The following is a 115,343-nucleotide window of genomic DNA, read 5'->3' on the forward strand; positions in this document are numbered from 1 at the left end:
GTGGTTCTTTCACGGAGTGGCTGAATGACCGTTGTTGAGCAGCGTAGGTAAATTCTCATCGCCATACAGATGCAGCGCGCCGACGGCTACCACGTAGTTTCCGGGCGGCAGCGCCTGAAGCTGCTGTTGCCAACGACGATTACGCTGCCCCATCAGCAGGTCGGTCATTTCATTGCTGAACGTTGCGGGGATATCCGGTTTATAGCTGCCGGGCCTGTTGTCTAGCCACCAGCCCACCATCGTTTGCAGCAAACGCGCGTTGGTGTGCCAGTGCTTAATGGTGTCTTCCAGCAACAGCAAACCGCCCTGTGGTAACTGCTGTAACAGGTCAACCTGCGTCTGCTGTCCTTCCAGTTCGATAATCTGAATACCGTGAGATTTCGCGGCATTAATCAACTGATAATCAATGCCGTAGTCGGGGCGTAAGCCTAGCAACTGTGCCTGTCTCGCTTGCAGCATCAGCGCGGCCTGCCAGCCCGGAAGCGTATTGATAGTGCTCTCATCGAAAGAGAGTGATTCGCAGATTTTTTGCAACTGACGGTAGTTCTCCGGGCTGAGGCGCTGCACGAGCGGTGGCTCGGCATCACTGTGTCCGAAGGGGGAATGAGAGTCAGAGATATCGGCCTCTACAATGAGTGCAGTCGCCTGCCGGAGTTGTTGCAGCAATGTATCGGGCAGCGGTGCCATATCCTGGCTACCCATATGAATACTACCAACCAGATGCAGCTGTCGTTCATTGGCAAGCTGAACATCTATCGCCGGGTAGGCATAAGCCAGCGGTGAAATAAAACCAAGAAAAGTCGCGATTCTACGCAGCAGTTGCCCCATTGATTCCGTCTCCTGATGTGGTAATAGCTATGCTAAACGCTAGATGCAGCACAATACAAGGTATACCGTGGGTAGCGCGAACGTGGTGGTGTGGTAAGGCGATTGTGCGGAAGAAAGCGTGCGCCATCATTCACGATGAAGGTGGCGCACTAACATTACTGGTTTTTAGGTTTAAAACGTAGCAAGCGGTTGGCGTTACTGACTACCGTAATGGAGGAAAGCGCCATGGCAGCACCGGCGACGACGGGGCTGAGTAGCGTTCCGGTCAAGGGATAGAGTACGCCCGCAGCAATCGGAATACCCAGCGAGTTATAGATAAACGCGCCCAGCAGATTCTGCTTCATGTTGCGCAGCGTGGCATTGGACAGTGCCAGCGCATCGGCGACGCCGTGCAGGCTATGGCGCATCAGCGTGATAGCAGCGGTTTCAATCGCAATATCGCTGCCGCCGCCCATCGCAATGCCGACATCGGCCTGCGCCAGTGCGGGGGCATCGTTGATGCCATCACCAATCATCGCCACGCGTTTGCCTTGAGCCTGTAGCTTTTTGATGGCCTCTGCCTTGCCGTCTGGCAGCACCCCGGCGATCACCTGATCGATACCCGCTTCTTTAGCGATGCTCTTTGCCGTTAGCGGGTTATCACCCGTGAGCATAACGAGCTGATAGCCCTGCTGATGCAGGCGCTGCAAGGCGCTGACGCTATCTGCCCGTAGTGGATCGTGGATAGAGAACACTGCGATGATATGACCATTCGCCGCAAGTAATACTGGCGTGATACCACGCTGAGCCTGTTCGTTGATCAGGGTTTCACCTTCAGTGATATCGACCTGATGCTGCTGGAGCAGAGGTGGATTTCCTAGCAGCAGATTGGCGTCTCCGATCTTACCGCTGACGCCGAGGCCGCGCAGCGTGCGGAATTGATCGACTTGCGTTAGCGTAAGGTTTTCGGCTCGTTCAAGAATTGCCTTCGCCAGAGGGTGATTAGACCCCTGTTCCAGCGACGCTGCCCAGGTCAGAGCCTGCTCCTCTGTCACGCCGCCGAAAGTGTGAACTGCCACAACGCGCGGTTGTCCCTCGGTTAGCGTGCCTGTTTTATCGAACACCAGCACATCGAGCTTGCTGGCCTGCTGCAACGCATCAGCGTCCCGCACCAGTACGCCAAATTCTGCTGCGCGCCCGACACCGGAAATAATCGACATCGGCGTTGCCAGCCCAAGCGCACAAGGGCAAGCAATGATCAGAACCGTTGTGACGATAATGAGCGTATAGACTATCTGCGGCTGTGGCCCCACGAAGAACCAGATCGCGCCGCTGAGAAGCGCGATGGCAACGACGACGGGAACAAATACGGCAGAAATACGATCCGCTAGCTGGCCGATAGCGGGTTTGCTGCTCTGAGCCTGTCTGACCAGCCGGATGATACGCGACAGGGTGGTTTGGTTGCCGATCGCATCCGCACGGAAGAGAACGCTGCCATCGGAAACCAATGTGCCTGCGTGAACCGTATCGCCGGATGTTTTGGATTGCGGGATCGGTTCACCGGTCAGCATGGCTTCATCCACCCACACTTCGCCTTGCAAAATCTCGCCATCGACAGGAATACGATCGCCGGTTGTCAGGCGCAACGTCATGCCGGACTGGACTTCGGACAGTGGAATAGATTTCTCACCTTCCGGCGTCACGACGCGAGCGGTTGGGGGCGTTAAATCCAGTAGCCGTTCTAAAGCGCGTGAAGAGCGTTGGCGAGCGCGTTGTTCCAGCGCATGACCCAGATTGATTAAACCGATGATCATCGCGCTGGCTTCATAGTACAGATGACGCGCCGCCATCGGGAAAAGGTCCGGCCATAGGTTAACGGTAATAGAGTAAAGCCATGCTGCACCCGTTCCCAGTGCGACTAAGGTATCCATGGTCGCCGCCCCGTTTTTCAGGCTGCGCCAGGCGTTACGGTAAAAATGACTGCCGGCCAATACCATCACCGCCAGCGTCAGGATGCCGATGACGAGCCACGGAGTTTGGTTCACTGGCGTCAGGCTCATGCTGCCGCCCAATACTCCCCACAGCATCAACGGTACACCCAGCAGCAAACCTAGTGCGGCCTGCCATTGAAAACGGCGAATAGCCTGCTGAGCCGTTTGCTGCTGACGTGCGCGCCGTGCTTCTTCGTCCTGAATAATTTCCGCACCATAGCCTGCTTGCTCAACGGCGGCAATCAGCGCTTCTGGCTCGGCGTGACCGCTTACTAACGCACTGCGTTCAGCCAGATTCACCCGCGCCTGCGTGACGCCGCTGACGTTTTGCAGCGCCGTCTGTACGCGGTTCACGCAGCTGGCGCAGCTCATCCCCTGAAGCAGGAGCTGAACGCTGTCGTCAGCGTTGGCTGCGTGTATTGTGGTTGCCGGAAGAATACTCTCGGCCGCTGGCAGCGCTTCCGGCGTCGTTGCTACCTGTGCCAGCGGCTCAGTTTTTGGGTGAGCGTTCTCCTGCACGCTGGCGTGATAGCCCGCTTCTTCAATAGCATTAATCAGTATGGTGGCCTCAACGTTGCCATACACGGCGGCCTGTTCTTTAGTGACATCCGTTGCCACGACGCCGGGAATAGCTTCCAGTACTTTACGCGTAGCGGCGACACAGTGGTTGCAGCTCAGGCCAGAAAGCTGAAGGGATACATCCGGTGTGGTAGCAAGCTGTGCGTCGTAGCCTGCCTGCTCGATAGTGTCGATCAATGTCTGAGAGTCAACATCACCGCTGACTCTGGCGTATTGTTGAGTGACGTCGGTTTGTTCGACAGCAGGTAACGCGTCCAGTGCTTTTTTAACGCGTTGGACACAGTGCCCGCAGGTCAGTCCCTGCAACGACAACACGATAGTTTGAGACATAATAATTTTCTCCCGTGATCACAGCCGGAGGCGAAAGACGTTGACCGGCCATCTAATTTCTACTAGTTATTGAGTAAGGTAAACCTTCTAGCAAGGGGAGGGTCAAGGGGAAATCATGAATATCAGTGATGTTGCGAAAAAAACCGGTCTCAGTAGTAAAACCATTCGCTTCTATGAAGAGAAAGAACTTCTGACTACGCCGCTGCGTTCTGAAAATGGTTACCGCAGCTACGATGACCATCATGTCGAAGAGCTAACGCTGCTGCGTCAGGCGCGTCAGGTTGGTTTTAATCTGGATGAATGCCGGGAACTGGTTACGCTATTTAACGATCCATTGCGGCGAAGTGCGGATGTAAAAGCGCGAACCTTGCAGAAAGTGCAGGAAATCGAGATGCATATCGAAGAGCTGAAAACGATGCGTGAACAGTTGCTGGCGCTGGCCGAACAGTGTCCGGGAGACGGCGGCGCGGAGTGTCCGATAATCAATAATCTGGCGGGCTGCTGTCAAAACGATAAACTGTCAAAAAGATAAATTGGCAAAGAGATAAATCGGTAAAAGAGTAGACGTTCATAAAGGGGAGGCAGGCTCCCCAAACCGTGCGTGCTGCTAGCGCTCAGTCGGGCGCACATGCAGCGTGATGCCATCAATGGCAATCACTTCAACATGCGTACCAACAGGTAAATCCTGTTCTGATTTTACACGCCAACTGCTGTCACCGATATTTACCCGACCAAAACCGTTAGTAATCGGCTCTGACAGGGTCGCTCGCAGGCCAACCAGCTGTTGTCCACGCTGGTTAAGCGTCGACTGCGGGCGTGACAGTGTGCGTTTACGCAGCCAGTACCACCAAAGCAGCGCCGTGACGATCGTCAGGATGGCAAAAATTGTTCCCTGCCATGGCCAGCCCAGCGGCATCACCCACGTTAACAGCCCAACCAATAGCGCTGATAAGCCGCTCCATAGCAAATAGCCACTGGCCCCCAGCATTTCGGCAGCCAAAAGCAGACCGCCGAGCGACAGCCAGAACCAGTGCGCATTTTCCATCACCAGTTCAATGCCCATTATTGACCTCGGCTATTTTTACTGTCTTTAATCAGTTCCGTGATCCCACCAATTGCGCCCATCAGGTTGCTGGCTTCCAGTGGCATCATGATCACTTTACTGTTATTAGAAGAACCGATTTGCTGTAACGCATCGGTATATTTCTGTGCGACAAAGTAGTTAATCGCCTGAATATTACCTGCTGCGATGGCTTCGGATACCATTTTGGTGGCCTGTGCTTCTGCTTCGGCCGCACGTTCACGCGCTTCCGCTTCCAGGAACGCGGACTGACGCAAGCCTTCCGCTTTCAGAATCTGTGACTGCTTTTCCCCTTCGGCTTTCAGAATAGCGGCCTGACGCACCCCTTCAGCTTCCAGAATATCGGCACGTTTGTTACGTTCCGCTTTCATCTGCGCGTTCATCGCAGCAATCAGTTCTGCGGGTGGGCGTACGTCACGGATCTCAATACGCGTGATCTTAATACCCCACGGGTTGGTGGCTTCATCAACGATGTGCAGCAGGCGTGTATTGATACTATCGCGTTGAGACAGCATTTCGTCCAGTTCCATCGAACCCAGTACGGTACGGAAATTGGTCATGGTGAGGTTCACGATAGCCTGTTCCAGATTGCTAACTTCATAGGCGGCCCGCGCGGGATCGATCACCTGAATAAAGCAGACGGCATCAATGGCTACATTGGCATTATCGCGAGAGATAATTTCCTGAGAGGGAATATCCAGCACCTGTTCCATCATATTAATCTTGCGGCCGATACGATCCATAAACGGCACCACCAGATTAAGCCCCGGCATTAGCGTTTTGGTATAGCGACCAAAACGCTCTACCGTCCATTGGTATCCCTGCGGTACGATTTTGATGCCTGACCAGACGACGATAAGTGCAACAAAGATCAAGATAGGAATGACGGTGAGCATGTTTAAAACCTCTGGGTTGTTTTATATCGGTCGAAAGACGATGTCAGCGGATAGTGTAACTCACTTACGCATGAACGCGGGCAGGAAATGCACCTGCCCGCGTGAGCAATAGGGTGGTTGGTCAGTAGGGAAGATCGGGGCTAGATATCGAGTTCGATGTCGCCTTGCGGCATACAGCAACAGGGTAGGATTTCATCCTGCTGGATGCAGGCCAGCGGTGTTTGACGATAGGCCACGCGACCTTTTACCAGGCGCAGCCGACAGGAGCCGCAATAGCCAGAGCGGCACTGATATTCAATGCTGACTCGGTTGGATTCCAGCACATCCAGCAGGGAAGGGCCATCGTCTGAACAGGAAAACTGCGCACCGGATGTGCGCAGTGTGATCGTTGGGTTGTTCATCGATTACAGTTGGAAATCGCTCAGGTCGTCGTCGCTGATTTCTGAATCGATCTGACCGACCAGATAAGAGCTAACTTCGACTTCCTGTGGCGCGACCTGTACGTTATCGGATACCAGCCAGGCATTGATCCACGGAATAGGGTTAGTGCGTGTCTGGAACGGCAGCGGCAGCCCCACTGCCTGCATGCGGATGTTGGTGATGTATTCCACGTATTGGCAGAGAATATCTTTGTTCAGGCCAATCATCGAACCGTCGCGAAACAGGTATTCAGCCCACTCTTTTTCTTGCTGAGCGGCGAGTACGAACAGGTCATAGCATTCTTGCTGACACTCTTCGGCAATCTGCGCCATTTCCGGGTCGTCATGGCCAGAACGCATGAGGTTCAGCATGTGTTGCGTGCCGGTCAGGTGCAGTGCCTCATCGCGGGCGATCAGCTTGATGATTTTAGCATTGCCTTCCATCAGTTCGCGTTCAGCAAAAGCAAATGAGCAGGCGAAGCTGACGTAGAAGCGAATCGCTTCCAACGCGTTTACGCTCATTAGACAGATATACAGTTGTTTTTTCAGCGTATGCAGGTTCAGTGTCACCGTCTTGCCGTTAACCTGATGCGTTCCTTCACCCAACAAATGATAGTAGCTGGTCATCTCAATCAGCGAATCGTAGTAACCGGAAATATCCTTGGCGCGCTTCAGGATCTCGTCGTTCGTCACGATATCGTCAAACACCAGCGACGGATCGTTCACGATATTACGAATGATGTGCGTGTAGGAACGTGAGTGAATAGTTTCCGAGAACGCCCAGGTTTCCACCCAGGTTTCCAGTTCAGGGATTGAAATCAGCGGCAACAGCGCTACGTTCGGACTACGTCCCTGAATCGAGTCCAGCAGCGTTTGGTATTTCAGGTTGCTGATAAAGATGTGCTTTTCATGATCGGGCAGCGCCTGATAGTCGATGCGATCGCGGGACACGTCGACTTCTTCTGGGCGCCAGAAGAAGGACAGCTGCTTTTCGATCAGCTTTTCGAAAATTTCATATTTTTGCTGGTCGAAACGCGCAACGTTGACCGACTGGCCGAAGAACATCGGTTCAAGCAGTTGGTCATTTTTATTCTGTGAAAAAGTGGTATAGGCCATGAATCTCTCCAAAAAAATGCTGGAAGCATTTTTTAACGCCAGTTGCGGCACTCGCAATAAAAGAATGAAACGAGGTTGATGACAAAGTGCTCTAGGCGATGATAATGGGTAGATCGTAAAGACGCAGCAAGTACGTCCTTGTAAGCTCGAGCCGCGCGGATATGAATCTCATCCCTGAGATTCCCCCTTTCAGGGTCGTCGCAAGCGACGTTCAAAAGCGTTCCTGACGCTTTTGTCCTTGGCGCGGACGCTTTACTCTTCTATCCCATTATCATCGTTCCAAATTTCGTAAAAGATTTGTCAAAAGCCTTTCATTATTGGCTTAAATCTTACACGCGCCGCCTTCGCAGCCATCGTCCTGCGGTTCTGCCAGCAGGTCGTCTTGTACGTCTTCAGCGCCATCACGGGTGTTTTGGTAATACAGCGTTTTAACGCCGAATTTGTAGGCCGTAACCAGATCTTTCAGCAACTGCTTCATCGGCACCCGACCTGATGGGAAGCGCGACGGATCGTAGTTGGTGTTGGATGAGATCGCCTGATCGACAAATTTCTGCATCAGCCCCACCAGTTGCAGGTATCCATCGTTATTTGGCATTTCCCACAGCAGTTCGTAAGCGTCTTTCAACGTTTCGTATTCCGGCACCACTTGGCGCAGAATACCGTCTTTGGACGCTTTGACGCTGATGTGGCCGCGCGGTGGCTCAATGCCGTTAGTGGCGTTGGAGATCTGAGACGACGTTTCAGACGGCATCAGCGCAGACAGCGTGGAGTTACGCAGGCCGTATTCTTTGATGTCATTGCGCAGCGCTTCCCAGTCAAGATGCAGCGGCTCATTACAGATCGCATCCAGATCGCGCTTATAAGTATCGATAGGCAGAATACCCTGCGAGTAGGTGGTTTCATTGAACCACGGGCAGGCACCTTGCTCACGCGCCAGCACATTCGACGCCTTCAGCAGATAATATTGAATCGCTTCAAACGTTTTGTGCGTCAGGCCGTTGGCGCTGCCGTCGGAGTAACGTACGCCGTTTTTCGCCAGATAGTAGGCAAAGTTGATCACACCAATACCCAGCGTGCGGCGACCCATCGCACCACGCTCTGCCGCTGCAATGGGGTAATCCTGATAATCCAGCAGAGCATCCAGCGCACGTACGGCCAGCGTCGCCAGCTCTTCCAGATCGTCTAAGCTATTGATTGCGCCGAGGTTGAAAGCAGACAGCGTACACAGCGCGATTTCACCGTTCTCATCATTTACGTCATTCAACGGCTTGGTCGGCAGCGCAATTTCCAGACACAGGTTGGACTGGCGAACCGGAGCAATCTGCGGATCGAACGGGCTGTGCGTGTTGCAGTGGTCAACGTTCTGAATATAGATACGGCCCGTGGAAGCACGTTCCTGCATCATCAGAGAGAACAGCTCGACCGCTTTGATGCGCTGTTTACGGATGCTGGCATCCTGCTCATATTGCACATACAGGCGCTCAAATTCATCCTGATTGGCGAAGAAGGCGTCATACAGTCCCGGTACGTCTGACGGGCTGAACAGCGTAATATCTTCACCTTTAACCAGACGTTGATACATCAGTTTGTTCAACTGCACACCGTAATCAAGGTGACGAACGCGATTGCCTTCTACGCCACGGTTGTTTTTCAGAACCAGCAGGCTTTCTACTTCCAGATGCCACAGCGGGTAGAACAGCGTGGCAGCACCGCCGCGAACGCCGCCCTGAGAGCAGGATTTCACTGCCGTCTGAAAATGTTTATAGAAAGGAATACAGCCGGTATGGAAAGCTTCACCGCCGCGAATTGGGCTGCCGAGCGCCCGGATCCGACCCGCGTTAATGCCGATACCCGCGCGTTGGGAAACATATTTCACGATAGCGCTGGAGGTCGCGTTGATGGAGTCCAGGCTGTCGCCGCATTCGATCAGTACGCAGGAGCTGAACTGACGCGTCGGGGTGCGTACACCCGACATGATTGGCGTCGGCAGAGAAATTTTGAACGTGGAAATCGCGTCATAGAAACGTTTAACGTAATCCAGACGGGTTTCACGCGGGTAGCCTGAGAACAGACAAGCGGCGACCAAAATGTACAGGAACTGGGCGCTTTCGTAGATATCACCGGTGACGCGGTTTTGTACCAGGTATTTCCCTTCCAGCTGTTTAACCGCAGCATAGGAGAAATTCATGTCACGCCAGTGATCGATGAAAGCGTCCATCTGGGCGAATTCTTCCGGGCTATAATCTTCCAGCAGGTGCTTATCGTATTTGCCCAGTTCCACCATGTTGGTGACGTGGGTTAGCAGGGCTGGTGGCTTAAACTGGCCATAGGCTTTTTTGCGAAGATGGTAGATAGCCAAGCGCGCGGCCAGATACTGGTAATCCGGGCTTTCGCGGGAGATCAGATCGGCTGCGGCCTTGATGATGGTTTCATGGATATCAGAGGTTTTGATGCTGTCATAAAACTGAATGTGAGAACGCAGTTCCACCTGAGAAACGGAGACATTGTGTAAACCTTCTGCGGCCCAGGTAATGACGCGGTGGATTTTATCCAAATTGATTTTTTCTTTACTGCCATCGCGTTTGGTAACGAGCAAGCTCTGGTTCATGTTGGAATTTACCTGTTGATGAAAATAAAAAATATCCCCCGTTTACTCACAGAAACAACCCTGTGACTAACTCTGTGGATAAATACTAGATATAGATATTTTTTGATAAATGGCTACTACATGGTGAGTATTGTAGTGTGGAATCTTTTAAGAACAAGAGTTGATTTTTCGTTAGTTTTGGTGAGGGTCAGAACGCGTTTTGTTAAAAACCTCGCCCGATAAGGCCTGTAGCGATGTCAATATTATTCTGGGTTTTGATAAGAAAAAGAAAACCGGAAGACTTTGCTGATTTTGACACCAGAAAGGTAAAGGCGCGCGGCAAAAAACCGCGCAGTATTTAAGAGTATTCTGAATCAGATTTGCTTATCGTGGCGGGTATGCAACATGTAGTTCACGTCTACATTTGGACCCAGTTTAAAACGGTCCGTCAGCAGGTTGTAGTGCAGCCCGGTAATATGTTTTTCGCGCAGCGCGGTGTCATCAACCCAGCGCATCAGCTCTGCTGGACGAATGAATTTCTTAATATCGTGTGTGCCGCGCGGCACCATCTTTAAAACATACTCAGCGCCGATAACGACCATCATCCACGCTTTTGCATTGCGGTTGATCGTGGAGAAAAATACGTGCCCGCCGGGCTTGACCAACTTAGCGCACGCCTGCACCACGGATTGCGGATCGGGAACGTGCTCCAGCATCTCCATGCAGGTGACCACATCGTAAAGGCCTGGGTGAGCGTTGGCATGTGTTTCTACCGTTTCCTGCACATAATCAACAGTGACGCCGCTTTCCAGCGCATGCAAGCGCGCAACCTGCAACGGCTCTGCGCCCATATCCAGCCCGGTGACGTCAGCGCCTTCACGCGCCATGCTCTCGGCCAAAATGCCGCCGCCGCAGCCGACATCCAACACTTTCTTGCCAAACAAACCTTCGGCGCGCTGCGAAATATAGCCCAGACGCAGCGGGTTAATGCGGTGTAATGGCTTGAACTCGCCTTCTAAATCCCACCAGCGTGACGCGATCGCCTCGAATTTGGCAATTTCCTGATGGTCAACGTTCGGAGTTTGATTTTCTACATTCATGTGTCATCACTGCCTTTCGTCATCTTCTACTGCCGCGAGTATACTCCCTTCGTGTCGCAACGTGCAGCGGTGTCGTTTTTCTCAACTGGATAAAAGCCTACTGGGAAAACAGTCTGCTCGTAGCGGAAGGGAGTTTCCCCCGAAACGGCGGTTTGTGATATAATTTTTCACCTTTTGAACAGTTCACCTAATCTGAACGGTTCACTTTTCTGAACACGGGTAGATGCCTAAATAGAGGGATAGCGGCTCCATGAGCGACCTTGCCAGAGAAATCACACCGGTCAACATTGAAGAAGAGCTGAAAAGCTCGTATCTGGATTATGCGATGTCCGTTATTGTCGGGCGTGCATTACCAGATGTTCGTGATGGACTGAAACCGGTACACCGCCGCGTACTGTATGCGATGAACGTACTGGGTAACGACTGGAACAAACCGTATAAAAAATCCGCCCGTGTCGTCGGGGATGTCATCGGTAAATATCACCCGCACGGCGATTCTGCCGTTTATGAAACCATCGTGCGTATGGCGCAGCCTTTCTCACTGCGCTACATGCTGGTTGATGGTCAGGGTAACTTCGGTTCGATTGACGGCGACTCCGCTGCGGCTATGCGTTATACCGAAATTCGCATGTCGAAAATTGCTCATGAACTGCTGGCCGATCTGGAAAAAGAGACGGTCGATTTTGTGCCGAACTATGACGGCACCGAGCAGATTCCTGACGTCATGCCTACGCGTATTCCCAACCTGCTGGTTAACGGTTCTTCCGGTATCGCAGTCGGGATGGCAACGAACATCCCACCGCATAACCTGACTGAAGTGGTGAACGGCTGTCTGGCGTATATCGACGATGAAAACATTAGCCTTGAAGGGTTAATGGAGCACATCACCGGCCCGGATTTCCCGACGGCAGCAATCATCAATGGCCGACGCGGCATTGAAGAAGCCTATCGCACCGGGCGCGGCAAGATTTACATCCGTGCGCGTGCCGAAGTTGAAGCGGACGCGAAAACCGGACGTGAAACCATTATCGTGCATGAGATTCCGTATCAGGTGAACAAAGCTCGCCTGATCGAGAAAATTGCCGAACTGGTCAAAGATAAACGTATTGAAGGCATTAGCGCACTGCGTGATGAGTCCGATAAAGACGGTATGCGTATCGTTATCGAGATTAAGCGTGACGCCGTGGGTGAAGTGGTACTGAATAATCTGTACTCGCAGACGCAACTTCAGACGTCATTCGGCATCAACATGGTGGCACTGCATCAGGGCCAGCCGAAGATCATGCCGCTGAAGGATATTCTGGTTGCGTTTGTGCGCCACCGTCGTGAAGTGGTGACGCGTCGTACCATTTTTGAACTGCGTAAAGCCCGTGACCGCGCTCATATCCTGGAAGGTCTGGCCATTGCGCTGGCGAACATCGATCCGATTATCGAACTGATTCGTCGCGCTGCGTCACCTGCTGAAGCAAAAGCCTCACTGATCGCACAAGCGTGGGAATTGGGCACCGTTGCCACCATGCTGGAACGTGCGGGCGATGATGCTGCGCGTCCAGAGTGGCTGGAGCCAGAGTTCGGCATCCGTGACGGTCATTACTACCTGACGGAACAGCAGGCACAGGCGATTCTGGATCTGCGTTTGCAGAAACTGACTGGCATGGAGCACGAAAAGCTGCTGGATGAATATAAAGACCTGCTGGCGGAGATCGCCGAGCTGCTTTATATCCTCAATAGCCCTGAGCGCCTGATGGAAGTGATCCGCGAAGAGCTGGAAGCGATCAAAACGCAGTACAGCGACGGGCGCCGCACAGAAATCACGGCGAACACTGCCGACATCAACATCGAAGACCTGATTAATCAGGAAGATGTGGTGGTCACGCTGTCTCACCAGGGTTATGTGAAGTATCAGCCGCTAAGCGACTACGAAGCACAGCGTCGCGGTGGCCGCGGCAAGTCCGCTGCACGTATCAAAGAAGAAGATTTTATCGATCGTCTGCTGGTGGCAAACACCCACGACACGATTCTGTGCTTCTCCAGCCGTGGCCGTTTGTATTGGATGAAGGTATATCAATTGCCGGAAGCCAGTCGTGGTGCGCGTGGCCGTCCGATCGTCAACCTGCTGCCGCTTGAACCGAATGAGCGTATCACCGCGATTCTGCCGGTACGTGAATACGAAGAAGGTCGCCACATCTTCATGGCAACCGCGAGCGGTACAGTGAAGAAAACGGCGCTGACGGAATTCAGCCGTCCGCGTAGCGCGGGGATCATTGCGGTTAACCTGAACGACGGTGACGAGCTGATTGGCGTCGACCTGACCGATGGCAGTGATGAAGCGATGCTGTTCTCTGCGGAAGGTAAAGTGGTGCGCTTCTCCGAACAAGCGGTGCGCTCCATGGGCCGTACGGCTACGGGCGTCCGTGGTATCAACCTGCAAGGTGAAGATCGCGTGGTATCGCTGATCATTCCTCGCGGCGAGGGCGATATCCTGACCGTCACGCAAAATGGCTTTGGTAAGCGTACTGCCGTGAATGAGTACCCGACCAAGTCGCGTGCGACGAAAGGGGTTATCTCTATCAAGGTCAGCGAGCGTAACGGTAAAGTGGTTGGTGCGGTTCAGGTTGATACCGCAGACCAGATCATGATGATCACCGATGCGGGCACGCTGGTGCGTACACGCGTATCTGAAGTCAGCATTGTGGGTCGTAACACACAGGGTGTGACGTTGATTCGTACCGCGGAAGACGAAAATGTTGTCGGCCTGCAACGTGTTGCCGAACCGGTAGAAGATGAAGAGCTGGATGGTGTGGTAAACGTTGAAGGCGAAATCGCCGAAGACGATGATGCTATCGACGACATTGATGGCGATGATGATATCGCTGAAGATGACGAATAAGCCTTTTCCTTAAACCATAATGAGTAGAGTAAGCCAGCGCGATGCGCTGGCTTTTTTTATCGACTCTCGGTAGTGTATCCGCAAACTGGTTTTCCCATTATTCAACGGTATCCACTTGAAATATCTCGCCTCATTCCATACCACATTAAAAGTCTCCCGCTATTTGTTTCGGGTTCTGGCGGTCATGCTGTGGGTGTTGGGAGCGCTGATATCCGTTTTCTATGTTACTAAAGTATTGAATGAAAAAGAGTCGGAGCTGCGGCAGGAATATAATCTCAGCTTTGATCAGTCACAGGGTTACATCCGACACGCGTCGGATATTGTGCGTGAACTCCAGTATTTGGCGGCAAATCGTCTGGTGCTGGCGAGAGAAAAAGCTGAGTCGCCAACGGAAGGAGGGCCCGGTGTTTCCGTTTATGCACTTGCTCCCGGCGCAACCTGTTCCACGCAATATGGTGGTAATACGGCGCTGCTCTCATTGAGCCATTTTTTCAACGGCTGGCAGGATAATTTCTCTGCCGTCTACGATCTTAATAGGGTGTTTTTTGTCGGTGGCGATCGGCGCTGTATGGTAGATTTTGGCATCCGTAATCAGTCCCTTGACCGTGATAACTTGCTCAAAAACGTGCAGGATCGGTTTCAGGATCAGAAGAAGAATCGTGCCCAAACTGGCCGCGATGAAACCCTCTACTGGATTACCCCCGCGTCAGTCCCTGATGTTGGCTATTTATATGCGCTGACGCCGATTTATGTGGATAACAAGCTGGAAGTCATTATGGGAATCGAACAGACGATTCGCCTGGATGATTTCGTCACCGTGGGTAAATTTCCGATCGGTGCCAGGCTGCTGGATCAATATAATCAGGTTGTTTTACAGTTTTCCGATACGAAAGATCGCTATGCCTCTTCAGTAGACAGTTATCCCTCCGATCATAACTATTTTGGCTATGTAAATGGTTATGATGAACTCATTCTTAAGAAGTCGCTGCCGCCGACTTCATTTAGCATCGTGTATTCGCTGCCGTTGAAAGTGCTGCTTTCTCACATCAGCGCATTAATGATCAACATGTTTGTGCTAAATATCCTATGGGCTATTTTACTGTTTGTGTTGGCGCTGGTGTTTGAGCGAAAAATGCTGTTGCCTGCGGAAGTGAATGCGTTCCAACTGGAAGAAAATGAGCAATTCAACCGCAAGATTGTGGCGTCGGCGCCAGTAGGAATTTGTATCCTGCGTATTAATGACGGTACGAATATCCTCAGTAATGAACTGGCGCACAACTATCTCAACCTGCTCACACACGAAGACAGATTGCGAATTACCCGCATCATTTGCGAGCAGCAGTCCAAGTTTGTTGATGTCATGACCAGCCGTAACCATCACCTGCAAATCAGCTTTGTCCATTCACGCTATCGTAATGAAAATGTGGCGATTTGTGTGCTGCTGGACGTCAGCGCGCGTGTCAAAATGGAAGAGTCACTACAGGAAATGGCAAATGCCGCCGAGCAGGCAAGCCAGTCGAAATCGATGTTTCTTGCCACCGTCAGCCATGAATTGCGTACCCCGCTTTACGGTATTATCGGTAACCTCGACCTGCTGCAAACCAAGTCGCTGCCGAAGGATGCTAACCGTCTGGTCGTAGCGATGAACAACTCCTCCTCGCTGCTGCTGAAAATCATCAGCGATATCCTCGATTTTTCCAAGATTGAGTCGGAACAGTTGAAGATTGAGCCCTGTGAGTTTGCGCCGCATGAGGTCATCAGCCACATCACCAGCAACTACCTTCCTCTGGTGGTGAAAAAGCGCCTGACGCTCTACTGCTTTATCGACCCCAAAGTGCCGGTCAGCCTGTTTGGCGATCCTGTACGTTTGCAGCAGGTGTTGTCTAACCTGTTGAGTAATGCCATCAAGTTTACGGATACGGGCTGCATCATTTTTGACGTGGGGTGCCGCGATGGTTATCTGGAATTTGTGGTGCGCGATACCGGCGTGGGCATTCAACCCCGTGAGGCGGTGAAGCTGTTTGATCCGTTCTTCCAGGCAGGGAGCGGGGTTCAGCGTCATTTCCAGGGCACAGGCTTAGGGCTGGCTATTTGTGAAAAACTGGTCAATTTGATGGATGGCGATATTACTATTGAATCGGAACCTGGACTCGGTAGCCTGTTTGGCGTCAGGATTCCGTTGTATAAAGCGCACTATGCTCCCGTCGCGATCAATACCAGTCTGCAAGGGAAAATATGTTGGCTGAGGGTACGCAATGCCCGACTGGAGGCGTATTTACTGACGTTGTTGCAGGATCAAGGCATACAGGCTATGCGTTACCAGAATCAAACGGTATCGCCTGATGATGTGATGATTAGTGATTACACATCGACAGACGATATTACTGTTCGGGCGCATATCGTGATGAGTGGCGCGCATAACGGATCTGCGCAGAACGTGAGTGAGGGGCTCTGGGTGCAAGGGACATCGACACCTCAACACCTGCCTGACTTGCTGGAGAAAATTTATCGCTCAGAAAGTGAGGACAGTACTCACTCCGAGATTTCACCGCCGCTGACCAACTATGTGCGTGCTGAGAATGGCGACATTATGATTCTGGTGGTTGACGATCATCCGATCAACCGCCGACTGCTAGCCGATCAGCTCGGTTCTCTGGGCTATCAGGCAATGACGGCGAATGATGGCCTTGATGGGTTGAGCGTATTGAGTAAAAACCACATTGATATCGTACTGACGGACGTCAATATGCCAAATATGGACGGTTATTTGTTCACTCAGCGTATGCGTGAGCAGGGGTTACGCTTCCCGGTTATCGGTGTGACGGCAAATGCGTTGGCAGAAGAACGAGATCGTTGCCTTGGGGCGGGGATGGACAACTGTTTGTCAAAACCGGTTACGCTGGATACGTTGCAACAGGCGCTGGCGTATTACAGTAACGTAGTGCGGCAGGCGAGAACATCCGTGGAATAACCTGCACCAGCGGTTGCCGGTGCAGGAGAGGAAAGACTTAGTCTACCTGCGTCGCGCCGCCATTAACGGAAGACAGGTAATTCAGCAGGGCGATATCGTTCTCGACGCCCAACTTGGTCATGGCTGATTTTTTCTGGCTGCTGATCGTTTTGATACTACGATTCAGTTTTTTGGCGATCTCGGTAACCAAAAAGCCTTCAGCAAACAAACGTAGCACTTCACTTTCTTTCGGGGACAGGCGTTTATCGCCGTAGCCGCTGGCGCTGATTTTCTCTAGCACTTTGGATACGCTATCTGGCGTGAATTTCTTCCCTTTTTGCAGGGCGGCCAGCGCTTTGGGAAGGTCGGTCGGCGCGCCCTGTTTCAGCACGATGCCTTCGATATCCAAATCCAGCACTGCGCTCAGAATCGCCGGATTATTGTTCATGGTGAGAACAATAATAGAGAGATGGGGAAAATGGCGCTTAATGTATTTAATGAGGGTGATGCCATCGCCGTATTTATCGCCTGGCATGGATAAATCGGTGATTAAAACGTTAGCGTCCAGCTTAGGCAGGTTGTTGATCAGCGCTGTTGAGTCTTCAAATTCGCCAACCACATTGACCCATTCAATCTGCTCAAGCGATTTTTTGATGCCAAAAAGGACAATAGGGTGGTCGTCGGCAATAATTACGTTTAGGTTACTCATCGTTTTGGTTACTCATCTTGTTGGCTACCTTGCTGCACTTTAGATTCTATTGGGGATAGTAATGCACTGACAAACCGCTCAATTTCATGAAGGTTAGCCTCAATTTGTACACTATCGTGCGTGGTAACATGCTGTTCAAGCTGTTCACACAACTGTTTGCCAGGATGCAGATTCAGCATGGCAAACACGCCTTTCAGCCGGTGTGCCGTCAGCGAAAGTGACGGAAAGTCGCCTGCTTCCGCCTCAGTATACAGCCTCTTTAAATCATCCGGTACTGTCTCCATGAACAGCGAATAATAGTCGCTTGACGCCAATTGAGCGGCGTAAAATTCGACACCGTTCGGTTCCCCCCCTTGCATTGCATCGGGTGGTGTTTCCAGTTGCAGTTCAATCAGCTTAAGCAATGCCTCCAGCAGGAGGTGGCTGATATTATAGTTCACCCGCAAACGGCGCGGGCCCAAAGGCATTACTGTGTCATCGGCATGACTCAACAGTAGCGTATAATCTGCTTTTTTCTCCGGGTCATCAGTAATACAGATATCTGCTTCCTGATTAATTTGGCGTTCATCGCTGATCAGATAATTAGCGCCCCATCCCGTCAGCATATTGCCAACAATATGCTGTACTTCATCGGATGTCACATCCAACAGAACGGTAATACCATCCAGCAGTTTTTCTTCCTCGACGGGAAGCGGTTCTGGTTCCAGTTTTAACGTCAGAATATAGTGCGTACCTAACCCGGATTTACTGTTGATGGTTAAAGCGCCGCCCAGTTTATTACAGAGTTGATTACACAAAAATAAGGTCAATCCTGAATTTTGTCCGAAATGATCGGACGCGGCAGGATGTAGGAAAGGATGTTGAATATTTTCCTGCTCTTTGCCTGAAACCTTCGTCCCTGTATCGCTGATCTGAATAATTAATGTGTCTGACTCATTATTTTTCCTATCAATCGACACCGTAATTTTGCCGTAATCCGTATTGGTCACCGAATAATTTAGCAACAGCGCCAGCGTCTTTTTCAACAGCCCTGCATCACCGATGTAAGTTTGATTACTCTCTAAATTGTAATGGTGGAACAGGGTCAATCCTTTTTGGTTCAGTCTCGGCAGCAGCTCAAGAAGGACATTGTCGATAAGCGCCAACGGCGAAAAGCTGTCGTTGACCACGGTCCATTCCTGCGCTTCCAGCTTTTCATGCAACGCGATATTTTCCAGCAGTTCGATAGCGCAGCGAGTATCCGCCGCGAGCTGATCCAGCGTTGATGTTTGTACCGTTGCCGCATCGCTGTGGCGTATCGCATGAATATGCTGTTGTAATGAAATCAGCGGCTGTTTAAATTCGCTGAGCAGGTTTTGGAATAGGCGTTTTCTGGCATGAATATTCTTTTCGTATTCACGCTGAGCTAGCAGTAATTTCCGCTGTACCAGAATCTCTTTATCCTGTTCGCGTAGCAGGAAGAGGCAATAATCTGGCGAATATTGGCTACGGATTTGGCGGATTTCATACATCTCATTATTAATGGTGACCTGAATGATGCCCTGATGTTCGTCCGCCATATTGGTGATTTTTTGCAGGCTCAAGTGTGGAAGCAGATGCTCCGCACGCTCATTTTGTATGACCACTTTGTTGCTGCTGAAATCATAAACCAGCACGCCCATCGGGATTCTGCCCGTTGTTTCGCGGTAAATATCCAGTTTCTTTTCCAACTGAGAAGATAACTCTTCTCCAGGATGCGCATACTTGCGACGGAAAAGATAAAAACCAGCAATGGATACACTCAGTAGCACCAGATTCAACAGCAGAAGCCAGACGTTATTACGTAATGAATCAATAATTAGCGCTTTTACGGGCACCTGAAAAACGATTTTTACCGGTGCATTGACGAGCGTGGCGGAGATTTCAAGGTTGGAACCATGAAGCTGCACGTCAGCTGTGCCTTCGCTCGTATTACTGCTATCCATGTTGCTGGCTGCTGGCGTATCCGGCTTGAGCATAAGGTATTCACGCGGGATCGTGTCTGGAATTAAATCGTTAATCGGCAGATCGAATGCAAGAATTGTCGCCAAATGACCTGGCTGATTGAATGTGGTTCGCAGCGTAAAATAGTAATCGTTATAGAAGCGTAATTTACGCAGTGGGGAAAAACTTTCGCGTTCGTCTAACACATTCGCCTGTTGCAGCATTTCCGTCCGGCGCGCCTCGGCGATGACCGTAATATAATTGCCGCGGAACTGCGAGGAGATATCTTTCAGCGTCTGCGTAGAAATCATCGTCAGGCTGTTGTCGATGCCATTCAGATAATACATGGAATAGACGTTATTCTCTGCTCCCCAGAGAATATCAAGGTAACGCGATATGCGGCGAACCGATGTCAGCGTACCTTGATCGTGTTGCCCAAAAATCAGAGCATCCGTTTTCTGACCGTTTTTTTCTACGTAGAAAACATTCGGCATCAAATTAATCGAGGTGATAGTAGCGTCACTAGCGGATGGTTCGCTGTTCAGGCTGCCGTAAATTTGGTACGTAAAGAAACGGTAGGTATCGATGCGTTTCTGTATGCCTTGGGCAATGGTTGTCAGCGAATGTTTTTTATCCGCCAGCAAATCGTTGATGTAGCTATAGCTGAACGTTCCGGTAATGAGGAGCGATAACACCGTAAGGAGAGAAAAATAACGCAGGATCATGGCTGGCATCAATTAACGCTCCTGATTAGCGAATAACGGCACGCGCACTGGCGCTGACGGCCAGCAATAGCAGTGCGACAAACCCGAATGCGGTGGCTAAATTGCTGAACTGTGCAATAAAACCGAGGATGGTTGGGCCGATCAGAATACCTGCATAGCCTACTGTTGTAATAGACGCGATGGCCAGATTTGGCGGCATGATCTTTTGATTTCCTGCTGCGCTGAAAAGGATCGGGACGACATTGGATGCGCCGATACCGACCATCACGAAGCCAAGAATGGCGGTCACTGCATTATCAATACTGATCGTTAATACCAGACCGAGTGCGGCGCAGAGGCTGCCACCGGTAAGAATCGCGTAGCGTCCGAGCGCATTAACGATGCGATCGCCATTCAGTCTGCCGAGTGTCATTGCGACGGAAAACGCGGCATAGCCCATGCCTGCTTGCGCGCCGCTCAGGTTACGTTCAACCGTTAAAAAGAGGGCGCTCCAGTCCAGTATGGAACCTTCGGCTAAGAACATGATGAAGCACAGTGAGCCAATGAACATCACCCAGCCGCGTGGAATAACAAACAGCGGGCCGCTGTCATCTTGATTGGTGGTGCGCAGCAGGTGCTTGTGCGCCGCTGCCATGAATAGCAGCATGAGTACGACAATAGCCAGAATAGCCATCAGTGGGGACAGGCCAAGCCACAGCAGGGCACTGACGCCACCGGCACCGACAATCCCCCCTACGCTGAAGAAACCATGAAAACCAGACATCATGGCTCGACCACTGGCGCGTTCGACGATGACGGCCTGAATATTCATCGCGACATCGACCATGCCGATGGACGCGCCAAAAAAGAGTAGCACGATCGCCATCATAGGCAGTGTTTCTGCCTGTGTTAGTGCGGGCAACACCAAACAAAGCAGTGCACTTGCCAGCAAAATAACGCTGCGACATCCTAGCTTGCTGGTAAGAAAGCCGGTGAGTGGCATGGCCAACAGTGAGCCAATACCGAGAGAAAGCAGCAACATCCCCAGGGAAGCGTCACTGATAGCCAGCCGCGTTTTGACAAATGGCACTAACGGTGCCCAAGAGGCCATGGCAAAGCCCGCAACAAAGAAAACGATGCGTGTCGCTGCCTGTGCTTTTTTGCCGGGCAGATTCTGATTAATGCATAACGGGTCGGAATTCAGTGTTGTACTCATCCTGAACGAGGCTATCCGGTCGACGTAACAAGGGCCTATTTTTACCATAATTAGTGACTGGAATGGAAAGAATCCTGGTGTGCGGTTTTGTGGCGGGAGAATAAGTGGGGAATACTGTGGGACCGGCAAAAAAATGCCGATTAGATAATCGGCAAAAGATATCAGTCAAATTGAAGCAATAATGATGATGGAATAGAATTTTAGTGCGATGTGCGCACTTCGTTTTGCCGTTTGATGCGATTTCAGTCCATGCTCATCGTTTTGGTCTTGCGTAACCTCTCACCCACGACGTGTTTTTTTCCCGTATAATCCCCTACTTTGTGTTAGGTCTCCGGGGTGACGGTGAAACAACTTTCCGACTTGCTGCGACATTTACAGCAGGATTTGCGCGAGCCACAGCCTGAACGCGCAGGTTTCAGACAAATAACGCGTTCATTAACTCTTTGCGATACGTCCGAAACTCTCAGCGATGCGTCTGAGCTACTACCGTGGCTGGCGACCCAGCCAGTGTACCCCCAATTCTATTGGCAGCACCGTCAGGATCGTGAAGAAGCCGCCGTTTGCGGCAAGGTATGTGGGTTTCATCATCTTCAGGATGCTGAGGCATTCCTCGTTCAGCAGCAGTGCGATCCCGATGTGCGTATCTGGGGATTGAACGCGTTTAATCAGATAACAGAAGGTGGTACCTCATCGCCTGGCTATCTGTTTTTGCCTCGGGCAGAGCTGCGGCGTCAGGATGATATGCTCAGCCTGAGTATTAACCTGTTTAGCGAAACGTCATTGCAACAGGATGCTGATGAAGCCTCGGCATTTATTAACCTGCTGCTGCCACCGGAGCCACTGCCTATTTTGCATGCGGAAGTACAAGCCGTCGGGCATCAGCCGGAGCGTCAGGGTTGGATTGATTTGCTCCAGCGGGCGCTGCATGACATCAACTCAGGGCTGATGGAAAAGGTTGTTCTTGCTCGAACGACCACGCTAACGCTCACACAACCGCTTCAGGCAACCACCTTTATGGCCGCCAGCCGTGCGGCGAATCATCACTGCTTCCATTTCATGCTAGCGCACGATGCGCGTCATGCATTTCTCGGTTCTAGCCCAGAGCGGCTCTATCGCCGATGGGGGAGAGAACTGGAAACGGAAGCGTTGGCAGGAACGGTGGCAAGCGATCGTGATGCGCTTAAAGCCGCAGAGCTGGCTAGCTGGCTGATGAAGGACACTAAAAATCAGCATGAGAATATGTTGGTGGTGGATGATATTTGCCAGCGGTTACAGCAGTCGGCACTGTCGCTGGATGTGATGCCGCCGGAAATTGTGCGTCTGCGCAAGGTGCAGCATCTGCGCCGTACCATTCATGCCACGTTACGCACCGCTTCTGATAGTGCTTGCCTCGATGCATTGCAGCCTACAGCGGCGGTAGCGGGGTTGCCGCGGCAAGAAGCGCGCCGTTTTATTGCCGCGCATGAACCGTTCGAGCGCGGTTGGTATGCGGGTTCGGCGGGTTATCTTTCGCGTCAGCAGTCTGAATTCAGCGTGGCGCTACGCTCGGCCGAGGTGCGTGATCATGTTTTAACGCTCTATGCCGGCGCTGGAATTGTGGCGGGTTCTGATCCAGAACAAGAATGGCAGGAGTTGGAAAACAAAGCTTCCGGGCTGAGATCCCTGCTAGATGGTGATATGTCATAGTTTTGTTTTATGATTGTTGTGTCAGGTACTGGTTTATATCAAAGTCAGCGTAGTAAAAAAAAATATAATAAGGCTGATCGCGATGTTCGTTGAAGGGCAACCAGGCCACCAACAGTTTGATCATTATTATTTGCTATACCCTAAATAATTAGAGTTGCAGGCAGGCGGCGAGCGCACGACGCCCTTATTAGCTTACATGAGTAAGTGACTAGGATGAGTCAGAGAAGCCAACGTACATGCAGCTTGAAGTATGACGGGAATAACCTGCAACCTGAGTTGTTGAGTCCATCATGTCAACAAGTGTATTTAATCGCCGCTGGGCTACATTACTGCTGGAATCGCTGACCCGTCACGGCGTCCGGCATATCTGCATCGCGCCTGGTTCTCGCTCCACCCCGCTGACGCTGTCCGCGGCGGATAATCATGCGCTGATTTGCCACACGCATTTCGACGAGCGAGGGCTTGGGCATCTGGCGCTGGGGCTGGCAAAAGCCTCGCGTGAACCCGTTGCGATTATTGTGACGTCTGGCACAGCCGCCGCGAATCTCTATCCCGCAATCATTGAAGCCGGGCTAACGGGTGAACGGCTGGTCGTTCTGACGGCTGACCGCCCGCCGGAGCTGATTGACTGCGGTGCGAATCAGGCGATTCGTCAGCATGCACTGTATGCTTCACACCCCACACTGGCGCTGGATTTACCGCGCCCTACGCCCGATATTCCGGCCACCTGGCTGGTTTCCTCTGTGGATAGTGCCATGGCGCGGCTTACGCACGGCGCGTTGCACATTAATTGCCCCTTTGCTGAACCGCTTTATGGTGCTGATGACGGCACGGCTTATCAGGGCTGGCTAATGACGCTGGGCGACTGGTGGAATAGCCGCGAGCCTTGGCTGCGTGAAATGCGCCAGAGTACGCTGGTGGTACAACCGGACTGGCCGCAGTGGCGGCAGAAACGTGGCGTCGTCCTTGCCGGACGTGTTAGTGCTGAACAAGGGGCGCGTCTTGCTGCGTGGGCGAACGAGCTGGGCTGGCCGCTGATTGGTGATGTGCTGTCGCAAAGTGGGCAGCCTTTGCCCTGTGCGGATATTTGGTTGGCGCACCCTGAAGCCGTGAATCTTTTACGGCAGGCAGACATCGTCCTACAGTTCGGCGGAAGCCTGACGGGAAAACGTCTGCTGCAATGGCAGGAACAGTGCCAGCCGCAAGAGTTTTGGTTAATTGATGATTTACCGGGACGGCTGGACCCGGCTCACCATCGTGGACGTCGTCTGGTTGCGGACGTTGGCGAATGGCTGTCAGCGCATCCAGCAGACAAACAGACGCCGTGGGCGGACTTGCTGGTGGATATTGCCGATAGAGCGCAGCGACAGGCCGACGCGCATCTGGCTTCCCGCTTTGGTGAAGCGCAGCTGGCGCAGCGAATACCGGCGCTTTTGCCGCCGGATGGGCAACTGTTTGTCGGCAACAGTCTCGTGGTACGTCTGATCGACGCGCTGGCACAGCTTCCGCAAGGGTATCCGGTGTATGGTAATCGAGGAGCCAGCGGTATTGATGGTCTGATTTCCACGCTGGCAGGTGTACAGCGTGCCACGGCGAAAGCGACGCTCGGCATCGTCGGCGATCTCTCTGCATTATACGATTTGAATGCGCTGGCGCTGTTGCGTCAGTCCCCCGCACCGCTGGTGTTGATCGTGGTGAACAATAACGGTGGCCAGATATTTTCCCTGTTGCCGACGCCGGTTGCACAGCGTGAAGCGTTTTACTGCATGCCGCAAAATGTGGAATTCGGGCATGCTGCTGCGATGTTTGGCCTGAATTACGTGCGTGCCGAAAGCTGGGAACAACTGGCAGATACGGTGTCGGATTGCTGGACTCAGGGCGGCGTCACGCTGCTTGAAGTGGTCGTTGAACCGAAAGACGGTGCGGAAACGCTCAATGAACTGGTCGCGCAGGTGGCGGCGTGGACTCACTAGATTTTCAGGGACTAGTCTGCCGGAAAGTGACGCATGGCGCGGTTGCTCCGATGCAGCCTTGGCTGGTGTGTCTGCATGGTTTATTAGGCAGTGGTGAGGACTGGCTGCCTGTCCTGCCATTTTTTCGTGACTGGCCTGTGCTGCTGGTGGATTTACCCGGACACGGCGCGTCCCGAGCCATTGCTACCGCCGATTTTGCCGAGGTAAGTCGTCAGCTAACCGCCACACTGCTGGCACAGGGTATCGAGCGTTATTGGCTGTTGGGCTATTCGCTCGGCGGGCGTGTTGCGATGTACCACGCTTGCGACGGGCATCATGACGGTATGCTGGGATTACTGGTTGAAGGCGGACACCCCGGTTTGGCAACGTCCGAGCAGCGTACGGAGCGTATCCAGCATGATGCACGCTGGGCGCAGCGTTTTCGTCAGGAGCCGCTGCCGGATGTTTTGCAGGACTGGTATCAGCAGGCGGTTTTTGCCGATGTTGACCCCGTACAGCGTGAACAGCTGATCGCGCGCCGCAGCGCTAATCACGGCGCATCTGTTGCGGCAATGCTGGAAGCCACCTCGCTGGGACGACAGCCTTTCCTGGCGGATCATCTCCAGCATCTGTCGCTACCTTTTGTTTATTTATGCGGTGCCAGTGACGTGAAATTTCAGACGCTGGCGGCGCAATACGGCCTGCCGTTACTGAGCGTTGCTCTGGCGGGGCATAATGCTCATCAGGCGAATCCAGCGGCCTATGCTGAGCGGATTCGCACTTTTCTTTCGCATCCCGTTAAGGATTGATAACTATGCTTTATCCGAGTGAAGAACTGCTTTACGCACCGATTGAATGGCACGATTGCAGCGGCGATTTTGCCGATATCCTCTACCATAAATCCATTGATGGTATTGCCAAAATCACCATTAACCGTCCTCAGGTGCGCAATGCGTTCCGTCCGCAGACGGTAAAAGAGATGATTCAGGCGCTCGATAATGCCCGTCACGATGACGGTATCGGGACGATCATCCTGACTGGTGCTGGCGATAAAGCATTCTGCTCCGGCGGCGATCAGAAAGTACGCGGTGACTACGGCGGTTATCAGGATGACAGCGGTGTGCATCACCTGAACGTGCTGGATTTCCAGCGCCAGATTCGCACCTGTCCGAAACCCGTCATCGCGATGGTGGCTGGGTATTCCATCGGTGGTGGACACGTTCTGCACATGATGTGTGACCTGACCATTGCGGCAGAGAATGCCATCTTCGGTCAGACTGGTCCGCGTGTTGGTTCCTTTGACGGCGGTTGGGGGGCGTCTTACATGGCTCGTATCGTCGGTCAGAAGAAAGCGCGTGAAATTTGGTTCCTGTGCCGTCAGTACGACGCTGCGCAAGCGTTGGATATGGGACTGGTGAATACCGTCGTACCGTTGGCCGAACTGGAAAAAGAAACCGTGCGCTGGTGCCGTGAAATGTTGCAAAACAGCCCGATGGCGCTGCGCTGCCTGAAAGCGGCGCTAAACGCGGACTGCGATGGTCAGGCTGGTTTGCAGGAGTTGGCGGGCAACGCCACCATGTTGTTCTATATGACGGATGAAGGGCAGGAAGGTCGTAACGCGTTCAATGAGAAACGCCAGCCGGACTTCAGCAAATTCAAACGGAATCCGTAATGCGCCAGGTTACTCTCTATCGTTACAGCGTGCCGATGGAAGCTGGAGTGGTGCTGCGCAATCAGCGCCTGAAAACCCGCGATGGTCTTATTGTTCGCTTGCAAGAAGGTGAACGGTTGGGCTGGGGGGAGATTGCGCCACTGCCGGAGTTCAGTGTGGAAACGCTGGCAGAGGCGCAATCAGCCGCGCTTGGGCAACTGGCTGCGTGGGCGGCAGGACGTGCATTTTCTGACGATCTTCCGCCGTCCATTGCCTTTGGTTTGAGCTGCGCGCAGGCCGAATTGGATCAGCACCTGCCGCAGGCGGCGGACTATCGCAAAGCGCCCTTGTGCAATGGCGATCCTGATGAGCTGTTCGAAATGCTACAGGCGATGCCAGGCGAGAAAGTGGCAAAGGTGAAAGTCGGCCTGTACGAGTCGGTGCGTGACGGCATGATCGTTAACGTACTGCTGGAAGCCTTGCCGGATCTGAAGCTCCGTCTGGATGCCAACCGTAGTTGGACGCGTGCCAAAGCGGACGGCTTTGCCCGCTATGTTGCCCCGTCGCTACGCTCGCGCATTGCCTTTCTCGAAGAGCCTTGCAAAACCCGTGAAGAATCTCGTGAGTTTGCGCGTGAAACCGGCATCAACATCGCCTGGGACGAAAGCGTGCGTGAGGCGGATTTTCGGGTGGAGGCTGAATCAGGCGTGAATGCGATTGTGATCAAGCCGACGCTGGTCGGCAGCCTTGCTCGCTGTCAGCAACTGGTGCAGGAAACACATCAGGCTGGGTTAACGGCGGTGATCAGCTCCAGCATTGAATCCAGTCTGGGGTTAACGCAGCTGGCGCGTTTGGCACACTGGCTGACGCCGGACACGATTCCAGGGCTGGACACGTTAGATCTGATGCAGGCGCAGGTGATTCAACGCTGGCCGGATAGCGCGTTGCCGCTTTTGGCTGCTGAGCAACTGGATGTGGTATGGCAATCCTGACTGACTGGCCGTGGCGACACTGGGCTAGCCAGACGCCCCAGCCGGTCTCGTTGAATGAGCCTGTTGCGTTGATTGAAGAGGAAATCCGTTGGAGCTGGCAGGCGCTCGCCCGGCGGGTAGATCGTCTGGCTGAGCATTTCGTACAGCAGGGCGTGACTGCCGAAAGTACGGTAGCGCTACGTGGGAAAAATAGCGTACAGATGCTGTGTAGTTATCTGGCGCTGTTACAGTGCGGTGTGCGTGTGTTACCGCTAAATCCACAGTTGCCCGATGCGTTAACCGAGGCACTGCTGCCTGCGCTGAATGTGGCGTATGGCCTGTGTTTGAATGATAAATCTTGGCCTGATTCTGTACGTCCCCTTTCTTTACCATCAGCTTGCTTGCTATCGGGTGATACCGAAGAAACCATCGGCACCAATAGATTACGCTGGCAGGCCGAGCGACTGGCGACACTGACGCTGACATCCGGTTCTAGCGGAATGCCAAAGGCGGTAGCGCATTCGTTCGCTGCCCATCTCTCCAGCGCGGAAGGTGTGGTTCAAATGATGGCGTTTTCTGCCAGCGACCGTTGGCTGCTGTCACTTCCGCTCTTTCACGTTTCTGGGCAGGGCATCGTTTGGCGCTGGCTTGCTACTGGGGCAACGCTCGTTGTTCGCGCGCATCAGCCTTTGGAGATTGCTCTGCGCGATTGCACTCATGCTTCTCTGGTGCCGACTCAGCTATGGCGACTGCTGGCGGAGACGGCCTTTCCTGAAGCATTGAAAGCGGTATTGCTCGGCGGCGCGACGATCCCGCAGACGCTGACGCAACAGGCAGAAGCTCGAGGCGTCAGCTGCTGGTGTGGCTATGGTCTGACGGAACTGGCGTCTACGGTTTGCGCTAAACGCGCCGATGGGCGTTCGGGCGTCGGAATGCCGCTGCAAGGGCGAGAGGTCCGACTGATGGACGATGAGATTCTGCTGCGCGGCAGCTCGTTGGCCGCTGGCTATTGGCGCGATGGAAAACTGATTCCACTGGTCGATGATGATGGCTGGTTCCACACGCGCGATCGCGGACTATTTGCCGAAGATGAGTGGCATATTCTGGGACGTTTGGATAATCAATTTTTCAGCGGTGGTGAAGGGGTTCAGCCGGAGAATATCGAGGCCGTGTTGTTGACGCATCCTGATGTTCAACAGGCGTGCATTGTGCCCGTTGAAGATGTGGAGTTCGGACACCGCCCCGTTGCTGTGTTGGAGGTGGCACAAACCACAACGCTTGATGCAGTTCGTGATTGGTTACAGCCGCAGCTTGCCGGATTTCAGCGGCCAGTCGCGTATTATGTGCTGCCAGTTGAACTGAAAAATGGTGGGATAAAGCTTTCTCGTAAACAGGTAAAAAACTGGGTCAGTGCAATGTATCCTCAGCCTAAAAGGTAGGGGTGCTTGGCTAATGCCGATCGTTTAAGGATCGAGATACCGGGGCTACCACGGAGTCAGGCATCCCTGCGGGAACCTCATCACCGTGTTTCCCCTAAATCCATGCTTAAGTGACTGATTAGGGGCGCTTGGCGTCATATTATTTATCTGGAACATGAAAGCTTGAACCTATCTTGATCCTCTGATGATTGGCGTTGGTTTCGCGATCAAACTGCGCCAGTTTTTCCAAAAACCATATGTCCTGAAACTGTACCGGGCTGCGCCTCTCAGCATTCACCGTGTGATGATCGACTCTCTCTGTGGCACTTTTGCCTACGGCTAATTTTCCTTCTCTCACGCTCGCTTCCTTCTGCCTGTATACCCATCATCCATGGTGAGTACTATCGTCCACTTTGTGTTTTAGGCGCAAATAGGTGGTGCTTATTGCTGCTATTGTCAGCAATTTTCAATAAGCATTTTTATGATTACTAACAGAATAAATCCCTGCTCACGGCAATTTCGTGCTGGAGTGGGGGGATGTTTCGGGTAGAATCGGCAACGATAACATCTTTACACACGCGTTTAGCGACGGTTTTAAGGATATTGAAAATGAAAAAGTTTGTGATTGCCTGTGCGGGAAGCCTGTTGCTTGCAAGTGCTTCTGTACATGCCATTAGCCTTTCTGGGGAAGCAGGTCGTGATTACGTCGGTGCCAGTGCGGGCTTCGGTCTGGGCATTCCGGGGCTTGCGGGTAATGTGAGCTATGCTCACGGCGACAACAGCAATGATGTATACGGTTTTGGCCTGGGATACACCATTCCTGTCGGCCCACTGAAGGTCACTGTGGGCGGCAAAGCGCTGTACCTGAATCAGGATCACGGCAATGATGGCTATGGCGTTGCACTGGGCGGTGGCGTGCAGTGGCCGCTGAGCCGTCAGTTCTCGCTGTACGGCGAAGGTTATTATGCACCGGATGCTTTCTCTAGCCATGTCGATCACTATGTCGAAGGGAAAGCGGGCGTACGCTGGCAGGTGTTTGCGCCGCTGAGCGTTGATGTCGGCTACCGTTACATCAATATGGCGCGTGAGAACGGCCCAGATAACAAGTTGGCTGATTCTGCCTATGTCGGCGTTGGTCTGAGCTTCTAATATACCCGTCATACTTCAAGCCGCAGGTGTGTTGGCTTTCCTCGCTCACCCCAGTCACTTACTTGTGTAAGCTCCTGGGGATTCACTGCGTCGCCGCCTGCCTGCAACTCGAATTATTTAGGGTATCGTGGTTTGAAAGAAAAAGAGTCGAAAAAGATTAACTGATTGACGACAGCCAGCCTGCCACCATCGCCAGTTGGATCAGGATGATGCTTATGCCGCTGGCGAACACCAGCGCTAATACCGGTGCACCACCGCGAGTCGCGCGTATTTCAGGATGCTGTTTACGTACCTGCCAGCTAAGCAGAACGGGAATGAGTAACGCCAGTACGGCCAGTGCAATCGCCGCATAGCCCAGCGCCATCACAAACCCTTGCGGATAAAAGAGTGCAAACACCAGCGGTGGAGTAAAGGTTAGTAAACCCGTCTGTGCGCGCCCAGTGACGCTATTCTTACGTTTAAACAGATCGGCTAAATAATCGAATAACCCGAGCGCCACGCCGAGGAAAGAGGTCGCTAGTGCCAGATCGGCAAACAGGTGGACGGCCAATTCAACGTGCGGTGAGGCAACCAGAGTACGAATCGCCTGCATCAATCCATTCAATCCTGCCTGATCGGTCAAAATAGCATTGAATGTCGAAGAACTCAGACTGCCCAACATCGCGAGCTGCCAGAAAATATAGGCAATAAGCGGTATCACGCTACCGATAAGGAATATCCGGCGTAGCTTGCGGCTGTCACCGCCCATGTAGTGCACGATACTGGGAATACTGCCGTGAAAGCCAAATGAGGTCAGAATAACCGGTAATGCCGAGAGCGTCAGACCCTGTTGCAGCGGCAGCGTTAAGAGATTGACGCGCTGAATGTGTGGAACCATAACGGCCAGCATGATGACGAGCATCAGTACTTTGCCGCTAAACAGAATGCGGTTGAACAAGTCGACTGAAGATGTCCCGATGCAGACGACGCCGCCAGCGACCAGCGTGAAGAGCAGAATCCCTACGGACAGCGGAAGTGAGTAGCCACTCCACTGGTTGATGCTGCTGGCGATCAGTTCGCCTGCGCCGCTGATATAGGCCGCCGTTAGCGCATACATCAGAAATAGCATACTAAAACCGGTAATCCACTGTCCCCAACGGCCGAGGTAGATTTTTGCCAACGTGCCCAACCCGGTGTGTGACGGCTGATGCTGATACACTTCAACCAGCAACAAGGCGCTGTAACACATCAGTGCCCACAGGCCGATCAATATCATCAATGTAGTACCAAATCCGACGCCAGCCGTTGCCAACGGCATCGCCAACATTCCTGCTCCAATTGTGGTACCAGCGACGATAAAAATACTGCCAAGAGTACGATTTTTCACCTATTCCTCTATATATAGCGTGGTTATCCAGATATTTTTGGCAGCAGGGTAGAGTATTCAGCGAATCCTGTCAAAACGCCGTTACGAGGAGTGTAATTTTATATTTACACTGGAGTTAGATGCATCGGCGTGGCGAATTATCGGGCTGGCTGAAAGAAAGATTGTGTTTGTTCATCTGACTTTCTAAAGTGGTTTCAGAATCATCATCAGGAGTGAAAAATGCTTAGGGTTGAGATGTTATGTACCGGCGATGAAGTGCTGCATGGTCAGATTATTGACACCAATGCAGCCTGGCTGGCGGATTATCTGTTTGCGCAGGGACTACCGATGACCAGCCGGATGACGGTGGGTGACGATCTCGATGCGCTGGTGACGGCGATAACGCAGCGTAGTCAGATAGCCGATATCCTGATTGTGAACGGCGGATTAGGGCCGACCAGCGACGATCTTAGCGCATTAGCCGCGGCCACCGCAGCAGGTGAAGGGCTGGTTGAGCATGCCGAGTGGCTGGCACGTATGGAGGCTTTTTTTGCCGAGCGCGGCAGAGTGATGGCGCCTAGCAATCGCAAACAGGCGCAAATCCCCGCGAGTGCTGAAATGGTGGATAATCCGGTGGGTACCGCCTGTGGTTTTGCGCTGCAATTGAACAAATGCCTGATGTTTTTTACGCCGGGTGTGCCGTCCGAATTCAAGGTCATGGTCGATCAGCAAATTATGCCGCGTCTGCGCGAGCGTTTTGCTGTTGCAGATGCCCCGCTGTGCCTGCGCTTGACCACTTTTGGTCGCTCTGAGAGCGATCTGGCAAGCCAGTTGGATGGAATGGCATTACCGTCGGGCGTGGTGCTGGGCTACCGTTCTTCTATGCCGATTATTGAGCTGAAGTTGACTGGCCCAGCGGCACAGAAGGAAAAAATGGAGCAGTTGTGGGAAACCGTGCGCACCGTCGCAGGGGAAAATGCCATCTTTGAAGGAACGGAAGGGCTCCCCGCACAGTTGGCTCGACGTCTTGCCGAACGTGATATGACGTTAGCGGTGAGTGAACACTTCACGGCGGGATTGCTCAACTGGCAGCTTCAGTCTGCAAGCGTTCCGCTGGCGGGCGGAGAATTGTTGGCAAACGCTCAAGACACCAGCCTATCTGGGCTAGTTGACTACGCACGCCATCTGGCAGAGCGCCAAGGCGCATCGTTAGCGCTGGTGGTCGGTAGTCGGGACGATGCTGAACTTTCCTTAGCGCTGCACACGCCCGAAGGATCTTTCGCCCAAACAATACAGTTCAACGTACAGCGTTACAGCCTGAAAACCCATCAGGAAGTCGTGGCGATGCTGGCGATGAATATGTTGCGCCGCTGGCTAAATGGCTGGCCAGTGTATGGTGGGCACGGCTGGATCTCGGTGTTGAAGACGCTGTAGTCAGCGGATTTTTATATTTGGTCGATACAAAAGTTTCGTGCGTGTTGATTACGGTGTTCTCTGTGCTTTCATCACACGCCCGACACGGGGCGGCTCAAGCGCCGCTCGCCCCGTGACCCCAGGCTTTTTGGCGTGAATTACGCCGCTGTGCGGTGCCTTCGTCGGTATCAGGCTCAACGGACCGCTTGCGACACGTTCCCGACGTGGCGCAAGCTTTCGCCGCGTCCTGCGGCTCATCCTAAGCCTGCTATCTCCTCAGCATAATTTTTTACGCCGGGTAAATCTGCCCGAAATCATCGTATCAATTCAATATAGACGATGACTAATGTTTGAAAATAAGAAGGCCAGAATCAACGTTCTGGCCTTCTTCACAAGAGAATCAATACAGTAACGAGTAGAGCTGGCGGCGGTAGCGGGCGGCGAGGGCGTCGCTGGTGCCGAGGGCGGCCATGATGTCCATCAGCGTTTTACGTGCGCTACCGTTAGCAGCGGTCAGATCTTTCTTCAGGAATCCCATCAGCAGTTCAAGCGCCTCTTCATTACGACCAACTTGATGCAGTTGCAAAGACAGTTGAACGGCCAGATCGGCATTTTGCGGGTCGGCATCCAACTGCTGCTGCAAATGCTGAATTTCTGGTGTGTCTGCTGCCTGTTTCAGCAACTCAATCTGAGCCACGAGGCTGTGATAGCGCGTGTCTTGATCTTGTAAAGGAATAGTAGCCAGCACGGCTTCGGCGTCTTCGCTGCGTTTAATTTGAATCTGTACTTCCGCCAGCATCAGGCCGATGTCGCTGCGCTGCTGGCTGAGTTGCCAGGCGTCTTTCAGCAGTTGCATTGCTTCTGGCAGTTTATCTTCCTGGATCAGTTGCTGTGCCTGAGCGACTTTCAGCTCTTCTTCTTTCGGCAATGCACGTTTCAGCAATTCACGAACCGCTTCTTCCGGCTGTGGGCCTTGAAAACCATCTAGCGGCTGCCCGTCTTTAAACAGATAAACGGTTGGGATTGAGCGCAGGCCAAACTGCGCGGCTACGCGCTGCTCGGCATCACAGTCCACCTTCGCCAGAACAAACTGTCCTGCGTATTCCTGCGCCAGCTTGTCCAGCACAGGCTCCAGTTCCAGACAGTGCTGGCTACGCGCCGACCAGAAGTAAAACAGGACGGGCAGTGTCGCGGAGTGTTCCAAAACCTGATTTAGGTTGGATTCGTTAACGTCAACGATAGTCGCTTGTTGTTCTAACATGAGTATTCTCTCTTACTTCTTGAATTCGTTTGATCTTTAGATGGGGCCTGTTGGTGTGACTTACAAGCCTCGTGCAGAGGGCGGCGCGCAATACGTCACCTTCTGCTGCCTTATCCTCGTAATACTTTATCCAACAGACACCCCGGTAGCAGACGACGCAGCCAGGTTAAGGCGTGAGCCACCAGCGTCACGGGATAGCGTAATTTAGGCCGTGAACTTTCCAGCGCATGATGGAGTTTCGGCAGTATCGCTTCCGGCGGCAGCGTGAAGCGTTTGGCGATACCGGGATTGGTGACCGGCTTGTCCGTCTGCGTTTGCGCCACGTTATCAGTAAAGCGTGTGCTAAGCGGGCCGGGTTCGATCAGGCTGACGCGCAGCCCGCTGCCGTGCAGCTCCATGCGCAACGCATCCGACCAGGCTTCCAGTGCATATTTGCTGGCGGCATACGCGCCGCGTCCCGGCGTGGACACTAGCCCCATGACCGAACTGGTCTGGATGATGCGGCCTTCGCCGTGTGGCAGCATCGCGGGCAATAGCAACTGCGTGAGCTGATGCGTGCCGAACAGATTGCTGGAAAACTGCTGTTCGAGCTGCTGGCGTGAAATCGTATTGAGTGGCCCATATAGGCCGTATCCGGCGTTGTTAAACAAGCCATACAGACGGTTATCGGTCAGTCTGATCACGTCCGCAGCGGCCTGTTCAACGCTGGCGCTGTCATCCAGATCGAGCGTAATCGCTTCCAGACCCAACGCAGCCAGACGCGCGACATCCTCTGCGCGGCGGCAGGCCGCAATCACGCGATAGCCGCGTTTTTGCAAATCCTGAGCGGCAATCAGGCCAATGCCACTGGAGCAACCGGTAATAAAGACCGTTTTTTGCATAACTTTACCTAATTCAAAAGCCTATTTATTAAGACTCATGGTTAACTAAGGGTTCCAGCTGCTTCGCCATCCATTCTGCGATAAACGGTTGAGCATCACGGGTTGGATGGATGCCATCTTCCATCATCCACTCCGGTTTAAGATACACCTGCTCCATAAAGAAAGGCAGCAGAGGAAGCGCAAACTGTTCCGCAAGTTTGGGGTACATATTGCTGAACGACTCGGTGTAGCGGCGGCCATAGTTGGTCGGCAAACGAACCTGCATGAGCAGCGGCTTAGCGTCAGCCTGTTTGACTAGCGTAATGATTTTCGCCAGATCCTGTTCGATATTAGGTGCAGGAAATCCCCGAAGCCCATCATTGCCGCCCAGTTCAATCAACACCCAACGTGGCTGATGTTGTTTCAGTAGAGCAGGAAGCCGCGCCAGCCCCTGTGCGGTGGTGTCGCCGCTAATGCTGGCGTTAACCACAGCGATGCCTTTTTTCTGCGTCTGCCACTGTGTGTTCAGCAGCGTTGGCCAGGCGTTAGCGGCTGGCATCTGGTAGCCCGCACTGAGGCTATCACCCAGAATTAATAATGTGTCAGCGGCGAAAGCGCGTACGCTGCATAATCCCAGAAGCAAAAGGACGAAAACATGTTTGCGAAGACCAGCCCAGCGAGTGCTACGCCAAGCAAAACTGCGCACGTAGAAAACATTCTTGAAGTTCATCATCTTAGTAAGCACGTTGGTCAAGGAGAGAATCGGCTTTCCATCCTTACCGGAGTTGAGCTCATTGTCAAACCTGCGCAGACAATTGCCCTGATTGGCGAATCTGGTTCCGGTAAGTCAACCTTGCTGGGGATTCTGGCTGGTTTGGATGATGGCACCGAAGGTGACGTTAGCCTGATGGGCAAGTCGCTGAACGCACTGGACGAAGAAGGTCGTGCGGCACTGCGTGCTCAACACGTCGGTTTTGTCTTCCAGTCTTTCATGCTGGTGCCGACGCTGAACGCGTTGGAGAACGTGCAATTACCGGCGTTGCTGCGCGGTGAAAGTGACAACCACAGCCGTGGGCAGGCTGAGCAACTTCTGCAACAGCTCGGCCTGGGGGAGCGCTTACATCATCTTCCCGCCCAGCTTTCCGGTGGTGAACAGCAGCGTGTGGCGCTGGCGCGTGCGTTCAGCGGTCGTCCTAACGTGTTGTTTGCCGATGAGCCAACCGGGAATCTGGATCGTAAAACCGGTGAACGCATCGTTGATTTGCTGTTTTCACTCAATCGCGACTATGCCACCACGTTGATTCTGGTGACGCACGATGAGCAATTGGCAGCACGCTGCGAGCGACGTCTGCGGTTAGTCGACGGCAAGCTGCGGGAGGACGCATGATCTGGCGGTGGTTCTGGCGCGAATGGCGCTCTCCTTCCTTACTGATTGTCTGGCTGGCGTTAACGCTGGCGGTGGCCTGCGTGCTTGCCCTGGGTACGATCAGCGACCGCATGGAGAAAGGGCTCAGTCAGCAGAGCCGTGATTTTCTGGCGGGTGACCGCGTGCTGCGTGCATCGCGGCCTGTCGCGGAAACCTGGCTTCTGGACGCGCAGCAGCGCGGGCTGACGCTTAGTCGGCAGATCTCCTTTATGACCATGACGTTTGCGGGCGATACGCCGCAGTTGGCGCAGGTCAAGGCTACCGACCAGCGCTATCCGCTGTATGGCAATTTGCAGACGCGTCCTGAGGGGCTTCATGCGCAAGCAGGAACGGTGCTGGTGGCCCCGCGCCTGTTGGCGCTACTCGAGCTGAAAGTCGGTGACATGCTGGACGTCGGCGATACCTCGCTGCGCATCAGCGGCGAGCTGATTCAGGAACCCGATTCTGGCTTTAATCCGTTTGAAACCGCGCCGCGCATTCTGATGAATCTGGACGATGTCGAGAAGACGGGAGCAATTCAGCCGGGTGGCCGCATTACCTGGCGCTACATGTTTTCCGGCAATGAAAAACAGATTAGTGAGTTCAGCAACTTCATCAAGCCACAGCTCAAGCCCGATCAGCGTTGGTATGGCATGGAAGATTCTGAAGGTGCGCTGAGCCAGTCGTTAAAACGGTCACAGCAGTTCCTGTTGTTGTCGGCGCTGCTCACGCTGCTGTTGTCCATCGCCGCTGTTGCGGTGGCCATGGGGCATTACTGCCGCAGCCGCTATGATTTGGTCGCTATTCTGAAAACATTGGGGGCTGGTAAACAAGCACTGAGGCGATTAATCATCGGCCAATGGCTCTCTGTGCTTGGATTGGCGGCGGTTTGCGGTAGCGTGCTTGGGCTAGGGTTTGAAGCGCTGTTGATGAAAATGCTGGCTCCGGTGCTACCTGCTGCATTGCCAGCCTCTGGGCTATGGCCGTGGGTATGGGCGTTGGGATCGCTGGTGTTGATTTCGCTGTTGGTTGGGCTACGACCGTATCGACTGTTATTGGCGACACAGCCGCTGCGCGTGCTGCGTCAGGATGTGGTAGCGAATGTGTGGCCGTTGCGCTACTACCTGCCAGTTGTTGTGCTTATTGTCGTTGGCCTGCTGGCCGTGTTGTCCGGTGGTGGCGTGCTGCTGTGGTCGCTGCTCGGCGGTGTTGCTGTGCTGTCGCTACTGCTGGGCGTTATCGGCTGGGGCGGGTTGTTGCTGTTACGGCGTTTGACGGTTAAACGACTGGCGTTGCGTCTGGCTATTAATCGCCTGTTGCGTCAGCCGTGGTCGACGCTCAGCCAACTGGCCGCGTTTTCGCTGTCCTTCATGCTATTGGCGTTGCTGCTGGTGATGCGTGGTGATTTGCTCGAGCGCTGGCAGCAGCAGTTGCCACCGGGCAGCCCGAACTATTTCCTGCTGAATATCACGGCGGAACAGGTGCCGCAGGTGAGGGAATTCCTTTCTCAGCATAATGTGATGCCGGAGCAGTTCTTCCCGATTATTCGTGCGCGGCTGACGGAGATTAATCAACAGATCGCGACGGAAGTGATCCATGAGGACGATCCGGGTGGCAACACGGTAAACCGTGAACTGAACCTGACCTGGATGAACGGGATTCCACAACATAACGTGCTGGTGGAAGGGGAAGCGCCGAAGGCGGGCGAAGTCTCGATGGAAGCGAAAGAAGCCAAAGAGATGGGGATCAAGATTGGTGATACGCTGACCTTTACCGGTGATACGCAGCCGTTTAGCGCCACGGTGACCAGTTTCCGTCAGGTAGACTGGGAAAGTCTACGTCCGAACTTCTTCTTTATTTTCCCCGTGGGGGCGTTGGACAACCAGCCACAGTCCTGGCTGACCAGCTTCCGTTACGATGGCGATGAGAAGATGATTACTCAACTGAATCGTCAGTTCCCGACGGTGAGCGTGATGGATATCGGCAGTATTCTGCGTCAGGTGGGTCAGGTCTTGCAGCAGGTAAGTCGTGCGCTGGAGATTATGGTCATTCTGGTGCTGTTCTGCGGTGTATTGCTGCTGCTGGCACAAATTCAGGTCGGGATGCGCCAACGGCGTCAGGAACTGATGGTGTACCGAACACTGGGCGCGGGATTACGCTTGTTGCGCACTACGCTATGGTGTGAGTTTGCGGTACTTGGGTTGGTAGCGGGAACGGCAGCGGCGATTGGTGCGGAATCAGCTCTGTGGTTGTTGCAGCGTAAAGTCTTTAACTTTGCCTGGGAACCGAATGTCACGATGTGGATAACGCTTCCGTTAATCGCGGCGTTCCTTTTGTCACTCTGCGGCGGCTGGCTGGGATTGCGGCTGTTACGTGGTAAAGCACTGTTCCGGCAGTTTGCTGGATAACGCATTGCATACCGCCATGCTTCAAGCTGCATATGTGTTGGTTTTGTTACTCGGCCCATTCGTGGGCCTCAGCCCTTGGCGGGCGGGTAGTGAGTGGGGTCGTGATGTCCTTGGCACCTTTCATTGTGTTGTGCCTGGGCGTAGGGCGTTTTTTCATCTCTCGTAGGTGTGCAGAAATCAGTGAAAACGCTGGCGTCATCCGCCAGCGTTTTCACGATGTGCGTGCTAACAAATACGCGGTAAAGGTTCCGCATGAGGAAGATCCAGCGTGCGCTTCACGCTGTAAAGCCCGGTTATGCGTACACCTTTCCGTTCGGTGACTTCGCCAATCAACGCCGCATCACATCCCAACGGGTGCTGATGTAGGGCTTCCATCACGGCGGGCGCGGATTCTCGGCGGGTAATAATGACCACTTTACCCTCATTGGCGAAATTTAGCGGATCCAGTCCCAGCAGTTCGCACACGCCGCGGACAACGGGTTTTACTGGTAGCCGTGCCTCGATAATGTCCATCCCATATCCGCTGCTGGCCGCAAATTCATGTAGCACGGCATTCACGCCACCGCGCGTGGCATCGCGTAGCGCTTTGACGCCGGGTATCGGTAGCAGCATTTGAATCAGGGGCGTTAACACCGCACAGTCGCTGGCTAGCTCACCTTCCAGACCAAGCTGTTCGCGCAGATTGAGAATCGTCGCCCCGTGGTCGCCCAGCGTTCCGCTGACGATAATGACATCGCCTTTGTCGATCTGATGGGTTCCCCAGCACACCTGACGGGGAATGGCACCGATGCCAGCGGTGTTAATGAAAATTTTATCCGCCGCGCCGCGCGGAACCACTTTGGTGTCACCAGTGACGATATCCAGACCAGCTTCCTGAGCAGTTTGCGCCATGCTGCGTACAATAGTTTCCAGCATCTCCAGACTTAACCCCTCTTCGAGGATAAAGCCGCAGGAGAGCCAGCGTGGTCGCGCACCGCTGACGACAATGTCATTGGCTGTGCCACAAATTGCCAGTTTTCCAATATTCCCACCGGGAAAGAATAACGGATCAATGACATAGCTGTCGGTAGAGAAAGCCAGCCGGTCGCCGCTGGCAGTCAGCTCTGCCAGCGATAAGCGTGCCGCATCTTCTTGTTCTGCAAGCCATGGATTAGAGAAGGCCTCTATAAACAGGCTGGAAATCAACTGTTGCATTGCTCGGCCGCCGCTGCCATGGGCGAGGGTAATGGTTTTCATCATGCCGTCTCCTGTGCGCGATATTGATACCAGGCGGCGCACGCGCCCTCGGAAGAAACCATCAGCGCGCCGAAGGCACTTTGTGGCGTGCAGATTGTGCCGAAGAGCGAGCATTGGTGGGGTTTACAGCGCCCGGTTAATACGTCTCCACAACATGCCCGTGGATCGTCACTGGTATCTTGCGGCTGTAGGCGAAAATAACGTTCCGCATCGAACTGCTGGTAATCTGGGGTTAATGTCACGCCGGATTCACCAATAATGCCCAAACCACGCCATTCGGCGTCACCTTTCAGCATGAAAACGTCCGCTATCGCTTTTTGCGCTAGCGTGTTGCCTGCATCTGGCACCACACGGCGGTACTGGTTTTCAATATCAGGTTGGCCGGCGATTTTTTGCTCGATCAACATGAGAACACTTTGCAGCAGATCAACCGGTTCAAATCCCGCGATTACCAACGGGCGCTGGAATTCAGTGGCGATAAACTGGTAAGCATCGACCCCGATTACCATGCTGACATGTCCCGGCGCGATAAAAGCGTCAATGCTGTTATCCGGCTGTATCAGCAGGCTGCGTAGGGTGGGGATGATGGTAATGTGCTGACAAAAAAGGTAAAAATTGTTGATGCCATCAGCCTTGGCTTGTTGCAAGGTGAGAGCGGTTGCTGGCATGGTGGTTTCAAACCCCAAGGCGAAAAATACCACTTTGCGCTGTGGATTATCGCGAGCCAGTTTTAGTGCATCCAGAGGGGAGTAAACCACGCGGATGTCTGCTCCGCGGGCGCGGGCATTCAGTAAAGAGCCATTTTTCCCCGGAACACGCAAGGCGTCACCGAAGGTACAAAAAAGCGTTTCTGGATGGCTGGCTATCTCAAGGCAGTTGTCGATACGCCCCATCGGCAGGACGCACACTGGGCAGCCTGGACCGTGAATAAATTCAATATTTTCCGGCAACAGTTGATCAATACCAAAGCGGTATATCGCGTGCGTATGACCTCCGCAGACCTCCATAATGCGCAATGGACGCTGTTTGGTATAAGAAAGCATTGGAGCCCGCTGGTTAAGGTGGGCAATAAGCGCCATCACTTTCTCGGGATCGCGGTATTCATCGACAAGATGCATTAGCGTCGATCCTCACCGTACAGCAACACGCCGACATCCGGTTCGACGCCAAACATCTTTTGTAATATCTCCAGCGTGTTGCGGGCTTCCTGTTCGTCAATCACGCTCATGGCGAAGCCGACATGCACCAATACCCACTGATCAATTCGTGATTGACCATCGTCGTCATACGCACCAACTAATAACATGTTCACTTCGCGACGAATGCCGCAAACATCCACCCAGGCAGCACTGTCGCCGATAAGCTCTTTTACCTGACCGGGAACGCCTATGCACATTGTTGTTGGGCCTCCAGCCACGTTAACCACTGTTCCATACCGTCGCCTTTGGTGGCGGAAACCAGCAGGATTTCAATACCCGGGTTCACCTCCCGGGCGTAGGCCAGACATTTTTCAACGTCAAAATCGAGATACGGCAGCAAATCCACTTTGTTCAGTAGCATCAGGGAGGCCGCCGCAAACATATGTGGATATTTTAGCGGCTTGTCTTCTCCTTCCGTGACGGAAAGTACCACCACCTTGTGACGTTCGCCCAGATCGAAACTTGCAGGGCACACCAGATTGCCAACGTTTTCGATAAACAGTATCCCACTATTCACCAGTTGCAGACGCTGCGTGGCGTCATGGATCATTTGTGCATCCAGATGGCAGCCTTTTCCCGTGTTGACCTGAATGGCAGGCGTACCGGTTTCGCGTATACGGGCTGCATCGTTGCTGGTTTGTTGGTCGCCTTCAATAACGGCACATTCGGCGCGACCGTGCAGGCGTCGCAGCGTTTCCGTCAATAGTGTGGTTTTGCCGGAACCGGGGCTGGATACCAGATTGAGCGCCAACTGCCGTCTGGCAGAAAACTGCTTGCGATTGTGGGTTGCGATCTGGTTGTTTTTATCAAGAACATCGATTTCTATTTGCAGCATCCGGCGCTGCGTCATTCCCGGTGCGTGGGTTCCCGCTGCTCCATGTCCGTAGTGCAAATCACCCGAACGGGTTTCCTTAGGTATAAAAGAAGGTGTTTTCAGTCCGGTAATCTTTATGGCTGGATGCACGGCGGGTGCAAAAGGAGCACTGCGAAAAGCGGAATGAGGATTATGTTCATCCCCTTCGATATAGCGGTTACCTTCGCCGCAACCACAGGTTGTACACATACTAAATCTCCTGTTCTATTTCCATGCGTTTGAGCTGGATGCCATCGTCAGCCACAATTCGCAGGTTATCGCCCTGACATTGCGGGCAGCGACGTACCTGGATGGTTAACAGCGTGACTGACTGTTGGCAGTCATAACACCAGCACTCAGCTTCCTGCTGGTGCAGATGGAGCTGGCATCCTTCCGCCAGCGTGCTGCGACATACCATGCCAAAACAAAAATCGAGGGCGCTGGTTTCAACGCAAGAAAAAGCGCCAACTTCTAGCCAGACGGCGGTGACCTTTTTGGCGCCGTGTTGCTGGGCTTGTTGTTCAATGATTTCGATGGCGCGCTGACAAAGCGTGAGTTCATGCATAATGTCTCCGAAGCAAAACCATACCGCCGTAAGCGGGATGCCATACTTGTCCGGCGGCTTTTTCTGCCTTAAGAGGTTTTATTTTCTCAGCTACTGAAAGCCTTTTTTTTGATGCTGTCGGGTATTGTGATGAGATTTCGGCCAAATATTTCCCTCGGTAGGATGAAAAGTAAGGGTAATAAGAGTAGAGGTATTCGGGAAGCAATACGCGTGCCGTTTTTTTGACGGAATTCTATTATTGCTCATCAATATAAGGATGTGTGGTATGTGAGGGTTTAATTATATTTCCAGCAACATGTACCGATGGTTTCATAATAAATGGTTTTTTATGATGGTTTGCTATATGTCTCATGCTTAAGGTCTATGGGTTCAATATTATCGTCGTATTATTGCATTGTTTTCTATTATTGGAATAAATTAGTTTGTCGACAGATTATAGGAATGACGCTGTGATATATAGCAAATATCATTACCCTATCCCGAAAGTAGAATAATATTTATTAGTGAATGTTTTATTGATAATTATTTATAGTGCTATGTTTTTTACCACACAAAAATGCAGGTGCTAAATGTGAGGAAATAAAAATATTGTGTCAGATCAAAGTACCGGGTACTGTCGGTTTTATTATTTTTCCACCTCCTTATAATTAGTGCATCTTAATTCGGAAGTGGTAGCTAAATCCCCGATGATTTCACTCAATACTTCCCGAGTCGCTGGCAACTGGAATATCCGGCGCGAGAAACTGGCCGATATCGCGGAGGCATTGCTCCTCCAGCAGGATCCGCTTTCCGTTTTATCGGTCCTGACCGCTCTATCCTCGGAGTTCGTTTTCTTCCAGTCGGCTACATTGTTGTTGCCTAACGATGGTTTCTGGCAGCGGGATGTCACACAGGAAACACCGGAGCAGGACGAGTTTTGCACGGATGGCGGACGCTGTACCGTGCCGCTAAATGGTACGAGCCGATTACAGGGGGAATTGAGTTTTATTCGTTCCCGTGGTGGACACTTTACGCCAGAAGAGCTTGGTTTTCTGCGTCAGGTGGCGTGCATTGCTGGCGGGGTGCTTTCCCATATTTGCCACAACAAAACCTTGCTTGATGAGTCCCACCAGATGCGACATCAGCGCGATCATTTCCGCATTCTGGTCGATATTACGAATTCGGTGCTATCTCATCTGGAGATGGATGCGTTGGTGCAGGAAGTCTCGCGGGAGATCCACCGTTTTTTTGGCGTTCAGTATATTGCGATGGCGCTCAGCAACAGTGAAAAACCCGCTGATTTCCGCCTGTGGTCGGCCTATTATGCCCCTGATTCCCCGGTATCCCGCCACCAGAGTACATTTCCTCGTGCGAAATCGTTAACTGAGCACGTTCTACAAAGGCACGAGGTTGTCGTGCTCAACCTTGACGACGAACGCTGCCAGCAGGCTCGCGATATTTTTTTTGATGAATTGCGTTCCCACCAGTTGTCTACGGTGTGTCTGTTGCCGCTCTCTTTCAATAGTAAACCGTTAGGGGTGCTGGTTCTGGCCTATGAGCAAGCGGATTTTTTTCATGACAATCATCTGAATCTGTTGCAGCAAATAGCGGCTCGTATCGGCATCGCTGTGGATAACGCCGATGCTTACGGTCAGATTTCGCGTCTGAAAGATACCCTAAAGAATGAAAATATCTGGCTTAATGCGCGTATTCAGAACACGGATGCCGAGGGCGATATCATATATCAAAGCGCTCAGATGCGGTCAGTATTGGAGCAAATGCGTATGGTGGCGACGAGCGATAGTACCGTACTGATCCTCGGGGAAACCGGTACGGGTAAAGAGCTGATTGCACGGGCTATCCATAAGATGAGCTATCGCCATAAGGGGGCAATGGTCAAAATGAACTGTGCCGCCGTGCCTTCCGGTCTGTTGGAAAGCGATCTGTTTGGGCATGAAAAAGGGGCATTTACTGGCGCGTCCACGGTTCATATCGGGCGTTTTGAAATGGCGGAAGGTGGCTCGCTGTTTTTGGATGAAATTGGCGATATGCCGCTTGAGCTTCAGCCCAAGCTGTTGCGGGTGCTACAGGAGAGAGAAATCGAGCGGCTGGGTAGTAATAAGGTTATCCCGGTAGATGTACGCCTGATTGCCGCAACCAATCGCGACCTGAAGCAGATGTCGATGGATCGCGAATTCAGAAGCGATTTGTATTACCGGCTGAATGTTTTCCCAATCTCTATCCCGCCTCTACGCGAACGGCCTGAAGATATTCCTCCGCTGGCGAAATTCTTTGTCCAGAAAATTGCGCATAGAATGAAACGTAGTATAGATAATATTCCGGCGCAGGCGCTGCGCCAGCTCTGCCAGTACCCCTGGCCGGGAAATGTGCGAGAGCTGGAAAATGTCATCGAAAGGGCGGTGATCCTGACCCGAGGTTCAACGCTGAATTTGCAGATGCACGAGCTAAATGTGCCTGTACCGTCTGTATCGATGAAAGGGAATAAAATTGCTCTGACGTCGCCGCCGGAAAACGATGAGAATGAACGTCAGCGCATCATTCAGGTGCTGAGAGAAACCAACTGTGTGGTGGCAGGGCCACGTGGTGCTGCCCTGCGGTTAGGGCTGAAACGCACCACGCTGCTTTCTCGTATGCAGCGATTGGGGATTTCGGTATACGATTTATAACGGTCTGACGGGTAAATTGCCGGAGCCTGGCTCCGGCATGATGGTGTCTGGCTAGACTTCTTCAGCCGTTAGCTGAGCAAACGGGCCGTTACCCTCCCATTCAGGCAGTTTCCGATACACGGTTTCTACTGCCTGTTTGATTTTTTCCGTCATCGGGTAACAGAACCCGACAATATCTGGCTGAATCCCCAGAAAAATGACGTCTGGAACCGTCTCTTTTAATCGCTCGATTAAGAAGTTAAGCGGCATGTTGTGCGTGCTCATCATAAACATTTCGGCAATGTCGTCTGGGTCGATAAGACGTATGTCACCCGGCATTAACCCCATATCGGCAGCGTCCACAATGAGTACCCGATCGGGGCGTAACGCCTGAATGTGATGCGTCATATCTTCCGGCGTGGCACCGCCATCAATTGGAATCCAGCCCGTAATCGGGCCGGACGCCATCATTTCCGCCAGAAGCGGGCCGGCACCGTCGTCACCCATCATTTTGTTACCGACGGTCAGAAGGATATCAGGTGTGGTATGTGTCATCGGTTCATCCTACTTTATTGGCAATCTGTTTTTTTACGATGAGATAAATAGCGGGCTCTTGCTGAATTTCTGCCAGCAGACGCAGTAGTGTGGCACTCCAGGTTTGAAACGGCTCTAACTGAGCAGTTTGCGCCAATGGCGCCAGCGCATGAGCCAGCATGTCGACGTGCGTGCTATCGATATAAATTTCTCCGAAGGTTAGCAGACCATTCATTTTGCGCTGTGCGTCTCCGGTGCCGAGCATGGCTGTCCACTGCGGATAGCGATCGAGATCGCAGGCCAGCTCGGCTTTCAGGCAATCGATCACGCCGACATGATGGCCAATCGCCAGTGAGTAATACATCACCTGCTGGGGTTGTTCGGGCACTGATTCGCTGTCGAGAAATTTCTGGCGCAGCGACCAAAAGATAACCTGATCCTCAGACATTCGGTGCCTCCCGCAATAGCTGCATCAGGCACTGTACGATTTCACGCAGGCGCGGGTCGTTTCCCTCGCTGAGCCAGACATCCACTTTTTTGGCGGCAGTGGAGAGGTCGGAGTCAGCCAGCAGAGTCAGTAACCGATCGCTGATTTCACGGCCTTGCCGATATCCGGCAAGTCGACGTGCCTCCCGCTCAACCATAACGCGTGTTGCCAGCGGTATGGTGGGTAGCAGGGTTTCCGCCCGCTCTCCCGGCAACTGAATGTGGTCTTGCCCTTTCAGTTTTTGCTCCAGCAGGCCGAGTGCTACGGCAAAGCCGTGGATCGTTGCGGCGGGTGTCGGTGGGCAGCCAGGGATCCAGACATCAATAGGGACAATGCTTTCACTACCGCCCCATACGCAATACAGGTCGTGGAAAATTCCACCGCCGCAGCCGCACGCCCCATAGGAGATACAAATTTTAGGATCCGGCGCAGATTCATAGGCGCGCTGGGCGGGAACCCGCATTGCGCGGGTGACTGCACCGGTAAACAGTAAGACATCGGCGTGACGTGGCGAGGCCACCACTTTGATACCGAAACGTTCGGCATCAAATAGGGGCGTAATTGCGGCGAAGATTTCGATTTCGCAACCGTTACAGCCACCACAGTCAACACGATAGACGTAAGCTGAACGCTGAATATCTTTCAGCAGATGCCTTTTCAACTGGGTGGCCTGCTCATCAAGGGTAATGGGCTGGCTGACATGATGGTTTATTTTCATTTCTGGCTGGCTCATTTTGCCTCTCCAATATGGTAATCCAGATTGGTGCGACCGTGATGATTCAGACTTTGCTCACGTTTGCAGGCTGGACAGGTTTCAAACTGGGGTCGCATGTCTTCTATGCTTTCAGCATCAATACCGGAATGTGCCAGCAGCGCCATGGCATATTCCACCGATTTATCTGCGGCGAAGGGCTGACTGCACACTCGGCACTTCAGCAGAGTAAAGGTGGCGCGGGTATATAAGTCCGGTTTGTGGGTTACGGCCAGTTCAAAATCTGCTGATAGCTGAATGGCGCGGGTCGGGCACACTTCTTCACAGCGGCCGCAAAAGATGCAGCGCCCAAGAAACAGTTGCCAGGTGCGGGCACCAGACTCAATGTCGGTTTCCATGGTCAGCGCATTGGCGGGGCAGGCGATGGTACAGGCACCGCAGGCGATGCATTGCTGGGCATCGTATTCCGGTTTACCGCGAAATCCGGTGCAAACCTCCAGAGGCGCAAACGGATATTTGATGGTGACATTGCCAGCCTGCCAGATGGTTTTAAATAATTTCAGCATCATTCATCCCTCATTTCAGCGGCGAATTCTTACGCTCAATGCTGTAACGCTCGATCTCTTTGTAAGGCACCGTAGTGGATTTGCGTTTTTTAATGTCCACCAGCGTAACGCGGTCGGTGCATGAATAGCAGGGATCGAGGCTACCGATAATAAGCGGCGCATCGGATACGGTGTTACCGCGCAGCATATAGCGCAGCACCGGCCAGTTTGCGTAAGTTGCGGCACGGCAGCGCCAGCGGAACAGTTTCTGGTTGTCACCTAGCATGCTCCAGTGAACGTCTTCTCCGCGCGGGGCTTCGGTATAGCCCAGCGCGAACTTATACGGTTGGTAGGTAAAGCCTTCGGTCAGCAGAGGGCCTTCTGGCAGGTGAGCCAGACCGAATTCCACCATAGATAAAGATTCCAGCGTCTCTTTCACTCGCACCATTACACGGGAGAACACATCACAGCCGTCCAGTGTGAACAGCGTTTTCGGCAGCGAGCTGTAGCCTGCGTAATCATGGTCGAAACGCATATCGCGGGCAAAACCACTGCCGCGGATCATCGGGCCAACCGGGCTGTAGTCACGCGCGATGTTACGATCCAGCAGGCCGATGCCTTGGGTACGTTGCTCCATATTGGGTGTGTTGAGCAGCATATCGACCAGTTGGGTCACTTCGGCACGCATTTCCTGGACCAGTTTGATCCCTTTCTGACGCTGTTCTTTCAGGATGTCACGGCGGATACCGCCGATCAGATTGAGTCCGTAGGTTTTCCGCGCGCCGGTTAACAGCTCCGCCAGTGCCATGGATTTCTCTCTGACTCGGAAGAACTGCATAAACCCGGTATCGAAGCCGGTAAAGTGGCTGGACAGTCCGATATTAAGCAGGTGGCTGTGCAGGCGCTCCACTTCCAGCAATATACTGCGGATAGCGTGAGCGCGCGGTGGCACGTAGATGCCCAGCGCGTTCTCCACCGAGGAGGTATAAGCTACGCTGTGCGCGAAACCACAAATCCCACATACTCGATCAGACAGGAACGTCACTTCGTTATAGCCCATGCGGGTTTCCGCCAGTTTTTCCATACCGCGGTGGACATAGAATAGGCGGTAGTCCGCATCGACAATACGTTCTCCGTCAACAAAAAGACGGAAGTGGCCGGGTTCATCGGAGGTTATGTGCAGAGGGCCAACGGGGACGATGCGTGCCTCGCTGCCGCCTTCGTTTTTAAACTGATAGGTTTCAGTTTGGGTCGTTGGCTCCGGGCGTTGCCGATAGTCCATGGTGTCTTTACGCAGCGGATAGAGATCGTCGGGCCAGTCATCCGGCAGCACCAGACGACGCTCATCCGGTAGCCCGACCGGGTGCAGGCCGTACATGTCTCGAATTTCGCGCTCCCCCCATACGGCGGCGGGAACTCGCGGGGTGACGGAAGGGAATTCCAGCGTCAGGGGATCGACATACGCCTTAACCACGATCCAACACTTCTCCCCCTGTTCCATGGAGAGCGCATAATAGACGGCGTAATTACCGGTTAACGTCCGTTCGTCGTTGCCAAACAGCACCGGTAGCCAGCCGCCTAACTGGTAATAAATAAATTCTACGACGTCTGGCAGCGACTCGGTTTTTATCGTAATAGTCAGTTGATCGTGAGTTTGCCACTCCTCATCGAGTACCACCGCAGGGAATTTATGGCGAATTTGTGCCAGGTAGTTCCCCCCCAGTTTTTGGTCGCTCTGAATGGCCCTGACGTGATTATCGTAAGTCACTTTTCTCTCCTGATGAGGTATTAACAGCACGGCGGCCAGCGATACTCACGGTATTATCGGAGCCACTTGCCCAGGGCCAGGTGTAATGCGGTTGTACGGCACGGCTGTTGCGTTGCAGTACGACGCTGGCCGCGTTTTCGAGTATTTGTATTACGGGGTGTGGAATGCTGGTTCCCATGATCAGCATGAGCACTAATAGGACGTCCATGGGCAAGGTGGTGAGAAGCCCACGTTCGCCCCGGCTGACCTGCTGTGGCGCAGAACCAAAAATGATGGACGAGATCATGCGCACCAGCTCTCCCATCACCAGCGTCAACAACAGCAGTACCAGTATCAGCGTCTGAAGTGAATACAACCAGCAGGACGCCGCAGGACGTTTTACGCCGATGACCATCGGCGAGGTGAACATCATCAGCCCCGCCAGATTATTGATGATAAGTGAACCGGTCATGATCAATCTCCCTTATCCAAGCCAGATTACGGCAATGATGCTGGAACAAAACGACATCACGATCAGTACCAACAGCACCAGTTGCATCGTTATGGGCAGCGGTGAGGCTTGAACCAGTTCTTCACTAGGTTCTCCGGGTACAACCTGGCCGAACCAGTAGATAAGCCAGGAGAAGCTGGCGACAGACTCGATCAGCACTAACACCATCAGCGGCGTCATTACCCAGAATTCGCGAGACATAGCGAACCCTGCTGCAAAGATGGGGAATTTGCTGAAAAAGCCGTTAAGCGGCGGAACGCCTGCGATAGCCAGTGCCGCGATACAGAAACCGATACCCACGACGGGCAATTTGTTGATCACGCCACGTAAACGGGGTAACAGGCGGGTGCCACAACAGTAGCTGAGGGAACCGACCACCAGGAAGAACAGACTTTTCGCAAAGGCGTGGTTGAAAATGTAGGCAATTCCACCGTCAAAGGCTTCACGGGAGCCAAAGATGGCGATGGACAAAGCAAGGAAGATGTAGCCCAACTGGGTGATGGTGGACCATGCTAACAGGCGTTTCATATCTTTCTGCGGCAGGTACATCAGGAAACCGTAGACGATAGTCAAGGTGGCCATGCCGATGCCTATCCAGCCGATCACTAGCGGGATATGCCCAGATTCAACAATGGCGCGGGCGTAGATATATACTCCGACTTTCACCATTGAGGCGGTATCCATGTAGGCACTGGCCGGCGTCGGTGCTTCCATGGCATCCGGTAGCCACGCCTGTAAAGGCAACTGAGCCGATTGGCCCCAAGCCGCAAACAGAATACCGCCGAACACCAGCAGCGCCGGAGTACCGCTAAGCTGGGACAAAGCACTCAACGCAAACGTACCCGTTGAGATAAACAGCGTGGCGGCGGCAATAAACAGACCCAGAGAGGCAATGTGAGTTATCAGCAACGCTTTCAACGCCGAGCGCTGTGACTTTGCTGTTTGATAGTAGCCAATCAGCGCCCACGAGCAGCCACCTGTTATCTCAAAAAATAATAACTGACCGAGGAGCGTGGAAGACATGACCAGCCCGACCATGGCACCAATCAAGATCAGCAGGAGAGCATAATAGCGGTTGGTCCCCTCATGCGGATGTTCGCGGTTGTCTGTATTCATATAGCCAATTGAATACAGGCTAACCAGTAGACCGAGGAAGACGACGGCAAAAACGATCAGCGTACTGATGCGATCGACCGTAAAACCAAACAGCGCCACGTTGCCATAGCTCAGAAGGGGAAGCGTGACGGCTACTTTCCCGTGTGCCAGGAAGCCCCAGCCCAGCACCAGAGTGCCAAGCGTTGCCAGCAAGGCGAAACCTGTGCAAAGCCATTTCGCGTTGCGTTTCGGCGAACATGCCGTCAGCAACGCGCCAATAAATGGCAGTAACAACGTTGCGAGGGCCGTATTGGTCATAAAGGATGAACTTTCCATCATGATTTTTCAGACTCCTTACAGACCGATCAGATAAAACACAAATGACAGCGTGGCAACGCCAAATCCTACCCAGGTGATCCGGTGAGTCAGCAGGAAGCGTCCGCGAGCCAGACTGTTTTCAAATAGTGACGCCAGTACAAAAATCACCAGCAGTTTGATCAGCATCAGGACAAGCGCTATCAGCAGGGAGACTGCGGTGATGTCCGCCGCTTTACCGAATGGCATGAACACCGCCAGAAACAGTGCGGCAACTACCACCTGCTTTAGGCCAATGCCCCACTTCACCAGCGCCAGAGCACAGCCGGAGTATTCGGTCAGCGGCCCTTCCTGCAACTCCTGCTCCGCCTCTGCGACGTCAAACGGAATTTTTCCCATCTCGATAAAACTGGCAAAGCCGCAGGCCAGTAGCGCCAGCAGCGTTGCCGTCGGTGAGATCCAGGCGTCCGTCAGCGCGGCGCTGATAGTCCCGATGTTTGTGGAACCCACTATCAGGGCGACAACCAACAGACCAAGAATGAGTGTTGGTTCAACCAATACGCCCAGCGTCAGTTCACGACTGGCACCGATGCCCGCGAAGGTGCTGCCAGTATCGAGACCGGATAGAGAGAAGAAGAAACGGAACAGAGCAAACAGATACAGTAGCGTGATGATGTCACCCGCATCGCCAAAGGGCGAAGTGCGGGTCAATACCGGTAGCGTCATTGCGATCAGTAACATGCTACCCAGTAACACCCAGGGCATCGCGCGAAAGATTATGCCGGATTGCGCCGGAGCGACGTCCTGACGTCCGAGCAGTTTGACTATATCGCGGTAGTCTTGCCAGATACCCGGCCCACGGCGTGAGTGCATGCGGGCGCGGATCTGGCGGGAGATACCGGTAAATAAAGGTGTCAGTAACAAAAGAATCCCTGCCTGTATCAGTGCAAAGATGCCCATCATTAGCGACGGAGTTTCTTGCATCGTCATGATCTTTCCCTCACACCGCGACAATCAACAGCAGTACGGTCAGTGCTGCAACCACGTACAGACAATAGAGGCGGAAGTCGCCGCCCTGTAATCGCCGTAGCTGTGCGCCAATACGTCGTACCAGACGCACCAGCGGGTAAATGATTTTTTCATCCCAAAATGGCTCGATGATGGTGGCTCCTTGAGTGATACCTTGCAGTGCTCTGGATAGCTGAGGGGCTGGATTAAGCCGCTGACGCATGCGATAGAGCCCGCTGAACATCGCGCGCAGCGGTTGCGTAAAGCCGCTGGCCGAGACGGCCATCTGCGGTTCCCAGGCGTAACCACTCGCCCATGGGTCACCATGGCGGCGAAACGCGGGACGATTACCTTTCAGGAATAACCAGATCAAGAGTGGCAGCACTGGCAACGCGATGAGCAGGATAAAGACGAGTGCTGGGGAGAACATCGCCTGCTCGGCCTGAGCCGGAATCAGCAGGTTTCCCTGAGCGACTGCCACGTCCTGAGCACCGTTCAGCGACATCGCAACCTGAGCAATAATGGGTGCTACCTTGCTTGCACCAAGGCCGAGCGCTACGCAGCACAGTGCCAGCAGCAACATGGATAACGTCATTTGCCACGGTACTTCACGGGCCTGACTGGCTACCCCGCTGCGTGGTGCGCCGCAAAAACTGATGCCATAGACCTTGACGAAGCACATCGCGGCTAATGCCCCCGTAATGGCCAGCATCACAATGGCCACGGGTGCACTTAGGCGCATTAGAACATTGCCGTCGTGGCTCATGCTGAACAGTGACTGGTAGGTGTACCATTCACTGATAAAGCCATTGAGCGGCGGCAGGGCGGAGATGGACATACAGCCAATCAGAAAGGCCAATGCGGTTTTAGGCATGAGTTTGCCGAGGCCACCCATTTTTTCCATATCATGGGTATGCAGGCGGTAGATGACGGCACCAGCGCCTAAAAACAGCAGCCCTTTAAACACGGCGTGATTCAGCAGATGATAGAGTGCGCCCAGCAAGCCGAGCGTAGCTAATACCTGGTTCTGAGTGGCGATGCCGACTATCCCTACGCCTACACCCATCAAAATGATCCCGACGTTTTCGACGGTATGCCAGGCTAGCAGGCGCTTAATGTCGTGCTCTGCCAGCGCATACAGCACACCCAGTACGGCGGAAACAGATCCGAATGTCAGTACCACAATCCCCCACCACAGTTGTGGAACCACCAGCAGATCGATACCCACTTTGATGATGCCGAAGATGCCTATTTTCACCATGACGCCGGACATCAACGCGGAGGCGTGAGACGGTGCTGCTGGGTGGGCGCGCGGCAGCCAGCTGTGCAATGGCAGCATGCCCGCTTTGGCACCGAAACCGAAAAAGGCCAGCAGAAAGACGACTGAGGACAGCACTGGGGAGAGCGATAACCGGCGGAATGCCGCAAAATCCAAGCTGCCGCTTTCTCTCCACATGAGGAAGAACGCGATCATGATCAGCACCGATCCGACATGGGCAATAAAGAAGTAGAGCAGGCCAGCGCTTACGGATTCACGATCCTGTTCAGAAATAACCAGAAACCAGGAGGCTAGCGACATGGCTTCAAACAGGATGATGAAGTAGAACGCATTATCCATCACGACCAGACCCACCATGGACGCGATGAACAGATTCATAAAGCCCCCCATACTGCCGGCACCTCGTCCTACATATTCACGGACATAGGCGATGGAGTAGAGCGAGCAGACTGTGACGAGCAGCGAGATGACCGTCACCATAAAGGCGGCCAACATATCGAGACGCACAGTAAAGGCAGCAAAGTGAAATAGGCCCTGCGTAGCGTATAGCTGAATCTGCCCGCTCAACAATACGGGTATTGCGCTGCATAACCCCAGTACGCCCCCGCAGATAGCGGTAATGGCGGCGATGATGATTGACGCATTTTCTTTGCGCGCCATGAGCAGGGATAACGCTGCGCCAGTGAGGTAACAGATCGCAGACCACTGAAGCAACTGAAGTGAATCCATGATTATTCGCCCCCTTCCTGCTGCACGGACATGAAACCCCGTTCATGAAAGGATGACAGCAGGGTTTTCAAACGTCTGGATTGGCTGTTGGTGCTGATGGATTGGCTATCCACCAGAGAGATGGATTTGGTCGGACAGACCCGGATACATTCAGGACCCGTATCTTGGAAATCACATAGATCGCATTTCACCGCGATGGTGCGAATACCGGCGTTCCAGGCGATAAAAGGGTTAGTACCGGGCGCGCTACCGGGAACGTCACGTAGCAACGCTTCGGGAATCACGTTTTGTAGCAGAGCAGGGGTATTAACCGACGTGCTGCCGGACGGAGTAATTGCGCCGAAAGGGCAAACCAGCCCGCAGAGTTTACAGCCGATACACAGACTTTCATTCAGCACAATGGCTGCGTTTTCATGCGTAATAGCATTTACCGGACAGACGCGGGCGCAGGGGGCATCTTCGCACTGGCGGCACATTAACGGGGCAGTTTTATCCCCAGTTTTCACCACGGTTAGTCGGGGGAGTCCCTGTAACCCCTGTGCTTTATGTACTGACGTACATCCGGCCATGCAGGTATTACACCCAATACAGATCTCAGGGTCCGCAATAACAAAGCGGTTCATGTTCAGTCCTCAGGTTCAGACGACGGAAAGTAAATCATTACCTGCACCATAAGCACAATCCGTACCATTATTTTATTTCTTTTTTATTCAATTGGTTATGTTTTATTTGAGCGAAAAATGCCGAGAGTGTCGAACGTCATATCTTGAATATCGTCACTTTTGTCTATGTGTGTGACAGTGAAAAGTAGGGGGCGATTGCTGATGGAGTGGCAAAACCGTGGCGTGGTTTCTCTTAGTCGGGAAGTACAGAAAAACTCTGCAAAAATGTGAAGATAAATAAAATCAGCCTGACAAGCATCAACGTTTTCACACCTGGACTATGAGTAATCACATAAAGAATATGGGCATTGGTCAGGATGAATCAGGATCCTATTCTTTGCTTGTATTCTTGTGTCTCGCATCGTCATAAGTGTCGAAATCGCTAATTTTGACAATGTTATTTAAAAAAAACAGATTAAAAACATATTGTTATTAATTGGCGCGTTTTATGCATACCTGACTAAGTACGATTAAAAAAATAACCTCGTAGTCGGAGAATATGATGAACCGTTTTGTCATTGTTGATTCGAGCAAATGTATAGGCTGTCGCACTTGCGAAGTGGCCTGTGTCGTGTCGCATCAGGAAGCGCAGGATTGCGCCTCCCTGACGCCGGAAAGCTTTTTACCCCGCATTCACGTCATCAAAGGGGCGAATGTTTCAACGGCCGTCATGTGCCGGCAGTGCGAAGATGCCCCCTGCGCCAATGTCTGTCCGAATGGGGCGATTACTCGTGAAAAAAATTTCATACATGTCCAGCAGGCGCGTTGCATCGGCTGTAAAACCTGTGTTGTTGCCTGCCCCTACGGTGTCATGGAAGTGGTTTCCCGCCCGGTGACGAAGAAAAGGATCACCGATGAATCGTTCCTGTCATACAAGGTGGAAGCCAACAAATGTGATCTTTGTGAGGGTCATGTGGAAGGCCCTGCATGTATCAACGTCTGTCCGACGAATGCCATTGTCTGTATTGACAGAGATAAGCTGGAATACATGAACGTCGAAAAACGTCGCCGTGCCGCGCTCAATTCGATTGAAATCCTGAATTTCTGACGATACCTGACTTCGGTCAGGCCCGAATTCTTTCACTTTTAACAGGCCTGTTATTAATGAAAAAGATCACTAGTGTATGTCCGTACTGCGGTGCGGGCTGCAAACTCAAACTTGTTGTTGAAGACAACAAAATTATCCGAGCCGAAGCGGCTGACGGCGTCACGAACCAGAATGAACTGTGCCTGAAAGGGTACTACGGGTGGGATTTTCTCAATGACACCCAACTGCTGACTCCCCGCCTGACGCAACCCATGATCCGCTATGAGAAAGGGGGGCGACTGACTCCCGTTTCCTGGGACGAAGCTATCCGCTATACCGCACAGCGTTTTAGCGAGATTAAAGCGAAATATGGCCCGCGCTCCATTATGACCACGGGGTCATCACGCGGTACGGGTAATGAAACAAACTACGTGATGCAGAAATTTGCCCGTGCGGTGCTCAACACCAATAACGTGGACTGCTGCGCACGCGTTTGTCACGGCCCTTCCGTGGCCGGGCTTCAGGAAGTACTGGGTAATGGCGCGATGAGTAACTCCATCAGCGATATCGAAAATTCTAAATGTCTGCTGATCTTTGGTTACAACAGCGCGGACTCGCATCCGATTGTGGCTCGTCGCGTGGTGAAGGCTCATCAGAATGGGGCCAAAATCATTGTTTGCGACCCGCGCCGTATCGAGGCAGCGCGTATTGCCGATCAGCACCTCCAGTTGAACAACGGTAGCAACATGGCATTGGTGAATGCGTTCGGCTATGTCCTGTTGGAAGAAAAACTCTACAACCAGCACTATGTTGACCGCTTTACCGAGGGGCTAGACACCTACCGCGAAATCGTCAAGGACTATGCGCCGGAAGCGGTCGAACATCTCACCGGTGTGTCGGCGGCTGACGTGCGTCAGGCAATGAGAACCTTCGCGGCTGCGCCGTCAGCGACCATTATGTGGGGAATGGGTGTCACCCAGTTCGGTCAGGCTGTTGACGTTGTTCGTGGGCTGGCGGGGCTGGCGCTGTTGACCGGTAATTTAGGTCGCGAAAATGTGGGCGTCGGCCCGATTAGAGGCCAGAACAATGTGCAGGGGGCCTGCGATATGGGGGTACTGCCTAACATGTTCCCCGGCTACCAGTCTGTAACGGATCCCGATGTCCGCGCGAAGTTTGCTGATGCCTGGGGAATTTCACCGGCGGTGATGGATGAAAACATCGGAACCCGCATCACCGAAGTGCCACATATGGCGCTGGAAGGGAAAATCAAAGCCTACTACATCATGGGAGAAGACCCGTTACAGACCGAGGCCGATCTTAGCCTGGTTCGTAGAGGGGTCGAAGCGCTGGATTTTCTGGTGGTTCAGGACATCTTCATGACCAAAACCGCTGAAGTGGCTGACGTACTGCTGCCAGCTACCTCTTGGGGTGAACACGGCGGCGTATTTACCTGTGCGGATCGTGGTTTCCAACGTTTTGAAAAAGCGATTGAGCCGAAAGGCAATGTAAAACGCGACTGGGAGATTATCAGCCTGATCGCCAGCGAAATGGGCTACCCGATGCATTATGCTGATAACCAGCAGATTTGGGACGAAATGCGCAGCCTTTGCCCGTTGTTCTATGGCGTCACCTACGAAAAAATGGGCGATATGGGCCATATTCAGTGGCCGTGTGCGACGTTGGATCACCCAGGGACGCCCTATCTGTATCAGGACAGCCGCTTTGATACACCGACCGGCAAAGGCAAGCTGTTTGCCACGCAGTGGCGTGCGCCAGCGGAAGTGCCGGATGACGCGTACCCGCTGGTGTTGTGCACCGTTCGTGAAGTTGGACATTATTCCTGTCGTTCTATGACGGGCAATTGTGCTGCGCTACAGGCGCTGGCAGATGAACCGGGGCGTGTGCAGATGAACCCGCAAGATGCGAATCGACTGGGGATTAAGGATAACAATCTGGTCTGGGTCAGTTCACGCCGCGGTAAAGTGATTAGTCGTGCTGATATCAGCGAGCGCATCAATAAAGGCACTATCTACATGACCTACCAGTGGTGGATCGGTGCCTGTAATGAATTGACTCAGGAGAATCTGGATCCGATATCCAAAACACCGGAAACCAAGTACTGCGCGGCGAAGGTGGATGTGATTGAGGATCAGCGCTGGGCGGAAGACTTTGCCAGTACGTCCTATAACGATATGAAAGCCCGCCTGCGCGCCGCCGTGGCGCATTGAAGCAAGGGGACATGCGGGGCGCAATGGATAACACTGGCGCGGTGCTGAGTATTCGGGGCAAGGTTCAGGGGGTTGGCTTTCGCCCCTGGGTCTGGCAACTGGCGAAGCAGATGCATCTGTATGGCGATGTCTGTAATGATGGCGCTGGCGTGCAGATTCGCCTGATAGCGGCACCGCAGGCGTTTATCGATGCGCTTCATACACAGTGTCCGCCGCTGGCGCGTATTGATGCGCTGGAGCAGTCTGTCATGTGCTGGAAAGCGTTACCGACGGATTTTACCATTCGCCCCAGTCATGGCGGCACCATGAATACCCAGATAGCACCGGATGCCGCTACCTGCCCATCTTGTCTCGCTGAAATGAACGATCCGGCGCAGCGGCGCTATCGCTATCCCTTCATTAACTGCACTCACTGCGGGCCGCGTTTTACCATTATTCATGCTATGCCCTATGACCGCGCGTTGACGGTGATGGCGGCGTTTCCGCTTTGTCCAGCCTGTGAGTCGGAATACCGTAATCCCCGGGATCGACGTTTTCACGCCCAGCCAGTGGCCTGCCCGGATTGCGGCCCTCATGTCTTTTGGCAGACGGTTGATCGACGTTGTGAGGGGGAAGCGGCTCTTCAGGCTGCGGTAGCAATGTTGCAGGCCGGGGGAATTGTTGCGATCAAGGGGATTGGTGGTTTTCATTTGGCCTGCGATGCCCAAAATAATGAGGCTGTCCGGTTGTTGCGTTTACGTAAACACCGTCCAGCGAAACCGCTGGCAGTGATGGTGGAAAATGCCAGCGGCCTGCCCACGTTGACGGCAGCGCGGTTAAGTAGCCCGGCAGCGCCAATTGTTCTGGTAGACAAGCGGATAATGGGCTTCCTTAGCAAAGACATCGCCCCCGGCCTGAATGACGTGGGGGTTATGTTGCCATCTAACCCATTACAGCATCTGCTGATGCAGGGTATCGGACGTCCGCTGGTGATGACGTCTGGAAACCTCAGTGGGCGTCCTCCAGCGCTAACCAATGAACAGGCGTTGAGTGAACTGGCTGGTATTGCCGACGGTTGGCTAATGCACAATCGGGATATTACGCAGCGCATGGACGATTCGCTGCTGGATACGCGCGGCATGATGATACGACGAGCCAGAGGGTTTGTACCGGATGCGATCGCCTTGCCTTCTGGCTTCAAGAATATCCCGCCTATCGTGTGTTTGGGTGCGGACCTGAAAAACACGTTCTGTCTGGTGCGTGGCGAGAGTGCGGTATTGAGCCAGCATCTGGGCGATTTAAGCGACGATGGCGTTGAATCTCAGTGGCACCGTGCGCTTGATCTGATGTGCCGGGTTTATGACTTCACTCCTCAGCAGGTCGTGGTGGATGCCCACCCCGGTTATCACTCTCTCCGATTGGGGCAGCAGATGGCGTTGCCGTGCCACTACGTTTTGCATCACCACGCCCACATTGCTGCCTGTCTGGCCGAACACGGTTGGCCGTTGGACGGCGGAGCCGTTATTGGTCTGGCGCTGGATGGCGTGGGAATGGGGGCTGAAGGACAGCTTTGGGGCGGAGAGTGCCTGAAGGTGGATTACCGCGTCTGCGAGAGATTGGGCGGGTTACCGTCGGTCGCTCTGCCGGGGGGCGATCTGGCTGCACGGCAGCCGTGGCGCAATTTGCTGGCGCACTGCCTGGCTTTCGTTCCTGACTGGGAGACTCTACCGGAAACGGATAGCGTTCGCCGTCATCCTTGGGAGCCTCTGGCCAAAGCGATCGCACGGGGGATCAATTCTCCTACCGCATCGTCCGCTGGGCGGCTTTTTGATGCTGCGGCAGCAGCGCTGGGGTGTTCGGCTGAGGTTCAACACTATGAAGGAGAGGCGGCTGGGCGGCTGGAGGCAATGGCTACGCGGTGTGGCGGGGTTGATCATCCGATAACGCTGCCCTGCGTTGCGGGTCAACTGGATATGGTGACCTTCTGGCAGCAGTGGTTGAACTGGCGTGCGGAGCCAGAAGCCAGAGCATGGGCTTTCCATGACGTGCTGGCAACTGGGCTGGCTTCTCTGGTCCGGCATCATGCACAACGACTGAATATCGGTACCGTCGCCTGCGCGGGCGGTGTGTTCCACAACAGGCTGTTATGTCAGCGGCTGGTGTCTCGCCTTGATGGCCTTAACGTGCTGTTACCTACGCGACTGCCTGCTGGCGATGGTTCAATTTCTTTGGGGCAGGCGGTGATAGCCGCCGCACAGTTACAATCGACTATAAAGGATAAACTTGATGTTACTTCCCGTTCTGCGCAACCATCCCCGTAGCGCGATGCTGTTAATAGTGCTGTTATCGGCAAATCTTGTTTCATGGTGCTGGGCACTGGTTGTATTCCAGAATAATGGTGCACTGATAGCGGCTTGCTTGCTGGCCTGGTCTTACGGTTTGCGGCACGCGGTGGATGCCGACCATATTGCCGCGATTGATATCGTTACCCGTAAAATGATGCAGCAGGGACAGCGTCCGTTAGGGGTAGGAGCCTGGTTTTCACTCGGGCACTCCACGATTGTGATCTTGGCTACAGTAGCGATTGCGGCGACAGCGGCGGCGTTTCAGAAAGATATCGCGTGGTTTCACGATGTCGGCGGCATTATCGGAACATCGGTTTCTGCCTTTTTCCTGTTGGCGATGGCGCTGGTGAATCTGGTTATTTTGCGCGGCGTCTGGCGAAATTTTCGAGCCTTAAAACGTGGTGAACCGCTGCAAAACCGTGATGAGATGGGCGCTTCTGGCGGGATGATGAGTTGGCTCTTCCGCTCCACCTTTCGGATGGTCGATAAAAGCTGGCATATGTATCTGGTCGGTTTTTTGTTTGGGTTGGGCTTCGATACCGCGACGGAGATTGGTGTACTGGGTATCTCCGCGGCCAGCGCCTCTCTCGGTGTATCCATCTGGTCAATTCTGATTTTTCCAGCCTTATTCGCCAGCGGTATGGCGCTGATCGATACCCTGGACAATATCCTGATGGTAGGCGCATATGGATGGGCATTTAACAAACCACAGCGCAAACTGTATTACAACATGACTATCACCGGCGCTTCGGTGGTAGTGGCTCTATTTATTGGCGGTCTTGAGGCTTTGGGGCTGCTGGTGGATAAGTTTGATTTGCAAGGTGGGGCATGGGCTGTGGTCAGCGGCCTCAATGATAGCCTTGGCAATGTCGGCTTTATCGTGATTGGTATATTCGTTGTCTTCTGGTGCATATCAATGCTGATTTATCGCTGGAAAGGCTATGATTCATTGGTGGTAAGCTAGTATCGCTTGTTCTACATGGGTCGCATTTTTTGCCAGCGGCGGCAGAAGGCCCGATCGGGTTTTAACGGTGACAGCATTTCTGCGTTCATGACTTGCGGCTGCTGTTATCGAGCTGCGGGAGCTGATTTAGCTACGGGAATTTTTTGGGTCAGGGTAAGACGAAAGTGGTAAGGCGTTGTAGGAGAGCCTTACCACTATGATAAACCGACAATATTACTCGGCGGCATAGCCCTGTGGTGGGATGCGCACGCTGTCCAGCCAGGCTTCATTATTACGCATCACCAGCCGACCGTTCAGGAACCAGTTAATGACCATCGGATAAATCGTGTGCTCGTGCGTTTTAACGCGTTCGCTCAGGCTTTCTTCCGTATCGTCATTAAATACAGGCACCTTCGCTTGCAGAATCAACGGACCGCCATCCAGTTCATCAGTGACAAAATGAACGGACGTACCGTGTTCCCGATCGCCATTTTCCAGCGCCTTACGGTGCGTATGCAGTCCAGGATATTTCGGCAGCAGGGACGGGTGAATATTCAGCATTTTACCTGCAAACTGAGCAACAAATTCCGGGCTGAGGATTCGCATGTAGCCCGCTAAGACCACGAGCGCCGGCTCATATTGCTCAATTGCGTTTGCCAGTGCCGCATCAAATGCGGCGCGGTCGGCAAAGTCTTCAGGATTCAGGGCGCAGGTAGGGATCGCGGCATTCTGTGCGCGTACTAATCCATAAGCCTCCGCATTATTACTGAATACGGCGACGATATTTCCTTTAAGGCGCCCATTCTTACAGGCGTCAATCAACGCCTGTAAGTTGCTTCCATGACCTGAAACCAAGACAACGATGTTTTTCATCAGTTAATAACCACTGCGTCTCCGGCATCGGTTTGGGTAATGACGCCGATTTTCCATGCGTTTTCGCCGCTGCTGTTGAGTAATGCAACGGCCTCGTCTGCCTGTTCGGCTGGCAGTGCGATGATCATACCAACACCGCAGTTGAAAGTACGATACATTTCGTGGCGGCTAACATTACCGGCCTGTTGCAGCCAGTTGAAAACCGCAGGCCATTGCCAGCTGGATTCGTCGATAGTTGCCTGCATGCCTTCTGGCAACACGCGTGGGATATTTTCCCAGAAACCGCCGCCAGTCAGGTGAGAAATGGCGTGGACGTCCACTTTCTCAATCAGAGACAGGATAGATTTCACGTAGATTTTGGTCGGTGCCAACAGGTGATCGGCCAGCGATTTGCCCTCCAGCTCGAACTGTTCTGGATCGGTCTTGCTAACTTCAAGCACTTTGCGTACCAGTGAATAACCATTGGAGTGTGGGCCGCTGGCCGCGAGGGCAACCAGAACATCACCGTGCTGAACTTTGCTGCCATCGATGATTTCTGATTTTTCTACGACACCGACGCAGAAGCCGGCAACATCATAGTCTTCACCGTGATACATACCCGGCATTTCGGCAGTTTCACCACCGACCAGCGCGCAGCCTGATTGTTTACAGCCTTCCGCGATACCCGTAATTACGCTGGCAGCGGTGTCGACATCCAGCTTGCCCGTTGCGTAATAGTCGAGGAAGAACAGCGGTTCGGCACCCTGGACGACCAGGTCGTTCACGCACATCGCAACCAGATCGATACCAATCGTATCGTGGCGCTTCAGATCCATCGCCAGGCGCAGTTTAGTGCCGACTCCGTCAGTGCCGGAAACCAGAATCGGTTCGCGGTATTTTTGCGGTAAGGCGCACAAGGCACCGAAACCACCCAATCCACCCATAACTTCCGGGCGACGAGTCTGTTTCACTACACCTTTGATACGGTCTACCAATGCATTACCCGCATCGATATCCACGCCTGCGTCTTTATAGCTGAGAGAGGTTTTGTCGGTCACTGCTGAGTCCCCACGAAGGTTACGGGTTGTATTCAAAAACAGACTTGTATTAAAAAAACATGGCATTCAGAAAACACGGTATTTGGAAAACATACTGTGATAAAAATAATGCGCGCCAATTCTAACAGTGTAGGCAATCGTTTGCGAGTGATGAGTCATCGACTGGCTATTTTTCGTTAATGGCGACAATTTCTCTTCTCGGTTGATCTGGATCAGGCTTAATCGTATGGCGCTAAGTAAAAAAGGCGGTATAATCCCGCGATTTTTTTTACGACGGGCTCTCATGCCCGCCGCCCTGCGGGCCGCCGCAAGCGGTGTTTAAAACGCGTTTAGCGTTTTTTGTCCGTCCACTAGCCGATGGGGAGATAATGATGAAGATCGTCGAGGTGAAACACCCACTCGTCAAACATAAACTGGGTCTGATGCGTGAGAACGATATTAGCACGAAGCGTTTTCGTGAGCTGGCTTCCGAAGTGGGAAGTTTGCTGACTTACGAAGCGACGGCTGACCTGGCAACTGAAAAAGTCACCATTGATGGCTGGTGCGGTCCGGTAGAGGTCGATCAGATCAAAGGCAAGAAAATTACCGTCGTACCGATTCTGCGTGCAGGATTGGGCATGATGGAAGGCGTGCTGGAAAATGTCCCTAGTGCGCGTATCAGCGTTGTCGGCATCTACCGTGATGAAGAGACGCTGGAGCCTGTTCCTTATTTCCAGAAACTGGTTTCCAATATCGAAGAGCGCATGGCGCTGGTTGTTGACCCGATGCTGGCAACCGGTGGTTCAATGATCGCCACGATCGATTTGCTGAAAAAAGCAGGTTGTAACAGTATTAAGGTACTGGTGTTGGTTGCGGCGCCGGAAGGGATTGCCGCACTGGAGAAAGCCCACCCGGATGTTGAGCTGTACACGGCATCGATCGATAAAGGCCTCAACGAGCAGGGTTACATCATGCCGGGTCTGGGTGATGCGGGCGATAAAATATTTGGTACGAAATAACAGGTAAGCCGACTTTATAGTCGGCTTTTTTTTGGCGCAAACCTAAGCATTTCCTATGGTTCGCCATAACCAGTATTACGTCACACGCGTTCTTTTATTACATCAGCAGTCAACATCATCCTGCTTCACTACGGTGGGGCGGGGTGAGTCTGGCTGTGATAAGAAGTGCGGCTCTACCTGCACAACACTACAGAGGATATTGAAGATGACTCGTCGCGCCATCGGGGTGAGTGAACGACCCCCCTTGTTACAAACCATCCCGTTGAGTTTCCAGCATCTGTTCGCGATGTTTGGTGCTACCGTTCTGGTACCCATTCTGTTCAAGATCAATCCGGCAACCGTGCTGTTATTCAACGGTGTGGGGACGCTGCTTTATTTATTCATTTGTAAGGGAAAAATCCCGGCGTATTTGGGCTCAAGCTTCGCGTTCATTTCCCCTGTTTTACTGCTGTTGCCGCTGGGGTATGAAGTTGCGCTGGGTGGTTTCATCATGTGTGGCGTGTTGTTCTGTTTGGTGGCGTTGATTGTTAAGAAAGCGGGTACTGGCTGGCTGAATGTGCTGTTTCCGCCTGCGGCGATGGGGGCGATTGTCGCCGTTATCGGTCTTGAGCTGGCGGGTGTGGCGGCAGGAATGGCTGGGCTGTTGCCTGCCGATGGAGCATCTGTTGACTCCACCGCAGTGACGATTTCACTGGCGACGCTGGCGATCACCATTCTGGGATCGGTGCTGTTTCGCGGCTTTCTGGCCATCATCCCGATTCTGATCGGGGTACTGGCTGGTTATGCGTTGTCGTTCGCGCTGGGCGTCGTTGATTTGACCCCAATTCGTGAAGCGCACTGGTTCGCGATGCCGACATTCTATACGCCGCGTTTTGAGTGGTTTGCTATTCTGGCGATTCTGCCTGCTGCGCTGGTGGTGATTGCGGAACACGTTGGTCACCTGGTTGTGACGGCGAATATCGTGAAGAAAGATCTGATGCGCGATCCGGGGCTGCACCGTTCCATGTTCGCCAACGGAATTTCTACCGTGCTGTCCGGCTTCTTCGGTTCCACACCGAATACGACCTATGGTGAAAACATCGGGGTGCTGGCGATTACCAAAGTGTACAGCACCTGGGTTATCGGCGGTGCCGCGATCCTCGCGATACTACTCTCTTGCATAGGCAAACTGGCCGCGGCGATTCAGGCTGTACCGGTTCCTGTAATGGGCGGCGTGTCGCTGCTGCTGTACGGCGTGATCGGTGCTTCCGGTATTCGCGTGCTGATTGAATCCAAAGTGGATTACAACAAAGCACAAAACCTGATCCTGACCTCCGTGATTCTGATCATCGGCGTCAGCGGCGCGAAAGTGCATCTCGGCTCGACCGAGTTGAAAGGCATGGCGCTAGCGACGGTTGTCGGTATCGGTATGAGTCTGGTGTTTAAGGTCATCAGTCTGTTCCGTAAAGACGAAGAGATCCTTGATGCACCGGAAGAGAACGACGCGCGTTCCTAATCACAGCATTCTCCCTGTTGAGGCCGTGCGTATAGCGCCTCAACAGAACCTGGTTTCTGTGATAAACTTGATCCGATTTCTTGCCCGTTTTGCTTGAGGTGATTCTGAACACGCCGGCACAGCTTTCATTGCCACTCTACTTACCCGATGACGAAACCTTTGCCAGTTTCTATCCGGGGGAAAATGCGTCTCTTCTTGCCGCCGTCAATAATGCTTTGTATCAGGAACATGGTAGCTATATCTATTTCTGGTCACGCGAAGGGGGAGGGCGTAGCCATCTATTGCATGCTGCCTGCGCCGAACTGTCGCGTCAGGAACGTGCGGTGGGCTATGTACCGTTAGATAAACGTGCCTACTTTGTGCCGGACGTGCTGGAAGGCATGGAACAGTTGGCGCTGGTCTGTATCGATAACATCGAATCGATTGCGGGCGATGAAGAGTGGGAAATGGCGGTATTTAATCTGTACAACCGCGTTCAGGAAACAGGGCGAGCCCGGCTGTTAATTACCGGCGATCGTCCGCCGCGTCAGTTGAATTTACGTCTGCCCGATCTGGCTTCTCGTCTCGACTGGGGACAAATCTACAAGCTGCAACCGTTGTCGGATGATGAGAAGGGGGAGGCGCTACAACTGCGAGCCAGACTGCGCGGATTCGAGTTGCCGGAAGACGTGAGCCGTTTTCTGCTTAAGCGTTTGGATCGGGAAATGCGCACGTTATTTATGACGCTCGATCAGCTTGACCATGCTTCCATCACTGCACAGCGCAAGCTGACCATTCCCTTTGTGAAAGAGATCCTCGGGCTATAGCTGGAGAGCGATATAGTTGAAGATCGTAGATCACGATCGCTGACGACTACCGCTCGCAACTATCTTTCACAACCATCATCCACAACACTCATTCACAACTACAGAATTTCCAGCACCTTCTCCGGTGGGCGGCCAATGCGTGCCTCCCCCTGTGCCACGACGATAGGGCGTTCGATAAGCTTCGGGTTATCGACCATCGCCTGAATAAGCTGCGCTTCTGTCAGCGTGGCGTCAGACAATCCCAACTGCTGATAAATCTCTTCTTTGGCTCTCATCAACTCGCGCGCGCTACTAAAGCCTAACTGCTGGATAAGCTGAGCCAGCGTCGCGGCATTGGGCGGCGTGTCGAGATAGAGCACGACGTCAGGAGTAATATTGTGCTCTTGCAGCAGCGCCAGCGTTTCACGGCTCTTGGAACAGCGCGGGTTGTGGTAAAGCGTCACGGATGAAGGCTGTGTCATCGTTATGCTCCTTATCAGGATTTTTGGTACTGGCGGAAACGCTGCTGCAACTGGCGGATCTGGTCGATGCGGGCGTCGTAACGCGCCTGCTCCAGACTCCCCAATTTGACCAGTGAACTCGCGTTGCTCAGTAACCTAATAGATTGATCGAGCTGACCGTTAAGCGCCAGACTCTCTGCGCGTGCGGCCAACTCTTCTGCGCGCTGTCCTTGGGCTGCGGCGGTTTGCGCCAGTAGATCCCAACCGTTCGGATCGTCAGGGTGCGCATAGGTGTAGCGATACAATATTTTGCCGGCAGCAGCAGGCTGTTTACCTTCCACATAGGCATTGGCAAGGTTAAGCTGAAGAACCGGATTAGCCTGTATTCCGGGTACGTTTTGTAAACGGACGATGGCCTGCGCAGCACGATTTAGTCCCAGATCGATATCGGTCATCATATCCAGAAACCATGGATTGTCAGGTGCGCTGCTTAGTAGTGGTTGCAGCACATTACGCGCTTCATCGTACTTCTTCGCCTGATAAAACTGAATCGCACGGCCATACTTCGCGGCCAACTGTTCCCGCACGTTCCCCTTCTCCCATTGCACCAGCACATCGTCGTTTAGTGGGCGATCCGGTGAGCCATACATACCAAAGGTGCGTATTTTGGCGAACAAGAAATCCTGAGAAGACTGCACCGGCGTTGAGCGCATCTGGTTGGCACGGTTACGGGCATCAGACAGGCGACTTTCCGGCAATGGGTGAGTCAGCAGCATTTCCGGTGGTCTGGAAGCATAACGCGATTGATCAGCCAGCTTTTGCAGGAAATTCGGCATGGCTTGCGGATCAAAACCCGCGCGCTGCAACACTTGAATCCCGATGCGATCGGCCTCTTGTTCATTCGACTGCGTGAAGGTAATCATCCCTTGCTGCGCGCCAGCCAGCGTACCGCTGAGTGCTGCCATTCCCAACTGTGGGTTAGCCATCGCCAGCAGGATGGAACCGAGTGCGCCGACCCAGGTGAGCGGGGCGCTGCGCTGCTGTGATTCCATGCTGCGCGCCAAATGGCGCTGGGTTACGTGAGAGATTTCATGCGCCAGTACCGAGGCCAGTTCGCTCTCGCTATCGGCATAGCGGAACAGGGCGGAATGCAGTACCACATTGCCGCCGAAGAAGGCGAAGGCGTTAATGTCGTCATTACGGATCAGATAAAAATGGAACGGTGTACGCACTGAATCGGCCTGTTTGACCAATCTGTTGCCGAGCTGATTAATGTAATTGGACAGCAGCGGATCGTTGATAAGCGGTGCACCAGCTCGTAACTGACGGACGTAAAAGTCGCCCATCGCCAGCTCTTGATTGATACTGAGCGTACCGCCTGCGGTGGTGCCGATATCCGGCAGCCGATCCTGCGTGTCGGCCTGAGCAGGAAGCAGGCTGCCAGTCAGTAGCGCACCAAACAGGACGGACATAACCGTTTTTCTTAACCGAATAGACATAACGGAAGATAACCTTATCAACAGCTAATGTGAAAGCATTCTGCCGACTATCTTAGCCAGCGATGGCAGACAAAGAAATGCCCGAACGGGAAAAACGTGGTGAAGAGAGAAAAAGGCAGGAAAAACCGGCACGTATGACGGTGCCAGTGAACGATCTAAAAATCGCGAATCAGGCGCTTTTCAGATAATCGAGAACGATGTCGTGGTGGTTGCTGGTTTTGAAGTCGTCAAAAACTTTCTCTACCTTGCCGTCTTCATCGATCAGGAAACTGATGCGATGAATACCGTCATAGGTTTTCCCCATGAACGTTTTCTCTCCCCAAACGCCAAATTCTTCTGAAACCTGATGATCCTCATCAGAAAGCAGCGTGAAATTTAAAACCTCTTTCTCGACAAAACGGGACAGCTTTTCTGATTTGTCCGTGCTAATACCGAGAACTTCAACACCATGTTTTTTCAAATCATCCATGTTATCGCGCAGGCCGCAAGCCTGAACGGTGCATCCTGGCGTCATCGCTTTAGGGTAGAAATACACCAACACTTTCTGTCCCTGGAAGTCGGTTAAATTTACTTGTTCGCCATCCTGGTCGGGCAAGCTAAATTTCGGTGCGATATCACCGGCTTTCAGTGTGTTCATCACGACTCTCCGTCTTGTTTCTCTTCATGCTGTGGGTATACCCATAAATAGACTATTGGGCATAGTTAACGACGCTAATACTGCCTTGTGCGTGCAGTTCTGTACATAGCTGATGAAAGGCTGGCTCAATAATTGAGCTATCAAGCGTAGCAGAACTGTGTGCGGCAATCTGAATATACAACTGCGGCGGTTTGCCACCCTCGGCGGGCTGCGTTTTGGAAACCAGCTCGGCAATGTTTAACTGGTGAGAATCGAACAAATCGGTAAAGCGCTCAATGATGTGAGGGGAGTCGGCAACGTCAACTTTCACCCAAACGGTGGAAGGCGTTGGCTGACTGGCCTGTGACTCCGTCCGCTTCATCACGATCAGCAAATCCATCTCTGCGCCTTTCAGCGGCAGGGTAGATTCAATCAGCGTTATCGCGTTCCAACTGCCGGACAGCAGCATAATAAACGTGAATTCTTTGCCCAGCATGGCAAGACGGCTATCTTCTATATTGCAGCCACAGCTACTGACGTGGCGGGTAATCGCATTGACAATACCGGCGCGATCAACCCCCAGCGCGGTAATAACCAGATAGTGTTCTTGTGAGCTTGGCAACATCATGCTTCCTGTCTTTTTTCCCATGAATACATGGTAAACATAAAAAATTGCCTGGAGCAATTTTTAACGCCGCTTGCGGCGGCCCGAAGGGCGGCGGGCAGGGATAGCCCGCCGTAAAAAACTGGAGCAATTTTTAACGCCGCTTGCGGCGGCCCGAAGGGCGGCGGGCAGGGATAGCCCGCCGTAAAAAACTGGAGCAATTTTTAACGCCGCTTGCGGCGGCCCGAAGGGCGGTGGGCAGGGATAGCCCACCGTAAAAAACGGGAGCAATTTTGGCTATCCTTGCCAGCCTATTTCCCCAAAACATCAGAAGCATTTTTAATTTCGTTTGCTGCGTCATAAAAAAACCTGCGTCAGACGCCGACAACGCCCTTGTCCGCTTGCTTTTGCATAGAGGTCAAAAGTACCATGAAGCACTTGTTTGTGGAGGGGATGGCCAATGTTTACGGGAAGTATTGTTGCGCTGGTTACGCCGATGGACGCCAAAGGCGCTGTCGATCGGGCGAGCTTGAAAAAACTGATTGATTATCATGTCGCTAGCGGTACAGCGGCGATTGTCTCTGTTGGCACCACGGGTGAATCTGCCACGCTGAGCCATGACGAACATGGTGATGTCGTGATGATGACGCTGGAACTGAGCGATGGCCGTATTCCTGTTATCGCGGGAACCGGTGCTAATGCAACCGCCGAAGGCGTTTCACTAACCAAACGCTTTCATGGCACGGGTGTTGTTGGCTGCCTGACGGTCACACCGTACTACAATAGACCGACGCAGGAAGGCTTATACCAGCACTTCAAAGCAATCGCCGAACATACCGATCTGCCGCAAATCCTGTATAACGTACCTTCCCGCACTGGCTGCGACATGCTGCCAGAAACCGTTGCCCGTTTGTCCAAAGTGAAAAATATTGTCGCAATTAAAGAAGCGACGGGGAACTTAAGTCGGGTAAGCCAGATCCAAGAGCTGGTTAGTGAAGACTTCATTTTGCTGAGCGGCGATGACGCCAGCGGTCTGGACTTTATGCAACTCGGCGGTAAAGGTGTGATTTCCGTGACAGCGAATATCGCTGCGCGTGAAATGGCTGAACTTTGCAGGCTGGCGGAGCAGGGCAATTTTGTCGAAGCGCGCCGTTTAAATCAGCGCCTGATGCCACTGCATCAGAAATTATTTGTTGAACCCAATCCTATCCCAGTGAAATGGGCTTGTAAGGAATTGGGACTCATGGCGACCGATACGCTGCGCCTGCCGATGACACCGCTGACTGATTCCGGTCGTACGGTGATGGGGCAAGCACTTAAGCAAGCGGGTTTGCTGTAATCGTTAGGGAGATTTAATGCGTTATTCATTACAAAAGTCGATGGTGGCGAAAGTCGTTGGCTTATCACTCGTGATGTTGCTTGCGGCTTGTTCCAGCGATCAGCGCTATAAGCGTCAGGTCAGTGGCGATGAATCCTATCTGAAGGCGCCAGCGCAGCACGCGCTGAATACGCCTGCCGGGATGATTTTACCGGTGCAGAACGGGGGTTATGATATACCGCCAGTTACCCAGAATGGCGCGGTCGGCAAAGAGTTGGATATTCGTCCTCCAGTACAGCCATTGGCTTTGTTGAATGGTTCCCGTACCCAGATCTCAGGAGACACGGCAACGCTGTTGTTAGAAAACAGCGCGCAAAACAGCCAGCTTTGGTCTCAGGTTATCCGCGTGCTGCAAGACAAAGCGTTCACTATTGCCAGCCGTCAGGATGCCAGCCAAACGCTGACGACCGACTGGATCTCGTGGCCGCGTGAAGATGAAGACGTACCGTATCAAGGACGTTATCAGATTTCTGTACAGCAGCAGGGTTATCAGGTTGCTCTGATCGTGAAACTGCTGGGATTACAGTTAAACGGACAGCCGGTGACGACAGGCGATCAGGCTCAACGCTACACTGGCCTGATGCTGAATGCGCTCAGCAATGGTCTCGATTCTCAGGCAACCGCACGTGAAAACGCACTGGCAAACCGCACTATTGGTTCGCTGGATGTGCAGAGCGGTGCGGATGACACGGGTCTGCCGCTGCTGATTGTACGCGGTCCATATACCGTCGTGTGGGATCGTCTGCCTGTCGCGTTGGACAAGATCGGTATGAAGGTTAACGATCGCAGCCGTCCACAGGGTTCTGTCTCCGTGACGTATCGCGCACCGAGCGACGGGACCTGGGATGATCTGGGCGCGAAAAATCCTGAACTGCCTAACGGTGATTACAAATTGCAGGTCGGTGATTTAGATAACCGCAGCAGTCTGCAATTTATCGATTCCAAAGGGCATACGCTAACCCAGTCGCAGAACGATGCGCTGGTGGCCGTATTGCAGGCGGCGTTCAGTAAATAACGCATAAACCAAGGGTCGGATTATCCGGCCCTTCTTCATTCAATAATCTCTACCCGAATTAACGGGCGCTATCGGCAACCGTTCGGGGAAGCGTTAAATATCGGGTCGTTTTTTTTGACCCTCACTGTGTGGAGTAATTAAAGATGCAAAAGCGAGCTGAGCTGTATCGTGGAAAGGCGAAAACCGTCTACACCACCGAAGATCCCGATCTACTGGTGCTGGAATTTCGCAATGATACATCAGCAGGAGACGGTGCGCGCATTGAGCAGTTTGACCGTAAAGGAATGGTGAATAACAAGTTCAACCATTTCATCATGAGCAAACTGGAAGAAGCCGGAATCCCAACCCAAATGGTGAGCCTGCTGTCTGACAATGAAGTGCTGGTGAAAAAGCTGGAGATGGTGCCAGTCGAGTGTGTCGTGCGCAATCGCGCGGCGGGATCGCTGGTAAAACGTCTGGGTATCGAAGAGGGCATCGAGCTGAATCCGCCATTGTTCGATCTGTTCCTGAAAAACGACGAGATGCATGACCCGATGGTGAACGAATCTTACTGCAAGACGTTCGGCTGGGTGAACGAAGAGAATCTGGCTCGTATGAAGGAACTGAGCTACAAAGCGAACGATGTGCTGAGCAAACTGTTTGGCGACGCCGGACTGATTCTGGTCGACTTCAAGCTGGAGTTTGGTCTGTTCAACGGTGAAGTCGTGCTGGGCGATGAGTTCTCACCAGACGGTAGCCGCCTGTGGGACAAAGAAACGCTGAACAAAATGGATAAAGATCGTTTCCGTCAGAGCCTCGGTGGCTTGATTGAAGCGTATGAAGAAGTTGCGCACCGTATCGGCGTAAAATTAGACTAACTGCGCAATCGTTTACGTTCAGGTTGCCAATCGGCAATAGGCTGGCGGCCTGAATGTTTTAACTATTCTCTTCTCGAAAAGCCGTCTTTCTCTTCTCGTCTTTGCCCGAATGATTTGCTGGTCTGCCTTCACTGCGATTAATGCTATCATCGCGGTTTGCTTAACGCGCAACCTGACTACTTTCGACAAACTCGCATCCATGGCTTACATCGATCCAACATTGTTAATTCTGCTCGTCCTGGCGGGGCTGGGTATCATCAGCCACAACATGACCGTCACGCTGGCGATTCTGGTTCTGCTGGCGATACGCATCACCCCTTTGAACAGCTATTTCCCGTGGGTGGAAAAATATGGCCTGAGCATCGGTATCGTCATTCTGACGATTGGTGTGATGGCACCGATTGCCAGCGGAAAAATTACCGCCAGTGAAGTCATGCATTCCTTCCTGCACTGGAAATCTTTGCTGGCGATTCTCATTGGCGTTGCCGTGTCCTGGCTTGGCGGACGCGGCGTGTCGCTGATGAGCAACCAGCCCTCCGTGGTAGCGGGGCTGCTGGTGGGCACGGTGATGGGGGTGGCGCTGTTTCGCGGTGTGCCCGTCGGGCCGTTGATCGCCGCAGGGCTACTTTCTCTGCTGATCGGCAAGACCTGATTGATCCGGCGTGTGTGATGATGTTGCGTGATTTTCTCCACAGCCAACACCAGCAGCAACGCTATGGTATCCGGCGACTGCTGGTGCTGAGCGGTGAGTCGAGCTGGTGTGAAGAACAGGCGATGGCGCTGAGCCGCCAGTCAACGGGCGACTGGCTGTGGGTTAGCGAACAGGCACTTGACTCCGTCACCTCGCTGCCAGCCAGTCGTGTTCGGACATTGTTGGGGCGAGAGTTTCTTCACGCGGTGTTTGATGCGCGCAGCGGCGTGGATGTCGAAGCGCTGGCGATGCTGTCTGGCACGTTACAGGCCGGGAGCTGGCTGATTATGCTGGTTCCGTCATGGCAGGAATGGCCGACGCTGCCGGATCAAGACAGCCTGCGCTGGAGTGAGCAAGCACAGCCGATTGCTACTCCGCACTTTATTCAGCATTTTCAGCGGCAGTTGCTGGCCGATGAAGATGTAGTTCTCTGGCAACAAGGTCAGCCGTTGGTGATTCAGCCACTGGCTGTAAGATCCGACTGGCAGCCTGCGCAGGGCGAACCGACTGCGCGACAGCAGCAGATCCTGCATGAACTGAGTGCCACCGAGTTTGGCGTATTTGTGATTACCGCACCTCGCGGGCGGGGAAAATCGACGCTGGCGGGAATGCTGACGCAGCGTAGCCACGGAACCTGTTGGATCACCGCACCTTCCCGTTCGGCGGCGGACATCCTGCAACAGCACGCGCGTGGCGATGCGCAATTTTGGGCACCGGATGCGTTGTTAGCACATTGCCGCCTTCATGGCGCACCCGATATCGGTTGGTTGCTGATTGATGAAGCAGCGGCGATTCCGTCTGCTGTTCTTACGGCGCTGTTGCCCTATTTCCCCCGAATTTTGATGACCACGACGGTGCTGGGGTATGAAGGCACAGGGCGGGGGTTTCTGCTTAAATTTTGTGCGGCATTGCCGCAGTGCCGCATATTCTCGCTGGACGATCCCCTGCGCTGGGCCGCTAACGATCCGTTGGAACGCGTGTTGAATAGGGCGTTGTTGTTTAACGAACCTGCCTCGCTTCATTCTCCGCTGAGTCCCACTGATGGCGCATTGACTCTACCCCCTGTCGAACTGGATATTCGAACCGAACGTGCCGACGACTGGCTGACACATCCCGAACGCCTGACGTGGTGCTATGCGCTATTGTGCAGCGCACATTATCGTACCTCGCCGCTGGATTTACGCCGTCTGATGGATGCACCGGGCATGCATATTACCAGCGCACAGGTGGCGGGTGATATTCGTGGCGTGTTGTGGCTGGTGGAGGAAGGCGGGCTGTCTGATTCACTGGCTCATGACGTTTGGGCTGGCAGGAGACGACCGCGCGGTAATCTGGTGGCGCAATCGCTGGCGGCGCATGCTGGCTTGTGGAAGGTGCCGACGCTGCGTGCGTGTCGGGTAAGCCGGATTGCGGTTGCCTCGTCATCTCGCCGACAGGGGATAGGGCGAGCATTAATCGCAGCGCAGACTCGTGAGGCACAAAAGCAGGCGCTGGATTATCTGTCGGTTAGCTTCGGCTATCAGCCAGACCTGTGGGCGTTCTGGCAGTCGTGTGGTTTTCACCTGGTGCGTATCGGCAGCCATCTTGAGGCCAGCAGCGGTTGCTACAGCGCGATGGCGGTACTGCCGCTGAGTGAGGCGGGGCATAAACTGGCGCAGCAGGGAAGCCAGCAATTGGCGCGTGACTGGCATTGGCTACAGCGCATGATTCCACTGCCCCTCGCGCTGCCGCAGCCAAGAAATATCGAACGGGATACCGAAAATATTGCGCTGAATGACGACGACTGGCGTGAGCTGGCGGGGTTCGCCTTTGCGCATCGGCCGATGGAAGCCAGCTTCGCTGCGATCTGTCGTCTGCTTATTCACACAGCATTGCCGCTGCCTGCGCTACGCTTGCTGGTGGAAACACCGGGTGAAGGCGAACGTATAGCTGCTACGTTGGGGCTAACCGGCAAGAAAGCGCTCCTGAAACGCTGGCGAGAAGAAGTCGCCAATGCGCTAATCGATCTCGATGCGCAACGGTGTCATGGATGGGTTTCCCGAGTTTAGTGAAATCTGGTAGGTTGTAGGAACCTTTCTGTCCCGTTCAGGATAAGCCGATGCTGGAGTTACGCCCTAATTGTGAACACTGCGATTGTGATTTGCCGCCGGATGCCGAAACGTACATCTGCTCCTATGAGTGCACATTCTGTCCTGACTGTGCGGATGCCGTCTTTCACCATGCCTGCCCGAACTGCGGTGGTGGATTGGTCAAACGCCCAGTGCGTCCGGCACACTGTCTGGTGAACGATCCGGCCTCAACGATTCGGATTATCAAACCGCACTGACAGGGCGAGGTTGTGGAATTTCCCCCTCTGTCATTGCAAAAAATGGAACATCTCATTCAGTAATTCCCGATTTCTCCTGCCAGTGCGCGGCGTATAGTGAGAATTAACCGTACTTTATGACGACTGTCGCCAGGTGTTGCGTTTGACGCATGCCTTCAGGAGAGAAACGTGAATCAAGATTATGTTGTTGTTCAGCAACCCTCAGAAGCAAATCGGTTAATCCTGCTGTTTCATGGAGTCGGCGACACCGCCGCAGGCATGGCGCAGATTGGGCGCTATTTTGCTGCCGCCTTACCGCAGGCGATCGTGATCAGCATTGCCGGGCCGTTCAGTACTGGCTATGGCGACGGGCGGCAATGGTTCTCAGTTCAGGGCGTTACGGAAGAGAATCGGTTATCCCGTATTGAAGCAAACTTGCCACATTTTGTTGATACCGTGCGCCACTGGCAGGAACAAAGTGGTATTAGCGCGGAACAAACCGTGCTGGTGGGTTTCTCACAGGGGAGCATCATGTCGCTGGAGGCGTTGAAGTCTGAGCACTCGCTGGCCGGGCACATTATTGCGTTTAGCGGCCGCTTTGCCGTTTTGCCAGAAAAATCCTTTGCTGATGTCGCGGTGCATCTGATTCACGGTGAAGCTGATGGCGTCATTGTGGTTGGGCATGCTCATGCTGCCGCTCATCGCTTTCAGGATGTCGGGACGTCGTTTACGTTGGATATCGCATCCGGCGTTGGGCACGGTATTGATGAGCACATGCTGAAGCGGGCGCTGGCTTATCTAAAATAAACGCATATACCCTTGATCATTGAAGGTGCTTGATTTTACCCGTATGGAGATCATGCGCTCCGTTATGAATATATTTATTACCGACGAACAGAAAGCTGAACTTGAACACCTTCATGACACCTGTCGTGATAAGCGTGTCTGTGATCGCATTAAGGCTGTCCTCCTTGCCTCCGAAGGCTGGACCTCGGCCATGATTACGCAAGCTCTATGCCTGCACGAAACTACGGTCAACCAGCATATCAACGATTACGGCAATAATCCGCTGGCGCAGCAAAGCCGTGTTGATGTGGTCGGCGTGGCGCAATATCCGTTTGTCGGGTTCTGCAAAGGTACCAGCATGTGGCAGTACACCGATCAGCTTATCGAACCAGAAGGCTTTAACTACGTGCTGGAGGTGCGTCAGTTAACCACTATGATGGCAAATTATGGCGTGAGTATTGTGACGGGGCTGACGCTGTTCCAGTTCCAGCACAAAGATATCGCGATTATTCCATTCCGGGATTTATCGTTGCAGCGCGGCATCTATCTGGTGACGGATAAAGAGTGCCAGCTTTCGGTGTGTGCAAAAGCGTTTTATGCTTTTCTTCTGGAGCGGGTAGAACGTTTTGTTCCCGCTACGTGAGAATCCAAACCGCCCGCATCGCATAACTTAGCTCGCGTGCAGGTGGTTTGGCGATGGTTGCTGTCAGGGTTTTTTCTTCGGCCAGTCGTCGTCTTCATCGTCCCATTTATCGTTGTTGTCACGATGCGGGGGCAATTTCGGTTTATTGAGTAGAAAACGCGTATGGTCAACGTTGCGTAATTCTTTGATGCCGTTAATCAGCATGCCTATCAGGATAATCAAAATTATCCACCAGTAATCAGCCAGCCATGCCATGATCATGCCTCATCAACGTTATGAATGTAACGGGTAAACAGCTGCGACAAGTGCTGGCAAAGCCAGTGGTAGCCTGCAATGTCTTCATCTTGCCAGGCAGCAAGGATGAGGTCGGGTGTAAGCTGTTCTTCCGCATACTGTGCTAATGGATAATAGCTGATATGCCAGGGTTCGACTGCGACCCCACCGAGATCGTGCGCATAAGGCCGATAGAAACCGTATTCATGCATGTGCGTGCTCAGCCACGCATTCAGCGCGGCAAAATAGCCACCTTCTTCATATTCCCACGGCTCCAACTGGAGCGAGCCGCCTGCGGGTAATAAATCAGGATCGTAAATATCAAGATCGCTGCCCCAATGGTGGCGGCTGGAACCAGGCATCGCAGACCAGCGCAGAATGGCTTCACAGCGTTCACCGTCGTCCAGAGACGATATGTCCAGCGGTTGGCTGTTGGCATCCATGACGAGACGCTCGCCGCGAAACTTGCTATTCCAGATTTGGCGCTGACGCTCGAAATCGCGAAACGTGCTGGCGGGCTGTAGGTTAAATCCCGCTGTTTTGGCCGCGTGTTGTAGCGCCAGAAACGCGGTTACCGCTTCCGGCTGAAGACGATGGTGACTGTGTAAAGCGACCAGGTGCTGGTCACTTTTACCGGTTAACATAGCTTGCGTCATCATACGATGAGTTGCTCCATAATGCGTTGGTACATCCGGCTCAGCAGTTGCAGGTCTGCCGCGTTAACGCACTCATCCACTTTGTGGATCGTGGCGTTGACGGGACCCAGTTCAACGACCTGCGCCCCCATGCGGGCAATGAAACGGCCATCTGAGGTGCCACCATTCGTCAGCAGTTCTGGGGTGACTTCGTTATAATGCTTGACGGCATTGACCACGGCATCGACCAGTTCGCCGCGTGCGGTCAGGAAGGGTTGGCCGGAGAGTTTCCAGTCAATAGTGTAATTAAGCTGATGGCGATCCAGTAATTCCGCGACACGCTGTTGGATTAACACATCCGTTAATTCGGTGCTGAAGCGGAAATTGAATTGCACAAACAGTTCGCCGGGGATGACGTTATTGCTCCCCGTTCCTGCCTGAATATTGGCGATTTGCATGGTGGTTGGCGGGAAGAAATCGTTGCCCCGATCCCACTCGGTGGCGATTAGCTCGTTGAGCGCCGGGGCTGCACGGTGAACCGGGTTGTCTGCCAGATGGGGATAGGCTACATGCCCTTGCACGCCGTGTATGCGTAAATTCGCAGTGATAGAACCACGACGGCCGTTCTTTACCACGTCGCCTACGACATGCGTACTGGACGGCTCGCCGACCAAACAGTAATCCAACCGCTCGTTACGTGCCATCAGCGCGTCGACCACTTTGACGGTGCCATTAACGGCGCTGGCTTCTTCGTCTGACGTAATCAGAAACGCCAGGCGCCCCTGATGATTAGGATGGGCTGCGACGAAACGCTCGGCGGCAATCACCATGGCTGCCAGTGAACCTTTCATATCTGCTGCGCCGCGACCATACAGCATACCGTCACGAATGATGGGTTCAAACGGTGGATGCTGCCAGTGGCTTTCATCGCCGCTGGGAACCACGTCAGTATGCCCCGCAAAGGCCAATGTTTTCCCTGTGCCGCGCCATGCCCAGAAATTTTGGGTATCGCCAAAATCCATCGCTTCGACGGTAAAGCCAATCGCCGTCAGACGTTCAATCATGAGTGCCTGACAGCCCTCGTCATTCGGACTGAGGGAAGGGCGTTTAATTAACTGTTGAGCAAGCTCTATGACCGGGCAAGACACGTTATTTGTTCTCCGCAATAAATTTCTGGTAGCTATCGATACTGAATCCAAGCAGCGCATTGCCGTCATCGGCAATCAGTAAAGGCCGTTTAATCACCGCGGGCTGCTCCAGCATAATATTTTTAGCAGCCTCTGCGCTGTCGCTGGTATTGCTGTTGATCCGTTCACGCAGTTCTTCACTGAGCTTACGCCAGGTTGTTCCGCGCGTGTTGAGCAAGGCCTGAAACCCCAGTTGGTCGATAAAACGCTGTAGCTGCTGTTCATCCAGACCGTCGGCACGGTAATCATGAAAGTGATACGCCACCTGTTGATCCTCTAGCCAGCGGCGTGCTTTCTTTATCGTGTCACAGTTTTTAATGCCGTACATGGTCAGCGCCATAGCGGGAAATCCTTTCTGTTTATTGAGTTGCGTAACGATTGTTGCCCAAGGGCGCACGGCCTGGTTAGACACAATCGTGCGATAGCCCAGCATGCCGAAAAAAGGCGGGGAGATCTACTGTGAACTGAATTGCAGCAAATAGGTGGTAGTACACTTTTTATACTTCCATAACACTTTTACCTGATTAAAAAGTGTGCGTATAATATGTCGCCGTTAATCACCAAGAGGTTCGCATGGTAGAAGCAGAAGTGAGTACTTGGAAAGATTTTATTGAAGCAATGTTACGCAAATAATAACAATAAGCACCGATAGTCATTACATACCAGGAATAAAATCATACGAATAAAGCAGTATTGAGTCTCTCAATACTGCTTTATTTCTATGTAAAAAGAGGAAACCTGAGTAAATAAAAGAGGGTATTATTCGTTAATCCGTGAATCTTGTTTTTCTCTATTTAATTCATTGAGATGGCTGATTTAGCGAAAATTTAGCTGCGGCGATGGCGTGAAGGTAACTGGTGTCAAAAAGAGGAACTGTCGCATCTCCTGCGCCGATTAACAGCGGAATTTCCGTGCAACCCAGAATGATGCCTTCCGCCCCTTGCTGTTCAAGCTGCTGGATAATTTCCCGATAGACCTGCCGCGATGTGTCGTTGATGCTCCCCAGACACAATTCGTCGTAAATGATGCGATTAACTAATTCTTTCCCCTCATGATCAGGAACAATCACATTCACACCAAACCGCTCCTGAATGCGCTGGCGGTAGAAATCCTGCTCCATCGTGTAGCGGGTGCCGAGCAAACCGACTTTCTTCAATCCGTGCTGTTTCAGACTGGTGCCGGTGGCATCGGCAATATGCAGGAGGGGAAGCTGGCAGGCACGCTCAACGTCATCAGCGACTTTATGCATGGTGTTGGTACAGATGACGATAGCGTCCGCCCCCGCGTGACGTAATCCTGTGGCGATATTCCCCAGCACGGCTGCTGCCTGCACCCAATCACCTTGTGACTGCAATTGTTCGATCTCGTGAAAATCGACACTGTGAAGGATAATTTTGGCGGAGTGCAGGCCGCCAAGTTGGTTTTTTACATATTCGTTGATAATGCGATAATACGGGATCGTGGATTCCCAACTCATACCCCCGATCAGACCTAGCGTTTTGCTTACCATGGCGCCCTCTTTTAATATCGTAAAAAGTGATGAATCGACCAGAACCGAACTCTCTGCATTCTGCATTGGGTTAAAATAGGGCAGCAAAGTCGCCCGGTATACATTTTTAGCGACTTTTATCACTTTTTATCCAACTTCAACTGGACAAAAGGTCAATCTATTGTTGTACTGTACCTGACACGGATTTTGTGTCTTTCATTCATGTAAAGGTAAGTTTGATGTCTAAGATTAAAGGTAGTGTTAAGTGGTTTAATGAGTCCAAAGGCTTCGGTTTCATTACTCCAGAAGATGGTAGCAAAGACGTGTTCGTACACTTCTCTGCCATCCAGAGCAATGGTTTCAAAACTCTGGCTGAAGGTCAGCGTGTAGAGTTCGAAATCACTGACGGTGCCAAAGGTCCTTCTGCTGCTAACGTTAACGCTATTTAATTATACCGATTTCGTGAAAAACCCGCCTCTGGCGGGTTTTTTTTTGCTTCATTTTCCACGTGATATTAGTGTGTTGTTATCCATGTGACCAATGCAAACGCCAATGCGGTCATAAGCAATGAACCCGCCAAATTCAACAGCACATGTAACCCTGCTGCGGCCAGTTGTCCGCTTTGCAGAAACATGACGACTTCTGCGGAAAAGGTCGAAAATGTCGTTAAGCCGCCGCATAGCCCGGTGGTGATCAATATTTTCCAGTCCTGATCGAAATGAGGATGACGCAGGAAGAAGGCGAGTGCGCCGCCTATAACAAAGGCTCCAACCAAGTTGGCAAGTAGGGTGCCCAACGGTAAGGTTGGATACAGATTGTTGAACTTAACTCCCAACTGCCAGCGCACCACGCTGCCGACTCCGCCACCGATAAATACCGCGAGTAATGTACTAAACATAGAAACCTTTTTTGGATTACGTTTGCATTGATTGCTTTTTGCGATCTCGAAGAGTATTGAGGTGGACGTAGACATCATTAGCCGAATGGCGGTTGTACCCTGTTTTTCAGGCCGCCAGCGTTTTGGCAGTGTATGGGTAGGGAGGATTGCCATCTCCGCTTTAGTCGGGAAAGTTTACGCCGCCAGACGGGATTTTTGTAGTGGCGCAGAGAGGAAAGTTGTAAAGCAATCTGAATGTGCGCGAAATCGGCGTCTTACTTTGTTACAGATGGCAATTGTGTCGTGCTCTATAAGGTTTTACATAGAGGACATAGGATACAAAGAGTTTTTTCGACAACCATTTTTTCGACAACAATAGTTCGACAAGTATATGTTCTCGTTCGCTGGCGTCTCCAGCCTCTGTAAATCAGGTAGGTTTGTATGGAAGGTATCAGTATTGCCAAACTGTTGGTGATTGGCGCATTAATCATTCTGTTGTTCGGCACGAATAAACTTCGTAGCTTAGGTGGCGATTTGGGCGCAGCGATTAAAGGCTTTAAGAAGGCGATGAATGACGATCAACCGTCAAAGACGGATGACACGGCAGCGCTGAATGATTCGTCTCGCAAAGAATCCTGATCGCACTCCAGATAAAAACGGACGGCAATCGGCGTCCGTTTTTATTCCACACAAAAAATGTGTAAAAAACTATGAGCGCTTATTTTACTTCAATGCCCTTCGCCTGTAAGTCGGCATGGTAGGACGAGCGAACAAACGGGCCGCAGGCAGCATGGGTAAAGCCCATCGCCATCGCTTCGGCTTTCATCTCATCGAACTCATCTGGGCTGACGTAGCGCTGTACTGGCAGGTGATGACGGCTCGGCTGTAAATATTGCCCCAGCGTCAGCATTGTCACACCGTGGCGGCGAAGATCGCGCATGACTTCCACGATTTCAGCATTGGTTTCTCCCAATCCAACCATCAGGCCAGATTTGGTCGGGATATCTGGGTGCGCATTCTTGAAGTTTTCCAGCAGCTTCAGCGACCATTCATAGTTTGCACCAGGGCGAACCTGACGGTAAACGCGCGGCACGTTTTCCAGATTGTGGTTGAACACATCTGGCGGCGTAGCGGTCAAGATTTCCAGCGCGCGATCCATACGACCACGGAAATCTGGTACCAGCGTTTCGATACGAATATGCGGATTTTTGCGGCGAATAGCACTAATACAGTCCGCAAAGTGTTGTGCTCCACCGTCGCGCAGGTCATCGCGGTCAACGGAGGTGATGACGACATAGCGTAAGCCCATGTCATGGATTGTTTGGGCCAGTTTCTCAGGCTCATTGGCATCCGGCGTAAGCGGACGGCCGTGTGCAACGTCACAAAACGGACAGCGACGCGTACAAATGGCACCTAGAATCATGAAAGTGGCAGTGCCGTGATTGAAACACTCGGCCAGATTCGGACAGGACGCTTCTTCGCAAACTGAGTGCAACCCGTTTTTGCGCATTGCCGCTTTGATTCCCTGAATACGGCTTGAATCCGCCGGAAGTTTAATCTTCATCCATTCAGGTTTGCGCAGAAGCTCTTGGCGTTCGGTGACGACAGTGCGTACCGGAATTAGGGCCATCTTATCGGCATCGCGGTATTTCACACCGCGTTCGATCTGAATCGGTTTACTCATGTTTGCGTAAGTTCCAGTTCTGAATCGTTTCTTTAAATTTGTTATTCAAATTCAAAGGATTATGTTTTTTATTAAACTTTTTTTAAAAACTATAAAAATTATATCATCTTGCCTAATCACAATCAGCCCTTGCACGAATCAAAATGAAGAAATTATGTGAATAAAATGTAATTTATCAAAAATCGATCGTCTAACTGGCTGATTTTTATTGGCAGAATGAAACATGTTAACCAGAAAGCGGCTCACCCTGAACGTCCAGATCCCACGGAATAAATTCGGGTGCGGAATAGCCGGCTAACTGCAAAAAGGTCTTCACCAGCACTGGCGAGGTGTCATCCAGCGTTACGTCCGGCACCAGATCGCTTACCTGCGTCATTTCCATACCGGCGTAACCACAGGGGTTGATACGCACGAAAGGAGAGAGATCCATAGCGATATTGAGCGCCAGCCCGTGGAAAGAGCAGCCTTTACGAATACGCAGCCCTAGCGAACAGATTTTGCGCTCACCTACGTAGACGCCGGGGGCATCAGGGCGGGCATGGGCTTCAATCTGAAAGTGTGACAATGTGCCAATCACGGTATTTTCCATCGCGGTAACGAGCTGGCGAACGCCGAGCTTGCGACGCTTCAGGTCAATCAGCACGTACATAACCTGTTGACCGGGGCCGTGGTAGGTCACCTGGCCACCTCTGTCGCTCTGAATCACGGGAATATCGCCGGGCATAAGTACATGTTCGGCTTTGCCCGCCTGACCTTGTGTGAATACACGAAGATGCTGAACCAGCCAGATTTCATCTGGGGTTTTATCATCACGTCGGTCGGTGAAGTTATGCATCGCCAGAGAGACGGGTACATAAGGTTGTACGCCGAATTGACGTACGATGATCTTATCCTGTAGCAAGTGTGTCATCTTCAGGTTAAGGAAAGGTGGGGGGATTATAGCGGCGGGAAGCCTCAGCGAACAGCACTATGCAAAATTACGCAACACAAAGCGATGGTCACAAAACCATCGCTACGCAATCATGCCGCACTTGCCAATTTTCCCGCAGCTTCTTCTTACAACACCATTCGCACGATGTCGATATTGCCCAGTTCTTCGTACAGCGTTTCAACCTGCTCAATGTGAGTCGCAGTGATGGTGATGGAAACTGAGTGGTAGTTCCCTTTGCTGCTGGGTTTGATCTGCGGAGTGTAGTCGCCAGGAGCATGACGCTGTACCACTTCAACGACCAGATCGACTAACTCCGGTTTTGCCTCACCCATGACCTTGTAAGTAAAAACGCACGGGAATTCAAGCAGTTCGTTTAATTTGGTTTTCATTTGCGCTCCAGATAGGGTAATACCGTCGATATTAACACTGACATATGTACATCATACTAGAAAATATAACTCCCGCGTTTTTGCGGGAGTTAAGGATACGACTTATATGGGGACGTTTTGGCCCCAGACAAGGGGATTAGCCGAACCAGTGGTGGAACATCAGTTTGATGTAATCGATCATTCGGCCAAAGATTCCGCCTTCTTTCACTTCGTTCATCACCACCAACGGGCGCTGATCGATTGTTTTGCCATCCAACTGGAAGTTGATAGAACCCACAACCTGATTTTTGGCTAACGGCGCATGCAGTTCAGTGTTGTCCAGAACATAGCTGGCTTTCAGATCTTTCATACGGCCGCGTGGAATGGTCAGATAAGCATCTTTCTCTACGCCCAACGCAACGCGATCATTGTCGCCAAACCAGACTGGCTCAGACGCGAATTCTTTGCCTGCTTTCAACGGCGCGACGGTTTCAAAGAAGCGGAAGCCCCAGGTCAGCAGTTTTTTACTTTCTGATTCACGTCCTTTGGCATTACGCCCGCCCAGTACCGCTGAGATCAGGCGCATCTGACCTTCTGTTGCCGAGGCGACCAGATTAAAGCCCGCTGATGACGTATGACCCGTTTTGATGCCGTCAACATTCAAGCTGGAATCCCACAGCAAGCCGTTACGGTTAGGCTGGCGGATATTGTTGAATGTGAACTCTTTCTCTTTATAGGTCGCGTACTCTTCTGGGACGTCGCGGATTAACGCCTGACCAATTAAAGCCATATCGCGCGCTGAACTGAACTGGCCAGGAGCATCCAAACCGTGCACGGTTTCAAAATGGGTATTTTGCAGTCCCAGCGCTTTCACGTAACCGTTCATCAGGTTCACGAAAGCATCCTGACTGCCTGCGACGTAGTCGGCCATCGCCACACAGGCATCGTTACCGGATTGCAGGATAATACCGCGATTTAATTGGGAAACAGGAACGCGGTCACCTGGCTTGAGGAACATCAGGGAAGAGCCCTGGAAGGTCGGGTTGCCGGTTGCCCAGGCATCTTTACCGACGGTAACGATGTCGTTCGGGCCGATTTTTCCTGATTTAATCGCCTGACCAATCACGTAGCTGGTCATCATTTTCGTTAAGCTGGCCGGATCGCGGCGCGTGTCGGCATTCATTTCCGCCAACACTTTCCCAGAGTTGTAATCAATCAGGATGTAGGATTCAGCATCGATTTGCGGGACGCCGGGGATCATCGTTTTAAGATTGATATCTTCAGCATAGGCAAAGGAAGAGGCACTAATGAGTAGCAGTGCGCCAAGCGCAGTACGCTTAGTAAAACGAGACGTGTTTACAGTATTCATGATTGGAACAACAACATCCGTGGGGTGAGTTAAAAACGAGCCACACTATAGCAGATGGGGAAAGGGCAGGCATCAGGCATTACGTTACGTGATTTTGCAAAAGAGCGGTATGTTCAATGTCATAGCCGCCGCTTTCGCTTGGTGAGCCTGCCGATTATCCGTTACTAGAGGGTGCTGGGTGCGGCGGTAATAAACGACTGCTGCTGAGCTTCGACTGACAAACGCTGTTGAAGTTCAGCGGCTTGCTGACGATTCTGGAATGGCCCTAGCTGGATACGGTACAGCCCGCCATTTGCTGTGACTTTACCCGCCACGCGGAAGCGTTCACTCAGGCTGCGTTGCCAGGTTTGCGCGCGCTGCTGATCGCTCAACGCACCGACTTGCACGACATAGCGACCCGTAGAGGACGGTTCTGCTGCGGGAGCGGCAACTGGCGTGACGCGCATTGGCGCTGCTGATGGTGTTGCAGTTGGTGCCACGTTGGACTCAACCACGCCAGCGCGCAGCGCTGAAGGCGCACCTAAAAAGCCACCGCTGGGCGAAGAAGCGCTGCTCTGTGGCTGAGCATTTTCTGTTGGCGTGCTCAGGCTGCTATTACTGATCGGTCGAACGGCGTTGTCGGGGGTGGGTGAGGTCGTTTCCATCATGGGCGTACCCAACCCGCTGGCACCGAAGTTCGGACGCTCTGGCAGAGAGAAGCTTTGTTTGGCAACGGTGGTGCCTATAGTTCCCGGACCGGAGAGCGTACCGTCTGGCGCGACGTTAATGAAATCTACTTTTACTTTGGTATTGTTCGAGATATTCAGTCGATCGCCTGCGGCTTTCGACAGGTCGATGATTCTGCCCGGTGTGTACGGCCCGCGGTCGTTCACACGCACAACCAGACGGCGACCGTTACTTAGGTTGGTTACGCGCACATAGCTCGGAAGTGGCAGCGTCGGGTGAGCGGCGGTTATCGCATTAGGGTCAAATATTTCGCCGATTGACGTGCGGTTGCCGCTGGCTTCTTCGCCGTACCATGTCGCTAAGCCGGTCTCGCTAAAATTTTGCGGATTTTGGACAATCTTATAAGTCTTGCCCTTGATGTTGTAATCTTGCAGCGTACCCTGATTGTAGGGTTCATAACGAGGTTCTACTCCGCCGATCTCTTCCGTCGGGCCGTTGTAAGCCTGAGTGACAGGCGGCGCAGGTTGCCGCTGTTCCGTTGTGGTACAGGCCGCAAGCGCCAGAGTTGCTACGCCGACCCAAAGCCAATCCTTACGCATTGCTCACCTCGTGTTATAAATTCTTAGATAGCAGTTTGCGGTGAGTATGTATCGACATGACGATACCGAACCCCGCCATTAAGACGACCAGCGCCGACCCGCCATAGCTGATTAGCGGTAGCGGCACGCCAACGACGGGAAGTATACCGCTGACCATCCCGATATTGACGAAAACATAGAAAAACAGAATTAGCATCAGCCCGCCGACCATAACCCGGCCGAACGAGGTTTGCGCATTAGCGGCAATTACCAGACCGCGCATGATCATGAACAGATACATTGCGAGCAGAATCAAGACGCCGATTAACCCAAGTTCTTCTGCCAGCACGGCGAAGATAAAGTCAGTGTGTCGCTCCGGCAGAAACTCTAACTGAGACTGTGTGCCATGCAGCCAGCCTTTTCCAGACAGGCCACCTGAGCCTATCGCAATTTTCGACTGAATAATATGGTATCCGGCCCCGAGCGGGTCGCTTTCTGGGTCGAGCAGCATCATAACTCTGGCGCGCTGATAATCATGCATTAGGAAAAACCAGAGTATAGGAATAAAAGCAGCTAATAATAGAACGGCGATGCCAATCAAACGCCAGCTCATGCCAGCCAGGAAAAGTACAAACAGTCCTGATAACGCGATCAGAATTGAGGTGCCTAAATCCGGCTGTGCGGCAACCAGCAGCGTAGGAACGAAAATCAGAATCAGTGCGATAGCCGTATTTTTTAGCGACGGTGGGCACATATCACGGTTGATAAAACGGGCAACCATCAGCGGTACGGCAATCTTGGCAATTTCCGATGGCTGAAAACGGATGAAGCCCAAATCCAGCCAGCGCTGTGCGCCTTTACTGATTTGTCCAAAAATATCCACGATGAGCAGCAAAATCACGCAGACTATATAGAGGTAGGGAGCCCAGCCTTCGTACACGCGAGGGGGAATTTGCGCCATCACGATCATCACCGTAAACCCCAACACGATTTGAACGACTTTTCGCTCCATCATGCCGACGTCTTGCCCGCTGGCACTCCATAAGACAAATAGGCTATAGCCCAGCAGTGCCAGGATGCAGAGAAGAAACGGCAGATCGATGTGGATTTTTGCCCAGAACGATCCCTTTTGTTGGCTATCGGTCATGACTGTCTGTTACTCACTCTCGCTACCCGGCGGCGCAGGTGGCGCACTGGGTAAATCGGTATTGTTATCACCTAGCAGGATATGATCGAGTATCTGGCGGGTGATGGTGCCTACGGTCGGGCCTGCTCCACCGTTTTCCAGAATAATCGACATCGCTACTTTAGGATCCTTATACGGGGCAAACGCGACCATTAATTTATGGTCACGCAGATGTTCTGCGATCTTGTGCGCATTATAGGTTTCGTTTTCTTTCAGGCCAAAGACCTGTGCCGTACCGGATTTTGCCGCAATTTTATACGGTGCATCCTCGAAACTTTTGCGGGCAGTGCCGTTAGGTCGGTTGGCGACACCATACATACCGTCTTTAGCCACTTCCCAATAGCCTGAGTGGATGTTACCAATTTGCAGATTCTCGGTCTGCTGGAAAGGCACAATCGTGCCATTTTCCCGCGAACTATAAAGCAGATGCGGTGTTTTGACCTTGCCGTCATTGATCAACGTGACCAGGGCTTTATTCATCTGGATAGGTGTTGCAGTCCAATAACCTTGGCCAATCCCGACCGGAATGGTATCCCCCTGATACCAGGGCTTTTTAAATCGTCCTAATTTCCACTCGCGCGTTGGCATATTGCCTTTGCTTTCTTCTGAAATATCGATACCGGTTCTCTCGCCATAACCAAACTTGTTCATCCATTCGGAGAGACGATCGATGCCCATGTCATAAGCGACCTGATAGAAGAAAGTATCCGCGGACTCTTCCAGAGATTTGGTGAGGTTAAGGCGACCGTGTCCCCATTTTTTCCAGTCACGGAAGCGCTTTTCGGAGCCCGGTAATTGCCACCAGCCGGGATCGAACAGGCTGGTGTTAGTGGTGATAACGCCTGCCGTCAGGGCGGAAACCGCGATATAAGGTTTAACAGTGGAAGCAGGAGGATAAATCCCTTGTGTTGCCCGGTTGATCAATGGACGATCGGGATCGCTTTGTAATTTTGCATAATTTTTGGTGGAAATTCCGTCGACAAACAGGTTGGGGTCGTAACTGGGAGTGGAAACCATCGCCAGAATACCGCCATCGCGTGGATCGGTGACGATCACGGCGGCACGGCTACCTTCCAACAGTTTCTCAATGTAGATTTGCAGGCTCAGATCCAGCGTCAGATAAATATCGCGCCCAGCCTGCGGTGGCTGTTCATGAAGTTGGCGGATCACGCGGCCGCGGTTGTTAACTTCAACTTCCTCATAGCCGGGTTTGCCGTGAAGAAGATCTTCGTAATGGCGTTCAATACCCAGCTTACCGATGTCACGCGTGGCGGCGTAATCGGCGATTTTTTCTTCTTTGGTAAGCCGTTCTACGTCTTTATCGTTGATTTTTGAGACATAGCCCGTGACGTGCGTCAGCGCAGAACCGTAAGGATAATAGCGGCGTTGATAGCCTTTAACCTCAACGCCGGGAAAGCGGTATTGGTTGACGGCAAAACGAGCAACCTGGATCTCATCGAGTCCGGTTTTTACCGGAATGGAGGTAAAGCGGCGTGAACGCTTGCGCTCTTTTTCGAAGTTTTCCAGATCGTCATCAGTCAAATTAACGATGGGGCGCAGCGCTTCCAGCGTATCTTTAAGGTTGTCGACTTTGTCGGGCACCAGTTCTAATTGATAGATGGTGCGGTTCAACGCCAGCGGCGTGCCGTTGCGGTCGTAGATGATGCCGCGGCTGGGCGCGATAGGCACCAGCTTAATGCGGTTCTCATTGGAACGCGTGCGATAGTCATCAACACGCAAAATTTGCAGATGATAAAGATTAGCGACTAATACACCGGAAAGCAGCAAAATGCCCAGAAATGCCACCAAAGCACGGCGCACGAACAAGGCAGACTCAGCCGTATAATCACGAAAGGGTTTACGTTCTACTTTCATCCAGTGTTATTTCACATGTTTCATCGTATCGCCTTACTCCCGGTGGTAAGGGTGATTAGTCGTAATGCTCCATGCACGATACAGGCTCTCTGCTACCAGTACACGAACCAACGGATGCGGCAGCGTTAATGGCGAGAGAGACCAGCTTTGCTCTGCTGCGGCTTTGCATTCCGGCGAAAGTCCTTCAGGCCCGCCAATCAGCAGGCTGACATCGCGCCCATCCTGTTTCCAGCGTTCCAACTGTTGCGCCAAGTGCGGCGTCTCCCAGCGAGTCCCTGGAATATCCAGCGTAACAATACGGTTGCCTTTGCCTACCGCGGCCAGCATCTGTTCGCCTTCTCGCTCCAGAATGCGTTTGATATCGGCGTTTTTACCTCGCTTCCCTGCTGGAATTTCGAGTAATTCGAAAGGCATGTCCTTCGGGAAACGGCGCAGATAATCGGTGAAACCAGTCTGCACCCAGTCGGGCATTTTGGTGCCAACGGCGACCAGTTGCAGTTTCATGCTAGCCCCACAGCTTTTCCAATTCATATAACTGGCGGCTTTCTTCTTGCATGACATGAACCATCACGTCACCTAAATCGACAACAACCCAATCCGCAGCGCTTTCACCTTCGACACCGAGTGGAATAAGGCCCGCAGCGCGTGAAGATTGTACGACGTGATCGGCAATAGACGCGACATGACGCGTAGAGGTGCCGGTACAGATAACCATGTAATCGGTGATGCTGGATTTACCCTGGACGTTGAGTGCAACGATATCCTGGGCTTTTAAGTCATCAACCTTGTCAATAACGAAGTCTTGGAGTGCTTGACCTTGCAAAGGTTCCCCCTCAATGGCGTTCTGTCAGTAACTGATGAACGCGTGTGGCGCTGAATTGTTTAGGAAAAACGTAAATCACCGAGTAATTGCCGAGAATTTCCGCTTTTCCCGGTGATTGAAACCAGCCGCGGAGTATATCACGCACTTTTGCCGAGTGGTATAAAGCCCGAGGCTCATGGGCGGGAAAACCTGTGCTATCGGTACAGGCCGTGTTCGTTGATGTAATGCAGTACCGCAGGAGGTAATAAATCGTGGCAGTCCAGACCTTGCTGGCGCCGCTGACGAATTTCCGTTGCGGAAATAGTGACCAGTGGCGTGTCTGCCAAGAAGATCCGTCCATGTGGCTGCTGATGAAGATCGTCTGTCTTGTTGGTCAGATGATCGTTCAGCCACTGTTGTAATTCCTGTGTTTCCAGCGTTGAGCGATAGCCGGGGCGAGCACACACGAGTAAATGACAAACGCCGAGCAAATCTTGCCAGCGGTGCCAGTGGTGTAGCGTCAATAGCGAGTCCTGTCCGATGATAAAGCCCAGCGGCGCATCATGACCTTTTTCGGCCCGTAGCGCCTCCAGTGTCTCAATGGTGTAGGAGGGCGTTTGCCGTTGCAATTCACGATCGTCCACGGTAAAGAGCGTATCGCCTTCGACTGCCAGCTCAGCCATCTGGAAGCGCTGTCGGGAGCTGGCTTCGGGCTGCTGTCGGTGTGGTGGAACGTTATTGGGCATCAGGACAACCTGAGTCAGGCCCACGAGTTTTGCCAGCGCGGTTACCGGTTGAAGGTGACCGTAATGAATGGGATCGAACGTGCCGCCAAAAAAGGCGGTCAACGAAGGCGCAGCGGATGACCTATTCAGATGAATGCCTCCGGCAAGGCTTTGCCGCACAGCAGCAGAGCAAGTGATTCAAGTTCAGACCAAACAGACTGACCATAATCTTGCTTTAAGGTTATCTCCACCTGCGTTAGCAGACTTATGGCCTGCTGTAGCTGTTGAAGAGAGAGACGCTGTAATGCCTGAGTGAGCAGATCACGCCGGTTTTGCCATACTTTTTGCTGATCGAATAGCGTGCGCAGCGGCGTGTTTGACATGCGTCGTTTCAGTGTCAACAGTTGCAGCAGTTCACGTTGTAGCGTGCGCAGCAAAATGACAGGTTCGCAATCTTCCTGCTTTAGCTGCTGCAAAATGTGCCAGGCGCGTTTACTTTTGCCTGCCAGCAATGCATCCAGCCAATGAAACGGGGTGAAGTGAGCGGCATCATTTACCGCATTTTCTACGCGTGGCAGGGTCAGCTTGCCATCGGGATAAAGCAGTGCCAACCGCTCTAACGCCTGAGACAACGCCAGAAGGTTGCCTTCATAACAGTAGCAAATAAGCTGTGTCGCCTGTTCATCCAGCGTCAACTTCATGGCTTTGGCGCGCTGAGCAACCCAGCGGGGGAGCTGTGCCTGTTCCGGCGTCAGGCAATTGATGTAGACGCTATCTTGTGCCAGCGCTTTAAACCAGGCACTGTTTTCCTGCGCTTTGGTCAGCTTGTGACCACGCAGAATCAGTAAAATATCGGGGTGCAATAATCCGGCGAGCTTGACCAGATTTTCGCTCATCGCCGCATTCGGGCCATTTTCCGGCAAGACCAGCAGGAGCGATTGGCGTGAAGCGAATAGGCTGAGCGCCTGACAGGTGCCGAAAACCGCATCCCAGTCAGTATGGAGATCCAGAATGAAACTAAAATGTTCGCTGAATTCGTGCTGTTGAGCGACCCGCTTAATGTTGTCGAGGCTTTCCTGTAGCAAGAGCGGATCTGAACCAAAGACCAAATAACAACCGCGCAGCCCCTCATGGAGCTGCGCGGTGAGTTGTTCGGGATAAAGCCGAATCATGAACGCTTGGTGGCCGTGGTTGAATCGGTGGGCTGCAACCGATTTTTGACTTCCTGACTACCGTTGACGGTCAGTAATTTACGTACCAACTGCTGTGCAGCTTGTTCACGCATTTCCTGACGGACGATGTCCTGTTCGGCATCTTTCGCCAGTGCAGCCAGCGGGTTATCAAAGAACGTGCGGAACACCGTCACGCTGAGCGGATAAATATCTTCACCCGGCATCAGCACCTGCGCCTGCAACGTCAGCACCATCTGGTACTCTGCTGTTTTACCGTCCTGAAAAATAGAGACGGTATCGCGCGTTTCGCTTGAGCCCAGTACCCGCAGAGACGGGATATCCTGACGCGTCGCATCGTCAACGATTTTCACATCGCTGAGACGGAGCTGCTCACGTACTGCGCGCGTTAGCGGGCCATAAGGATCGCTGCTGTCGAGCACCAGTGTTTGTAACTGCGCAGGCACTTGTGTCGTGCCGCGCAGATGAAAACCGCAGCCAGCGGTGATTAACACCGCCAGCCCCAGCAACAACGTGAATAGACGATGTCGCACAGTTCCTCCTTGCCTTAACCCACAACCAGGTTAAGCAGTTTGCCAGGGACATAAATCACTTTACGAACCGTGACGCCGTCCAGATATTTCGCGACCAGCGGTTCCTGTGCAGCGCGTTCGCGAACCTGTTCTTCGCTGGCGTCAGCGGCAACGGTGATTTTACCACGTACTTTACCGTTAACCTGAACAACGACCAGCTTGGAATCTTCCACCATCGCGTTCTCATCTGCAATCGGCCACGGCGCAGTATCAACGTCACCTTCACCTTGCAGCGCCTGCCACAGCGTGAAGCAAACGTGCGGCGTGAACGGATAAAGCATACGAACGACGGCCAGCATGGTTTCCTGCGTCAGTGCGCGATCCTGATCGCTGTCCTGCGGCGCTTTTGCCAGCTTGTTCATCAGCTCCATGATGGCGGCAATCGCGGTGTTGAAGGTCTGGCGACGGCCGATATCATCGGTCACTTTAGCAATCGTTTTGTGCAGATCGCGGCGCAGTGATTTCTGATCTTCCGTCAGTGTAGCGATATCCAGAGCCGTTACCGCACCTTTCTCGGTATGTTCGAAGGCTTGTCTCCAGACGCGTTTCAGGAAGCGGTTTGCGCCTTCTACGCCGGATTCCTGCCATTCCAGCGTCATTTCTGCCGGAGAAGCAAACATCATGAACAAACGGACGGTATCCGCACCGTATTTCTCTACCATGACCTGCGGGTCGATGCCGTTGTTTTTAGACTTCGACATTTTACTCATGCCCGCGTAGACCACGTCACGGCCTTCGTTATCGACGGCTTTGACGATGCGTCCTTTCTCATCACGCTCAACAGTCACATCGGTCGGAGACACCCAGATGCGCTCGCCGTTATTACCCAGATAGTAGAAGGCATCAGCCAGCACCATGCCCTGACACAGCAGGCGTTTGGCGGGTTCATCAGAGGTCACCAGACCGGCATCGCGCATCAGTTTGTGGAAGAAGCGGAAATACATCAGGTGCATGATGGCGTGTTCGATACCGCCAACGTATTGGTCAACGGGCAGCCAGTAGTTGGCGGCAGCCGGATCCAGCATTCCCTGATCGTACTGCGGGCAGGTGTAACGCGCGTAGTACCAGGAAGATTCCATAAAGGTGTCGAACGTGTCGGTTTCACGCAGCGCTGGCTGACCGTTAACGGTTGTCTTCGCCCATTCTGGGTTAGATTTCAGCGGGCTGGTGATGCCATCCATCACGACATCTTCCGGCAGAATTACTGGCAACTGATCTTCAGGCGTTGGGATGACGGTACCGTCTTCCAGCGTCACCATTGGAATTGGCGCGCCCCAGTAGCGCTGGCGGGATACACCCCAGTCGCGCAGGCGATAGTTGACTTTACGCTCGCCAATGCCTTTTTCTACCAGCTTATCGGCAATGGCATTGAATCCAGCCTCGAAATCCAGTCCATCAAATTCACCGGAGTTGAACAGGCTGCCTTTTTCTGTCATCGCCTGAGCGGACAGGTCGGGCTCGCTGCCATCGGCATTCAAAATAACTGGCTTGATGGACAGATCATATTTGGTGGCGAATTCCCAGTCGCGCTGGTCATGGCCCGGAACGGCCATGACGGCGCCCGTGCCGTATTCCATCAGAACAAAGTTGGCAACCCAGATAGCGACTTTTTCACCGTTCAATGGGTGAATGGCGTATAGGCCGGTCGCCATGCCTTTTTTCTCCATCGTTGCCATATCGGCTTCAGCGACTTTGGTATTACGGCACTCTGCAATGAAATCAGCCAGCGCTGAATTCGTTGCGGCAGCCTGCGCTGCAAGAGGATGGCCTGCGGCAACAGCTACGTAGGTCACGCCCATGAACGTATCTGGGCGTGTGGTGTAAACACTCAGTTTCTCTTCACTGTCTGCCACGTCAAAGGTGATTTCCACACCTTCGGAACGGCCGATCCAGTTACGCTGCATGGTTTTGACCTGCTCAGGCCAGCTTTCCAGCGTATCCAAATCATTCAGCAATTGGTCTGCGTAAGCGGTGATTTTAATAAACCACTGCGGAATCTCTTTGCGCTCAACCTTGGTATCGCAGCGCCAGCAGCAGCCGTCGATAACCTGTTCGTTCGCCAGCACGGTCTGGTCGTTCGGACACCAGTTAACGGCGGAGGTTTTTTTATAAACCAGACCTTTTTCGTACAGCTTGGTGAAGAACCACTGTTCCCAACGGTAGTAGTCGGGTTTACAGGTCGCGACTTCACGATCCCAGTCATAGCCAAAGCCCAGCAGTTTGAGCTGATTTTTCATGTAATCGATGTTGGCGTATGTCCAAGGGGCTGGCGCGGTGTTGTTTTTGACCGCTGCGCTTTCAGCGGGCAGGCCAAACGCATCCCAACCGATCGGTTGTAGAACGTTTTTCCCCAGCATGCGCTGATAGCGGGAAATCACGTCGCCGATGGTGTAGTTACGGACGTGACCCATATGTAGTCGGCCAGAAGGGTAGGGCAGCATGGAAAGGCAATAGTATTTTTCCTTGCCGGGCTGTTCGGTGACTTTAAATGTCTGCTTCTCTTGCCAGTGAAGCTGGACGTCCGCTTCTATCTCTTCTGGGCGGTATTGCTCTTGCATGGCTGCCAGGGGTCCTGTTTAGTGAAGAATCGCTACGTGAGTAGCCTCTTCTGATTCATAACAAAAGATCCGCATAGCATAGCCGTAAGCGGCGCGGGCAACAACACCCAGCGCCCGACTGAGGAATATTTCTGATCTGTAAACAATATACTGCGAGGGATTGCGCAAATTGGCGACAATTCCTCAGACAGGTAGAAAAAATAATCTAAAATAGAGAGAGATAGGCAACGTATCGGTTTTTGGCCAGATATACCAGACGTTGAATATTCGTTCTTTATCACCTTTCAACCCGCTTATTCAGGAGGAAGCATGAATAAACTAGCCCGCTATTACCGCGAGTTAATGGCTTCAGTAACGGCTCGGCTGAACAACGGGGAACGCGATCTCGACAGTCTGGTGCTGAGCGCCCGTAAAACGTTGCAGGACAGTTCGGAGCTGACGCAGAAAGAAATAGAACAGGTAATTCAAGCTGTTCAGCGCGATCTGGAGGAATTTGGTCGTAGCTATAGTGAAAGCCAGGATGAATTTACCGACAGCGTTTTTATGCGAGTGATCAAGGAAAGTTTGTGGCAGGAGTTGGCGGATATTACGGATAAAACGCAGTTGGAGTGGCGTGAGATCTTCAAAGATGTGAATCATCACGGGGTGTACCACAGTGGTGAAGTCGTGGGACTAGGTAATCTGGTCTGCGAAAACTGCCATCACCATATCGCGTTCTACACGCCGGAAGTTTTGCCACTTTGCCCAAAATGCTCACATGACCTGTTCCACCGCCAGCCGTTTCAGCCGTAGGGCTGTTGGCGCGGTAAATAAGCGTGCCTTGCGGCACGCTGTATCTGATGATTAGTGCAGGATTTTCGCCAGAAAGTCTTTGGCGCGCTCGGACTGTGGATTATTGAAGAAATCATCCTTGCGGGTGTCCTCAACGATTTTTCCCTCATCCATAAAGATCACGCGGTGTGCCACTTTACGGGCAAAGCCCATTTCATGGGTGACGACCATCATGGTCATGCCTTCCTGCGCCAATTCAACCATAACGTCCAACACTTCGTTGATCATCTCTGGGTCGAGCGCAGATGTCGGTTCGTCAAATAACATCGCGATAGGATCCATACACAACGCACGAGCAATGGCGACACGCTGTTGCTGACCGCCGGAGAGTTGTCCTGGATACTTGTTGGCGTGCGCCGCTAGCCCAACGCGTTCCAACAGTTTCTGCGCTTTGGTTTTCGCTTCCTCACGTTTACGTTTTAGTACTTTTACCTGCGCCAGAGTCAGGTTTTCGATAATCGACAGATGCGGGAACAGTTCAAAGTGCTGGAACACCATTCCCACTTTGGAACGCAACTGAGCCAGATTGGTCTTTTTATCATTAACGGCAATGCCATTAACGGTAATTTCACCTTTTTGAATCGGTTCCAAGCCATTTACGGTTTTTATCAGGGTTGATTTACCAGAACCAGAAGGCCCGCAGACGACTACGACTTCACCTTTTTTTACTTCTGTGGAGCAGTCGGCTAGCACCTGAAATTGGCCGTACCATTTAGAAACATTTTTCAGGGAAATCATCAAACCGTCCTTTTTTTCAGGTAACTGACCAGCATTGAGGCAGTAATGCTGAAGAGAAAATAAATGAATCCAGCAAACAGGATCATTTCAACTTGTGTTCCGTCACGCTCACCGATGGTTGAGGCGGTACGGAAGAAATCAGCGAGGCTAAGTACGTAAACCAGTGAGGTATCCTGAAACAGAACAATCCCTTGCGTCAGCAACAGTGGCACCATGGCGCGGAATGCCTGCGGCAGAATGACCAGCTTCATGGATTGCCAGTGTGTCATCCCTAATGCTAACGCTGCGGAGGATTGACCGCGCGATACGCTGAGGATACCCGCACGAATGATTTCTGAGTAATAGGCTGCCTCGAACAGCGAGAAGGCTACCATAGCTGAAATCAGTCGAATATCGGTTTTCGGCGATAGCCCAAGCACATTTTGTAATAAGCTAGGAACCACCAGATAGAACCACAGCAGAACCATAACGAGCGGAACGGAACGGAATAAGTTCACATAAAGTTTGGCGAACCAGCTAATCGCTTTTATCGGTGACAGACGCATCACTGCCAGAATCGTGCCCCATATAATCCCGAATACTACCGCTGTCAGTGTAATTTTGAGTGTGACTACCATCCCCTGAATCAGGTACGGCATGCTTGGCCCAATTGAGCTCCAGTCAAATTCATACATGATTTATTTGCTCCCCATATTGCCCGGCAAACGGGTTTTTCGCTCAACGACCTGCATGATCAACATAATGATGGCGTTGATGCCAACGTATGCCAGCGTGATGGCGGTAAAGGATTCATAGGCGTGGGCTGAATAGTCCAGTAGTTTCCCAGCCTGTGCTGCCATATCAACCAGACCAATTGTGGAAGCGATAGCCGAGTTTTTTACCAGATTCAGCATCTCTGACGTCAATGGTGGAACGATCACACGATACGCATTAGGCAGTAACACATAGCGGTAGGTTTGTGGCAACGTCAGGCCCATCGCTAGCCCAGCGGCTTTCTGTCCACGTGGTAACGACTGAATTCCTGCTCGCACCTGTTCACAAACGCGTGCTGCGGTAAAGAGCCCCAGACAAATCATTGATGACAGGAAGAACTGAATATTGGGGTCTAACTCCGCTTTAAACCACATGCCGATGTTAACGGGAAGAAGCTCAGGAACCACCAGATACCAGGTAAAGAACTGGACAATCAGTGGGACGTTGCGAAATAGCTCAACGTAGCAGGTACCAATGCTCGCAAGAAAGCGGTTCGGGACGGTACGTAAGATTCCAAATAAAGAACCAATGAGAAAGGCGATAATCCAGGCACAGATAGATAATGTGACGGTGACTTGCAGACCGGACAAAATCCACCCGAGGTAGGTTGTGTTGCCGAAGGGGGCGGCTTGTAGAAATATGCCCCAGTTCCAATCTATTGACATAACAAACTCCGGTAAAAAAAGGGTAGCGAAGCTACCCTGAAGATTGATGAGCGGCCATATTCCCGTTCAGTTTCAAACTACAGGCGTAGTATTTATTTCCTGTTTATCGAAATTTCTCGGGGTAACATGTGATGAGGAACGACCATCACATGCCTGTCTGTCCTGCCACGAATCAGCAATCAGAGGGCAGAATGCTCCTGCCCTTATTCTCATTATTAATTAGTTTAATGCTTTGTCATTTGGCGTTTTGAACAGCGCTTTCATTTCGTCTGACAGTGCAAAGTTCAGGTTAAGATTTTTGGGCGGAATTGGTTGTTGGAACCAGCGATCGAACCATTTTTCAGCTTCGCCTGAGGCCTGTACTTCAGCGATGGTATCATCAACCAGTTTCTTGAATTGCGGATCGTCTTTACGCAACATACAGCCGTAGGCTTCTTCAGACTGCGCTTTACCGACGATATCCCACTGATCGGCGCTTTTCGCTTTCGCACGTTCGCCAGCCAGCAGTGCATCATCCATCATAAAGGCTACGGCACGGCCGCTTTCCAGCGTGCGGAAAGAGTCGCCATGGTCTTTCGCACTGATGATGCGCATCTTCATCTGTTTTTCTTCATTCAGCTTATTCAGCAGAACTTCAGAGGTGGTGCCAGAGGTCACTACGACAGTTTTACCTGCCAGATCCGGGAAGTCTTTTACGCCAGAATCTTTTTTGGTTAACAGACGTGTACCGACGACGAAAATGGTGTTAGAGAACGCAGCTTGTTTCTGACGTTCCAGATTATTGGTCGTTGAGCCACATTCCAAATCGAATGTACCGTTCTGTAACAGAGGGATACGGTTCTGAGAGGTGATAGGAAGTAGTTTAACCTGCAGGTTAGGTGCATCCAGTTTTTTCTTAATCGCTTCGACAATTTTGTCAGAGTAGGCTTGAGAATAGCCGACGACTTTCTGCGTATTATCGTAGTAAGAAAAAGGGACGGATGATTCACGGTGGCCAATGACGATCACGCCATTATCTTTGACCTTTTTCAATGTACCGGCCAGATCTTCAGCCTGGGCTGCACTGGCGGCAGTGCCAAGCAGAATCAGTGATAATGCCAGTTTACGCATTTGCATGTTCTAACTCCTTTGCTGTCGTTGCTGCAATAGTTATAGCGCTGTTATCAATAACCATAGGGTTAATGTGTTCGTTATCTTCAAGTTAACACTGTCTTCAAGCTAACATCGCATCGCTGAGTCACTTATGACACGTTGTTACTTCTCAGTGATAACGTTGCACCGTTAAAGCGCGAAGTTACTGCGTACACAGTTAAAAAGTAGCTGATTGTAAATAGATTGAAATGGAAATGTTTTCTTTTTGCGATATCTGCCGCACCAAATAGCAGCAATGTCAGAGTTTGGCACCAATTTGGTGCGTTGCTTGCCCTGTGAGAGGGCTTTAAGCTGACGTAATATCCAAAAAAATACAGAAACAACCCTTTACAGAGTAATAAGAGGCAAATACCGTGCCATAAATAAAAAAGGCATGCAAAAGCATGCCCTTAGGGAAGTGAGGATCGGGGGATTATCGGCGGCGTAAACCGAAGAAAAGCGCAGTGATACCACCCAGCAGCGTAACGAACCAGAGCGGCCAGGAACCGAAGCGGGCATAAGGCGTTATCCCGATTGCTGGAACGACCAGTGTGTCCAATACAGCACGCGTAAACTGCGGCAGACTGGCGCTGACCTTGCCGTCTGGCGCAATCACTGCGGTGACACCGTTGTTGGTACTACGAACCAGAGGGCGCCCTAATTCCAACGCGCGCATGCGTGCCATCTGAAAGTGTTGCCATGGGCCGATTGAGCGGCCGAACCAGGCGTCGTTCGAGATGGTCAGCAGCATATCGGTGTCTGGGCGAAAATTATCACGCACCTGTTGGCCTAAGATGATTTCATAACAAATGGCGGCGTTAAGTTTGAAACCATGGACAGAAAGCTGTGGCTGAACATAATCACCTCGGCTAAACGACGACATCGGCAGATCGAAGAACGGAGCCAGCGGGCGTAACAGCGTTTCCAGCGGGACAAACTCGCCGAAAGGCACCAGATGATTTTTGTTATAACGGTTCGTCGTAGGGTAGTTGTACGGCTCTTTATCGCCGAGTACGATAATTGAGTTATAGAAATCGGTCTTATTATCATCACGCCGTATATCGACGATACCTGTAATCAGGCTGCTATCACGGCTACGCAGGATATCGTCAATCTGTTTCAGATAGGCGCCCTGACGGCTTTCAATATCGGGAATTGCGGTTTCCGGCCAGATAACGATAGGTGCCTTGTCCATATAGGGCAGGCTGTTATCCAGATAGATCCTCAGTGTATTCAACAGCTCATCTTGTTCCCACTTCATCGCCTGCGGGATATTGCCCTGTACCAGCGCGACATTGACGGCACGTTCAGGTTGCAGGGTATACCACTGCACGTTGCGCAACGGCCATGATAAGACGAAAACACCGAGAGCAATGGCCGCTGGAGCGATTTTTCGTTGATTGATGGCATAAACGAATAGTCCGCTGAGGCACATCAATAGGAAGGTAATGGTGTCGATACCCAGAATGGGTGCGATACCTTTTAACGGGCCGTCAATTTGACTGTAGCCGAATTGCAGCCACGGAAAGCCGGTTAGCACCCAGCCGCGCAGAAATTCGGTTAGCTGCCAGAGTACGGGGGCGGCAAGCACCAGACGCAATAGTGTTGTTTTCGGCCACAAGCGTGAGAGCAGGGCGGAAAAAAGCAGGGGATAGAGCGACAAGTAGGCGGCGAGCAAAATGACTATCGCAACATTGACAGGTCCCGGCATGCCACCAAATTGCGCGATACTGACGTAAACCCAGTTTACGCCGCTGCCGAATAGACCTAATCCCCAACAAAACCCTATCCAGGCTGACTGACGAACGGTACGGTTTAGCGTCAGCGACTGTAGGCCCATGAGCGAGATAATCGCCGCAGGCCAGAAGTCAAAGGGAGAAAATGCCAGCGTGCCACAGGCACCAAATAAGAGCGCCAGCAGGGCTTTAACCTGCTGGCGTTGTAGAAAAGAAGCGACAACCATTGCCAAATTATTCTTCCAATTTTGGTTGAGGGGCATTGTCAGGGATTCTGACATGAACCTGAATAATACGGCGGCTATCTGCCATCGCAACCTTAAACAGGTAACCTTCTATGTTGATGGTTTCGCCACGGGCAGGAAGATGACCGAAAGACTGCATAACCAAGCCGCCAATGGTATCGACCTCGTCATCGCTGAATCGTGTGCCGAAAGCCTCGTTAAAATCTTCGATATCGGTTAAAGCACGAACGGTGTAGGTCTGGCGGTTAAGCTGACGAATATCTCTGTCTTCTTCATCGTCGTATTCATCTTCAATTTCGCCGACAATCAGCTCAAGAATATCTTCAATCGTGACCAAGCCGGATACGCCACCAAATTCATCGATGACAATCGCCATGTGATAGCGCAGCGAGCGGAACTCATTCAGCATTCTATCAACGCGTTTACTTTCCGGCACAACAACAGCGGAACGCAGAACTTTATCCATACTGAACGGTTCGGAGTCGCTGCGCATAAACGGCAGCAAATCCTTGGCCATCAGGATGCCTTCAATATGGTCTTTATCTTCGCTAATGACGGGGAAACGGGAGTGGGCGGATTCGATAATCACGTCCAGACACTCTTCCAGCGTTTGATCGCGCTTAAGCGTAATCATCTGCGAGCGAGGGATCATGATGTCTCGTACGCGCTGGTCGGCGATATCCATGACGCCTTCGAGCATGTCTCGTGTTTCAGGATCGATCAGTTCATTCTGTTCGGAATCACGAATCAGAGTGAGCAAACCGTTACGATCTTTTGGCTCGCCGTGAAAAAGCTGATTAAGAATAAGAGAAAAGAAGCCCTTTTTGGGACTGGGTGCATCGCTGTTTTGAGAATGGTCGTCGCTCATGCGTTTTAATTAACATCACTCTTGTTAAAGGATTATTGCCAGCAACTGGAAGAGGCACAGTGGCTGATGTGGAACAGATTAGTACCCGATATCTTCCCGATCTCGGGCTATACCCGTCATACTTCAAGCTGCATGTGCGTTGGCAATACTCGGCTCATCTCTGAGACTCGCCCTGAAGGGCCACCGCTAGCGGCGTTCAAATCGGCTAAGCCGATTTGTCCTCACTCACCCAGTCACTTACTGGTGTAAGCTTCTGGGATTCGTTGTGTCGCCGCGTTACGAGTCCCATAAATGGTACTCGCCCTAGCGGGCCAACGCTTTGCGTTGTTCAAAACGATAACGTTTTGTCCTGCACTCGAATTATTTAGGGTCTATACAAAATGTATTTCTATTTATTCGGTGAGGCCATCTTTTTCTGCAAGGTAAGGATCGGCATAACCCATACTTTGCATAATCTCGATTTCCAGCGCTTCCATTTCTTCGGCTTCGCTGTCTTCGATGTGGTCATACCCTAGCAGATGCAGGCTACCATGGACAACCATGTGCGCCCAGTGCTCTTCTACGGTTTTTTCTTGCTCTGAGGCTTCGCGTTCCACAACCTGACGGCAGATGATTAAATCGCCAAGCAAAGGAAGCTCAACCTCAGGTGGTGCCTCAAAAGGAAACGACAGCACGTTGGTCGGCTTGTCCTTACCGCGATAGGTGTTATTCAGGTCGCGGCTCTCTGCCTCATCCACGATGCGGATCGTGACTTCAGAGACCTCCTGAAACTGTGGCAGAACGCCTTCCAGCCAGCGCTGAAAGTCTTTTTCTTTCGGTAGCCCTTGTGCTTGCTCGCTGGCGATTTGTAAATCGAGAATCACCTGACTCATTTTTGCTCCTGATCTGATGCCGCAGCCTGTGCTTCACGCTTACGCTGTTCTGCTAAGGCGTCTTTACGTTTCTGTTCGGCATTTTCCCACGCTTCATAGGCATTCACAATCCGCGCGACCACTGGGTGTCGCACCACGTCTTCGCTGTGGAAAAAGTTAAAGCTGATCTCTTCCACATCGGCCAGCACTTCTATCGCGTGGCGTAAGCCGGATTTCAGATTCTTTGGCAGGTCGATCTGTGTGACGTCACCCGTGATGACGGCTTTTGAGTTGAACCCGATACGCGTCAGGAACATTTTCATCTGTTCGATGGTGGTGTTCTGGCTTTCATCCAGAATGATAAAAGCATCGTTCAGCGTTCGGCCGCGCATATAAGCCAGTGGCGCGACTTCAATGACGTTGCGTTCGATGAGCTTCTCGACACGCTCAAAGCCCAGCATTTCAAACAGGGCATCATAAAGTGGTCGCAGGTAAGGATCGACTTTCTGGCTCAGATCGCCAGGCAGGAAGCCCAATTTCTCGCCAGCTTCGACGGCTGGGCGCGTTAACAGAATACGGCGAATATCCTGACGCTCCAGTGCATCTACGGCGGCAGCGACGGCTAAGTAGGTTTTCCCCGTTCCCGCCGGGCCAACACCGAATGTGATGTCGTGATTGAGGATATTGGCGACATACTGTGCCTGATTTGGCGTACGCGGTTTGATTACGCCGCGTTTGGTGCGGATATTGACTACTTTGCCATAGTCAGGAATGTGTTCCGCAGACTGCTCCAGCACGCGAGATTCTTTAATTGCGAGGTGAATTTGCTCAGGATCGATATCGCCGATGACGCCCCGTACTGGGGCTGTATCGACATACAGACGTTGCAGGATGTCGGCGGCAGCTTGCGTCAGCAGGTTTTTACCGACTAATTTAAACTGATTATCGCGGCGATTGATCTCGATGCCTAAGCGGCGCTCTAACTGCTTAAGATTGTCATCAAACGGACCGCAAAGGCTGAGCAGGCGTTGGTTATCTGCGGGTTCAAGGGCAATCTCTTTTGTCGTTACGTTCAAATTATTCCTCTTGAGCGTTACTGCGCTGGCGTATTCTGCCGGCACAAAATGAACAGTTGTCAGACGGCCTGATGTGTCCGCCATATGAATGAATTATTCATCGTGAATGCCCGATGGTGCAAGTCACAATAATGATATTGGGATGCTGCTTCGCAAAAGCAAATGTAAGCGGCATGAAATTGAAACAGAGGATGAAGCGGTTTTGCCGTAAAACCGCGCCGCCGAGAGAGCATAAAAAATGGGTGGCAAAGCCACCCATCATTGCGCTGAGTCGTGAATGAACGTTGATTACGGCTGGTAGAACCCAACGCCGATTTCATTCTCTTTGCGGGTACGAGCAATCACGGAAGACGGTGATTCATGTACGCGCAGATCCATTTGATCTTCAGTCCGCACCACGATGCCGCGCAGTGAATTGGTGTAAACGTCAACGATTTCAACATCGACGAATTTACCGATCATATCCGGCGTGCCTTCGAAATTGACGACGCGGTTGTTTTCTGTACGGCCAGACAGCTCCATCACGCTCTTACGCGAGGTACCTTCCACCAAAATACGCTGGACGGTGCCCAGCATGAGGCGGCTAAACCGCATAGCCTGCTGGGTAATGCGTTCTTGCAGAAGGTACAGACGCTGTTTTTTCTCTTCTTCCGGTACGTCATCGACCATATCCGCAGCCGGTGTTCCCGGACGGGCGGAGTAGACAAAGCTGTAGCTCATATCGAAATTCACATCGGCAATCAGCTTCATGGTCTGTTCAAAGTCAGCCTGCGTTTCGCCAGGGAAGCCGACGATAAAGTCAGAACTGATCAGGATGCCCGGACGCGCGTTGTGCAGCTTACGGATGATAGCTTTGTATTCCAGCGCGGTGTGACGACGTTTCATCATCGTCAGTACACGGTCAGAACCGCTTTGCACGGGTAAATGCAGGAAACTGACCAGCTCTGGCGTGTCTTCATAGACGCTGATAATGTCGTCTGTGAATTCAATTGGATGGCTGGTGGTGAAGCGAACACGGTCGATCCCGTCAATAGCGGCGACCAGACGCAGCAAGTCGGCAAAAGAGCAGATTTCACCGTCATAGGTTTCACCGCGATAGGCGTTGACGTTCTGGCCCAGAAGGTTAACTTCACGCACGCCTTGCGCAGCCAGTTGAGCTATTTCAAACAAGACATCATCACACGGGCGGCTAACTTCTTCACCACGGGTATAAGGCACAACGCAGAATGTGCAATATTTATTGCAGCCTTCCATGATGGAGACAAATGCCGTAGGCCCTTCAGCGCGCGGTTCTGGCAGACGGTCAAATTTTTCAATTTCAGGGAAACTGATATCAACGATGGGGCTACGGGTGCCCTGAACGTGATTAATCATTTCCGGTAAGCGGTGCAGGGTTTGCGGGCCAAAAATAACGTCAACGTAATGCGCACGTTCCCGAATATGCGCGCCTTCCTGCGATGCAACGCAGCCACCGACGCCAATAATCAGATTCGGATTAAGATCTTTCAACGCTTTCCAGCGACCAAGTTGATGGAAGACCTTTTCCTGCGCCTTTTCACGGATCGAGCAGGTGTTGAGCAGCAGAACATCGGCTTCTTCAGCGATTTCAGTAAGCTCATAGCCGTGCGTACTTCCTAGTAAATCAGCCATCTTTGATGAATCGTACTCATTCATCTGACAGCCCCAGGTTTTAATATGCAGTTTTTTTGTCATCGACTTGCCATTACTCAGTGCGGAATAAGAAAGATTCCCCTCATTTGGGGTGGGTATTGTAATCGTTAGCTGACGTTGTGACCAGCGTCGGAAGCCGTACTGATTTGTTAACCTCTTACTTTCTATAAAAATGCGGCTTTTCTGAAAAATCACCCGCAAATCCAGTACACTATTTTCAGGCATTTTTACTGGTGTGAATAAACCAGAACCAGAGAGGATAAAGCCAATATGCATTACGATGCGATTGTGGTTGGCGGTGGAATGGTCGGCGCGGCTGCGGCGCTTGGGTTGGTACAACAAGGATTTCAGGTTGCGGTGGTTGAGCAGGAAATGCCGACACCGTTTGACGCCGCCAGTCCGCCAGATTTACGGATCTCGGCGATTGGCTATGCGTCGGTTGCGCTATTGAAAGAACTGGGCGCATGGCAGCGAGTGCAGCAGATGCGCAGCGCGCCTTATCGCCGCTTGGAAACCTGGGAATGGGCGAATGCCAGAGTGGTTTTCGATGCTGCCGATATCCACCTGCCTGAACTGGGATTTATGGTTGAAAACCGTGTGCTGCAACTGGCTCTCTGGGAACGTTTGCAGGAAGAGGATCGCTGCCAATGTTATTGCCCAGCTACGCCACAAGGCCTGCAACGCACGGATGCTGGCTGGCGTTTACAGCTTGCTGACGGGCAGAAGTTAACGGCTTCGCTGGTGATTGGTGCCGATGGCGCGAACTCTCAGGTTCGCCAGTGGGCAGGGATTGGCATCAGCGGCTGGCAGTATCGTCAATCTTGTATGTTGATCGGCATTGAAACTTCACAACCCCAGCAGGATGTTACCTGGCAGCAATTCACTCCGAGCGGCCCACGTGCATTTTTACCGTTATTTGACCAATGGGGATCGCTAGTGTGGTATGACAGCCCACAGCGTATTCGTCAGCTTCAGGCGATGCCGCTTGCACAGTTGGATAAAGAAATTGCGGTCGCATTCCCTGAGCGGTTGGGCGCGGTCAAGGCGCTCTCTGCTGGGTCATTCCCGCTGGTCAGACGCCATGCGCAGACTTATATCAAGCCCGGTTTAGTGCTGCTGGGTGATGCTGCTCATACCATTAATCCGTTGGCGGGGCAGGGGGTTAATCTGGGATATCGCGACGTTGAGGCGCTGCTGGATGTGTTGATCAACGCACGCAATGCGGGAGAAGAGTGGTCTTCTGAACGTGTATTACGGCGCTATCAGGGCCGCCGTATGCCGGATAACTTGATGATGCAAAGCGGGATGGATTTATTCTATAACGCATTCAGTAACGCATTACCGCCGCTGAGTTTTGCTCGCAATATGGCGCTGATGGTTGCACAGCGCGCTGGCGTGTTAAAACAGCGAGCATTGAAATATGCCATTGGTATCTGATTGATAATGAGGACACCGCCCGCTACAGCGTTGGCTCGGCGGTGAAGATGATATCGGTGTCCTCGTTAGTTGTTGCCGTAAAGCGAATATTTCCTCTCTGCTGAACGCCCTTACCTGAGGTCCGGCTATCTTGAAGCAGGCCGAACATCATCTCAGTCATCTCACGACTTTCGACATTATCTTCACCCGAGAGTGTGTTCGCGCCTAGTAGCGCAGAAAATGCAGCTGTAACAATTTGTAGATTCTGCGTCGTTGCTTCGAGGGATTCTGACGCGGCGCTGAGTAGCACGATTTCATTAAGCTGTTGGTTTTTACTCTCTATTGACCCAATTAACCCGACGTGTTCGTTAAAAATGTGCTGAAAGTCATCGACGGACGTTCCCTTTTCCACATTAATGATCAATTTGAGAGGGATATTGAGTTTCATCAGATTGGCATTCATCCGGTCAGCGAACGTTTGCGCTGATATTTTGAAAGACGCGGCATCGGCAGCATAAGTCGGTGTGAGAAAGCAAAAGAGCAAAACCACGCTGAGTAGCAGTTTGCCTAGTTGCACACGTATGGCAGATCGCCACGTCCGGCTGGCGTCATTCTGCAGTGGCACCACAACGTGGCTGAAATCATGCATAACAGAGGATGTAGATAAAACCTTCATGCCCGCCCTTTTTCGAAGATCGAATGATTGATTTGAATAGGTTAGCACCAGACTATGTTAATACCAGACATAAGAAAACGGGGCGACATCTTTCGATTGTCGCCCCGTATCTAGCTGTTTTACCAGCTTAATTTGGCTGGGGTACGAGGATTCGAACCTCGGAATGCCGGAATCAGAATCCGGTGCCTTACCGCTTGGCGATACCCCAATAATATGGTGGCTACGACGGGAATCGAACCTGTGACCCCAGCATTATGAGTGCTGTGCTCTAACCAGCTGAGCTACGTAGCCAAATGTACTGCTATTATTACTTCACTTCAACAAAATCTTCTACTATCAAGTAGATGGCTGGGGTACCTGGATTCGAACCAGGGAATGCTGGTATCAAAAACCAGTGCCTTACCGCTTGGCGATACCCCAACAGGACAACGAATTTTTCAGCATATGTTTTGAAATGGCTGGGGTACCTGGATTCGAACCAGGGAATGCCGGTATCAAAAACCGGTGCCTTACCGCTTGGCGATACCCCAATCACTACAAAACACTAACAAGCTTCGAAAAGCGATGTCAGACCGAGAAGATGATATGGTGCGGGAGGCGAGACTTGAACTCGCACACCTTGCGGCGCCAGAACCTAAATCTGGTGCGTCTACCAATTTCGCCACTCCCGCAAAAGATGGTGGCTACGACGGGAATCGAACCTGTGACCCCAGCATTATGAGTGCTGTGCTCTAACCAGCTGAGCTACGTAGCCATCTTTTCTGCGTCACCTTCATCGGCGTTGCGGGGCGCATTATGCGTAGTTGGTCTAATTGCGTCAACTAGTTTTTTCCCGAAAAGGGCCCTCAATGCATCGTTTGTTTGGGTTGTGAACAGTATGGTGAGAAAAACGTCAAAAAGCACGTATTCGCAGTCAATTAAGCATACAAAACGGGCCATGGTAGGCCCGTTGAACGATGAAATTAAATCGAATTATTTGTAGGCTGACTGGTGTACACCAACTGCGCGGCCTGATGGATCATCCAGTTTCTTGAAGGATTCATCCCACTCAATCGCTTTAGCAGACGAGCAGGCGACTGACGGGCCACCTGGGACACATTCTGCTGCACTTGGAACCGGGAACAGCTCTTCGAAGATTTCACGGTACAGGTACGCTTCTTTGGAGCCTGGCGTGTTGTACGGGAAGCGGAAGCGTGCCGTTTCCAGTTGTTGATCGGTAACCTGGTTGGCAGCCACTTCTTTCAGCGTGTCGATCCAACTGTAGCCTACGCCATCGGAGAACTGTTCTTTCTGACGCCAGGCAACGCTGTGCGGCAGGTAAGATTCGAAACACTCACGCAGGATGTGTTTTTCCATCTTGCCGTTGCCGCACATTTTGTCGCGAGGGTTGATGCGCATGGCGACATCAAGGAAGTTCTTATCCAGGAACGGTACGCGAGCTTCCACGCCCCAGGCCGACATCGCTTTGTTAGCGCGAGCGCAGTCATACTGGTGCAGTGCCAGCAGTTTACGCACGGTTTCTTCATGCAATTCTTTGGCGTTTGGCGCTTTGTGGAAATAAAGGTAACCGCCGAACACTTCGTCAGAGCCTTCGCCTGACAGCACCATCTTGATGCCCATCGCTTTGATTTTACGCGACATCAGGTACATTGGCGTTGAGGCGCGAATCGTAGTGACGTCATAGGTTTCGATGTGATAAATCACGTCGCGAATCGCATCCAGCCCTTCCTGCACGGTGAAATGAATTTCGTGGTGCACGGTGCCTAAGTGGTTAGCAACTTCCTGCGCAGCTTTCAAATCAGGTGCGCCTTCCAAACCCACAGCAAAGGAGTGCAACTGAGGCCACCAGGCTTCGCTGCGTTCATCATCCTCTACGCGACGAGCGGCATATTTTTTAGTGATTGCGGAGATAACGGAAGAATCCAGACCGCCAGAGAGCAACACGCCGTAAGGCACGTCAGACATCAGGTGGCTTTTCACCGCTTCTTCTAGCGCATCGTGCAACGCATCTTTATCCGTTTCGTTGTCTTTTACCGCATCGTAGTCAAACCAGTCACGCTGGTAATATTCACGGATTTCACCGTCTTTACTCCACAGGTAGCTGCCTGCCGGGAATTCTTTGATGGTACGGCAAACTGGCACCAGCGCTTTCATTTCAGAAGCGACGTAGAGGTTACCGTGCTCATCGTAGCCCATATACAGCGGGATAATACCGAGGTGGTCACGACCAATCAGGTAGGCGTCTTTTTCGCTGTCATACAGCGCAAAAGCGAACATACCGCGCAGTTCGTCCAGGAATTCCGCACCTTTCTCCTGATACAGCGCAAGGATGACTTCACAGTCGGAGCCAGTCTGAAACGCGTAACGGTCACCGTATTGCTGACGCAATGCCTGATGGTTATAAATTTCACCGTTAACGGCCAGAATGTGGGTGCGCTCGGCGTTGTAAAGCGGCTGTGCACCCGTGTTGACGTCAACGATAGACAGACGTTCGTGAGCCAGAATCGCTTTGTCGCTGGCATAAACGCCGGACCAGTCTGGCCCACGGTGACGCATTAAACGAGATGATTCCAGTGCTTTCTTACGCAGTTCAACAGGATCGCTTTTCAGATCAAGCACACCAAAAATAGAACACATACATGACTCCCAATAATTACTGATTCGACCTTAGTGCCATTGATTTAGCATCAAAGTGCCATAAGAATTCAATATTATTTAATGAAAAAAGCTGTTGTTGTGGTGTTTCGTCAATTTATTTGGTTTTTTTGTGTTGATTCGTCAAATTCGTGGAGGGGAAAGGCCGGGTTTTTAGAGATTACATAATCCGGCCAGAAAGGGGATCAGGCGTTTTCGAGCAATTGCTGTAGTAGTACGCCATTCAACATCGCACGTTTAACCAATGCGAAGGCGCTGATAGCCGAAAGATGATTGAGGTTGGAGATCTCAACCGGCAAGTTATGGCGAAACTCTTTCAGTACCTGCGCGTTGATGCAGCGTTGAATGGCAGGAAGCAATGTTTTTTCTGCTTCGGTAATTTCACCGGCAATCACGACCTTCTGTGGGTTGAACAAATTGATCGCGATAGAAAGTGCTTTACCGAGATTGAGCCCCGCGTGCTCAATCACCTCACGGGCAAGAGCATCGCCGCGGTTCGCTGCTTTGCAAATTGCCGAAATCGTACTGTTATTCGCAGAAAGCTTGCTGGGATAGCCCTGACGTAGCAGATGTTGTACGCGTTGTTCAATTGCGCCGTTGGCGACGACAGTTTCCAGACAGCCGAAGTTACCGCAGTGGCAGCGATCGCCGAGTGGATCGATCTGAATATGACCAATCTCGCCTACGTTGCCGTTACTGCCGAGAAAAATTTGCCCGTTGACGAGGATACCCGCGCCCGTGCCGCGATGCACCCGTACCAGAATAGAATCCAGTGAATCGTGAGTAGCGCCGAAATAGTGTTCCGCCAGCGCCAGACTGCGTATGTCGTGACCGACAAAGCTGGTGACGTTGAAGTGACGTTGTAGATTTTCGACCAATTTCCAGTTATTCACGCTGATATGCGGCATATAGCGGACGATGCCCGCAACCGGATCAACCAACCCCGGTAGCACCACAGAGATCGCAATAAGCTCGCGGATACGGCGCTGGTGGCTGGCAATAAAGTCGCTGATAGACTGAAAGAGTGTGGCCTCCAGTGACTCCTGTGTTTTTTCTTGCAGCTCGTAGTGCATTTCTTCCAGCGCTTTTCCCTGCAAATCGTACAGCGCAACGGTGGCATCATAACGACCGAGACGCACGGCGATGGTATGGAAAGGGCGGTTTTCGGTGATAATCGAAATGGCGCGTCTGCCACCGGTGGAAGCCTGCTGATCGACTTCTTTGATGAGCCCGCGCTCCAGAAGCTGGCGGGTTATTTTCGTGACGCTGGCAGGTGCAAGCTGGCTTTGCTCTGCTATCTGAATCCGTGAGATGGGGCCTTGCTGATCAATCAGGCGGTAAACCACCGCGCTGTTTAATTGCTTAACCAGATCGACATTCCCGATCTGCGCCTGTCCGCCTGTGGTCATTAAAAGGTTACTCGCTTCTTTAGGTACAACGCGTTGTTTCGTCAACATGGGGTAAACCTTATTTCGGTTTACCCCAACGTATTTCCGCTTTACCTCAAGACGCTTTTCGCTTTATCCCCAAACAGGATTGCCATTAACAAACGTCTTGAGAATGTGATAATCATGGTTAAATGCGGTCAGATTGGCTACTTTACCGCTTTCAATGCTGCCCAACTGTTTATCGACGCCGATGGCACGAGCCGGATAGAGCGTTGCCATCCGAATAGCTTCATCCAGTGCGATACCCGCGTGTTCGACGCTATTACGCACGGCGTCGATCATTGTCAGTGCCGAACCGCTTAGGGTGCCGTGTTCATCGACACAAATGCCATCACGATAGTATATGGTTTTACCAGCAAAAATGAACTGGTCAATATCTGCACCTGCCGGTGCGGTGGCGTCGGTTACCAACACCAGCTTATCGCCCTTAATACGCTTACTGTTGCGAATATTGGCCCAGTCTACGTGCCGTCCATCCGCGATAATGCCGCAATAGACTTCTGGAGCGTCGTAAATCGCGCCGACTAGCCCGGGTTCACGGCCAGTCAGATAGGGCATGGCGTTGAACAGGTGAGTGGCAAAGCGAATACCAGCGGAAAAACCCAGCTTAGCCTGTTCCCAGGTTGCGTTCGAGTGTCCGGCGGAGACGAGAATACCCGCCGCAGTTAACTGGCGGATGACTGCCGGTTCGACTTCTTCCGGTGCCAGCGTGATTTTCGTAATCACATCTGCGTTGGCACACAGAAAATCGACGAGATCTTGCGTTGGCTTGCGGATAAAAGCAGGATCGTGTGTGCCTTTTTTTATTACGTTCAGCCACGGACCTTCGAGATGCAATCCGAGCGCTTGATGTTTGTTCTGCGCCAGCCAGTCTCTCATTATTTTGATGCTGTGCTTCATGAACGCATCGCTGGAGGTAATCAGCGTGGGTAGAAAACTGGTACAGCCTGAATGCTGGTTCGCCTGCTGCATGATCTCCAGTGTTTTGACGGAGATCGTATCCAGCGAATCGTTAAATTGCACACCGCCGCAGCCGTTCAGTTGAAGATCAATAAATCCTGGCGCGAGAAACGCACCGCTCAGGTCGTGTTGTTTAATGCCGACAGGGAGCTCTGCAAGCGGGCAGACTCGCTCGATCAACCCATTGGCAATCACGACGGCGTGATTATCCAGAATCTGATGGCCGGTGAAAATCCGGCTATGAGTTAACGCGTACATCATCGACTCCCGCAATCGGTTAAAGGTTTTTCATACTTTCCGTTTCTAACTCACGGAAATATTTAACGGTTTTTACTTTCAGTTCCATCGTTGAAGGCTCGTCACAAACCATGATGGCTTTGGCATGAAGTTGCAGACAACTGATGGTCCACATGTGGTTGACGTTGCCTTCGACCGCAGCCTGTAGCGCCAGTGCCTTGTTGCGACCGGTCACCAGAATCATCACTTCTTCGGCATCCAGCAATGTACCAACACCCACGGTCAGGGCAAATTTAGGCACCAGACTAACGTCCCCGCCGAAGAAACGGGAATTTGCGATACGGGTTTCTTCCGTCAACGTTTTGATGCGGGTGCGGGAAGCCAAAGAGGAAGCGGGCTCATTGAAGGCGATATGTCCGTCATTGCCCACGCCACCCATGAAAAGATGAATTTTTCCGTAGGACTTTATTTTCTCTTCATAACGGCGACATTCTGCTGTGGTGTCTTCTGCGTTGCCGTTCAACAGGTTAATGTTTTCACGCGGAATATCAATGTGATTGAAGAAATTCTGGTGCATGAAGGTATGATAGCTTTCTGGGTGATCGGTCGGCAGACCGACATATTCATCCATGTTGAAGGTCACAACGTGTTTGAAGCTCACCAGACCTGCTTTGTGCATGGTGACCAGCGATTTATAGGCTTCCAGGGGGGAACTGCCTGTCGGTAACCCAAGAATGAAAGGACGCTCAGCGCTGGGATTGAAGGCATTAATTTTCTCAACGATGTGGCGGGCGGCCCATTTTCCGACGTCGGCGGCGGTAGTTAAGGGAATGAGTCTCATCAGCGCTCTCCTGATTTTTAGTGGAATTAAATACGTA

The 115,343-nt window shown here is 52.4% G+C and carries 104 protein-coding genes, 6 tRNA genes and 1 pseudogene; 35 read left to right on the forward strand and 76 right to left on the reverse strand.

Going from position 1 to position 115,343, the window contains the following annotated elements:
- Positions 1–9: 9 nt before the first annotated feature.
- Both KP22_RS00505 and copA read right to left on the reverse strand, forming a co-directional pair.
- Positions 10–828, reverse strand: coding sequence for a TraB/GumN family protein (locus tag KP22_RS00505; protein ID WP_039321740.1), 819 nt, complete (start codon positions 826–828; stop codon positions 10–12).
- Between the two features lie 155 nt (positions 829–983).
- Positions 984–3,707: a copper-exporting P-type ATPase CopA gene (copA, locus tag KP22_RS00510; RefSeq protein WP_039321742.1), complete on the reverse strand. Its 2,724-nt coding sequence runs from the start codon at positions 3,705–3,707 to the stop codon at positions 984–986.
- Between the two features lie 115 nt (positions 3,708–3,822).
- Between copA and cueR the strand changes: the two genes are divergently transcribed.
- On the forward strand, positions 3,823–4,239 hold the full coding sequence (gene cueR / locus KP22_RS00515) for a Cu(I)-responsive transcriptional regulator (protein ID WP_039301792.1): 417 nt from the start codon (positions 3,823–3,825) through the stop codon (positions 4,237–4,239).
- A 75-nt stretch (positions 4,240–4,314) separates the two neighbouring features.
- Here the strand turns inward: cueR and KP22_RS00520 are convergent, their stop codons facing one another.
- The 6 genes from KP22_RS00520 to ubiG form a co-directional block, all read right to left on the reverse strand.
- Complete coding sequence (locus KP22_RS00520; protein WP_039301795.1) at positions 4,315–4,770, reverse strand: NfeD family protein; 456 nt, start codon at positions 4,768–4,770, stop codon at positions 4,315–4,317.
- Entirely contained in the window at positions 4,770–5,684 is a 915-nt protein-coding gene (locus KP22_RS00525) for an SPFH domain-containing protein (RefSeq protein ID WP_039321746.1), read from the reverse strand. The genes KP22_RS00520 and KP22_RS00525 overlap by 1 nt, the downstream gene beginning before the upstream one ends.
- 140 nt (positions 5,685–5,824) lie before the next feature.
- On the reverse strand, positions 5,825–6,085 hold the full coding sequence (gene yfaE, locus KP22_RS00530) for a class I ribonucleotide reductase maintenance protein YfaE (protein WP_039301801.1): 261 nt from the start codon (positions 6,083–6,085) through the stop codon (positions 5,825–5,827).
- A 3-nt stretch (positions 6,086–6,088) separates the two neighbouring features.
- The gene (gene nrdB / locus KP22_RS00535; RefSeq protein WP_039301804.1) at positions 6,089–7,219 is read right to left on the reverse strand and encodes a class Ia ribonucleoside-diphosphate reductase subunit beta; all 1,131 of its coding nucleotides are present in this window, start codon (positions 7,217–7,219) and stop codon (positions 6,089–6,091) included.
- A gap of 322 nt (positions 7,220–7,541) precedes the next feature.
- Positions 7,542–9,827, reverse strand: coding sequence for a class 1a ribonucleoside-diphosphate reductase subunit alpha (nrdA, locus tag KP22_RS00540; RefSeq protein ID WP_039301806.1), 2,286 nt, complete (start codon positions 9,825–9,827; stop codon positions 7,542–7,544).
- A gap of 353 nt (positions 9,828–10,180) precedes the next feature.
- Complete coding sequence (gene ubiG / locus KP22_RS00545) at positions 10,181–10,906, reverse strand: bifunctional 2-polyprenyl-6-hydroxyphenol methylase/3-demethylubiquinol 3-O-methyltransferase UbiG (RefSeq protein ID WP_039301808.1); 726 nt, start codon at positions 10,904–10,906, stop codon at positions 10,181–10,183.
- A 250-nt stretch (positions 10,907–11,156) separates the two neighbouring features.
- On the opposite strand from ubiG, the gene gyrA reads away from it, so the two are divergent.
- Both gyrA and rcsC read left to right on the forward strand, forming a co-directional pair.
- Positions 11,157–13,796 (forward strand): DNA topoisomerase (ATP-hydrolyzing) subunit A, encoded by a 2,640-nt coding sequence (gene gyrA / locus KP22_RS00550; protein WP_039301812.1) that lies wholly within the window; start codon positions 11,157–11,159, stop codon positions 13,794–13,796.
- A 115-nt stretch (positions 13,797–13,911) separates the two neighbouring features.
- Entirely contained in the window at positions 13,912–16,767 is a 2,856-nt protein-coding gene (gene rcsC, locus KP22_RS00555; protein WP_072012521.1) for a two-component system sensor histidine kinase RcsC, read from the forward strand.
- A 37-nt stretch (positions 16,768–16,804) separates the two neighbouring features.
- Here the strand turns inward: rcsC and rcsB are convergent, their stop codons facing one another.
- From rcsB to KP22_RS00570, 3 genes are read right to left on the reverse strand one after another with little or no spacing between them, the layout of a single operon-like run.
- A complete protein-coding gene (rcsB, locus tag KP22_RS00560) occupies positions 16,805–17,455 on the reverse strand; it encodes a response regulator transcription factor RcsB (RefSeq protein ID WP_005976164.1) in 651 nt (216 codons plus the stop codon).
- An 8-nt stretch (positions 17,456–17,463) separates the two neighbouring features.
- A complete protein-coding gene (gene rcsD, locus KP22_RS00565) occupies positions 17,464–20,151 on the reverse strand; it encodes a phosphotransferase RcsD (RefSeq protein ID WP_039321749.1) in 2,688 nt (895 codons plus the stop codon).
- 16 nt (positions 20,152–20,167) lie between these two features.
- Complete coding sequence (locus tag KP22_RS00570) at positions 20,168–21,337, reverse strand: MFS transporter (protein WP_039321752.1); 1,170 nt, start codon at positions 21,335–21,337, stop codon at positions 20,168–20,170.
- Positions 21,338–21,679: 342 nt separating this feature from the next.
- On the opposite strand from KP22_RS00570, the gene menF reads away from it, so the two are divergent.
- The 6 genes from menF (at position 21,680) to menE (ending at position 29,036) form a co-directional block, all read left to right on the forward strand.
- Positions 21,680–23,023: an isochorismate synthase MenF gene (gene menF, locus KP22_RS00575; RefSeq protein ID WP_039301831.1), complete on the forward strand. Its 1,344-nt coding sequence runs from the start codon at positions 21,680–21,682 to the stop codon at positions 23,021–23,023.
- Positions 23,024–23,313: 290 nt separating this feature from the next.
- Positions 23,314–24,996 (forward strand): 2-succinyl-5-enolpyruvyl-6-hydroxy-3-cyclohexene-1-carboxylic-acid synthase, encoded by a 1,683-nt coding sequence (menD, locus tag KP22_RS00580; RefSeq protein ID WP_039321755.1) that lies wholly within the window; start codon positions 23,314–23,316, stop codon positions 24,994–24,996.
- Positions 24,984–25,784 carry a 2-succinyl-6-hydroxy-2,4-cyclohexadiene-1-carboxylate synthase gene (gene menH, locus KP22_RS00585; protein ID WP_039321758.1) on the forward strand — a complete coding sequence of 267 codons (801 nt, stop codon included), beginning with the start codon at positions 24,984–24,986 and terminating at the stop codon, positions 25,782–25,784. The genes menD and menH overlap by 13 nt, the downstream gene beginning before the upstream one ends.
- Positions 25,785–25,789: 5 nt before the next feature.
- A complete protein-coding gene (menB, locus tag KP22_RS00590; RefSeq protein ID WP_039301841.1) occupies positions 25,790–26,647 on the forward strand; it encodes a 1,4-dihydroxy-2-naphthoyl-CoA synthase in 858 nt (285 codons plus the stop codon).
- On the forward strand, positions 26,647–27,618 hold the full coding sequence (menC, locus tag KP22_RS00595; protein ID WP_039321763.1) for an o-succinylbenzoate synthase: 972 nt from the start codon (positions 26,647–26,649) through the stop codon (positions 27,616–27,618). The genes menB and menC overlap by 1 nt, the downstream gene beginning before the upstream one ends.
- The gene (gene menE, locus KP22_RS00600; protein ID WP_039301846.1) at positions 27,606–29,036 is read left to right on the forward strand and encodes an o-succinylbenzoate--CoA ligase; all 1,431 of its coding nucleotides are present in this window, start codon (positions 27,606–27,608) and stop codon (positions 29,034–29,036) included. The genes menC and menE overlap by 13 nt, the downstream gene beginning before the upstream one ends.
- Before the next feature lie 139 nt (positions 29,037–29,175).
- On the opposite strand, the gene KP22_RS22120 is transcribed toward menE, so the two are convergent.
- A complete protein-coding gene (locus KP22_RS22120) occupies positions 29,176–29,373 on the reverse strand; it encodes a hypothetical protein (RefSeq protein WP_081923374.1) in 198 nt (65 codons plus the stop codon).
- Positions 29,374–29,624: 251 nt separating this feature from the next.
- Here KP22_RS22120 and KP22_RS00605 point away from each other — a divergent pair, with 251 nt between their 5' ends.
- On the forward strand, positions 29,625–30,164 hold the full coding sequence (locus KP22_RS00605; protein WP_039301849.1) for a YfaZ family outer membrane protein: 540 nt from the start codon (positions 29,625–29,627) through the stop codon (positions 30,162–30,164).
- Positions 30,165–30,321: 157 nt separating this feature from the next.
- Here the strand turns inward: KP22_RS00605 and tyrP are convergent, their stop codons facing one another.
- Entirely contained in the window at positions 30,322–31,530 is a 1,209-nt protein-coding gene (gene tyrP / locus KP22_RS00610) for a tyrosine transporter TyrP (protein WP_039301852.1), read from the reverse strand.
- Positions 31,531–31,749: 219 nt separating this feature from the next.
- On the opposite strand from tyrP, the gene KP22_RS00615 reads away from it, so the two are divergent.
- On the forward strand, positions 31,750–32,943 hold the full coding sequence (locus KP22_RS00615) for a nicotinamide mononucleotide deamidase-related protein YfaY (protein WP_039321766.1): 1,194 nt from the start codon (positions 31,750–31,752) through the stop codon (positions 32,941–32,943).
- Between the two features lie 379 nt (positions 32,944–33,322).
- Here the strand turns inward: KP22_RS00615 and KP22_RS00620 are convergent, their stop codons facing one another.
- From KP22_RS00620 to tesA, 3 genes are all read right to left on the reverse strand, one after another.
- Positions 33,323–34,183 (reverse strand): co-chaperone YbbN, encoded by an 861-nt coding sequence (locus KP22_RS00620; protein WP_039301856.1) that lies wholly within the window; start codon positions 34,181–34,183, stop codon positions 33,323–33,325.
- Positions 34,184–34,293: 110 nt separating this feature from the next.
- Positions 34,294–35,064 carry an SDR family oxidoreductase gene (locus KP22_RS00625; protein ID WP_039301857.1) on the reverse strand — a complete coding sequence of 257 codons (771 nt, stop codon included), beginning with the start codon at positions 35,062–35,064 and terminating at the stop codon, positions 34,294–34,296.
- Positions 35,065–35,092: 28 nt separating this feature from the next.
- On the reverse strand, positions 35,093–35,773 hold the full coding sequence (gene tesA / locus KP22_RS00630) for a multifunctional acyl-CoA thioesterase I/protease I/lysophospholipase L1 (protein ID WP_197061557.1): 681 nt from the start codon (positions 35,771–35,773) through the stop codon (positions 35,093–35,095).
- On the opposite strand from tesA, the gene ybbA reads away from it, so the two are divergent.
- Both ybbA and ybbP read left to right on the forward strand, forming a co-directional pair.
- Positions 35,699–36,430, forward strand: a complete 732-nt coding sequence (gene ybbA, locus KP22_RS00635; protein ID WP_052012446.1) for a putative ABC transporter ATP-binding protein YbbA — start codon at positions 35,699–35,701, stop codon at positions 36,428–36,430. The genes tesA and ybbA overlap by 75 nt on opposite strands.
- A complete protein-coding gene (gene ybbP, locus KP22_RS00640) occupies positions 36,427–38,856 on the forward strand; it encodes a putative ABC transporter permease subunit YbbP (RefSeq protein WP_039301861.1) in 2,430 nt (809 codons plus the stop codon). The genes ybbA and ybbP overlap by 4 nt, the downstream gene beginning before the upstream one ends.
- A 225-nt stretch (positions 38,857–39,081) precedes the next feature.
- Here the strand turns inward: ybbP and hypE are convergent, their stop codons facing one another.
- Genes hypE through hypA form a run of 5 tightly spaced genes read right to left on the reverse strand, consistent with a single transcriptional unit; the run spans position 39,082 to position 42,709 of the window.
- Positions 39,082–40,092, reverse strand: coding sequence for a hydrogenase expression/formation protein HypE (gene hypE / locus KP22_RS00645; protein WP_039323365.1), 1,011 nt, complete (start codon positions 40,090–40,092; stop codon positions 39,082–39,084).
- On the reverse strand, positions 40,092–41,210 hold the full coding sequence (gene hypD, locus KP22_RS00650) for a hydrogenase formation protein HypD (RefSeq protein ID WP_039321768.1): 1,119 nt from the start codon (positions 41,208–41,210) through the stop codon (positions 40,092–40,094). The genes hypE and hypD overlap by 1 nt, the downstream gene beginning before the upstream one ends.
- Positions 41,210–41,488 carry a HypC/HybG/HupF family hydrogenase formation chaperone gene (locus tag KP22_RS00655; protein WP_039301865.1) on the reverse strand — a complete coding sequence of 93 codons (279 nt, stop codon included), beginning with the start codon at positions 41,486–41,488 and terminating at the stop codon, positions 41,210–41,212. Before KP22_RS00655 ends, hypD begins: the two co-directional genes overlap by 1 nt.
- The gene (gene hypB, locus KP22_RS00660) at positions 41,479–42,354 is read right to left on the reverse strand and encodes a hydrogenase nickel incorporation protein HypB (RefSeq protein WP_039321771.1); all 876 of its coding nucleotides are present in this window, start codon (positions 42,352–42,354) and stop codon (positions 41,479–41,481) included. The genes KP22_RS00655 and hypB overlap by 10 nt, the downstream gene beginning before the upstream one ends.
- 1 nt (position 42,355) lies before the next feature.
- Positions 42,356–42,709: a hydrogenase maturation nickel metallochaperone HypA gene (gene hypA / locus KP22_RS00665; RefSeq protein ID WP_039301870.1), complete on the reverse strand. Its 354-nt coding sequence runs from the start codon at positions 42,707–42,709 to the stop codon at positions 42,356–42,358.
- Between the two features lie 686 nt (positions 42,710–43,395).
- Between hypA and KP22_RS00670 the strand changes: the two genes are divergently transcribed.
- Positions 43,396–45,375 (forward strand): sigma 54-interacting transcriptional regulator, encoded by a 1,980-nt coding sequence (locus KP22_RS00670; RefSeq protein WP_052012447.1) that lies wholly within the window; start codon positions 43,396–43,398, stop codon positions 45,373–45,375.
- A 51-nt stretch (positions 45,376–45,426) separates the two neighbouring features.
- Here the strand turns inward: KP22_RS00670 and hycI are convergent, their stop codons facing one another.
- From hycI to KP22_RS00720, 10 genes are read right to left on the reverse strand one after another with little or no spacing between them, the layout of a single operon-like run.
- On the reverse strand, positions 45,427–45,909 hold the full coding sequence (hycI, locus tag KP22_RS00675; RefSeq protein ID WP_039301876.1) for a hydrogenase maturation peptidase HycI: 483 nt from the start codon (positions 45,907–45,909) through the stop codon (positions 45,427–45,429).
- Positions 45,910–45,913: 4 nt separating this feature from the next.
- On the reverse strand, positions 45,914–46,336 hold the full coding sequence (locus KP22_RS00680; RefSeq protein WP_039321774.1) for a formate hydrogenlyase maturation HycH family protein: 423 nt from the start codon (positions 46,334–46,336) through the stop codon (positions 45,914–45,916).
- Positions 46,329–47,108 (reverse strand): NADH-quinone oxidoreductase subunit B family protein, encoded by a 780-nt coding sequence (locus tag KP22_RS00685; RefSeq protein ID WP_039321777.1) that lies wholly within the window; start codon positions 47,106–47,108, stop codon positions 46,329–46,331. Before KP22_RS00685 ends, KP22_RS00680 begins: the two co-directional genes overlap by 8 nt.
- A complete protein-coding gene (gene hyfH, locus KP22_RS00690; protein ID WP_039302844.1) occupies positions 47,105–47,653 on the reverse strand; it encodes a hydrogenase 4 subunit H in 549 nt (182 codons plus the stop codon). Before hyfH ends, KP22_RS00685 begins: the two co-directional genes overlap by 4 nt.
- Positions 47,654–47,663: 10 nt before the next feature.
- Positions 47,664–49,373, reverse strand: coding sequence for a hydrogenase large subunit (locus KP22_RS00695; RefSeq protein ID WP_425311574.1), 1,710 nt, complete (start codon positions 49,371–49,373; stop codon positions 47,664–47,666).
- A 13-nt stretch (positions 49,374–49,386) separates the two neighbouring features.
- Entirely contained in the window at positions 49,387–49,851 is a 465-nt protein-coding gene (locus KP22_RS00700) for a hypothetical protein (protein WP_039301888.1), read from the reverse strand.
- A gap of 12 nt (positions 49,852–49,863) precedes the next feature.
- Positions 49,864–51,321, reverse strand: a complete 1,458-nt coding sequence (locus KP22_RS00705; RefSeq protein WP_039302848.1) for a hydrogenase 4 subunit D — start codon at positions 51,319–51,321, stop codon at positions 49,864–49,866.
- Positions 51,322–51,339: 18 nt separating this feature from the next.
- Positions 51,340–52,290, reverse strand: coding sequence for a respiratory chain complex I subunit 1 family protein (locus KP22_RS00710; RefSeq protein ID WP_039321783.1), 951 nt, complete (start codon positions 52,288–52,290; stop codon positions 51,340–51,342).
- 10 nt (positions 52,291–52,300) lie between these two features.
- Positions 52,301–54,316, reverse strand: coding sequence for a hydrogenase 4 subunit B (hyfB, locus tag KP22_RS00715; RefSeq protein WP_039301892.1), 2,016 nt, complete (start codon positions 54,314–54,316; stop codon positions 52,301–52,303).
- Positions 54,317–54,318: 2 nt separating this feature from the next.
- On the reverse strand, positions 54,319–54,939 hold the full coding sequence (locus KP22_RS00720; protein WP_039321786.1) for a 4Fe-4S dicluster domain-containing protein: 621 nt from the start codon (positions 54,937–54,939) through the stop codon (positions 54,319–54,321).
- Between the two features lie 541 nt (positions 54,940–55,480).
- On the opposite strand from KP22_RS00720, the gene hydN reads away from it, so the two are divergent.
- From hydN to KP22_RS00740, 4 genes are read left to right on the forward strand one after another with little or no spacing between them, the layout of a single operon-like run.
- The gene (gene hydN / locus KP22_RS00725) at positions 55,481–56,026 is read left to right on the forward strand and encodes an electron transport protein HydN (protein WP_039301896.1); all 546 of its coding nucleotides are present in this window, start codon (positions 55,481–55,483) and stop codon (positions 56,024–56,026) included.
- Between the two features lie 56 nt (positions 56,027–56,082).
- Positions 56,083–58,233: a formate dehydrogenase subunit alpha gene (gene fdhF, locus KP22_RS00730; protein WP_039321789.1), complete on the forward strand. Its 2,151-nt coding sequence runs from the start codon at positions 56,083–56,085 to the stop codon at positions 58,231–58,233.
- A 23-nt stretch (positions 58,234–58,256) separates the two neighbouring features.
- Positions 58,257–60,533, forward strand: a complete 2,277-nt coding sequence (gene hypF, locus KP22_RS00735; protein ID WP_209428684.1) for a carbamoyltransferase HypF — start codon at positions 58,257–58,259, stop codon at positions 60,531–60,533.
- A complete protein-coding gene (locus KP22_RS00740) occupies positions 60,499–61,521 on the forward strand; it encodes a HoxN/HupN/NixA family nickel/cobalt transporter (RefSeq protein ID WP_039321795.1) in 1,023 nt (340 codons plus the stop codon). Before hypF ends, KP22_RS00740 begins: the two co-directional genes overlap by 35 nt.
- A 213-nt stretch (positions 61,522–61,734) precedes the next feature.
- Here KP22_RS00740 and purN read toward each other — a convergent pair whose 3' ends face one another.
- Positions 61,735–62,373, reverse strand: a complete 639-nt coding sequence (gene purN / locus KP22_RS00745) for a phosphoribosylglycinamide formyltransferase (protein WP_039321798.1) — start codon at positions 62,371–62,373, stop codon at positions 61,735–61,737.
- The gene (gene purM, locus KP22_RS00750) at positions 62,373–63,410 is read right to left on the reverse strand and encodes a phosphoribosylformylglycinamidine cyclo-ligase (protein WP_039301906.1); all 1,038 of its coding nucleotides are present in this window, start codon (positions 63,408–63,410) and stop codon (positions 62,373–62,375) included. The genes purN and purM overlap by 1 nt, the downstream gene beginning before the upstream one ends.
- 371 nt (positions 63,411–63,781) lie before the next feature.
- Between purM and upp the strand changes: the two genes are divergently transcribed.
- The 3 genes from upp to hda all read left to right on the forward strand — a co-directional run bounded on the left by upp (position 63,782) and on the right by hda (position 66,709).
- Positions 63,782–64,408 (forward strand): uracil phosphoribosyltransferase, encoded by a 627-nt coding sequence (upp, locus tag KP22_RS00755; RefSeq protein WP_039301909.1) that lies wholly within the window; start codon positions 63,782–63,784, stop codon positions 64,406–64,408.
- A gap of 205 nt (positions 64,409–64,613) precedes the next feature.
- Positions 64,614–65,903 carry a uracil permease gene (gene uraA, locus KP22_RS00760; protein ID WP_039321801.1) on the forward strand — a complete coding sequence of 430 codons (1,290 nt, stop codon included), beginning with the start codon at positions 64,614–64,616 and terminating at the stop codon, positions 65,901–65,903.
- Between the two features lie 98 nt (positions 65,904–66,001).
- On the forward strand, positions 66,002–66,709 hold the full coding sequence (gene hda, locus KP22_RS00765) for a DnaA inactivator Hda (RefSeq protein ID WP_039302852.1): 708 nt from the start codon (positions 66,002–66,004) through the stop codon (positions 66,707–66,709).
- A gap of 98 nt (positions 66,710–66,807) precedes the next feature.
- On the opposite strand, the gene arsC is transcribed toward hda, so the two are convergent.
- The 4 genes from arsC to KP22_RS00785 form a co-directional block, all read right to left on the reverse strand.
- A complete protein-coding gene (gene arsC / locus KP22_RS00770; RefSeq protein ID WP_039301912.1) occupies positions 66,808–67,170 on the reverse strand; it encodes an arsenate reductase (glutaredoxin) in 363 nt (120 codons plus the stop codon).
- 14 nt (positions 67,171–67,184) lie between these two features.
- Positions 67,185–68,648, reverse strand: a complete 1,464-nt coding sequence (gene bepA / locus KP22_RS00775) for a beta-barrel assembly-enhancing protease (protein WP_039321804.1) — start codon at positions 68,646–68,648, stop codon at positions 67,185–67,187.
- Between the two features lie 169 nt (positions 68,649–68,817).
- The gene (gene bcp, locus KP22_RS00780; RefSeq protein ID WP_039301917.1) at positions 68,818–69,285 is read right to left on the reverse strand and encodes a thioredoxin-dependent thiol peroxidase; all 468 of its coding nucleotides are present in this window, start codon (positions 69,283–69,285) and stop codon (positions 68,818–68,820) included.
- 52 nt (positions 69,286–69,337) lie between these two features.
- Positions 69,338–69,889: a glycine cleavage system transcriptional repressor gene (locus KP22_RS00785; protein ID WP_039321807.1), complete on the reverse strand. Its 552-nt coding sequence runs from the start codon at positions 69,887–69,889 to the stop codon at positions 69,338–69,340.
- 439 nt (positions 69,890–70,328) lie between these two features.
- Here KP22_RS00785 and dapA point away from each other — a divergent pair, with 439 nt between their 5' ends.
- From dapA to KP22_RS00825, 9 genes and pseudogenes are all read left to right on the forward strand, one after another.
- Positions 70,329–71,207, forward strand: coding sequence for a 4-hydroxy-tetrahydrodipicolinate synthase (gene dapA, locus KP22_RS00790; protein WP_039301921.1), 879 nt, complete (start codon positions 70,329–70,331; stop codon positions 71,205–71,207).
- A 16-nt stretch (positions 71,208–71,223) separates the two neighbouring features.
- Entirely contained in the window at positions 71,224–72,261 is a 1,038-nt protein-coding gene (gene bamC / locus KP22_RS00795; RefSeq protein WP_039321810.1) for an outer membrane protein assembly factor BamC, read from the forward strand.
- A 143-nt stretch (positions 72,262–72,404) separates the two neighbouring features.
- Positions 72,405–73,118 carry a phosphoribosylaminoimidazolesuccinocarboxamide synthase gene (gene purC / locus KP22_RS00800; RefSeq protein ID WP_039301925.1) on the forward strand — a complete coding sequence of 238 codons (714 nt, stop codon included), beginning with the start codon at positions 72,405–72,407 and terminating at the stop codon, positions 73,116–73,118.
- Between the two features lie 199 nt (positions 73,119–73,317).
- On the forward strand, positions 73,318–73,770 hold the full coding sequence (locus tag KP22_RS00805) for a DUF441 domain-containing protein (protein ID WP_039323371.1): 453 nt from the start codon (positions 73,318–73,320) through the stop codon (positions 73,768–73,770).
- Between the two features lie 17 nt (positions 73,771–73,787).
- Complete coding sequence (locus KP22_RS00810; protein WP_039321812.1) at positions 73,788–75,857, forward strand: tRNA(Met) cytidine acetyltransferase TmcA; 2,070 nt, start codon at positions 73,788–73,790, stop codon at positions 75,855–75,857.
- Positions 75,858–75,907: 50 nt separating this feature from the next.
- Positions 75,908–76,135 carry a DUF1272 domain-containing protein gene (locus KP22_RS00815; RefSeq protein WP_039301930.1) on the forward strand — a complete coding sequence of 76 codons (228 nt, stop codon included), beginning with the start codon at positions 75,908–75,910 and terminating at the stop codon, positions 76,133–76,135.
- Positions 76,136–76,303: 168 nt separating this feature from the next.
- Entirely contained in the window at positions 76,304–76,921 is a 618-nt protein-coding gene (gene ypfH, locus KP22_RS00820; protein WP_039301932.1) for an esterase, read from the forward strand.
- A gap of 64 nt (positions 76,922–76,985) precedes the next feature.
- Positions 76,986–77,177 (forward strand): annotated as a pseudogene (locus KP22_RS22600) (helix-turn-helix domain-containing protein); the annotation flags it as partial.
- Between the two features lie 6 nt (positions 77,178–77,183).
- Entirely contained in the window at positions 77,184–77,543 is a 360-nt protein-coding gene (locus KP22_RS00825; protein ID WP_280513131.1) for a LysR substrate-binding domain-containing protein, read from the forward strand.
- Between the two features lie 63 nt (positions 77,544–77,606).
- On the opposite strand, the gene KP22_RS00830 is transcribed toward KP22_RS00825, so the two are convergent.
- The 4 genes from KP22_RS00830 to KP22_RS00845 are packed head-to-tail and all read right to left on the reverse strand — an operon-like array spanning position 77,607 to position 79,978.
- On the reverse strand, positions 77,607–77,798 hold the full coding sequence (locus tag KP22_RS00830; RefSeq protein WP_015839454.1) for a YpfN family protein: 192 nt from the start codon (positions 77,796–77,798) through the stop codon (positions 77,607–77,609).
- 2 nt (positions 77,799–77,800) lie between these two features.
- The gene (locus KP22_RS00835; RefSeq protein WP_039301936.1) at positions 77,801–78,475 is read right to left on the reverse strand and encodes a M15 family metallopeptidase; all 675 of its coding nucleotides are present in this window, start codon (positions 78,473–78,475) and stop codon (positions 77,801–77,803) included.
- Positions 78,472–79,599, reverse strand: coding sequence for a succinyl-diaminopimelate desuccinylase (gene dapE / locus KP22_RS00840; protein WP_039321814.1), 1,128 nt, complete (start codon positions 79,597–79,599; stop codon positions 78,472–78,474). The genes KP22_RS00835 and dapE overlap by 4 nt, the downstream gene beginning before the upstream one ends.
- A gap of 1 nt (position 79,600) precedes the next feature.
- Positions 79,601–79,978, reverse strand: coding sequence for an ArsC family reductase (locus KP22_RS00845; RefSeq protein ID WP_039301942.1), 378 nt, complete (start codon positions 79,976–79,978; stop codon positions 79,601–79,603).
- A gap of 233 nt (positions 79,979–80,211) precedes the next feature.
- Between KP22_RS00845 and ypfM the strand changes: the two genes are divergently transcribed.
- Positions 80,212–80,271: a protein YpfM gene (ypfM, locus tag KP22_RS22975; RefSeq protein WP_143485675.1), complete on the forward strand. Its 60-nt coding sequence runs from the start codon at positions 80,212–80,214 to the stop codon at positions 80,269–80,271.
- 166 nt (positions 80,272–80,437) lie between these two features.
- Here the strand turns inward: ypfM and KP22_RS00850 are convergent, their stop codons facing one another.
- A complete protein-coding gene (locus KP22_RS00850) occupies positions 80,438–81,148 on the reverse strand; it encodes an aspartate/glutamate racemase family protein (RefSeq protein WP_039301946.1) in 711 nt (236 codons plus the stop codon).
- A gap of 218 nt (positions 81,149–81,366) precedes the next feature.
- On the opposite strand from KP22_RS00850, the gene cspE reads away from it, so the two are divergent.
- Positions 81,367–81,576, forward strand: coding sequence for a transcription antiterminator/RNA stability regulator CspE (gene cspE / locus KP22_RS00855; protein ID WP_005976270.1), 210 nt, complete (start codon positions 81,367–81,369; stop codon positions 81,574–81,576).
- A gap of 65 nt (positions 81,577–81,641) precedes the next feature.
- On the opposite strand, the gene crcB is transcribed toward cspE, so the two are convergent.
- On the reverse strand, positions 81,642–82,025 hold the full coding sequence (crcB, locus tag KP22_RS00860; RefSeq protein WP_039301949.1) for a fluoride efflux transporter CrcB: 384 nt from the start codon (positions 82,023–82,025) through the stop codon (positions 81,642–81,644).
- Between the two features lie 420 nt (positions 82,026–82,445).
- Between crcB and tatA the strand changes: the two genes are divergently transcribed.
- The gene (tatA, locus tag KP22_RS00865) at positions 82,446–82,643 is read left to right on the forward strand and encodes a Sec-independent protein translocase subunit TatA (RefSeq protein ID WP_039321818.1); all 198 of its coding nucleotides are present in this window, start codon (positions 82,446–82,448) and stop codon (positions 82,641–82,643) included.
- A gap of 79 nt (positions 82,644–82,722) precedes the next feature.
- Here tatA and lipA read toward each other — a convergent pair whose 3' ends face one another.
- The 13 genes from lipA to leuS form a co-directional block, all read right to left on the reverse strand.
- Positions 82,723–83,688 (reverse strand): lipoyl synthase, encoded by a 966-nt coding sequence (gene lipA / locus KP22_RS00870; RefSeq protein WP_039301956.1) that lies wholly within the window; start codon positions 83,686–83,688, stop codon positions 82,723–82,725.
- A 226-nt stretch (positions 83,689–83,914) separates the two neighbouring features.
- The gene (lipB, locus tag KP22_RS00875; protein WP_209428685.1) at positions 83,915–84,598 is read right to left on the reverse strand and encodes a lipoyl(octanoyl) transferase LipB; all 684 of its coding nucleotides are present in this window, start codon (positions 84,596–84,598) and stop codon (positions 83,915–83,917) included.
- A 146-nt stretch (positions 84,599–84,744) separates the two neighbouring features.
- Positions 84,745–85,008, reverse strand: coding sequence for a DUF493 family protein YbeD (ybeD, locus tag KP22_RS00880; protein WP_005976281.1), 264 nt, complete (start codon positions 85,006–85,008; stop codon positions 84,745–84,747).
- Between the two features lie 136 nt (positions 85,009–85,144).
- Positions 85,145–86,356: a D-alanyl-D-alanine carboxypeptidase DacA gene (gene dacA, locus KP22_RS00885; RefSeq protein ID WP_039301958.1), complete on the reverse strand. Its 1,212-nt coding sequence runs from the start codon at positions 86,354–86,356 to the stop codon at positions 85,145–85,147.
- A 164-nt stretch (positions 86,357–86,520) separates the two neighbouring features.
- Positions 86,521–87,621: an endolytic peptidoglycan transglycosylase RlpA gene (gene rlpA, locus KP22_RS00890; protein ID WP_039321822.1), complete on the reverse strand. Its 1,101-nt coding sequence runs from the start codon at positions 87,619–87,621 to the stop codon at positions 86,521–86,523.
- A 13-nt stretch (positions 87,622–87,634) separates the two neighbouring features.
- A complete protein-coding gene (gene mrdB / locus KP22_RS00895; protein ID WP_039301963.1) occupies positions 87,635–88,747 on the reverse strand; it encodes a peptidoglycan glycosyltransferase MrdB in 1,113 nt (370 codons plus the stop codon).
- Positions 88,748–88,756: 9 nt separating this feature from the next.
- Positions 88,757–90,661: a peptidoglycan DD-transpeptidase MrdA gene (gene mrdA / locus KP22_RS00900; protein ID WP_039301965.1), complete on the reverse strand. Its 1,905-nt coding sequence runs from the start codon at positions 90,659–90,661 to the stop codon at positions 88,757–88,759.
- A 33-nt stretch (positions 90,662–90,694) separates the two neighbouring features.
- Positions 90,695–91,165: a 23S rRNA (pseudouridine(1915)-N(3))-methyltransferase RlmH gene (gene rlmH / locus KP22_RS00905; RefSeq protein ID WP_011092891.1), complete on the reverse strand. Its 471-nt coding sequence runs from the start codon at positions 91,163–91,165 to the stop codon at positions 90,695–90,697.
- Position 91,166: 1 nt separating this feature from the next.
- A complete protein-coding gene (gene rsfS, locus KP22_RS00910; protein ID WP_010284049.1) occupies positions 91,167–91,484 on the reverse strand; it encodes a ribosome silencing factor in 318 nt (105 codons plus the stop codon).
- A 194-nt stretch (positions 91,485–91,678) separates the two neighbouring features.
- Positions 91,679–92,368 (reverse strand): nicotinate-nucleotide adenylyltransferase, encoded by a 690-nt coding sequence (nadD, locus tag KP22_RS00915; protein WP_052012449.1) that lies wholly within the window; start codon positions 92,366–92,368, stop codon positions 91,679–91,681.
- Positions 92,335–93,360: a DNA polymerase III subunit delta gene (gene holA, locus KP22_RS00920; protein WP_039301969.1), complete on the reverse strand. Its 1,026-nt coding sequence runs from the start codon at positions 93,358–93,360 to the stop codon at positions 92,335–92,337. The genes nadD and holA overlap by 34 nt, the downstream gene beginning before the upstream one ends.
- Positions 93,357–93,911, reverse strand: a complete 555-nt coding sequence (lptE, locus tag KP22_RS00925; protein ID WP_039301972.1) for an LPS assembly lipoprotein LptE — start codon at positions 93,909–93,911, stop codon at positions 93,357–93,359. Before lptE ends, holA begins: the two co-directional genes overlap by 4 nt.
- 14 nt (positions 93,912–93,925) lie before the next feature.
- Positions 93,926–96,508: a leucine--tRNA ligase gene (gene leuS, locus KP22_RS00930; RefSeq protein WP_039321827.1), complete on the reverse strand. Its 2,583-nt coding sequence runs from the start codon at positions 96,506–96,508 to the stop codon at positions 93,926–93,928.
- Between the two features lie 309 nt (positions 96,509–96,817).
- Here leuS and KP22_RS00935 point away from each other — a divergent pair, with 309 nt between their 5' ends.
- Complete coding sequence (locus KP22_RS00935; protein WP_039301980.1) at positions 96,818–97,300, forward strand: zinc ribbon-containing protein; 483 nt, start codon at positions 96,818–96,820, stop codon at positions 97,298–97,300.
- A gap of 51 nt (positions 97,301–97,351) precedes the next feature.
- On the opposite strand, the gene KP22_RS00940 is transcribed toward KP22_RS00935, so the two are convergent.
- From KP22_RS00940 to miaB, 9 genes are all read right to left on the reverse strand, one after another.
- A complete protein-coding gene (locus KP22_RS00940; RefSeq protein WP_039301983.1) occupies positions 97,352–98,077 on the reverse strand; it encodes an amino acid ABC transporter ATP-binding protein in 726 nt (241 codons plus the stop codon).
- The gene (gene gltK / locus KP22_RS00945; RefSeq protein ID WP_039301985.1) at positions 98,077–98,751 is read right to left on the reverse strand and encodes a glutamate/aspartate ABC transporter permease GltK; all 675 of its coding nucleotides are present in this window, start codon (positions 98,749–98,751) and stop codon (positions 98,077–98,079) included. Before gltK ends, KP22_RS00940 begins: the two co-directional genes overlap by 1 nt.
- 3 nt (positions 98,752–98,754) lie before the next feature.
- Positions 98,755–99,495: an amino acid ABC transporter permease gene (locus tag KP22_RS00950; RefSeq protein ID WP_039321831.1), complete on the reverse strand. Its 741-nt coding sequence runs from the start codon at positions 99,493–99,495 to the stop codon at positions 98,755–98,757.
- Between the two features lie 219 nt (positions 99,496–99,714).
- Positions 99,715–100,611 carry an amino acid ABC transporter substrate-binding protein gene (locus KP22_RS00955; protein ID WP_039301987.1) on the reverse strand — a complete coding sequence of 299 codons (897 nt, stop codon included), beginning with the start codon at positions 100,609–100,611 and terminating at the stop codon, positions 99,715–99,717.
- 448 nt (positions 100,612–101,059) lie between these two features.
- Positions 101,060–102,589 (reverse strand): apolipoprotein N-acyltransferase, encoded by a 1,530-nt coding sequence (gene lnt / locus KP22_RS00960; RefSeq protein WP_039301988.1) that lies wholly within the window; start codon positions 102,587–102,589, stop codon positions 101,060–101,062.
- Between the two features lie 7 nt (positions 102,590–102,596).
- A complete protein-coding gene (gene corC, locus KP22_RS00965; RefSeq protein WP_039301990.1) occupies positions 102,597–103,475 on the reverse strand; it encodes a CNNM family magnesium/cobalt transport protein CorC in 879 nt (292 codons plus the stop codon).
- 392 nt (positions 103,476–103,867) lie between these two features.
- Positions 103,868–104,347, reverse strand: a complete 480-nt coding sequence (ybeY, locus tag KP22_RS00970; protein WP_039321835.1) for an rRNA maturation RNase YbeY — start codon at positions 104,345–104,347, stop codon at positions 103,868–103,870.
- The gene (locus tag KP22_RS00975; RefSeq protein WP_039323380.1) at positions 104,344–105,402 is read right to left on the reverse strand and encodes a PhoH family protein; all 1,059 of its coding nucleotides are present in this window, start codon (positions 105,400–105,402) and stop codon (positions 104,344–104,346) included. The genes ybeY and KP22_RS00975 overlap by 4 nt, the downstream gene beginning before the upstream one ends.
- 288 nt (positions 105,403–105,690) lie before the next feature.
- Positions 105,691–107,115 carry a tRNA (N6-isopentenyl adenosine(37)-C2)-methylthiotransferase MiaB gene (gene miaB / locus KP22_RS00980; protein WP_039301994.1) on the reverse strand — a complete coding sequence of 475 codons (1,425 nt, stop codon included), beginning with the start codon at positions 107,113–107,115 and terminating at the stop codon, positions 105,691–105,693.
- Between the two features lie 228 nt (positions 107,116–107,343).
- Between miaB and ubiF the strand changes: the two genes are divergently transcribed.
- Positions 107,344–108,510 (forward strand): 3-demethoxyubiquinol 3-hydroxylase, encoded by a 1,167-nt coding sequence (gene ubiF, locus KP22_RS00985; RefSeq protein WP_039301997.1) that lies wholly within the window; start codon positions 107,344–107,346, stop codon positions 108,508–108,510.
- A 22-nt stretch (positions 108,511–108,532) separates the two neighbouring features.
- Here the strand turns inward: ubiF and KP22_RS00990 are convergent, their stop codons facing one another.
- The 11 genes from KP22_RS00990 to nagB all read right to left on the reverse strand — a co-directional run bounded on the left by KP22_RS00990 (position 108,533) and on the right by nagB (position 115,306).
- On the reverse strand, positions 108,533–109,165 hold the full coding sequence (locus tag KP22_RS00990) for a hypothetical protein (protein WP_039321838.1): 633 nt from the start codon (positions 109,163–109,165) through the stop codon (positions 108,533–108,535).
- A 133-nt stretch (positions 109,166–109,298) separates the two neighbouring features.
- A tRNA-Gln gene (locus KP22_RS00995) sits at positions 109,299–109,373 on the reverse strand.
- A 6-nt stretch (positions 109,374–109,379) separates the two neighbouring features.
- Positions 109,380–109,456, reverse strand: a tRNA-Met gene (locus tag KP22_RS01000).
- A 54-nt stretch (positions 109,457–109,510) separates the two neighbouring features.
- Positions 109,511–109,585 (reverse strand) — tRNA-Gln (locus tag KP22_RS01005).
- A gap of 35 nt (positions 109,586–109,620) precedes the next feature.
- Positions 109,621–109,695: transfer RNA gene (locus tag KP22_RS01010), tRNA-Gln, on the reverse strand.
- 56 nt (positions 109,696–109,751) lie between these two features.
- A tRNA-Leu gene (locus KP22_RS01015) sits at positions 109,752–109,836 on the reverse strand.
- Between the two features lie 6 nt (positions 109,837–109,842).
- A tRNA-Met gene (locus tag KP22_RS01020) sits at positions 109,843–109,919 on the reverse strand.
- A gap of 218 nt (positions 109,920–110,137) precedes the next feature.
- Positions 110,138–111,802 carry an asparagine synthase B gene (gene asnB, locus KP22_RS01025; RefSeq protein WP_039321843.1) on the reverse strand — a complete coding sequence of 555 codons (1,665 nt, stop codon included), beginning with the start codon at positions 111,800–111,802 and terminating at the stop codon, positions 110,138–110,140.
- A gap of 203 nt (positions 111,803–112,005) precedes the next feature.
- The gene (gene nagC / locus KP22_RS01030) at positions 112,006–113,229 is read right to left on the reverse strand and encodes a DNA-binding transcriptional regulator NagC (protein WP_039323383.1); all 1,224 of its coding nucleotides are present in this window, start codon (positions 113,227–113,229) and stop codon (positions 112,006–112,008) included.
- Between the two features lie 111 nt (positions 113,230–113,340).
- Entirely contained in the window at positions 113,341–114,486 is a 1,146-nt protein-coding gene (nagA, locus tag KP22_RS01035; protein WP_039302008.1) for an N-acetylglucosamine-6-phosphate deacetylase, read from the reverse strand.
- 19 nt (positions 114,487–114,505) lie between these two features.
- Positions 114,506–115,306 carry a glucosamine-6-phosphate deaminase gene (nagB, locus tag KP22_RS01040; RefSeq protein ID WP_039302012.1) on the reverse strand — a complete coding sequence of 267 codons (801 nt, stop codon included), beginning with the start codon at positions 115,304–115,306 and terminating at the stop codon, positions 114,506–114,508.
- Between the last annotated feature and the right edge of the window lie 37 nt (positions 115,307–115,343).

The sequence above is a fragment of the Pectobacterium betavasculorum genome (assembly GCF_000749845.1).
Lineage (GTDB): Bacteria > Pseudomonadota > Gammaproteobacteria > Enterobacterales > Enterobacteriaceae > Pectobacterium > Pectobacterium betavasculorum.

Bases quoted from the DNA above. Each gene is read 5' to 3' on its own strand.
- KP22_RS00505 (WP_039321740.1), bottom strand. From the start codon at position 828: ATGGGGCAACTGCTGCGTAGAATCGCGACTTTTCTTGGTTTTATTTCA.
- copA (WP_039321742.1), bottom strand. From the start codon at position 3,707: ATGTCTCAAACTATCGTGTTGTCGTTGCAGGGACTGACCTGCGGGCAC.
- cueR (WP_039301792.1), top strand. From the start codon at position 3,823: ATGAATATCAGTGATGTTGCGAAAAAAACCGGTCTCAGTAGTAAAACC.
- KP22_RS00520 (WP_039301795.1), bottom strand. From the start codon at position 4,770: ATGGGCATTGAACTGGTGATGGAAAATGCGCACTGGTTCTGGCTGTCG.
- KP22_RS00525 (WP_039321746.1), bottom strand. From the start codon at position 5,684: ATGCTCACCGTCATTCCTATCTTGATCTTTGTTGCACTTATCGTCGTC.
- yfaE (WP_039301801.1), bottom strand. From the start codon at position 6,085: ATGAACAACCCAACGATCACACTGCGCACATCCGGTGCGCAGTTTTCC.
- nrdB (WP_039301804.1), bottom strand. From the start codon at position 7,219: ATGGCCTATACCACTTTTTCACAGAATAAAAATGACCAACTGCTTGAA.
- nrdA (WP_039301806.1), bottom strand. From the start codon at position 9,827: ATGAACCAGAGCTTGCTCGTTACCAAACGCGATGGCAGTAAAGAAAAA.
- ubiG (WP_039301808.1), bottom strand. From the start codon at position 10,906: ATGAATGTAGAAAATCAAACTCCGAACGTTGACCATCAGGAAATTGCC.
- gyrA (WP_039301812.1), top strand. From the start codon at position 11,157: ATGAGCGACCTTGCCAGAGAAATCACACCGGTCAACATTGAAGAAGAG.
- rcsB (WP_005976164.1), bottom strand. From the start codon at position 17,455: ATGAGTAACCTAAACGTAATTATTGCCGACGACCACCCTATTGTCCTT.
- rcsD (WP_039321749.1), bottom strand. From the start codon at position 20,151: ATGCCAGCCATGATCCTGCGTTATTTTTCTCTCCTTACGGTGTTATCG.
- KP22_RS00570 (WP_039321752.1), bottom strand. From the start codon at position 21,337: ATGAGTACAACACTGAATTCCGACCCGTTATGCATTAATCAGAATCTG.
- menD (WP_039321755.1), top strand. From the start codon at position 23,314: ATGTCAACAAGTGTATTTAATCGCCGCTGGGCTACATTACTGCTGGAA.
- menB (WP_039301841.1), top strand. From the start codon at position 25,790: ATGCTTTATCCGAGTGAAGAACTGCTTTACGCACCGATTGAATGGCAC.
- menC (WP_039321763.1), top strand. From the start codon at position 26,647: ATGCGCCAGGTTACTCTCTATCGTTACAGCGTGCCGATGGAAGCTGGA.
- menE (WP_039301846.1), top strand. From the start codon at position 27,606: ATGGCAATCCTGACTGACTGGCCGTGGCGACACTGGGCTAGCCAGACG.
- KP22_RS00605 (WP_039301849.1), top strand. From the start codon at position 29,625: ATGAAAAAGTTTGTGATTGCCTGTGCGGGAAGCCTGTTGCTTGCAAGT.
- KP22_RS00615 (WP_039321766.1), top strand. From the start codon at position 31,750: ATGCTTAGGGTTGAGATGTTATGTACCGGCGATGAAGTGCTGCATGGT.
- KP22_RS00620 (WP_039301856.1), bottom strand. From the start codon at position 34,183: ATGTTAGAACAACAAGCGACTATCGTTGACGTTAACGAATCCAACCTA.
- KP22_RS00625 (WP_039301857.1), bottom strand. From the start codon at position 35,064: ATGCAAAAAACGGTCTTTATTACCGGTTGCTCCAGTGGCATTGGCCTG.
- ybbA (WP_052012446.1), top strand. From the start codon at position 35,699: ATGTTTGCGAAGACCAGCCCAGCGAGTGCTACGCCAAGCAAAACTGCG.
- tesA (WP_197061557.1), bottom strand. From the start codon at position 35,773: ATGAACTTCAAGAATGTTTTCTACGTGCGCAGTTTTGCTTGGCGTAGC.
- ybbP (WP_039301861.1), top strand. From the start codon at position 36,427: ATGATCTGGCGGTGGTTCTGGCGCGAATGGCGCTCTCCTTCCTTACTG.
- hypE (WP_039323365.1), bottom strand. From the start codon at position 40,092: ATGAAAACCATTACCCTCGCCCATGGCAGCGGCGGCCGAGCAATGCAA.
- hypD (WP_039321768.1), bottom strand. From the start codon at position 41,210: ATGCATCTTGTCGATGAATACCGCGATCCCGAGAAAGTGATGGCGCTT.
- KP22_RS00655 (WP_039301865.1), bottom strand. From the start codon at position 41,488: ATGTGCATAGGCGTTCCCGGTCAGGTAAAAGAGCTTATCGGCGACAGT.
- hypB (WP_039321771.1), bottom strand. From the start codon at position 42,354: ATGTGTACAACCTGTGGTTGCGGCGAAGGTAACCGCTATATCGAAGGG.
- hypA (WP_039301870.1), bottom strand. From the start codon at position 42,709: ATGCATGAACTCACGCTTTGTCAGCGCGCCATCGAAATCATTGAACAA.
- KP22_RS00670 (WP_052012447.1), top strand. From the start codon at position 43,396: ATGATTTCACTCAATACTTCCCGAGTCGCTGGCAACTGGAATATCCGG.
- hycI (WP_039301876.1), bottom strand. From the start codon at position 45,909: ATGACACATACCACACCTGATATCCTTCTGACCGTCGGTAACAAAATG.
- KP22_RS00680 (WP_039321774.1), bottom strand. From the start codon at position 46,336: ATGTCTGAGGATCAGGTTATCTTTTGGTCGCTGCGCCAGAAATTTCTC.
- KP22_RS00685 (WP_039321777.1), bottom strand. From the start codon at position 47,108: ATGAGCCAGCCAGAAATGAAAATAAACCATCATGTCAGCCAGCCCATT.
- hyfH (WP_039302844.1), bottom strand. From the start codon at position 47,653: ATGCTGAAATTATTTAAAACCATCTGGCAGGCTGGCAATGTCACCATC.
- KP22_RS00700 (WP_039301888.1), bottom strand. From the start codon at position 49,851: ATGACCGGTTCACTTATCATCAATAATCTGGCGGGGCTGATGATGTTC.
- KP22_RS00705 (WP_039302848.1), bottom strand. From the start codon at position 51,321: ATGGAAAGTTCATCCTTTATGACCAATACGGCCCTCGCAACGTTGTTA.
- KP22_RS00710 (WP_039321783.1), bottom strand. From the start codon at position 52,290: ATGACGATGCAAGAAACTCCGTCGCTAATGATGGGCATCTTTGCACTG.
- hyfB (WP_039301892.1), bottom strand. From the start codon at position 54,316: ATGGATTCACTTCAGTTGCTTCAGTGGTCTGCGATCTGTTACCTCACT.
- KP22_RS00720 (WP_039321786.1), bottom strand. From the start codon at position 54,939: ATGAACCGCTTTGTTATTGCGGACCCTGAGATCTGTATTGGGTGTAAT.
- hydN (WP_039301896.1), top strand. From the start codon at position 55,481: ATGAACCGTTTTGTCATTGTTGATTCGAGCAAATGTATAGGCTGTCGC.
- fdhF (WP_039321789.1), top strand. From the start codon at position 56,083: ATGAAAAAGATCACTAGTGTATGTCCGTACTGCGGTGCGGGCTGCAAA.
- hypF (WP_209428684.1), top strand. From the start codon at position 58,257: ATGGATAACACTGGCGCGGTGCTGAGTATTCGGGGCAAGGTTCAGGGG.
- KP22_RS00740 (WP_039321795.1), top strand. From the start codon at position 60,499: ATGTTACTTCCCGTTCTGCGCAACCATCCCCGTAGCGCGATGCTGTTA.
- purN (WP_039321798.1), bottom strand. From the start codon at position 62,373: ATGAAAAACATCGTTGTCTTGGTTTCAGGTCATGGAAGCAACTTACAG.
- upp (WP_039301909.1), top strand. From the start codon at position 63,782: ATGAAGATCGTCGAGGTGAAACACCCACTCGTCAAACATAAACTGGGT.
- uraA (WP_039321801.1), top strand. From the start codon at position 64,614: ATGACTCGTCGCGCCATCGGGGTGAGTGAACGACCCCCCTTGTTACAA.
- arsC (WP_039301912.1), bottom strand. From the start codon at position 67,170: ATGACACAGCCTTCATCCGTGACGCTTTACCACAACCCGCGCTGTTCC.
- bepA (WP_039321804.1), bottom strand. From the start codon at position 68,648: ATGTCTATTCGGTTAAGAAAAACGGTTATGTCCGTCCTGTTTGGTGCG.
- bcp (WP_039301917.1), bottom strand. From the start codon at position 69,285: ATGAACACACTGAAAGCCGGTGATATCGCACCGAAATTTAGCTTGCCC.
- KP22_RS00785 (WP_039321807.1), bottom strand. From the start codon at position 69,889: ATGTTGCCAAGCTCACAAGAACACTATCTGGTTATTACCGCGCTGGGG.
- dapA (WP_039301921.1), top strand. From the start codon at position 70,329: ATGTTTACGGGAAGTATTGTTGCGCTGGTTACGCCGATGGACGCCAAA.
- bamC (WP_039321810.1), top strand. From the start codon at position 71,224: ATGCGTTATTCATTACAAAAGTCGATGGTGGCGAAAGTCGTTGGCTTA.
- purC (WP_039301925.1), top strand. From the start codon at position 72,405: ATGCAAAAGCGAGCTGAGCTGTATCGTGGAAAGGCGAAAACCGTCTAC.
- KP22_RS00805 (WP_039323371.1), top strand. From the start codon at position 73,318: ATGGCTTACATCGATCCAACATTGTTAATTCTGCTCGTCCTGGCGGGG.
- KP22_RS00810 (WP_039321812.1), top strand. From the start codon at position 73,788: ATGATGTTGCGTGATTTTCTCCACAGCCAACACCAGCAGCAACGCTAT.
- KP22_RS00815 (WP_039301930.1), top strand. From the start codon at position 75,908: ATGCTGGAGTTACGCCCTAATTGTGAACACTGCGATTGTGATTTGCCG.
- KP22_RS00830 (WP_015839454.1), bottom strand. From the start codon at position 77,798: ATGGCATGGCTGGCTGATTACTGGTGGATAATTTTGATTATCCTGATA.
- KP22_RS00835 (WP_039301936.1), bottom strand. From the start codon at position 78,475: ATGATGACGCAAGCTATGTTAACCGGTAAAAGTGACCAGCACCTGGTC.
- KP22_RS00845 (WP_039301942.1), bottom strand. From the start codon at position 79,978: ATGGCGCTGACCATGTACGGCATTAAAAACTGTGACACGATAAAGAAA.
- KP22_RS00850 (WP_039301946.1), bottom strand. From the start codon at position 81,148: ATGGTAAGCAAAACGCTAGGTCTGATCGGGGGTATGAGTTGGGAATCC.
- cspE (WP_005976270.1), top strand. From the start codon at position 81,367: ATGTCTAAGATTAAAGGTAGTGTTAAGTGGTTTAATGAGTCCAAAGGC.
- crcB (WP_039301949.1), bottom strand. From the start codon at position 82,025: ATGTTTAGTACATTACTCGCGGTATTTATCGGTGGCGGAGTCGGCAGC.
- tatA (WP_039321818.1), top strand. From the start codon at position 82,446: ATGGAAGGTATCAGTATTGCCAAACTGTTGGTGATTGGCGCATTAATC.
- lipA (WP_039301956.1), bottom strand. From the start codon at position 83,688: ATGAGTAAACCGATTCAGATCGAACGCGGTGTGAAATACCGCGATGCC.
- lipB (WP_209428685.1), bottom strand. From the start codon at position 84,598: ATGACACACTTGCTACAGGATAAGATCATCGTACGTCAATTCGGCGTA.
- ybeD (WP_005976281.1), bottom strand. From the start codon at position 85,008: ATGAAAACCAAATTAAACGAACTGCTTGAATTCCCGTGCGTTTTTACT.
- dacA (WP_039301958.1), bottom strand. From the start codon at position 86,356: ATGAATACTGTAAACACGTCTCGTTTTACTAAGCGTACTGCGCTTGGC.
- rlpA (WP_039321822.1), bottom strand. From the start codon at position 87,621: ATGCGTAAGGATTGGCTTTGGGTCGGCGTAGCAACTCTGGCGCTTGCG.
- mrdB (WP_039301963.1), bottom strand. From the start codon at position 88,747: ATGACCGATAGCCAACAAAAGGGATCGTTCTGGGCAAAAATCCACATC.
- mrdA (WP_039301965.1), bottom strand. From the start codon at position 90,661: ATGAAAGTAGAACGTAAACCCTTTCGTGATTATACGGCTGAGTCTGCC.
- rlmH (WP_011092891.1), bottom strand. From the start codon at position 91,165: ATGAAACTGCAACTGGTCGCCGTTGGCACCAAAATGCCCGACTGGGTG.
- holA (WP_039301969.1), bottom strand. From the start codon at position 93,360: ATGATTCGGCTTTATCCCGAACAACTCACCGCGCAGCTCCATGAGGGG.
- leuS (WP_039321827.1), bottom strand. From the start codon at position 96,508: ATGCAAGAGCAATACCGCCCAGAAGAGATAGAAGCGGACGTCCAGCTT.
- KP22_RS00935 (WP_039301980.1), top strand. From the start codon at position 96,818: ATGAATAAACTAGCCCGCTATTACCGCGAGTTAATGGCTTCAGTAACG.
- KP22_RS00940 (WP_039301983.1), bottom strand. From the start codon at position 98,077: ATGATTTCCCTGAAAAATGTTTCTAAATGGTACGGCCAATTTCAGGTG.
- gltK (WP_039301985.1), bottom strand. From the start codon at position 98,751: ATGTATGAATTTGACTGGAGCTCAATTGGGCCAAGCATGCCGTACCTG.
- KP22_RS00950 (WP_039321831.1), bottom strand. From the start codon at position 99,495: ATGTCAATAGATTGGAACTGGGGCATATTTCTACAAGCCGCCCCCTTC.
- KP22_RS00955 (WP_039301987.1), bottom strand. From the start codon at position 100,611: ATGCAAATGCGTAAACTGGCATTATCACTGATTCTGCTTGGCACTGCC.
- lnt (WP_039301988.1), bottom strand. From the start codon at position 102,589: ATGGTTGTCGCTTCTTTTCTACAACGCCAGCAGGTTAAAGCCCTGCTG.
- corC (WP_039301990.1), bottom strand. From the start codon at position 103,475: ATGAGCGACGACCATTCTCAAAACAGCGATGCACCCAGTCCCAAAAAG.
- ybeY (WP_039321835.1), bottom strand. From the start codon at position 104,347: ATGAGTCAGGTGATTCTCGATTTACAAATCGCCAGCGAGCAAGCACAA.
- miaB (WP_039301994.1), bottom strand. From the start codon at position 107,115: ATGACAAAAAAACTGCATATTAAAACCTGGGGCTGTCAGATGAATGAG.
- ubiF (WP_039301997.1), top strand. From the start codon at position 107,344: ATGCATTACGATGCGATTGTGGTTGGCGGTGGAATGGTCGGCGCGGCT.
- KP22_RS00990 (WP_039321838.1), bottom strand. From the start codon at position 109,165: ATGAAGGTTTTATCTACATCCTCTGTTATGCATGATTTCAGCCACGTT.
- asnB (WP_039321843.1), bottom strand. From the start codon at position 111,802: ATGTGTTCTATTTTTGGTGTGCTTGATCTGAAAAGCGATCCTGTTGAA.
- nagC (WP_039323383.1), bottom strand. From the start codon at position 113,229: ATGACCACAGGCGGACAGGCGCAGATCGGGAATGTCGATCTGGTTAAG.
- nagA (WP_039302008.1), bottom strand. From the start codon at position 114,486: ATGTACGCGTTAACTCATAGCCGGATTTTCACCGGCCATCAGATTCTG.
- nagB (WP_039302012.1), bottom strand. From the start codon at position 115,306: ATGAGACTCATTCCCTTAACTACCGCCGCCGACGTCGGAAAATGGGCC.